At 64.7% G+C, this 115343-nt stretch carries 74 protein-coding genes and 2 tRNA genes (1 of these 76 running past the window's edge); 21 read left to right on the top strand and 55 right to left on the bottom strand.

Annotation, left to right across the window (positions count from 1 at the left end; translation table 11 throughout):
• Nucleotides 1–2670: the 3' portion of a PQQ-binding-like beta-propeller repeat protein gene (locus tag K1X74_07555; protein ID MBX7166189.1), read on the top strand. The gene continues 1032 nt to the left of window position 1, outside the view; only the last 2670 of its 3702 coding nucleotides appear in the window; the start codon falls outside the window, past its left edge; the stop codon is at nucleotides 2668–2670.
• 172 nt (nucleotides 2671–2842) lie between these two features.
• The gene (locus K1X74_07550) at nucleotides 2843–4390 is read left to right on the top strand and encodes an arylsulfatase (GenBank protein MBX7166188.1); all 1548 of its coding nucleotides are present in this window, start codon (nucleotides 2843–2845) and stop codon (nucleotides 4388–4390) included.
• Nucleotides 4391–4496: 106 nt separating this feature from the next.
• Here K1X74_07550 and K1X74_07545 read toward each other — a convergent pair whose 3' ends face one another.
• Together K1X74_07545 and K1X74_07540 are read right to left on the bottom strand one after the other, a co-directional pair.
• Complete coding sequence (locus K1X74_07545; protein MBX7166187.1) at nucleotides 4497–5708, bottom strand: carbohydrate porin; 1212 nt, start codon at nucleotides 5706–5708, stop codon at nucleotides 4497–4499.
• A 176-nt stretch (nucleotides 5709–5884) separates the two neighbouring features.
• Nucleotides 5885–7267 carry a carbohydrate porin gene (locus tag K1X74_07540; GenBank protein ID MBX7166186.1) on the bottom strand — a complete coding sequence of 461 codons (1383 nt, stop codon included), beginning with the start codon at nucleotides 7265–7267 and terminating at the stop codon, nucleotides 5885–5887.
• 343 nt (nucleotides 7268–7610) lie between these two features.
• Here K1X74_07540 and K1X74_07535 point away from each other — a divergent pair, with 343 nt between their 5' ends.
• Nucleotides 7611–9020: a hypothetical protein gene (locus K1X74_07535; GenBank protein ID MBX7166185.1), complete on the top strand. Its 1410-nt coding sequence runs from the start codon at nucleotides 7611–7613 to the stop codon at nucleotides 9018–9020.
• A 32-nt stretch (nucleotides 9021–9052) separates the two neighbouring features.
• Here K1X74_07535 and K1X74_07530 read toward each other — a convergent pair whose 3' ends face one another.
• Nucleotides 9053–9925, bottom strand: a complete 873-nt coding sequence (locus tag K1X74_07530) for a hypothetical protein (GenBank protein ID MBX7166184.1) — start codon at nucleotides 9923–9925, stop codon at nucleotides 9053–9055.
• 860 nt (nucleotides 9926–10785) lie between these two features.
• On the opposite strand from K1X74_07530, the gene K1X74_07525 reads away from it, so the two are divergent.
• Nucleotides 10786–12264, top strand: a complete 1479-nt coding sequence (locus K1X74_07525) for an efflux RND transporter periplasmic adaptor subunit (GenBank protein ID MBX7166183.1) — start codon at nucleotides 10786–10788, stop codon at nucleotides 12262–12264.
• A 44-nt stretch (nucleotides 12265–12308) separates the two neighbouring features.
• Entirely contained in the window at nucleotides 12309–15473 is a 3165-nt protein-coding gene (locus K1X74_07520; protein MBX7166182.1) for a CusA/CzcA family heavy metal efflux RND transporter, read from the top strand.
• A 45-nt stretch (nucleotides 15474–15518) separates the two neighbouring features.
• On the opposite strand, the gene K1X74_07515 is transcribed toward K1X74_07520, so the two are convergent.
• The 3 genes from K1X74_07515 to K1X74_07505 all read right to left on the bottom strand — a co-directional run bounded on the left by K1X74_07515 (nucleotide 15519) and on the right by K1X74_07505 (nucleotide 25818).
• Entirely contained in the window at nucleotides 15519–20093 is a 4575-nt protein-coding gene (locus tag K1X74_07515; protein MBX7166181.1) for an NF038122 family metalloprotease, read from the bottom strand.
• Nucleotides 20094–20241: 148 nt separating this feature from the next.
• A complete protein-coding gene (locus K1X74_07510) occupies nucleotides 20242–24084 on the bottom strand; it encodes a tandem-95 repeat protein (protein ID MBX7166180.1) in 3843 nt (1280 codons plus the stop codon).
• A 396-nt stretch (nucleotides 24085–24480) separates the two neighbouring features.
• The gene (locus K1X74_07505; protein MBX7166179.1) at nucleotides 24481–25818 is read right to left on the bottom strand and encodes a glycoside hydrolase; all 1338 of its coding nucleotides are present in this window, start codon (nucleotides 25816–25818) and stop codon (nucleotides 24481–24483) included.
• 81 nt (nucleotides 25819–25899) lie between these two features.
• Between K1X74_07505 and K1X74_07500 the strand changes: the two genes are divergently transcribed.
• Nucleotides 25900–26457 carry an HD domain-containing protein gene (locus tag K1X74_07500; protein MBX7166178.1) on the top strand — a complete coding sequence of 186 codons (558 nt, stop codon included), beginning with the start codon at nucleotides 25900–25902 and terminating at the stop codon, nucleotides 26455–26457.
• 73 nt (nucleotides 26458–26530) lie between these two features.
• Here K1X74_07500 and K1X74_07495 read toward each other — a convergent pair whose 3' ends face one another.
• The 4 genes from K1X74_07495 to K1X74_07480 all read right to left on the bottom strand — a co-directional run bounded on the left by K1X74_07495 (nucleotide 26531) and on the right by K1X74_07480 (nucleotide 34853).
• Nucleotides 26531–27808: a hypothetical protein gene (locus K1X74_07495; GenBank protein ID MBX7166177.1), complete on the bottom strand. Its 1278-nt coding sequence runs from the start codon at nucleotides 27806–27808 to the stop codon at nucleotides 26531–26533.
• Between the two features lie 282 nt (nucleotides 27809–28090).
• Nucleotides 28091–30808 (bottom strand): SUMF1/EgtB/PvdO family nonheme iron enzyme, encoded by a 2718-nt coding sequence (locus K1X74_07490; protein MBX7166176.1) that lies wholly within the window; start codon nucleotides 30806–30808, stop codon nucleotides 28091–28093.
• Nucleotides 30809–30818: 10 nt separating this feature from the next.
• The gene (locus K1X74_07485) at nucleotides 30819–32438 is read right to left on the bottom strand and encodes a hypothetical protein (GenBank protein ID MBX7166175.1); all 1620 of its coding nucleotides are present in this window, start codon (nucleotides 32436–32438) and stop codon (nucleotides 30819–30821) included.
• Nucleotides 32439–32612: 174 nt separating this feature from the next.
• Nucleotides 32613–34853 (bottom strand): serine/threonine protein kinase, encoded by a 2241-nt coding sequence (locus K1X74_07480; GenBank protein MBX7166174.1) that lies wholly within the window; start codon nucleotides 34851–34853, stop codon nucleotides 32613–32615.
• A gap of 297 nt (nucleotides 34854–35150) precedes the next feature.
• Here K1X74_07480 and K1X74_07475 point away from each other — a divergent pair.
• A tRNA-Gly gene (locus K1X74_07475) sits at nucleotides 35151–35223 on the top strand.
• Nucleotides 35224–35301: 78 nt separating this feature from the next.
• On the opposite strand, the gene K1X74_07470 is transcribed toward K1X74_07475, so the two are convergent.
• Nucleotides 35302–35736, bottom strand: a complete 435-nt coding sequence (locus K1X74_07470; protein ID MBX7166173.1) for a hypothetical protein — start codon at nucleotides 35734–35736, stop codon at nucleotides 35302–35304.
• 59 nt (nucleotides 35737–35795) lie between these two features.
• Nucleotides 35796–37367 carry a VWA domain-containing protein gene (locus tag K1X74_07465; GenBank protein ID MBX7166172.1) on the bottom strand — a complete coding sequence of 524 codons (1572 nt, stop codon included), beginning with the start codon at nucleotides 37365–37367 and terminating at the stop codon, nucleotides 35796–35798.
• A gap of 329 nt (nucleotides 37368–37696) precedes the next feature.
• On the opposite strand from K1X74_07465, the gene K1X74_07460 reads away from it, so the two are divergent.
• Nucleotides 37697–38512 (top strand): hypothetical protein, encoded by an 816-nt coding sequence (locus K1X74_07460; protein ID MBX7166171.1) that lies wholly within the window; start codon nucleotides 37697–37699, stop codon nucleotides 38510–38512.
• Between the two features lie 1025 nt (nucleotides 38513–39537).
• Here the strand turns inward: K1X74_07460 and K1X74_07455 are convergent.
• The 10 genes from K1X74_07455 to K1X74_07410 form a co-directional block, all read right to left on the bottom strand.
• Nucleotides 39538–40257: a hypothetical protein gene (locus K1X74_07455; GenBank protein MBX7166170.1), complete on the bottom strand. Its 720-nt coding sequence runs from the start codon at nucleotides 40255–40257 to the stop codon at nucleotides 39538–39540.
• 590 nt (nucleotides 40258–40847) lie between these two features.
• A complete protein-coding gene (locus K1X74_07450) occupies nucleotides 40848–41879 on the bottom strand; it encodes an SgcJ/EcaC family oxidoreductase (GenBank protein MBX7166169.1) in 1032 nt (343 codons plus the stop codon).
• A gap of 207 nt (nucleotides 41880–42086) precedes the next feature.
• Nucleotides 42087–43157, bottom strand: coding sequence for a putative zinc-binding peptidase (locus K1X74_07445; protein MBX7166168.1), 1071 nt, complete (start codon nucleotides 43155–43157; stop codon nucleotides 42087–42089).
• A gap of 123 nt (nucleotides 43158–43280) precedes the next feature.
• On the bottom strand, nucleotides 43281–44189 hold the full coding sequence (locus K1X74_07440; protein MBX7166167.1) for a transglutaminase family protein: 909 nt from the start codon (nucleotides 44187–44189) through the stop codon (nucleotides 43281–43283).
• Complete coding sequence (locus K1X74_07435) at nucleotides 44189–46765, bottom strand: circularly permuted type 2 ATP-grasp protein (GenBank protein MBX7166166.1); 2577 nt, start codon at nucleotides 46763–46765, stop codon at nucleotides 44189–44191. The genes K1X74_07440 and K1X74_07435 overlap by 1 nt, the downstream gene beginning before the upstream one ends.
• A gap of 127 nt (nucleotides 46766–46892) precedes the next feature.
• A complete protein-coding gene (locus tag K1X74_07430; protein MBX7166165.1) occupies nucleotides 46893–50243 on the bottom strand; it encodes a transglutaminase family protein in 3351 nt (1116 codons plus the stop codon).
• Between the two features lie 479 nt (nucleotides 50244–50722).
• Nucleotides 50723–52477, bottom strand: coding sequence for a PQQ-binding-like beta-propeller repeat protein (locus K1X74_07425; GenBank protein ID MBX7166164.1), 1755 nt, complete (start codon nucleotides 52475–52477; stop codon nucleotides 50723–50725).
• A gap of 60 nt (nucleotides 52478–52537) precedes the next feature.
• Complete coding sequence (locus K1X74_07420) at nucleotides 52538–53338, bottom strand: anti-sigma factor (protein ID MBX7166163.1); 801 nt, start codon at nucleotides 53336–53338, stop codon at nucleotides 52538–52540.
• Nucleotides 53338–53889: a sigma-70 family RNA polymerase sigma factor gene (locus tag K1X74_07415; protein MBX7166162.1), complete on the bottom strand. Its 552-nt coding sequence runs from the start codon at nucleotides 53887–53889 to the stop codon at nucleotides 53338–53340. The genes K1X74_07420 and K1X74_07415 overlap by 1 nt, the downstream gene beginning before the upstream one ends.
• A gap of 137 nt (nucleotides 53890–54026) precedes the next feature.
• Nucleotides 54027–54509, bottom strand: a complete 483-nt coding sequence (locus K1X74_07410; protein MBX7166161.1) for a fasciclin domain-containing protein — start codon at nucleotides 54507–54509, stop codon at nucleotides 54027–54029.
• Nucleotides 54510–54817: 308 nt separating this feature from the next.
• Here K1X74_07410 and K1X74_07405 point away from each other — a divergent pair, with 308 nt between their 5' ends.
• Genes K1X74_07405 through K1X74_07395 form a run of 3 tightly spaced genes read left to right on the top strand, consistent with a single transcriptional unit; the run spans nucleotide 54818 to nucleotide 57126 of the window.
• On the top strand, nucleotides 54818–56071 hold the full coding sequence (locus K1X74_07405) for a TPM domain-containing protein (protein MBX7166160.1): 1254 nt from the start codon (nucleotides 54818–54820) through the stop codon (nucleotides 56069–56071).
• A gap of 21 nt (nucleotides 56072–56092) precedes the next feature.
• Nucleotides 56093–56650: a LemA family protein gene (locus K1X74_07400; GenBank protein ID MBX7166159.1), complete on the top strand. Its 558-nt coding sequence runs from the start codon at nucleotides 56093–56095 to the stop codon at nucleotides 56648–56650.
• Entirely contained in the window at nucleotides 56647–57126 is a 480-nt protein-coding gene (locus K1X74_07395; GenBank protein MBX7166158.1) for a hypothetical protein, read from the top strand. Before K1X74_07400 ends, K1X74_07395 begins: the two co-directional genes overlap by 4 nt.
• Nucleotides 57127–57240: 114 nt before the next feature.
• Here K1X74_07395 and K1X74_07390 read toward each other — a convergent pair whose 3' ends face one another.
• The 8 genes from K1X74_07390 to K1X74_07355 form a co-directional block, all read right to left on the bottom strand.
• The gene (locus K1X74_07390; GenBank protein MBX7166157.1) at nucleotides 57241–58401 is read right to left on the bottom strand and encodes a hypothetical protein; all 1161 of its coding nucleotides are present in this window, start codon (nucleotides 58399–58401) and stop codon (nucleotides 57241–57243) included.
• Nucleotides 58402–58446: 45 nt separating this feature from the next.
• The gene (locus tag K1X74_07385) at nucleotides 58447–59040 is read right to left on the bottom strand and encodes a hypothetical protein (GenBank protein ID MBX7166156.1); all 594 of its coding nucleotides are present in this window, start codon (nucleotides 59038–59040) and stop codon (nucleotides 58447–58449) included.
• A 360-nt stretch (nucleotides 59041–59400) separates the two neighbouring features.
• The gene (locus tag K1X74_07380; protein MBX7166155.1) at nucleotides 59401–60453 is read right to left on the bottom strand and encodes a glycosyltransferase family 2 protein; all 1053 of its coding nucleotides are present in this window, start codon (nucleotides 60451–60453) and stop codon (nucleotides 59401–59403) included.
• 18 nt (nucleotides 60454–60471) lie between these two features.
• Entirely contained in the window at nucleotides 60472–61980 is a 1509-nt protein-coding gene (locus K1X74_07375; GenBank protein ID MBX7166154.1) for a B12-binding domain-containing radical SAM protein, read from the bottom strand.
• A 1-nt stretch (nucleotide 61981) separates the two neighbouring features.
• Complete coding sequence (locus K1X74_07370) at nucleotides 61982–63199, bottom strand: DegT/DnrJ/EryC1/StrS family aminotransferase (protein MBX7166153.1); 1218 nt, start codon at nucleotides 63197–63199, stop codon at nucleotides 61982–61984.
• Complete coding sequence (locus tag K1X74_07365; GenBank protein ID MBX7166152.1) at nucleotides 63199–64245, bottom strand: hypothetical protein; 1047 nt, start codon at nucleotides 64243–64245, stop codon at nucleotides 63199–63201. Before K1X74_07365 ends, K1X74_07370 begins: the two co-directional genes overlap by 1 nt.
• Nucleotides 64246–64300: 55 nt before the next feature.
• Nucleotides 64301–65239 (bottom strand): thiamine pyrophosphate-dependent dehydrogenase E1 component subunit alpha, encoded by a 939-nt coding sequence (locus K1X74_07360; GenBank protein MBX7166151.1) that lies wholly within the window; start codon nucleotides 65237–65239, stop codon nucleotides 64301–64303.
• A complete protein-coding gene (locus K1X74_07355; GenBank protein ID MBX7166150.1) occupies nucleotides 65229–66185 on the bottom strand; it encodes a GDP-L-fucose synthase in 957 nt (318 codons plus the stop codon). Before K1X74_07355 ends, K1X74_07360 begins: the two co-directional genes overlap by 11 nt.
• Before the next feature lie 262 nt (nucleotides 66186–66447).
• Between K1X74_07355 and K1X74_07350 the strand changes: the two genes are divergently transcribed.
• The 5 genes from K1X74_07350 to K1X74_07330 are packed head-to-tail and all read left to right on the top strand — an operon-like array spanning nucleotide 66448 to nucleotide 73139.
• Nucleotides 66448–68364: a hypothetical protein gene (locus K1X74_07350; protein ID MBX7166149.1), complete on the top strand. Its 1917-nt coding sequence runs from the start codon at nucleotides 66448–66450 to the stop codon at nucleotides 68362–68364.
• Nucleotides 68365–68395: 31 nt separating this feature from the next.
• On the top strand, nucleotides 68396–70300 hold the full coding sequence (locus K1X74_07345) for a hypothetical protein (protein ID MBX7166148.1): 1905 nt from the start codon (nucleotides 68396–68398) through the stop codon (nucleotides 70298–70300).
• A 42-nt stretch (nucleotides 70301–70342) separates the two neighbouring features.
• Nucleotides 70343–71275: an NAD(P)-dependent oxidoreductase gene (locus tag K1X74_07340; GenBank protein MBX7166147.1), complete on the top strand. Its 933-nt coding sequence runs from the start codon at nucleotides 70343–70345 to the stop codon at nucleotides 71273–71275.
• Nucleotides 71276–71285: 10 nt separating this feature from the next.
• Nucleotides 71286–72008, top strand: a complete 723-nt coding sequence (locus K1X74_07335; protein ID MBX7166146.1) for a nucleotidyltransferase family protein — start codon at nucleotides 71286–71288, stop codon at nucleotides 72006–72008.
• 54 nt (nucleotides 72009–72062) lie between these two features.
• The gene (locus K1X74_07330) at nucleotides 72063–73139 is read left to right on the top strand and encodes a GHMP kinase (GenBank protein ID MBX7166145.1); all 1077 of its coding nucleotides are present in this window, start codon (nucleotides 72063–72065) and stop codon (nucleotides 73137–73139) included.
• Between the two features lie 103 nt (nucleotides 73140–73242).
• On the opposite strand, the gene K1X74_07325 is transcribed toward K1X74_07330, so the two are convergent.
• From K1X74_07325 to K1X74_07305, 5 genes are all read right to left on the bottom strand, one after another.
• Nucleotides 73243–73316 (bottom strand) — tRNA-Arg (locus K1X74_07325).
• 111 nt (nucleotides 73317–73427) lie between these two features.
• The gene (locus K1X74_07320) at nucleotides 73428–74432 is read right to left on the bottom strand and encodes a dihydroorotate dehydrogenase-like protein (protein MBX7166144.1); all 1005 of its coding nucleotides are present in this window, start codon (nucleotides 74430–74432) and stop codon (nucleotides 73428–73430) included.
• Nucleotides 74429–78004, bottom strand: a complete 3576-nt coding sequence (gene nifJ / locus K1X74_07315) for a pyruvate:ferredoxin (flavodoxin) oxidoreductase (protein ID MBX7166143.1) — start codon at nucleotides 78002–78004, stop codon at nucleotides 74429–74431. The genes K1X74_07320 and nifJ overlap by 4 nt, the downstream gene beginning before the upstream one ends.
• A gap of 233 nt (nucleotides 78005–78237) precedes the next feature.
• Complete coding sequence (locus K1X74_07310; protein MBX7166142.1) at nucleotides 78238–80034, bottom strand: cytochrome b N-terminal domain-containing protein; 1797 nt, start codon at nucleotides 80032–80034, stop codon at nucleotides 78238–78240.
• Between the two features lie 43 nt (nucleotides 80035–80077).
• The gene (locus K1X74_07305; protein MBX7166141.1) at nucleotides 80078–80647 is read right to left on the bottom strand and encodes a Rieske 2Fe-2S domain-containing protein; all 570 of its coding nucleotides are present in this window, start codon (nucleotides 80645–80647) and stop codon (nucleotides 80078–80080) included.
• 657 nt (nucleotides 80648–81304) lie between these two features.
• Between K1X74_07305 and K1X74_07300 the strand changes: the two genes are divergently transcribed.
• Both K1X74_07300 and K1X74_07295 read left to right on the top strand, forming a co-directional pair.
• Nucleotides 81305–84505 (top strand): DUF1553 domain-containing protein, encoded by a 3201-nt coding sequence (locus K1X74_07300; GenBank protein ID MBX7166140.1) that lies wholly within the window; start codon nucleotides 81305–81307, stop codon nucleotides 84503–84505.
• Between the two features lie 5 nt (nucleotides 84506–84510).
• Nucleotides 84511–85956 (top strand): DUF1501 domain-containing protein, encoded by a 1446-nt coding sequence (locus K1X74_07295; protein ID MBX7166139.1) that lies wholly within the window; start codon nucleotides 84511–84513, stop codon nucleotides 85954–85956.
• A gap of 3 nt (nucleotides 85957–85959) precedes the next feature.
• On the opposite strand, the gene K1X74_07290 is transcribed toward K1X74_07295, so the two are convergent.
• From K1X74_07290 to dxr, 13 genes are all read right to left on the bottom strand, one after another.
• Nucleotides 85960–86763, bottom strand: coding sequence for a PEP-CTERM sorting domain-containing protein (locus K1X74_07290; protein ID MBX7166138.1), 804 nt, complete (start codon nucleotides 86761–86763; stop codon nucleotides 85960–85962).
• Nucleotides 86760–87599 (bottom strand): PEP-CTERM sorting domain-containing protein, encoded by an 840-nt coding sequence (locus K1X74_07285; GenBank protein ID MBX7166137.1) that lies wholly within the window; start codon nucleotides 87597–87599, stop codon nucleotides 86760–86762. The genes K1X74_07290 and K1X74_07285 overlap by 4 nt, the downstream gene beginning before the upstream one ends.
• Before the next feature lie 532 nt (nucleotides 87600–88131).
• Nucleotides 88132–88929, bottom strand: a complete 798-nt coding sequence (locus K1X74_07280; GenBank protein ID MBX7166136.1) for a PEP-CTERM sorting domain-containing protein — start codon at nucleotides 88927–88929, stop codon at nucleotides 88132–88134.
• 313 nt (nucleotides 88930–89242) lie between these two features.
• Complete coding sequence (locus K1X74_07275) at nucleotides 89243–89434, bottom strand: hypothetical protein (protein ID MBX7166135.1); 192 nt, start codon at nucleotides 89432–89434, stop codon at nucleotides 89243–89245.
• A 72-nt stretch (nucleotides 89435–89506) separates the two neighbouring features.
• Entirely contained in the window at nucleotides 89507–90091 is a 585-nt protein-coding gene (locus K1X74_07270) for a hypothetical protein (GenBank protein ID MBX7166134.1), read from the bottom strand.
• Between the two features lie 1098 nt (nucleotides 90092–91189).
• Nucleotides 91190–92251, bottom strand: coding sequence for a sigma-54 dependent transcriptional regulator (locus K1X74_07265; protein ID MBX7166133.1), 1062 nt, complete (start codon nucleotides 92249–92251; stop codon nucleotides 91190–91192).
• A 701-nt stretch (nucleotides 92252–92952) separates the two neighbouring features.
• Nucleotides 92953–93723, bottom strand: a complete 771-nt coding sequence (locus K1X74_07260; protein MBX7166132.1) for a methyltransferase domain-containing protein — start codon at nucleotides 93721–93723, stop codon at nucleotides 92953–92955.
• A gap of 26 nt (nucleotides 93724–93749) precedes the next feature.
• Entirely contained in the window at nucleotides 93750–93959 is a 210-nt protein-coding gene (locus K1X74_07255) for a hypothetical protein (GenBank protein MBX7166131.1), read from the bottom strand.
• A 105-nt stretch (nucleotides 93960–94064) separates the two neighbouring features.
• Nucleotides 94065–94970 carry a UDP-2,3-diacylglucosamine diphosphatase LpxI gene (gene lpxI / locus K1X74_07250; GenBank protein ID MBX7166130.1) on the bottom strand — a complete coding sequence of 302 codons (906 nt, stop codon included), beginning with the start codon at nucleotides 94968–94970 and terminating at the stop codon, nucleotides 94065–94067.
• A 70-nt stretch (nucleotides 94971–95040) separates the two neighbouring features.
• The gene (lpxD, locus tag K1X74_07245) at nucleotides 95041–96147 is read right to left on the bottom strand and encodes a UDP-3-O-(3-hydroxymyristoyl)glucosamine N-acyltransferase (GenBank protein MBX7166129.1); all 1107 of its coding nucleotides are present in this window, start codon (nucleotides 96145–96147) and stop codon (nucleotides 95041–95043) included.
• A gap of 138 nt (nucleotides 96148–96285) precedes the next feature.
• Entirely contained in the window at nucleotides 96286–97041 is a 756-nt protein-coding gene (locus tag K1X74_07240; GenBank protein MBX7166128.1) for an HAD family hydrolase, read from the bottom strand.
• Nucleotides 97041–99158, bottom strand: coding sequence for a site-2 protease family protein (locus K1X74_07235; GenBank protein MBX7166127.1), 2118 nt, complete (start codon nucleotides 99156–99158; stop codon nucleotides 97041–97043). The genes K1X74_07240 and K1X74_07235 overlap by 1 nt, the downstream gene beginning before the upstream one ends.
• Nucleotides 99143–100303, bottom strand: coding sequence for a 1-deoxy-D-xylulose-5-phosphate reductoisomerase (gene dxr, locus K1X74_07230; protein ID MBX7166126.1), 1161 nt, complete (start codon nucleotides 100301–100303; stop codon nucleotides 99143–99145). The genes K1X74_07235 and dxr overlap by 16 nt, the downstream gene beginning before the upstream one ends.
• A gap of 357 nt (nucleotides 100304–100660) precedes the next feature.
• Between dxr and ftsH the strand changes: the two genes are divergently transcribed.
• Complete coding sequence (ftsH, locus tag K1X74_07225) at nucleotides 100661–102781, top strand: ATP-dependent zinc metalloprotease FtsH (protein MBX7166125.1); 2121 nt, start codon at nucleotides 100661–100663, stop codon at nucleotides 102779–102781.
• A gap of 19 nt (nucleotides 102782–102800) precedes the next feature.
• Here the strand turns inward: ftsH and K1X74_07220 are convergent, their stop codons facing one another.
• From K1X74_07220 to K1X74_07205, 4 genes are all read right to left on the bottom strand, one after another.
• Complete coding sequence (locus tag K1X74_07220; protein MBX7166124.1) at nucleotides 102801–103235, bottom strand: response regulator; 435 nt, start codon at nucleotides 103233–103235, stop codon at nucleotides 102801–102803.
• A gap of 300 nt (nucleotides 103236–103535) precedes the next feature.
• On the bottom strand, nucleotides 103536–104204 hold the full coding sequence (locus tag K1X74_07215) for a PEP-CTERM sorting domain-containing protein (GenBank protein ID MBX7166123.1): 669 nt from the start codon (nucleotides 104202–104204) through the stop codon (nucleotides 103536–103538).
• 222 nt (nucleotides 104205–104426) lie between these two features.
• Complete coding sequence (locus K1X74_07210) at nucleotides 104427–105218, bottom strand: DUF1559 domain-containing protein (GenBank protein MBX7166122.1); 792 nt, start codon at nucleotides 105216–105218, stop codon at nucleotides 104427–104429.
• 138 nt (nucleotides 105219–105356) lie between these two features.
• A complete protein-coding gene (locus K1X74_07205) occupies nucleotides 105357–108848 on the bottom strand; it encodes a HEAT repeat domain-containing protein (protein MBX7166121.1) in 3492 nt (1163 codons plus the stop codon).
• Between the two features lie 210 nt (nucleotides 108849–109058).
• Between K1X74_07205 and K1X74_07200 the strand changes: the two genes are divergently transcribed.
• Complete coding sequence (locus tag K1X74_07200; protein MBX7166120.1) at nucleotides 109059–109424, top strand: hypothetical protein; 366 nt, start codon at nucleotides 109059–109061, stop codon at nucleotides 109422–109424.
• A 97-nt stretch (nucleotides 109425–109521) separates the two neighbouring features.
• Here the strand turns inward: K1X74_07200 and K1X74_07195 are convergent, their stop codons facing one another.
• A complete protein-coding gene (locus K1X74_07195; GenBank protein ID MBX7166119.1) occupies nucleotides 109522–110376 on the bottom strand; it encodes a class I SAM-dependent methyltransferase in 855 nt (284 codons plus the stop codon).
• Between the two features lie 346 nt (nucleotides 110377–110722).
• Here K1X74_07195 and K1X74_07190 point away from each other — a divergent pair, with 346 nt between their 5' ends.
• Entirely contained in the window at nucleotides 110723–111340 is a 618-nt protein-coding gene (locus tag K1X74_07190; GenBank protein ID MBX7166118.1) for a PDZ domain-containing protein, read from the top strand.
• 92 nt (nucleotides 111341–111432) lie between these two features.
• Here the strand turns inward: K1X74_07190 and K1X74_07185 are convergent, their stop codons facing one another.
• The gene (locus K1X74_07185; GenBank protein MBX7166117.1) at nucleotides 111433–112740 is read right to left on the bottom strand and encodes a DUF1559 domain-containing protein; all 1308 of its coding nucleotides are present in this window, start codon (nucleotides 112738–112740) and stop codon (nucleotides 111433–111435) included.
• Nucleotides 112741–112797: 57 nt separating this feature from the next.
• Nucleotides 112798–115343, bottom strand: a 2546-nt coding sequence (locus K1X74_07180; GenBank protein ID MBX7166116.1) for an alpha-2-macroglobulin, incomplete at its 5' end; no start/stop codon positions are given.

The raw sequence follows: 115343 nt of genomic DNA, 5'->3' as shown, positions 1-115343 counted from the left end.
ACGAAGATTCTCACCATCGAAGAACTCTGGCGAATGCCCTGTAGCGATTTGATCGAAGGCGTGCCGACCGAAAAGCTCGCGCGCCAGGATTTTGTCACGGCGCATCCGCTGGAGCTCGATCTCATCGCCGGCACGAAGCTTTACGGCCATCAGGCCGACAAAGTGTTCGCCGTCGAGCTGGGGAGCTCGCCGGAGGCGAAACCGGCGCGCGCGTGGCAGGCCGCCGTGCCGGGCACGCTGAGCCGCGTCATCGCGGCCGACGCGCGCCTGTTCGTGGTGACGCTCGAAGGGGCGATCCACTGCCTGGCCGCAGACGCCGCGGCCCCGGTCCAGTTGGGCGACAAGCCGCAGGAATATGCCGCCAACGACACCTGGACGCGGCCCGTGGCCGAGATGCTCGCCGCCGCCGGCACGCAGGACGGTTATTGCCTGGTGCTGGGCATCAAGGACGGACGATTGATCGACGAGCTGGTGCGCCAATCGAACCTGCAGATCATCGCGCTCGACGCTGACGCCGCGCGCGTGGGCCGCCTGCGCGAGACCTGGCAGGCGCGCGGCCTCTACGGCAACCGTGTCTGCGCCATCGCCGCCGATCCGCTCGCCTATGGCCTGCCGGCTTACCTTGCGTCGCTGGTCATCTCCGAAGACCCGGCGCGCGCCGGGATCGATCGCGGCAGCGAATTTGCGCAAGGCTTGTACGGGGTCTTGCGGCCCTACGGCGGGACGGCTTGGTTCCCGCTCACGGAACCCCAGCATGAGGCCTTCGCCAAGCTCGTCGCGGCCGAGCGGCTTTCCAAAGCCCAGGTCGAGCGGCGCGGCACCTGGACCACGATCACGCGGCCGGGGGCGCTGGTTGGTGCCGCCGATTGGACGCACGAGTACGGCGACCCGGGCAACACGCTGATGTCGCCCGACGAATTGGTCCGCGCGCCCTTGGGCGTGCTCTGGTTTGGCGGCCCGTCGTCGAATCCTGACATCTATTATGACCGCCACGACTGGGGCCCGAGCATGGCGGTGATCGACGGGCGGATCTTCATCAACGGGCCCGAGAAATTGACGGCCGTCGACGTCTACACCGGGCGATTGCTGTGGCAGGTTCCGCTCTCCTCGGGCCGTTCGCTGGGCCGGGCCGGCAACTTCACCGTCAGCGGCTTTCATTTCGTGGCGACGCACGACGCGCTCTACCTGGTGCAAGACAAGCACTGTCTCAAAATCGACCCGGCCAGCGGCGCGACGCAGGCCACGTTCACCTTGCCTGACAAGTCGGATCGCTGGGGGCGAATTCGCCTGGCTGACGATCGGCTGATCGTCGAGGTCTTTCGCGAGCTGGGCCCGCGCGAACCGGTTCCAGCGCGGGTCGTGGCGATCGATCGCCACACGGGTGCCGCCATCTGGTCGCGCGATGCCGAGTTCAGCTTTCCCGTGTTTGCCGTCGGCACCGGCAAGGTGTTCTGCTTCGATGGCCGTCTGGAAAAGTTCTATGCCGACATGCGCCGCAAAGGCCTGACTCCCAAGGCCGGTAAAGAACGGTTCTTGTTGGCGCTCGACGCGGCCTCGGGCGAGGTTCTGTGGCGCGTCCCGACCGAAGTCGTGGTCACCTGGATGGCTTATTCCCAGTCGCTGGGCACCCTCGTGGTTTCGAACAAAGATGGCCTGGCCGCCTATCAAGGAGAAGACGGGCGGATGCTCTGGCGCAAGGATGCCGTCGGCCAAGGCTTTGGCGGGCACCCTGAAAGCGTCTGGGACAAGGTCATCCTGTACAACGACCGGATCATCGACCAGCGCGGGCCGGGCTTGTCCTACTATCTCGAGACGGGCGAACCGATGACGATGCCGCACCCGATCTCGGGCGAGCCCGTGGCTTGGGAATTCACCAAGCAGGGGCATCACTGCAACTATGCCGTGGCCTGCCAGAACCTGCTGACGTTCCGCGCGGCCGATGCCGGCTTCTTCGATATGGTCACCGGAGGCACAGGCCGCCTGAAGGGCTTCCGTAGCGGCTGCCGCAACAGCCTGCTCCCGGCCGACGGCGTGCTCAACGCTCCAAACTTCGCCAGCGGTTGCGTCTGCAACTACTCGTTGTTCACGTCGCTCAGCTTCGTGAACGTGCCTGATGCCGAGATCTGGACCTATAGCGCCCTCAAGGCGCCGGCCGGTCCGATCGATCGCGTGGGCATCAACTTCGGCGCGCCCGGCGATCGCCGCGACCCACAAGGATCGCTGTGGCTCGATTTTCCGAGTGTCGGCGGGTCGTCGCCCGACGTGCCGGTGGAGATGACGCCGCCCGATGCCCGGGTGTTTCGCCATCATGCCAGCCAATTGTCCGGCGCAGGGCTGAAATGGGTAGCCGCCTCGGGCGTCGAGGGCGTGCGGTCGATCCGCATTCCGTTGGGTCGCGGCGGCGACAAGCGGCCCGAGTCGAGCTACACCGTACGGCTCTATTTCGCCGAGCCGGACGATCATCGACCCGGCGATCGGGTCTTCGACGTGTCGCTGCAAGGCGAAAAGGTGCTGGAAAGATTCGATCTCGTCGGCGAAAGCGGAGCGCCGCGACAGATGCTCATGCGCGAATTTGCCGACGTCGATGCCGGCAGCGACCTGCTGTTGGAATTTACGCCGCAACAGGGCCAGCCGCTGATTTGCGGGGTCGAGGTGGTCGCCGAAAAATAATCGCCCGCCCCCAGGCGGCTGCAAGGGCAGCGGCTCGGCCACTTCGATTTGCTAGCAACCGCAGCGTTCTGCTAATATTTCCGCCCTGTGCCGCTAACGAATTCGCACATAGGGGAGGATCTTACAAATGGCTAGCCAATCGCGCCGCAGGTCGATCGCCGTCGGGATTCTGATGCTGGTCTGCCTGACTCTGGGCGCGCGCGAGGCGTTCGCCCAGGCGTCGAAGCCGAACATCGTCGTCATCTGGGGCGATGACATCGGGGTGCACAATATCAGTGCCTACAACCACGGCATCATGGGCTACCGGACGCCCAACATCGACCGGTTGGCCAAGGAAGGGGCGCTGTTCACCGACTCCTACGCGCAGCAAAGCTGCACCGCCGGCCGCGCCTCGTTTATCCTCGGCCAGCACCCGTTTCGCACCGGCTTGTTGACGATCGGCATGCCAGGCAGCGAGCAGGGCATTCCGGAGTGGACGCCGACGATCGCCGACTTGCTCAAGGAGCAGGGTTATGCCACGGGTCAGTTCGGCAAGAACCACTTGGGCGACCGCGATCAGCATCTACCGACGCTGCACGGCTTCGATGAGTTCTTCGGCAATCTCTATCACCTGAACGCCGAAGAAGAACCGGAGACGTACTACTACCCGAAGGATCCCGAGTTCAAGAAAAAGTACGGCCCGCGCGGCGTGTTGCACTGCAAGTCGGACGGCCGCGGCGGACAAACGATCGAAGACACCGGGCCGCTGACCCGCAAGCGGATGGAGACGATCGATGAAGAAGTGCACACGCACGCGATGTCGTTCGTCGATCGCAGCGTGCAGGCCAAGAAGCCGTTCTTCCTTTGGTACAACTCGACGCGGATGCATGTCTGGACGCACCTGAAGAAAGAGTCTGAGGGCAAGACGGGCATCGGGCTCTATCCCGATGGCATGGTCGAGCACGACGGCTTCGTGGGCGGGGTGCTGAAGAAACTCGACGATCTAGGCATCGCCAACAACACGATCGTCATTTACAGCACCGACAACGGTGCCGAGACCGTGTCGTGGCCGGACGGTGGGACCACGCCGTTTCACGGCGAGAAAGGCACGACCTGGGAAGGCGGTTTCCGCATCCCCTTGATCGTCCGCTGGCCGGGCGTGATCGAAGCGGGCTCCGTCAACAACGGCATCATCTCGCACGAGGATTGGATGCCCACGCTGCTGGCCGCTGCCGGGGAGCCGGAGGTCGTCGAAAAACTGAAGCAGGGATACAAGGCCAACGGCCGTTCGTTCGAGGTCCACCCGGACGGCTACAACATGCTGCCGTACTTCAAGGGCGAGGCGAGCGAGAGTCCGCGGAAGGAGATTTACTACTTCGGCCAGGGCGGCGAGCTGAACGCGGTCCGCATTCAAAACTGGAAAGTTCATTTCGCGACCCTGCGGGGCAACATCGCCACCGGCGTTCGCGAAGTCTCGGGCTGGCCGCTGATCGTCAATCTGCGCGCCGACCCCTACGAAAAAGCGATCCACGAAGGCGACGTCGGCTACCTGCGGTGGATGGCCGACAATATGTGGATCTTCGTTCCGGTGCAGGCCTATGTCAGAAAGTTCCTGGGCACAATTCCGCAGTATCCCTTCCAGGAGGGCAGCAGCCTGAATGCGGCCGGGATCAACTACCAGACGTTGAAGGCCGCCGAAGTGCTCAAGCGCCTGGAGACCCTGTCGCCTCCGGGAAATTGATCGGCGCCGAGCGTTAGCGCGGTCCAGGGTGCCGAATCGCGGCGCGCTGGATCGCGCCACCGGCGGCACGCCTGCCGGGGCCCTTCTGCCGAGATGGGCGCCATCGTCAGAAGGCGACTTCGAAGCGCAAGCCGACGACGAGCGAGTTGCGCTCGATGCCGGACGGTGTGATGATGTACTGCAGATCAGGCTGCACGCGGCACCGTTGTGTGGCGTGCAACTTGTAGAACAGCTCCCAGGCCGTCTCTTCGCCGGTCCCTCCTCCATAGAGCTCGGTCCACGCGACGCCGAGGCCGATCACGTCCCGCTCGCGCGACGGAACCAGCCCGGTGTAGATCGCGCCAGCGACAAAGCTGTCGCCAGGCGCATGTTCGGTTTTGAACTGCCCCGGAAAGCGCGGGTAAAAGCCGGTGAACATCGCCAGCCCCTGCAACTCCTGATCGCTACAGCCCGCTTCTCTCGTCAGCCACTGTTCGGCCTGGATGTAATACTCCTGCACGGCGGAAATCGGCAGGCCGGCGATTTCGCCCGGGGATTCGTAGATGGCACCGCAGGCAATCGAACCAGGGAGCCTGGCGTCGAACGCCACATAGATGCGCTCCAACTCGCCGATCGCCAGGATCGAGCCCGTCTCCGAGAACCCCCAACCGCCGGGCGAGGCGAAGGCGCTCCAGACTCCCGTCTTCAACTGCCAACCGTCGGCGACTTGAATCAGGCACAAGGCTGCCATGGATTGATTCGGGTAGGTTGAGAACGCCGTGGACGGGCTGAGTCCAAACGTCGACTGAATGAAGTCTGCAGCCAGGTCGATGCAGAGTAACTCCGTATTCAGATCTTGTTTTCCCAGCCGTACGGTGACCGTGTCCCCGAATAAGCCGACATCCCACCAATACTCTCCGACCCGAGTGACGTTGTCGAAGGCATCGATGTTGCTAAGAACTTGTGCATCGCCCACAAAGTCTTGGGTGAGCCCACGGCCATGGGTATTCTGGCCCAACAGATAGAACCGTCCGGGCAGCCGCCATGGCAACGACTCCGCATCAAGCGTTACGGCCAGGTTCAAGAGCGCCTGATACTGGGTTGCGTCCCGGGTCGTGATTCCACCGCGGGTGTTTGAGAAAACCTCGCCGTAATAGACCGGCTCGAGGGTGAGGGCTGCTTGCGAGCGCCGAACATGCGCTTCCCAAGCGAGATCATTTTCACGAGCGTCCTGCGCGGGTGTTTCAAGCGCCGTGGATGAAGGGGCTGCTTCCGGTGAATGCGGTTCGGTAGCTCGCTGCGGAACGGCTGCGCCCTGTTCGCCGTGGGCGAAGGCCACGTCGCTGGCACACATGATCAAGGCGAAGAATAGGCCGCAGGCGTGCGGGAGCAGAGCGTCAAACAGTCTTGCGACGGGGACGTCGCCTGACCCGTGCAAGACCCGCGTGACCATGGCGACGGTCCGAATGCTCGTCGTAGCGCGATCCGATTTGTGAATAGTTTCGAGGCGCGCTGCTAAAGGGTCAGGTTGGCGCGCACGCCGTAGACGAACGCGTCGTCGGCAATCGCCCCGGCCTCGGGATGGATGTACTGCAAGTCGGGCGTCACGTTCAGCCAGGGGTTAACCTGGAAGTTGTAGAACAACTCGCATGCCGTGCCGTCGCGCGGTCCGAACAGCAGTTGGGGCAGCGGGCCAAACTCGTTGCTCGCGCCGACGTAGTACCAGCCGAGGCCCCAGCGATCACTCTTGCCACGACGTAGTGCACTGTCGCCCGCGATGCCCGCGCTGAGGAAATAGCGAACCGGAGTCGGGTTGCCGTCGCTGATCGACGCACGACCGAACAGGCCCCATCCCCGGTCACCTTGGCCGGGGAATTGCACCAGGTATTGGTCGAAGCCGTAGTAGACGGTCCAGGAATCGTTCAGCGTGGGAAAGCCGGGCACTACCGGCTCGGGATAAACGCCCGGCGGGGGTTCGGCAAAGCTCAAGTCGGTGAGCTCGACGTGCTTCCACATGCCGCCGAGGTGTTGCTCGCCGGGGCGGCCGAAGAATCTCGTGTTGACCTTCACTTCGCCGCCCAGAATTGCCCCCTGGGCGTATAGATCGTCGAGGTCGAAAAAGTCCTGAGTGCGGTCCTTGGGGTCGTAGCAGAACGTGCTGATCATGCCCCACTCTTGCGGCGAGGCGGCGCCGACGACGAATCCGGTGTAGGGCAATCCCAGCAGAAACGCGGGGTTGGCGACAAACGCCTGGTTGACGAACTGCTCGGTCCCGTCGCCGCCGGCAAACGTGTCTTGATCGGCCGCACCCAGGACGTCTTTCTTGCCCCCGAAGACAACGAAATGCTCGGAAAGCGGCTGTGTGAAGACAAAGTTCGTCAGGAACAGGTCGCCCGGATCGTCCGCCGCGGGCGGCAATGCAGCGGGAAACACCGCCGGCGGAAAGGCACCGGTCCGGAGCGACACGTTGCCGTATTCGCCGTACCAGTGCTCGGCCCGGATCAGCAGCTTGCCGTGGGGCAGCCCGCCGAACTTCTCGAGATCGAAGATCAGGTCGTATTCGCCGCGCCCGGTGTAGAGAAAGGTGTTTCCCGGACCGAGCGCGGGCGGAATGAACAGCGCGTTCGGGTCGACGCCGCCGTCGACGCCAAAGCCGAAGTGAGTCGATCGGCCCGCGAAGGTGACCCCGCTTTCCTGCAGTGCAGGACGAATCCCGGTCCAATCGCCGGTCAGGGTCGGCTGTGTCCAGAAGCTGCCGCAACAGCTTTCGCCAACAGCCTGCTGGCATGAACAGCCAGCGGCTTGCGAGCCGCACGTCGATTGTGCGACCGCGGCGCCGCAGCAAAGCGCCGCGTGCAGCACGAACCCGATCCAAGCGAACTTCGTCGTTTTGCGCATCTGCCCAATGCCCGTAACTTGCCGTGAACAGCGGGGCTTGCGAGCCCTACGTGCCCTTCCCGGTTTTGTGTATCGACCCACTTCGTTGGAGGTGTTCTAGAGATCGCGACATCAGATTCGGCAAAGTGGTGCTAGCATCGCGGTACATTCGAAACAACCGCTGCCTTCGCAGTATTGCCTGCATTTCGTTGCTGTGCCTGCAGGCTCCTGCGCAGCTTGGCCATTTCAACCGGACGGCCAATCTCGCCAGCATCGCCGGGCGGGCTCGCATTGACCGGCGGCGTGGGTTTGCGTATTCGTCATTTCGCGAAGTTGTCTCACCAGGCGCCGGCGTCCATGGGTCATGAATCGAGCCTTTCTGCTCACCCTGGTCGTCACCGCAGTCCAGCTGGCCGCCGCGAGGGCTCAAACCCCGTCGACGGCGGGGGCCGTTCCGCCGGGTACCGCCGCGCCGGGCTCCACGGCCACGCCCGTTGAGACCAATGCCCCTGCGGCGCTCGATGGGCTGAGCTTGACCGACGAGCCGGCGACGCGCGTCGACTTCGGCCCGAGCCTGGGCAACTCGTTTCGCCCCTTCGAGAAGCCGCTCGTTCTCCAGCCATCGATTCAGGTACGCGGACGGGTCGAGGCCGAGGCGGTGATGGCCGCGCAATCGGCCGAAAGCAAAGCGATTCTCGGCGATCTGCAAAACGGCTACGGCTTCCGTCGTGTCCGTCTGGGAGCGCAAGGCGAGATCACCGACTCGACGAGTTGGGTGTCGGAAGTCGAACTGGCCGGCGGCACGGTGCGTCTGCGCGACGTGTTCGTCGGGTTCGACGCGATCCCGGGCTTCAGCCAAATTCGCATCGGGCATTTCCGCGAGCCCTACAGCTTGGAGGGCATGACCAGCTCCAACTTCATGACCTTCTTGGAACGCTCGCCGATCAACGTGCTGAGCCCGGCTCGGAATTGGGGTGTTTGCGGCTATTGGTGGCCAGAGACCGAGCGGCTGCTCTTCTCTCTCGGCGCGTTCCGCGACGGCACGCCCAGCAACGGCCAGAGCACCGGCGACGACGATAGCTGGGCCTACACCACGCGGCTGACCGGACTGCCCTACTACGATCCCGACGAGGACAACTTCCGGCTGATTCATCTGGGCGGCGCCGTGTCGTACCGCATTCCGCCGGATGGCGTCATCAACTTCACGCCGCGACTCACATCGAACCTGCTCACCGTCGAGGACAATCCCGGGTCGCCGTTCCTGCCCGCGCTCGATGTCGCGGCCAACGACTACCAGCTCTACAACCTGCAGGCCGCCGGGGTGCTCGGCGCGTTCTCCGTGCAGGCAGAGTGGAGTTCAGCGGCCGTCCAGCAGCCCGACGGAAACTCCATCTTTGTCAACGGTGTCTACGTCTATTACAGCTACTTCCTCACGGGCGAACATCGCAGCTACAACACCACGCGCGGTTCGTTCGACAGGATCAACGTGCTGCGTCCGGTGATGCGCAAGCGCGGCGATCCGCGAGGCGGCTTCGGGGCGCTCGAGCAAGCTACGCGGTTTTCCTACCTGGATTTCTCGTCACCGAATTTGCCTCCCAATATGTCCGGGATACCCACCAGCACGAATCTCTACGAGCTGAGCGTCGCCTTGAACTGGTATCTCAATACGAACACCCGGTTCATGTTCGATTACACCGCCGGAATGCCCGATTGGCTGGCGTTCGGCTCGACCGTTGCGCACACCTTCGGTACCCGCGCGGCCCTCTATTGGTAAGGGCTCCAGCAGCTGCGCCCGCCGCGGCAGCGTCAATCGCGCGGCACATCGCGAAATTTGCGGTGACAATCGACGCAGACTCGCTGCGTTTGCTGGAAGGCCTCGTCGTAGACTGCCGGAGATTGACCTTCGCGCAGCGCCGTCTCCAGTTTGCCGGCGGCCGTTTCATTCGCGGCCACCCCGGCGCGGAACGCCTCGGACCGCGCCTGGCAGTCGGGCTGGCGGGCCAACTCGGTGAAGTGCTCGCGCAGCAGCAAGGCTTCGTGGGCCGGATCGAGATCAGGATGCGCGGCCGGTGGTTTCCAGCCTGCCGCGGCGATCTGCTTGAGCCGTTCGGTCGTCTGGTCGATGGCCACCATCGCGTCGGCCATGGGGGGCAGTTCGACGATCGAGTGGAACTCGACGAGCAGCGCGTCCAACTCGGCCGGATCGATCCGCTGCGCCGATTCCGCCGCGCGGTACAGCCCGCGATAGTTGGGGCTCGTTCCCGCCAGGCTGAGCACGCCGAGGGCGTTCTGCTGCGCGAGCAATCCGGTTTCGACGCAAGCCACGACCGCCGCCGCGGGGCTGCGATGCTTGCCGTGATGACAATGAATGTAAATCGGGCCAGGCAAGGTGGCGACCGCCTTGGCCAGCTCCCGGGCGCGCTGCTGCGAAATGCCGTCATAGCCGTGGGGCAAGTGCACGTAGCGCAGACCGTGACGTTCGGCCGCGGCGACGTCCGGTCGCGCGCCGTCGACGCTGACGATCGTCCGAACGCCCAACTCCGCGAGCTCGGCAAACGCCTCATCTCCTTCGGGCAGTCCTCCGGAGATCACCTGTGGACACAAGCGAATGGCATTGGGGAGATGCCTGGTATCGAGCCGCACCGGTGCGCCCGGCGAGGCTTGCGCAGTGGGCATCATTGGCGCGGTGGATACCGTCGGTGTGGCCGGGGCTGGCGTCTTGGGTGCTTGACCACAGCCCAGTGCAATGACCAGTCCGATTGGGATGATCGCGAGTCTCAATCTCATCAGATCGGTGCCCCTTGTGAGCCAGGTCGACAAACGCAACCTAACTCCGCCACGGGTGGGGAACAAGCTTCCCATCCCGCAGAGTTGACTGTTGCGACTGTCGCAGGCAGTCGATCGACATTGACCCGCGTGGCCCTGGCCGAGAAAATCAAGGGAGTTGGATAGGTGCTTCACGTGCAGGTTGGGAGCCGCCGACAGGTGCGCGCAATTGTCGCTTGGATTACCGCGGGCAGTCTGGCCTGGCACATGATGGTCGGGTGTTGTGCCCACCATGAGCATGCTGGTGGCGAAGCCGCGCATGCAGGGCTCGTCGGCTGCGCCTGTCAGCAAGCAAATACGCATGAACATTCGGACCGAGATTCGGCACCCCGCGACTCGCACCACCCGGCGCCGTCCTGCGACGGCGGACATTGCTCGTTTACCAAGGTCGAGGAGACCTTGCCCGTCGGAGCTTTGCCAGGGCTGATAGCGCCGCTGGCCGTCGACAGCTCGATGATGACGGGCGGAGTCGCCGATCAGACGCCCACCGTCAGGCGGCGATCCGAGGCGGCCCGTCCCCCGTGGCGCTTGGCACTGCACGTTTTGTATCTGCAGTTGCTGATCTGAAGCGACCGCCGGCCCTGCGCCGAGTGGACCGGAACCCCGCTTGCGGGCAAGCCGGACACTTGCCGGAACGCGGCGCGGGCCATGCCGGCCATTCTTGCTCCCGGCTGCTTCGCCTGATCGATTGAACTTGTTCCAGAGACGCCATCATGGCCGAAATACCTTTGTCGCACGAACCATCGACTGTCGATCCGATAGCGCCCGCGCCTCGCCGGCGTTGGCTGCGCTGGGTCGGACTCCTCTTGATCTGCGGACTGTCGGTTGCCGCGGGCATCGTGCTCGATCGACATCATCTGCACCCGGACCTCGTCACGAGCAGCCCACCACAGCCAGCAGACGAGCACGGTCATTCGCACGATGACGGCCACGATCATGCCGACCATGACCACGACCACAGCCATGCTGAAGATCACAGCCATTCGTCCGCGGAAGAAGCGTCGATGGTCGAAGTCTCGGCCCCCAGCCGAGGCAGCATCGGGCTGCAGGTGTCGGCCGTCGGATTGAGCGCCTTCACCAAGACGATCACCGTCCCGGCCATAGTCACCGAACGGCCGGGCCAGTCGCACGTGGCGATCACGGCGCCGCTGACGGGCGTGGTCACCGCGATCCATGCGATTCCTGGCGAAGCGGTCGAGCCCGGCCAGGTGCTGTTCGATCTGCGGTTGACGCACGAAGAACTCGTGCAATTGCAGGGCGAGTTTCTGCGGACGCTCGAGGAGCTCGATGTCGTCCAGCGCGAGATTCAGCGCGTCGAAGCGATCGCAGCCGAAGGTGCCATCGCCGGCAAGGCGGTGCTCGAACGCAAATACGAAGAACAAAAGCTCGCCGCGGCGATTCGTTCCCAAGAGCAAGCGCTGATGCTGCATGGGCTCAGCAGCGAACAGGTCGCGGGCATTCGACAGGATCGCAAATTGCTCGGCGCGATCACCCTGCGCGCGCCGGCGGCGCCGCAGCCCAGCAGCCCGCAGGAAAAGCCCGCCGACTTCTGGCAAGTCGAAGACCTGGCCGTCGAACCGGGGCAGCACGTCGATGCGGGTGCCGCGCTCTGCACATTGGCAGACCACTCGCTGCTGTATGTCGAGGGCAAGGCCTACGAGCAGGACGTCAACGCCTTGAACCATGCGGCGCAGCAGAAATGGGAGATTTGCGCCCTGGTCGATCAGGGGCAGCCGCAACCAGAAGAAGTCTGCAGTCTGAAGCTGCTCTACGTGGGCAATCGGGTCGATCCCGAGTCGCGGCTGGTCTCCTTCTTTGCCACGCTGCCCAACCAGTGTGTTCGCGATGCCCGCGTCGAGGCGGGCAAGCGCTTCGTCAGTTGGCAGTTCCGCCCCGGCCAGCGGTTACAGGTGCGCGTGCCCGTCGAGATCTGGCAGGAAAAGCTCGTCTTGCCTGCCGACGCCGTCGTACAAGAGGGGCCCGAGTCGTACGTCTTCCGCGAAGACGGTGATCATTTCCATCGCTGCGCCGTCGAGGTGCAATACCGCGACCAGTTCAACGTGGTGCTCGGCGAGAAGAATGAGATCGGCCCCGGAGATCGTGTAGCCATCCAGGGTGCTCAGCAATTGTATCTGGCGCACAAGAACCGCGCCGGGGGTGGCGCAGAAGCGCACCACCACCACGATCATTGAGCGCACGGCCGTCGCGGACTTCCTCCTCCTAAGAATCTTTCGCCATGCTCAACGCGATTATCCGCCTGGCCTTGACCTACCGTGCGATTACGATCGCTGCGGCGCTGGCGTTGCTGGTGTACGGCGGTTGGACGTTGGTCCATTTGCCGATCGACGTCTTTCCCGATTTGAATCGTCCCCGCGTGACGATCCTCACCGAGGCCCATGGCCTGGCACCCGAGGAAGTCGAGACGCTGGTGACGTTTCCGCTCGAATCGATGCTCAACGGGGCGACCGGCGTACAGGCCGTGCGCAGCTCGTCCGCAGCGGGATTGTCGGTGATCCACGTCGAATTCGCCTGGGGCACCGATATCTTCATCGATCGCCAGATCGTCACCGAGAAGATCGCGCAGGTCATGTCGCGCTTGCCCGAGGGCGCGCGGCCGCAACTGGCGCCGATCTCTTCGATCATGGGTCAGGTCCTGCATATCGGGATGACCAGCACGGGCCCCACCAACGCCATGGAGTTGCGGACCCTGGCCGATTGGGTCGTGCGGCAGCGCTTGCTGACCATTCCCGGCGTGGCGCAGGTGGTCACCATGGGCGGCGGTCGCAAACAGTACCAGGTGCTCGTCAATCCCGATTCGTTGATGAAATTCGACGTCACGCTGGCCGACGTCGAGCAGGCCGTGGCCGCGAGCAACGCGAACGCCACGGGCGGCTATCTCGACTCGGGCGGCAGCGAGCTTTTGGTCCGATCCTTGGGGCGCGTCCGTTCGCTCGCCGATCTGGGCCGGGTCGTCGTCAAGCCGCGGTCCGATCGGCCGGTGTTGCTCGAGCAAGTGGCCCGGGTCGTCGAAGCCCCGCAGGTCAAACGCGGCGATTCGGCCATCAATGGCGAACCGGGCGTGTTGCTGGTGATCTCCAAGCAACCGGGAGCCGACACGCGGCGGATGACCGATGCCGTGATGGCGGCGCTGGCCGAATTGCAGACGGCCCTACCCCCCGACGTCCGGCTGCACCCCACCATCTATCAGCAGAAGCAGTTCATCGAGCTGAGCATCACCAACGTGATCGAGGCACTGCGCGACGGCGGCATCCTCGTCGTGATTATCTTGCTGATCTTCTTGCTCAATTTCCGCACGACGTTCATTACCCTGACGGCGATCCCCTTGTCGATCGTCGTGACGGGCCTGGTGTTTTATGCCCTGGGCATGTCGATCAACACCATGACGCTCGGCGGGCTGGCGGTGGCGATCGGCGAGCTGGTCGACGACGCGATCGTCGACGTCGAGAACATCTTTCGCCGGCTGCGCGAAAACCGGCATTCCGCGAGCCCGCGGCCGGCGCTACGCGTCGTCTACGAGGCCAGCAGCGAGGTCCGCAGCTCGATCGTCTTCAGCACGCTCTTGGTCGTGCTGGTGTTCGTGCCGCTGTTCGCGATGGGTGGCATGGAAGGTCGGCTGTTCACACCTTTGGGGCTGGCCTATATCGTCTCGATTCTCGCTTCGCTGGCCGTTTCGCTGACGGTTACGCCGGTGCTGTCGTACTGGCTGCTGCCCAACATGCGCGCCGCCGGGCACGACCGCGACGGCTGGCTGCTGCGCGTGCTCAAGGCGCTGGTGCGTCGGACAATCCGCCTCAGCCTGCGTTGGCCGGCTTTCATCCTCGGCGCCGTCGCCGTGGCCGTCGCGGTGAGCGTGTTTACCGTGTCGCACCTGGGTCGCGATTTCTTGCCGCCGTTCAACGAGGGCAGCGTGCAGGTCAACGTCTTGCTGCCGCCCGGCACGTCGCTGGCCGCTTCGAATGCCATCGCCGCCGAGGTCGACCAGCAGGTCAAACAGATCGAAGGCGTCGTCGCGTTCGGCCGGCGCACCGGTCGAGCCGAGTTCGACGAACACGCCGAGGGAGTGAACGTCTCCGAGATCGTCATCAGCTTCGATCCGCACGTCGATCGTTCGCGCGAAGAAATCCTGGCCGAGCTGCGCGAGCGCCTCGGGCGCGTGCCCGGGGCGCTGATCGGCGTCGAACAGCCGATCGCTCACCTGATCTCGCACATGCTCTCGGGCGTCAAGGCGCAGATTGCCGTGAAGGTTTTCGGCGATGACCTGCCCACCCTGCGCCGCGAGGCCGAACGGATGAAGCAGGCGATGTCCGAGGTGGCGGGCGTGCGCGATTTGATGGTTGAGCCGCTGGTCGAGATCCCGCAATTGCAGATCCAGATCGACCGCGCGCGGCTGGCGCAATACGGACTGCATTCGGACCAGGTCAATCAGTTCGTCGAAACGGCGATGAACGGCCGCGTCGTCTCCGAGGTCGTCGAGGGCGAACGCAAATTCGACCTCGTCGTGCGGCTCGACGAGCCTTTCCGCCAGGACCTCGCGCGGTTCGGACGGTTGGCGCTGAACCTGCCCTCGGGCGGCGTGGTGCCGCTGCAGGCCGTGGCCGAGATTCGCCAGGCAAGTGGCCCGAATACGATCAATCGGGAAAACGTCCGCCGCCGCATCGTACTGCAATGCAACGCTGCAGGCCGCGACCTGGGGAGCATCGTCGACGAGATCCAGTCCCGACTCGCACCGATTCAGGCCGAGCTTCCCACGGGGTATTTCGTCGAATACGGTGGTCAGTTCGAAAGCCAGCGCTCCGCCACACGGGCCATCGGGATGCTGAGCCTGATCTCGCTGGCCGGCATGTTTCTGGCGTTGTACACGCTGTTCCGGTCAGTCAATCTCTCGCTCCAGGTGCTGGCCGCGCTGCCGATGGCGTCGATTGGCGCCGTGGGGGCGCTGGTGGTCACCGGGCAATCGTTGACCGTCGCCAGCCTCGTTGGATTCATTTCGCTGGCCGGCATCGCCTCGCGCAACGGCATCCTCCTGGTGGCCCATTACCTGCACCTGGTGCGCTACGAGGGCGAGGACTTTACCCCGGCGATGATCGAACGCGCCGGACAAGAGCGTCTGGCGCCGATGTTGATGACGGCCCTGACCGCCGGCATTGCGCTGGTGCCGCTCGTCGTGGCCGGTGGCGAACCGGGTAAAGAGATTCTCTACCCAGTGGCGACGGTGATTCTCGGCGGCTTGATCAGCTCGACGCTGCTGGACTTCTTCGTCCACCCCGCGCTGTTCTGGATCTTCGGCCGGCACCAGGCGGCACGCGTCTGCCGCGAGCACCTGGAACAACGAGATGCCGAGAGCGAACTTGAAGCCCCCGAGTTGGCACCCTCGATTTGACGAGCCGCAGCCCAGCGCCGGCGGCCCGGCCCTGTTGGCCCGGTGTTACAGCTCGTCGAGCCCGCTCATAAGCTTGTCGACCTCCCGGGCATAGTCGACCGGGCGGGCGGTGCGGGTTTCGGCCAGATCGAGCGCGTCGCTATCGGCCGGCGGATCGACAGCCGGCATTGGATCCGCAAGCGTGCTGGCAGGCATCTGCATCGAGCTGGAGGTGATCATCGCCAAAGGCAGCGCAGACGGCACGCTCGGCTGGCTCGCAGCGGAATTGAGCAGCGTCGTGGCGTTCAGGCCGCTACCGGCCGTGTACTTCCCGGCCAGCGGCAGGCCGTTGCCCGAGCCGACGACCAGCGGGGCGACATCGGCCACGCCGGTCGTGTTCGAATTGCGGAGGAACAACTGCCCGGTGACCGGGTTGTATACGCCGACCGAATCGCTCTCGTCGCTGTTCCAGTCGCCGCTGACGGGTAGCCAACTGGCCATCCCGTAGTTGAACGGTGTGACGTCGGCCACGCCGGTCGAGTTGGTATTGCGCAGGAAGAACGAGGCCGAAGAAGGTTGGTACAGGCCGATGGTGTCGATGCCGTCGCCGTTCCAGTCGCCGACCACGGGCCGCCAGTTCGGCAGGCCATAATTGAACGGCGCGATGTCGGCCGTGCCGGTCGTGTTCGCGTTGCGGAGGAAGAACTGCGCCGTGGCCGGATTGTAGAGGCCGACGGTGTCGATGCCGTCATTGTTCCAGTCGCCAGCCAGCGGGATCCAACCCGGCATGCCATAGGTGAACGGCGTCACGTCGGCAATCGAGTTGCCCAGCGCATTGGACAGGAAGAACTGCGCGGTGGCCGGGTTGTAGAGGCCGACGGTATCGATGCCGTCGCCGTTCCAGTCGCCGGAAATCGACAGCCAGCCCGGGATCCCCATCGTCCAGTTCATGTTGGGTGCGCCGGGGTTGCCGGGGAAGCCCACGGCAAACTGCGCACTGGCCGGTGCGAAGGCGCCCACCCACACGTTGGCGGCAACCTGCGCAATGGGCGGCCCATCAATCAGCAGCGTGTCGCTATCAAAGCCCACGCCCTGATTGCGGTTGTTCACCTCGTTGCTCTCGAGCACGGCGTCGGTGGCATCGATGAGCATGCAGATGTACGCCGGGACCGCGGAAAAATTGCCAGGCAGCGTGAGAGATTTCGTCAGAATGCCGGTCGAGCCGGAGATCGGCAAGCCATTGATCGCTTGCTCGCCGAGGAGCGTATCGGTGCCGCCGGCGCCGAGAATCGGATTGTTGCTCACGTAGAAGCGGACCACGAAGTTGCCCGCTCCGGCCACGGCCGAGGCATTGACGACGGTGTACTGGATATCGACCTTAGTGCCCGGCGCGGCCGTCGTCTGCACGACGTTGAAGCCGGCGCCTTTCAAGTCGCTGAGCAACACCGGCGGCGGAGGCGGTGTCACGACGACCAGGTTGTCGCTGTCGAGACCGGGGCCGCGATTGCGATTATCCTCCTCGTTCGATTCGCCGATCACTCCGGCCGGATCGATGATCATGCCGATAAACAGCGGTCCCAGCGGCGTCTGAGCCGGCAGGGTCAGTTGCTTGGCGAGGATCCCGGTATTGGCGAACGCGCCCAGACTGGCGAAGGCCTGCGTGCCCAGCAAGACGTCGGCCGTGCTGATGTCCTCGTCGCTGCTCGCGTAGAAGCGCACTTCGAAGGCCCCGGCCGCCGCGGCGCCTTGGTTCTCGACGCGGTACTGGATGTCGAAGCTGTTGCCGGCCGTCACCTCCGCGGGTACGACGTCGAAAGACGTGCCGCGGAGTTGAGGCAGGTTGACCGTGGCGGGGTCCGGCGGAACGATCTCGGTGACCTCGCGGTCGAGCAGCGATCCGCGGTTGGCGTTGTCGCCCTCGTTCGTTTCGGCGATTGCGCCGAGCGGATCGACAATCATGCCGATGTAGGCCGGCCCGGTTTGCGTGCCCAGCGGCAGGTCGAGCGTTTGCAGCAAGTTGCCCGTGTTCGCGCCGATCGCCAAGCCGGGAATGATCCGCGTGAACAGCAGGGTGTCGCCGGTCGTGATGGCCTCGTCGCGGCTGAGATAGAACCGCACCTCGAACGAAGGCGCCGCCGTGCTGCCGTTGTTCTCGACGGTGAATTCCGCGTTGAACGGCGTGCCGACCGACACTTGTGCGGGCAAGAGGTTGAAATGGGTACCCCGCAGGTTGGCAGGGGGCGCGTTGAGCGTGATGTTCAGCGTTTCGAGGTCGATGGTCTGGCCCAGGTTCGCGTTGTCCGTTTCGTTCACCTCGCTGACCTGGATATCGGCGTCGACGATCATGCCGATGGTGTAGGTGCCTGTGCCGTTCCAAAATGCCGAATCGACCTGCGGCAGCGTGACGATCTGCGTCAGCAGCGGCGAGAGCGTGGACTGGGTCAGGCCGGTGAACAGGTACTGGCCGATGAAATAATCGGTCGTCGTAATCTGGTTGTCGTGGCTCAGATAAAAATTCACCCGGAACGGACCAGCGTTGACGTTACCCGTGTTTTCGACCTTGAAATGGATGGGCACCGCGGTACCGGCTGAAACGTCGCTGGGTACCACGTCGAACATGCGGCCCTTGAGATCCGGGCCCGGCGGCAGGATGGTGATCTGGATCGTATCGTAGTCCGTACCCTGTCCGACGCTGAAGTTGTTGGTTTCGTTCGCCTCGGGAATATCGTCACCGAAATCGGTGAACATCGTGATGAAGTAGGTGCCGTTGCCCGCGCCGTAGATCGGGTTTTCAGCAGCCGGCAGGACGAAGTTCTTCGTCGCCGTCGGCGTGACCGTATTGCGCGTCAGACCGTCGAAATGCTGGGACCCGAGGAAATAGTCCGACGGATCGAGGCCGGTGTTGGTGCTGAGATAGAAGTGCACGTCGAATGGGGCATTCACATCGACGTTGCCGTTGTTGGCGATCTGGTAGTTGACTTGAATCGGGGTGCCGGGCGTACCCGCATCGGGCGTCGCGAGGAGGGACGCCCCGGTCAAGTCGATGCCCAGGCCGAGCGGATCGACGAATAGTGGGACCTTGTCGATGCCGATGCTCACTCCGAGGTTGTTGATCTCCGATTGTTCGTAGGCTTCATCGTACGCGTCGGTGATCATCAACAAGTACATCGTACGCGGCGTGATATTGCCGAAATATGCGATGTTCGTCGGCCCTGGCAGGACGACCGACGCCGTGCGCAACGACGACTGCGTGAGTCCGCCCAAACCGTCGACGGTGTACTCGCCGACAATGGCGTCGAAGAGCGGCTCGTAGGACTGATTGTTGCTCAGGACGAATTGCACGCGGAAATAGGGCGCCGCGATCTCACCGGCGTTGCGAACCCGGTATTGGATCGGCACGGTGTCGCCGCCGCTGGCGGTCGTCGTGCCGACGGCCGCGAACGACGCACCGAGCAAGTCGGAGAGTTCACCCGGCCAGAGCGTGTCGTAACCCATCAGATCGAAGATCCGCCGATCCGATCGCTCCACCAGAGTCTCGACGTTGAATTCCCCGGTCGGGTCCATGATGCCGACCTGCGTGCCGGTGAAGAACTCGTCCTTCCAGTGGCTCGCCTGGCCGCCGTCGCCGGTCTTCGAACCGGTCGACATCCGCCATTCGTCCTCAATCGTGTCGGTGACTGCTTCGCCTCCGGACGCCAGGAATCGCGGGAAATTGCGGAAGTCCGCCGCCGACGTCGGATCGTGTCCAGGGACGTCGTTTTCAAAACGGAACAAATCGAGCAACGTCGGCGCGACGGGGCTGGTGGTGAAGTTGAAGATCGCGTTATCGACGACGTCGACATCCGAAACAAACCCGAGCAAGTGGCCGATCTCGTGCAACATCACGGAGAGGACCGAGTAGCCATTGATGCCATTGGTGTCGTCGAAATCCCAAGCAATAGCGGCATCGGTGCTGAGCGTGATCTTCCCGTCGCTCGGTCCAAACGCCTCGTCGAGCCCGCGGAAGCCCAAGGCCTTTAAGTTCGCCTTGTTGCCGGCGACGGCGCCGGTGAGATTGAATCCGATCGGCACGATGGCCGACGCTTCATTGGAGAGCGGCAACGAGTTGACGATCGCATCGTCCGGCTCGGCGTCGTTGATCAACGCCTGGCGCATCGTCCCATAGTCGGACAAGAGGGGCACCGACGACGTGACGCCCAACACCCCGGGAGGAAGTCCCCCGATGTCGGCGTCGATGAAAATCGTCACCGGGTCGTCGAAGAACTGTTCCCAGACGTCGGCCGCCTTCTCATAGTTGACCCACCAGGCCCGGTTCTGTGGCTGTGTGAGCGCATCGCTGGGCAGGATCACGATCTCGAATGGCGAGTTACCGCCAGGATCGCCAGGTTCGGGAAGGGCAGCTTGCATTGCCGCGAGGCTCTGGGCCTCGGCCGAGCCCGGCACGATTTCGGTGAGCGACGTGCCATTCGCATACAAATAGGTGCGTTGTTCCTGGCCGGCGGTCAGCACGCCCGGATTGCCGTATGCCGGAAAAGGGACGACGTGCGTCGGCACCGGAGCGGCCGCAAGCAGTTCGCGCCGCTCCAGCATCTCGGCGTGGACCCGATGGGTTTTGGCACGCGACGAATTCCACCGCATCATACTGCTCCCTGATTACCTGGGCGGCCCGTACCGCCCGCCGGATCGCAAGTGGCGATCGGCGTCAAACTCGATTGCGAGACGCAGTCGTCTCGATCCCTGCTTGGCGCTTCGCGCTCCAATGAGAACCCCTCGATTGTTTGCCCACACATCAGCGCGGCAGCCTCCGTTCGCCTGCCGCTAGCGTCTCGCCCATGACCTCGGTCCAACCCTCGCCGGAATGGGCGTCGTCCACGTCGGGCAGTCCGAGCACGTGCCCCAGCTCGTGCGCGATGACGCTGAGCAGGTCGATGCGTCCGGCGGCGTCGCCACCGAGCGCCTGCCAGCCGTCGGCCAACAGGGCATATTCCTCGTCTTCGTTCGGCGTCTCGTCGACATACCACCCGCGTCCCGCGGCGTTAACGTCGATCTGCACGTGTGTACCGGCGGCCGTTCCGAGCAAGTCGCCCGGCAAATCGGCCACCGTCACCTTGGTCTGCTGCAACAGGCTGACCCACGCGCTGGGCAACCCGGTCGCCGCCCAGCGATCGATCGCCTCGGCCACCAGCGGCGACAAATCGGCGTCCGCGAGCGCCGGCACCAGGGCGTCGGTCGCCCTGCCGGCGACCTGCAACGGCGATTCCGGCGCCGTCCAATGTCCGATGATCGGGAACCACCCCGGCATGCCGTAGTTGAACGCCGGCAAGTCGGCGACGCCGGTCGTGTTCGAGTTGCGCAGGTAAAACGTCGCCGTGCTGCGGTCGTACACCCCGACCGTATCGACGCCGTCGCCGTTCCAGTCGCCCATCAGGGGCACCCAGCCCGGTATGCCGTAGTTGAAGCCTGGCACGTCGGAGACGCCCGTGGTGTTCGAGTTGCGCAGGAAGTATTGCGCGGTGGCACTATTGTGGACGGCGATCGTATCGATGCCGTCGCCGTCCCAGTCGCCGGCCAAGGGAATCCAACCCGGCACGCCGTAGTTGAAGGGCGCGATGTCGGCGGTGCCCGTCGAGTTGCTGTTGCGGAGGAAGAACTGGGCGGTCAGCGGGCTATAAGCACCGATCGTGTCGATGCCGTCGCCGTTCCAGTCGCCGACCACCGGCAGCCAGTTGGCCATGCCGAATTGCACGGTGATCTGTCCCGCGCCGGTGGTGTTCGAATTCCGCAGATAGAACGTCGCCGTCGCGCGGTTATATACGCCCGGCGTATCGATGCCGTCGCCGTCCCAGTCGCCCGACAGCGGAATGAGCGACGGCGAGGCATAGCCGTAGTTGAACGGCGCGATATCGGCCACGCCCGTGTTGTTCGTGGCCCGGAGGAAGAAGCCGGCCGTAGCCGGATCGACCACGCCGACCGTGTCCTCGGGAGAAAACGCCTGCAGCGCGAGCGGCGGATTCGCCAACACGGCCGACAGGTCGACGCTCGGGCTGGGTCCCTCGACGCGCAACACGCGCGCCACTCCAGGCGCGGCTGTGGCCGTGAGCGTCGTGCGCGTATTGTTGACGATCGTCCCCGTGACCGGATTCAGCAAGTTCGCGTCATACAAGATCAGCGACACGAACTCGGGAATCGGCGCATAGTCGGCCTGGAAGGTGGCCGAGCCGTCCCACCCGCCGTTGAACGCCAGGAAGATCGGGCCAGGTACCAGGTTGATGTCCTGCGTCGAGGCACCGAAGATCGTCAGCCCATTGGCGCCGATCGCCGCGTTGTAGAACCGGCCCGTGGCAATCAGTTCCGCGAACCCCGGCTTGGCGTTGCCTTCGCCGAACAGGAATCCGGTGGCCGCGGTGCCCGACGGGATCGAGATCGAATTGAAACGATCGTTCTGCACGGCGCCGGAGGGCGGCGGCAAGCCGGCGGTGTCTTTGCCGTCGAGATAGGCGACCGGTTGGATTTCGACGATGTCGTAGGTACCCGGCGGCAAGGTGCCAAACTGCGGCGAGGTCGCCAGGCTGTAATTGCCGCTGGCGTCGGTGAACACGGTCTGCGTGAACGTGAACGGCCCGTCGGTCTTCGAGATCCGGACCTCGATGCCCGGCAGCCCGATCTCGCCTGCGTCGCGGGCACCGCTGTTGTTTGCGTCGAGATAGACGGAGCCGGCAATCGACACTGGATTGCCGACGCGAATGATCACCGTGGCCAGGTTCGAAACGGCATTGTCGTCGTCGCGCACACGATAGGTGAACACGTCGAGTCCGCTGTAGCCGCTCGCCGGCACGTAGATCGCGTCGCCGGAGATCTGGTTGATGATCAGTTCGCCGTGTGCCGGTTCGAGCACCAGCGCGATCGTGGCCGGCACGATCGTACCGTCGACGTCGGTCCCCAGCGCCGTCAAGGGAATCACGCGATTGATGTTGACGGGCGTCGACACGTCCTGGTCGGGAATGATCGGACCGTCGTTCACTTCCTGCACCGAGACGGTGACCGTCGCCACATTCGACAACGCCCCGCCGTTGTCGCGCACCGTGTAGCGGAAGGTGTCGATGCCCGAAAAATTCGGCTTCGGCGTATACGTCGCCACGCCGAGGGCATTGACCGTCACGAATCCGTTCGTGGCCGCAGTCACGATCGTGACCGAAGCCGGATTGATGCCGTTGTCCTGGTCCGTGTCGTTGGCCACCAGATTGATCATGGTGGCCACTTCCTCGAGCGTCGAGCCGAAATCGTTCACGGCCACCGGCAGCGTGTTTACTTCGAGTACGGTAATCCGCAGCGTGGCGACGTTGGACAGCGTGCCTTGGTTGTCGCGCACACGGTATTGAATGAGGTCGGGGCCCGAGTAGTCCGTCGTGGGCGTGTAGAAGATCGCTCCGCTGGCCGGATCGACGACCGCGACGCCGTGATTGGGTCCCGATACGATCGTCACCGTGTTGGCGATGATCGTACCGTCGATGTCGGTGTCGTTGGCGGCGACGACGAACGTCGTCTGAGTGTTTTCGAAGACTTGTCCGGTGTCGTCGACGGCGACCGGGGCATCGTTCACCGGTGCGATAAAGATGGTGACCAAGGCCGGCAGCGATCGGGCGCCCGCCGTCGAGGCTACCGTGTAGGTAAAGCTGTCGTTGCCCGTCACATTGGGGAATGGCGTATAGAGCAACGCGCCGCCCGTCCCCACGAAAATGCCCTTGGTGGGCTGTTGCAGGATCACCACCGAATTCGTGTCGATCGCGGCTTCGCCCGGCAAGACCGTGTCGTTCCCGAGGATGCCGATCGGCGTGGGCGTGTCCTCAGGCACGACCGCCACGTCGTTATTCGCGATCGGCGGATCAGCGACCGGGAGAATCGTCACGCCTACGAGCGCCACGTTCGACGGGATGCCGGCCGTGTTGCGCACGCGATACGAGAACGTGTCCTGGCCTGCCGCCTGCGTGTTCGGGCTATAGGTGATGATCCCTGTGAACGGGTCGACATAGGCCGAACCGAGCGTCGGCGGAGAGGTGATTTCGATCGTCGTGCGGTCGAGCGGGGCCCCGATCGACACGTCGTTGGCCAGTACGTCGAACGTGATTGGCCGGTCTTCTTCCGTCCCGAACAGGTCGGGGATCGCGAGCGGAACAGTGGTGATGGGAAGCACGTTGATCCGCGCCGTCGCCACATTCGAAGTGACGCCCGCCAGGTTCCTTACCGTGTACAGGATCTGATCGCTGCCGGTGAACCCCGGAACAGGATCGTAGACCAGCGCCCCCGACGCGGGATTGAACACGGCCGTGCCGTGCTGCGGCGGCGCGACGATGACGCCCGAGCTGAGACTGATACCGCCGCCGATGTCCTGATCAAAATCGTTCGCCATGACGCTCATGACGACGGGCACGTCGTCGACCGTTACGGCCAGGTCGTCGATGGCCACCGGCGCGGCCAGCACGGTCCGCTGTTCCAGCGGTTCCAGCGCGGCATACCGCGCGAAGCTCGCGCGGCCACGGGTGCTCAGCCACATCTTGCGTTGGCTCGCCGACGCCCTGCGCGACCGTTTGCGGCTCGATGCGCATTCCGGCTCTTGTTGCCCAAACCGATTCATGGCGAACTTCCCCGATTGATGATCCGGCCCGCGGCGCCCCGCTCAGATGAAGACGAGACAATCGTCTCCTTTTCGAGTGCGCGATATCTTGCCCAACTTACCAGAATTGCCCTTGTTACATGGCAAAAGTATCGTCAGCCGAAAAACGGGTGTCAACGATTCGGTCAAGGTTCCCGCAGCTTGCCAGCCGGCCGCACGAGGTTTTTTTCGATGCGGGGAGAAGCCAAACAGATCGCCTGGACCTTGTCGGCGCGCAGCGCGACGCATGCTGTATTCGCACGCGGACGGGGAGACTTATTGCCACGGCTGCGGATCGATGATCGGATCCTTCACCGGAGCCAAACAAAGGACAGATGTCGTCCCGGGGGCTGCATTGCTGACGCCGCCGCCAAGACTTCAATAGACGAGCTGCCGAAAATCGCTAACTCGATGCAGGGTAATGAGATTGCCGTCGTGTGCGGTCTTGGCACGATGGTCGCCCGACCGGCTGAGGACGAGCAAATCGTCGCCGTCGACGACCAGGCTCGCATAGTGCCGAGCCTGGCGTGGGGAATCCCCCTTTGCCACCAGCCCCGCGAAGCACCAGTCGACCATGTTCCGCGAAAAGTGCAGCTGTAAACGGTGCCGTTCGTTATTCGCGAGGTTATAGCGGTCGGCCCCCAGCTGTTCGGGGTGGGTCATCGAATCGGTGGCCTGCGAGCTGAGCAGCCAAAACAGCCGGCTCGGCTCGTCGTAGAGCACATGGAACCGCATCTGCCCGCCGGGACATGGCACGTAGAGCATTTTGCGCCCCGAGGGGGCCTGTTCGAGCTGTGTCACCAGGCTGCCGTCGGCCTGTTCGGTCACCTTGGCGACCGCTGCAAAGCCCGTCCCGCCCGTGTGTGCCCGCATCCAGAGGTGAAACGTCTTACCCCGCGGATCGTGCCACAAATGGTTCGGGTCGACGAACTCGACGACGTTGGCCTCGAGCCAGCCGGGCGGCGCCATCTTGCGCCGCGGTGCCACCAGGCTGCCCTCCGGCCACGGCGCAGAAAAGAACGGGATGCCAACGAAGTCCACCGCGGGCCCCGCTGCGTCATGCGGTACGGCGTCGCGGAACGAGAGTTCGCTGGCCAGCGTCCAGTTCTCGCGCCGGGTCAGATCGTCGCTCAGACGGCCGCGCATCAACACCGGCGCCAGCTCGCCGACGTACCAGCCGGGCAGCTCGTTGCCGACACGGCGCTCCATCACGAGATAGACGCAATCGTTGGCGTAATGCACGTTGCACGCCGACTGGTGCCATCGCTGGCCCGACGTCAGCGCGACCGGCTCACTCCAGGTGTCGCCGTTGTCGTCCGAGCGCAGGATGAACAGGTCGGTCGTGTGACCGAGCACGTACAGCGCATTGCCGGCGGCGAAGGGCCGCGCGTGCATCCCGGGAAACAAGGCCTGCTCGGTCCACGATCGGCCGCCGTCGTCCGAAGTGAGGATGTGTCCCTGCCAGGCGCCACGCTCGGTGCAGGCAGCCGATTTTGGTCCGGACAGCTTGGGCACACCCGGCCCGCCCAAATCGAAGGTCGCCACGAGCCGACCGTTGCCGAGCCGGCAGAGTCCCGGCGTATAGCAGAACACGCCCTGCGGGTCGGGCGACTCATAAACGGTGACATAGTCGTTTGCCAACGCGCGGACCGGCCCACCCTGCGGCTCGGCCGCGCACGTCGCACACAACACACACCAGGCGAATGCTGAGTTCATGGAAACACGGTTCCGGATGTCCGAAGTTCATCTGCGCCATGCGGCTATGATAATAGCCCCTCGATTTGGAAGGTGAACGCGATGCCGAATTCCCCTCGAGCCATTGTGGATCGGGTGTTTACTGCCTTTCGTGAGCGGGGGTATCGGCATTATGGCGAGAGCGTGACCGAGCTCGAGCATGCCTTGCAGGCGGCGACGTTTGCCCGGCGGTTCGGCGAAAGCGAGGCCGTCGTCGCGGCCTGTCTCTTGCACGACTACGGACACTTGCTGCACGACCTCGGCGAGGACATCGCCGAGCGCGGCGTCGACGCGACGCACGAGGAACTCGGCGCACGGGTGCTCGCGGAATGGTTCGTGCCCGAGGTCGTCGAGCCGACACGGCTGCACGTCGCCGCGAAACGTTACCTGTGCTGGAAGGATCCGCGCTACCGCGACGGGCTGTCGGAAGCATCGCTGCGGAGCCTGGCCCTGCAAGGCGGGCCGATGAGCGAGGACGAGGCCCGGCGGTTCGAGCGCCATGCGCATTTCGAAGCCGCAGTGCGCGTGCGGCGCTACGACGACATGGGCAAGGTCGCCGGCATGCAGACGCCCGACCTCGAGGCCTTCCGGGCCACGGTCGAGGAGTTCGTGCGTGCGTGAGAATGACGCGCCTGGTGCCTTCGGCGCACGGCAGCCGGTCTCGATGGGGCCGCCGCGGAACCCGGCACGCGAGCTAACGAGCAACGGCAGCCGTCTTCACTTCGCGCCAATAGTCCGGCAGGTCCGGCTTGGTGGCCAGCAGAATCTCGCGAATCGCGCGGCGATCGTCAGGCGAGAGGTGTGCAAATTCGGGCGTCTGATCGGTACCGCTGAGTACCTCGTGCATTCGCCGATACACGTAGTCCTTCACCTCGGGGGCGATCGCATTGAACGCCTTGGAATAGACCAGGTAGCTGCACGGGTAACGGAACATCCGCGCTCGCAGGTCGAATTGCCGCAGCGACCGGCCCTGGGGGTCGCTCGGTCCACGGGCCGCGAAATCGGCGGCGAACGTGCTCGTGCCGGCAACCGTGTCGGTGAGTGGGGCTTCGCCCGAGAACAGCAAGTAGCGCACCAGCGGTTCACCGACGGCCTGGATGCGCCGCCGCGTGCTTTCCCACATGCCCTGGTCGGGCTCCTTCAATTCGCGTTTCAATTCGGCGTCTTGATAGACGGCAATCCGGGTATAGATGTTGGCCCGCGCAATCAGGTTGTGCGCCGTGGTTTGATGTTCGAGCACCATCAGGGCGACGATGTCGCTATACGGGCTCAAGTAGGGTTTCGTGTCGAACCGCCCGACCAGGTCGGTGACGTTCGCGCCCGGTTCGCGGTCGACCTCCTCGGGCTCGCGCTTGTCGCGAACGATCAGGTTGCCCAGGTGTCGCTGCGCGCCGTGTGTACCGGTGACATACCAGCCGCCCCAACGCTTGTCGAAGCTGCTGGTGTGATCGATCAAATGCGTGCCCGAGGCGAGGATCGGCAGGCCTGCCGCGTCGGGATAGACGCTGCGCACGAGGTGCCCGGGCACGCCGCGCGTCTGGGTCGAGGCATGACACAGCAGGCAATCGTTGTCGCGCCGTTCGATCGTGACCGGCGCGTCCGGGTCTTGCGAGAGCGTATAGAACACCGAGCCCAGCTTCGCGTCGACCGCCGAGATCTCGAGGACTTCGCCATTCTGACAAAAGCCGATATAGACTTCGTCATTGAAATACAGGGCCCGCGGCGAGCGCGGCGAGATGCGCGGGCGCTGGAAGCTCGTTTTGGAAAAGACGAGCGACTGCGACGAGACGGGCACATCGAGCGCCTCGAGGAGCGCCTTGAGCCGGCCGGTGTGCTCGTCGCAGCTCAAGGTGGCGCTACCCGTTGCGAGCTGCTTGGCCAGGACGTCGATGCAATTGTCCGGTGGGGCGGTCGTGTAGTTGATCGGTTCGGCCTCGAAATCGTCACCTGCCCACGCTGTTCCGCTCGCCATCCCGACCACGAACGCAACTGCGGTCAGGCGTGCCAAAGAGGCGGTTTTTGTACCCATTGCCAATCAACTCCCTCGTAACCCCAGACGATTCGTGCAAAGGCCCGCACAGCAGCGCGCCGGGCGGGCGCACTTGCGCGCCTGATCGCACCAGATCAAACGGCCATCTCTCCACTCTCCACACTCGAAGACGAGGAAGTGCAGCTCGTGTGCCGGTTGGGGGGGCCGCGACATATTTGCCGCAGCCGGGGGCGATTCGGATCGCGGAGATCGGCCGCTCGTGATTCAATCGACCCGCACCAGCACGACCCGAAAACCAATGTGATCGTAGCGCCGTGCCGGCTCAAACCGCTGGCGAAAGGCCGAGCGGCTGGGCCAACCTGGATCGGCCCAACAACTGCCGCGGCGCGAACGCGAGTAATCTCCGGCCTCGTTCTTGCTGGCGGTGGCCAGGGCGTCGTGTAGGTCGGGGTCGGCGCCCCCGGGATAGCGATTGTGAAACCAGTCGCGGCACCACTCGCAGGTGTTGCCGTGCATGTCGTGAATGCCCCAGGGGTTGGGCGGATAGCTGCCGACCTTGGCCGCGCGGCCGAGCGTTGGGCCGGGCTCGGCACCGTTGTACGGCTTTTCACCGCGGAAGTTGGCCTGGCGGCTGTCGATCGACGGTCCAAACGAAGTGGCGGTCGTCGTGCCGGCTCGACACGCATACTCCCACTGGGCCTCGGTCGGCAAACGAAACTCCCAGCCAGCCGGCAACTCGCCCGCGGCTTGTGCCTGCTCGGTGAGCTGCGCGCAGAAGGCCTCGGCTTCGGCGAAGTTCACATTGCCCACCGGCAAGTCATCCCCTGCGGGAAGCTCTTCCGTAAACTCGCCGGGCAGCTTGCCGGCGACGCGTTTCCAGTCGCCCTGGGTCACTTCATACTTGCCGATCCAGAAGCCCCGGCTCAGGGTCACGGTCACCTGCTGCTCGAAGGGCCTGCGCTCGGGTTCGCTGCGCGGACTGCCCATTTCGAATCGCCCCGCCGGGCACCAACACAGCGCGATCGCAGCGACGGTGCGCTGGTCGCCGGCGTTGGCGCCGGCCAGCGCAGCGGCCGCGACGTCGCCGTTCGAATCTTGGTGCTGGCGCCAGGCGACCTGCCGGAGGGCGCCATGATCGCGGCGCGCCTGCTTCGCGACGTGCGCCAACGGCACCGCGCTACCAGGCCGCATTGGTCCAGATAAAGGTGTTCCTTCCGGATCTTGATCATTCGCAGGTGCAGGTTCTGCCGGAGCGTTGTCTTCGGCCGGCGCATCTTCGGCCGGTGCCGCGCCGCGCAGCCGTCGGCGGAGACCCTCGAAACGTCGCCCGCGCCGTGGTTGTGGTTTTTCCTCGCCGGGGGTCTCGGTCGCGCTCCCCGCATCGTCCGCCGGCGCACCGTCGGCAACCGGCGGAGGCAACGTTTCGACACCCGGTTCGAGCGGTCCATCGGCCGAAGCACCGGGCAGGGCGCCCGCCGCGGGCCGCGGCCTGCGCAGCCGGCGGAAGAGTCCGCCGCTGGGTGCTGTGTCGCCGCTCTCCGACGGAGGCTCTTCGGCTTGTTGTTCGGCACGGCGCTGGCGCCACCAGTCCAACAGTTCTCCGGCGCCGGTCATGCCGGCTTCGATCAAGCTATTCAAGCTCTCGGGATCGAGCTGACCTTGCTCGTCGATCAAGGCATTCTCGCCCAGCAGGGCGCCGTCGCCGACGAGCCCCGAATCGCGCAGCTCTTCTTCGAGCTGCTCGTCGTCGCGCGATTTGTCCTGCACGGCTGCATCCAGCGCCGAGAGCACGGCCTGCAGGCTCGAGCCGCCGAACCGCTTGGCGTCGATCTGCGGTTTCTGCAGCGTGCCCTTGATCGGCAGGACGAGCGTCTGTTCGCTGAGCGCCTTGAGAAACGGCCGCCGCGCGAGGACCCCGTCGGGTAGATGAATCCGGGCTTCGATATCGAGCGTCTGGTCGAGGCCGACGGAACCGCGCTCTTCGATTTGAAAACTACCCAGGCCGAAGCGCAGGTCGCGGTGATAGACGCGACCGTCGCGCATTTCGAACACGACGGTCGACTCGCTGGCCAATTCGAGCCACAACCCCTGATCGTCGGGCAACTCGTTGGCGGCTTCCGTGGTGGTGAAGCGGATCATCGAGCCGATCATCTGCACGAGTGGCCCCGGCGACGCGGCCACGCGATGAATCGTCCACCGGCCGCCCAAGGTGCCCTGCTGCGGCAGATCGAGCGGAATTTGCCAGCGATCCAGTTCAAGCGAAAAGGCTCCTTGCGCCGCCGTCACCCCGGCCAAGGCCGGCGCGAGATATTGAAACAGGTCGCGGCACATCGCCGGCGTGAGCGTCACATGGTCGAACACCTTACCCGGCTGCACGACAAGCTCGGGCGCGGTTTGTTCGTCGCCGCCTTGTAGACCGGCCTCGAGATTGAATGGGCCCACGTCCCAGGGTTGCTCGGCCCCCTTGCCTTGCCACGCCAGGTGCCCGTTGACTAATCGCAAATCGAGCGAGACGCGCGACTTGGCCAACTGCTCTCGGCGCCGCTGTTCGAGTTCTTCGTCGCGCTCGCGCGGCGGAAACAAATGCTGAAAGTTCATGCCGCCCGACTGCACGACGAGATTCACGCGCGGGTCGCGAATCTCAACCACGCCGATCGCCTCGCGGTCGTAGAACAACCGCCACAGCGCGCGGCTCCCTTCGATCACGGGGATCTCGACGAGCGGTGGCCCGCTCTGCGGTTGGATCTTGACGTCGTACAGCCGCAACGGCGAGCCCCATCCCAAGGGCGCGCTGCCGACTTCGACCGTGCCGTTCAAATCGGCGAATGCCAGGCCGAGAATCGCTTGTCGCACCGGACCGATGCGGAACAAGTAGGGTGCTGCGGCGACGAGCAGCACCAGGACGAGCAAAACCCGTCCCAACCAGCGCCACAGGCGCCGCGGTCGCCGGGTCGGTTGCGCGGAGGTTTCGGCCGTGGTCATCCGATTCTCATCACTTCGCCTCGACGGCCGCGGCCGGCCGGACCTCCAAGTCGAAGGCCCCCAAGGCATAGGCCTTGCGTCCGGCGACGAACGCTCGCACGTGGCACGGCCCGGTGATCTCGGCAGGCAGCTTCAGCTCGGCCTGAAAGCGGCCGTCCTTGCCAATCGTCACCTTCGCCGTGCTCAGCGTATGGTCGTTGGCCTGTTCGTAGGTTGGTTGATACGCGGCCAGCACCTCGGGCGAGGCCTGGTATTCCTTCCGCACGGGCGGCTTGAACGTCAACAGGTCGCGCCGCAGCACGCAGTCGATCACGGCGGTCCCTTCGACCTTGCTGTGGCCGCTGACGGTGATCGTCGTGCCTGCCTCGGCTTGCGAGGGGGCTTCGATCTCAACCGCCTCGGGTTGTGGCAGCCGCAACAGCGGATCGCCGATCAAGTTGAACAGCGCAAGGTGCTCGCGCCGCTCGGCGGCCAGGTCTTTCGACTTGGGGTTCAAGGCCGGCGCCACCGAGTCGAGCAGCTTGCTGCTCTCGTCGGTTCGCGGTCGCTCGAGCATGCCGCGCTTGGCTTGTTGCAACATCTCGCCGAGCGTTTCGCGGCGATCGACGAAATACTGCCGCATCAACTCGTTGCCCATCACCGTCATTCCATAGGGCATCGACACGCGGCTGCTCGACAGCACGGCGACCGGTGCGCCGGGAGCGCGCAACAGGTCTTCGGCCAGGCAGTCGCGCTCGTCGTCGAACGCGCCGGTGTAGCAGGCGAGGAAGATCGCCACGGCCGGACCGGTCTTGGCTTTCAGCTCACGAATGTCGGGCGAAGCGAAGATGGGAAACTTGTCCCCAGGCACGTTCACCTCGTCCAACTCGCGCCGCGAGCCGTGGCCGATATAGACCCAAAACAAATTTCCCGCATTCAGCCGCTCCACGGCCATGGCGTGGAACGCCCGGGGATCGGGGCAATAGGGGCTGCGCCACGAGCCATACGTCACATGCACGTCGTAGGCCGGCGGCAGGCCTTGGGTGATGAACCGTTTCGCGCCCATCTCCAGCGCCGCGTCGGCCATCTGGCCAAAGCCACCCATGCCAGCCACGAAATCGACGCTGCGCCGCCAGGTGCCGTAATCGGCCTGCTTTTCGTAGCTCAGAATCTTCTCGACGATCTTCTGGAGTTCTTGCGACGTGTCGGCGGTGATCCGGCCGATCGCCAGGTCGGGCAGATCGTCGTCATCCGTATCGGCGTACCAGTTGTCGGTCGCGATGTCGCGCTCGCGCCCCCAATGGATGTTCACTTTTGCTTCGATCTTGTGCACCGGGATCGACACGCGCTGGAGGTCGGCGTCGCGCGCAGCGCGCGGATCGGCGTCACCCACCAGCACCACGCAATCGAGCTTGCCGCCGCGGGCCAGTTCGCGGATTTTTGCCCGCAGGTCGGCCGGCGATCCGGGATTGGCAATCAGCTTGATCCGGTGCCCTTGTTTGCGTCGCCACGCCAGCCAGGGATTGAGCGCTTCGCGGAACTCGTCGGGGCAAACCACCAGGCAATTGCTCGCCGCCCACGTTCGATGTGGCGCCAGCGCCAGGCAAGCCGCAAGCAGCATCAACGGGACCGCCAGGTGAAACAAGCGCATGTGTGCCTCGCGAACACAAGGGAAACCCCCGCCTCGACGGCGGGAACACCGTCAGCTTAGTGCGGGTTCGTGAAGCCTGACAAGCAACAGCCCCTGCCCCGGGCCGGATTCGCACCGGACGCTGTCACCCCTGGCTCGCAGCCAGGGGCCCCCCGTCCCCGCTGGCCAGCGCGGTCAGCCCGGATCGTGCAACATCGTCTGGTCGAGCAGATTGGTGCTCGTCTGCGGCGCGGCAGCGGGCTTGGTGCTGACCGGAGGCGCCACCAGCGTCTCGTTGTTGCGATGGCGTCGCCACCAATCTTCCGACGCCTGACGCGTCCATTGCCCGCCATCGAGCGCCTCGAGCAGCATCGCCAGGTCGCGCGCCGTTTGGGGCCGCTTGCTACGGCTCTTTTCCAGGCACAGCATCAAGGCGTGCTCCAGGCCCGGGTCGATCGGCTTGCCCAGCCGCTGCGAAGGCGGCATCGGCATCGCCGTGACATGTTGTTGGCAAAGATCGACCAGCGACGGGGCGTCGAACACCGGATGACCCGTCAACAAGAAATAACCCACGGCACCCACCGCATACAGATCGCTGCGCCCGTCGACCAAATCGGGCGTCTGGATCGACTCGGGCGACATATAGAGAGGTGTGCCGACGATGCCCCCCGAGGTTTGGCTGGCCTGCTTGGCCGAGTCGAGGGCCCGCACGAGTCCGAAATCGAGCAGCTTCACCACGTCGGGCTCACCGCCGCGCTCGTTCAGCATCACGTTGGCCGGCTTGATGTCGCGGTGGACCAGGCCCAGCGAATGCGCCTCGTTGAGCGACGCGCACATCTGCTTGATGATCTCGACCACCCGGCCTTCCGGCTGTGGGCCATAGACGTCGACCAGCTTTTGCAGATCGATGCCGTCGAGATACTCCATGGCATAGTAAAAGACGCCCTCGGGCGTGCGGCCAAAATCGTAGATGGCCACGGTGTGCGGGTTGTTGAGCTGGCAGGTGAGTTGTACTTCGCGCTCGAAGCGGCTGACCGATTGTTCGGTAACGCGGTCGACCTGCAGCAGCTTGATCGCCGTCGGCCGGCGGAGCATGGCGTGATGGCCCTTGTAGACCACGCCCATCGCGCCCTTTCCCAATTGCTGTTCCAGCCGGTACTGGCCCAACTGCTTCGCTTCGATCGCCGCCTTCTGGGCATTGCGCCGCAGCCGAGCCACGACCAGCGTGAAGACGAAGATCGCGATCGCTCCGGCGATCAACAACGCATGCAGGCCATAGAAGACGCGCTGCAGGATGACCAGCGGGCCAAACGCCTCGTCGTAGTCGATTTCGGTAATGAGCCCGAGCTCGTAATCGGGTAACCAGGTCCAGGCAGCAACCGAGCGCACGCCGCGATAGTCGCGATGGCCTTGGATTTCGACCCCCGTCGTACCGCTCACCACGGCCGCCACGGGCCGTGTCATCGGCATGTCGCGACGCCGCACGCGGGGCCGATATCCACCCGGAATGTTGCCGCCCGGATCGCGCACCAGCAGCCGGACGATCGACGCGGAATCTTCCTCGTCGGGGATCAATCCGGCCAAGATCAATTGATCGTCGAAACGGCTGTTCGAGACCATCAGTCCGTCCTTGTCGACGGCATAGGTTTCGCCGCTGGCGCCGATCCGGCCCAATTGCAGAATGCGAGTAAACTCTGCTTCTGGCCGGATGCGCAGGCCCAGCACGCCCACGATCTGGAAGTTGTCGTCGCGCACCGGCGCACAGACGAACATGGTAGGCACGCCCGTGCGTTTGCGGCCGTTGACGTCCTCGAGCGCGACGACGCTCGCGAACGGTGTGCTGACGGTCGTGTGTCCTGCCAGAGCCCGCAAGAGAAACGGCTCGTATTCAGGCACGACGCGGCCGATCAATTCCACTTTGTTCGCGGCCACGATCTGCTGACGCTTGTCGGCCACCGCCACAGCCGCAAAATCGTGCGCCGACATCCCCGGCTCGAGTTCCTTGAGCAACAGGGCCCGCAATTCGGCCACCTTGCGTTGCGCTTCGGCCCCGTTGGAATCGGCGTCGGCCGCGCGGTCATGCGCGTCGAGCAGTTCGACAACGGCGTGCCGCACTTGGGGGTCCTGCGCCAGCATGAGCGCGAACAGCTCTTGGTCGTGCAGCCAGCGTTCGAGCATCGATCGCTCGACCGAGAGCAAGGTCTGCAACTGCCCGCTGAGGTTGTACTCCATCGTTCGTCGAATCGAGCGATTGACGAAGTATCCCACGAGCGACAGCCCGATGACCGCCAGGATCGGCCAGGCCCAAAGCTGGCGGCGCAGAAACCAGACCGTACGGCTGATCGAAGCGCGGCTGCGGCTCGCGCTGAAGGTCATGTGCGCGGCGTGCTCCGACGCGCGCGAGCGCTGAAACCAGGACTTGACGCGCTGCCACATCAGCTTGCCGCCGGACAACCGGACAATTTGAGCCCCTCATTCGGAGCCGCATCGCCGCCGAGGGGCCCAAAGTTTCCAGGCTAATTGGGCCCCGGAAGCGAGGCAAGCTGCGCGTGTTTTCTCGATAATTCCGCGAAATCGCGAGCACCGAGAACCCGATCGGCCTGCCCGGCACACCCCCATCTGTCGCGTGCCGGCCATCGAAACTCACGGTCTCGGCCCAGGCGTCACGCGGCAATTGCGGCGTTACGGTGCACCACTATATTGGGACAGTGTGCAGGCACCACTCCTGCGACCGCGGGCGTAGCTCAGTTGGTAGAGCGCTAGCTTCCCAAGCTGGATGTCGCGAGTTCGAGTCTCGTCGCCCGCTTTTGACTTGCGTCGATCGTGGCACCGAACCCCGGCACGGCCCACGACGTGATGGATAAGATGCCCCCCTTGCCGGCTATTAGCCGGCGCCGGAGGTGTTCAGCAGACCTTTCGATCCGCTGCTTCGCGGCAGTGTTGACCCCCTCGTGTTCTGGATCGAAGAGTCTGTTTCCCCTGCAAACCCTGGTATCGCAAAGGCCGTAGCTGGTTCGTCCAGATCGACGGACAGCAGGTCCCCCTCGTCTTGGGCAAGAAGAACGCCGAGATCAAAGCGCTCGTCGAGCAGAAGTTCCACGAGCTGATGTCCAGCCGGCCGGTCCAGCGCCCCGGCCATCTTGGCGACAGCCACACTGTCGCTGAAGTCGCCGCCTATGTCAGCCAGGTCCGCGGATGGATCGCGGGTAGCACGCTCTACGAGACGAAGTTCTACCTGGACCAGTTCATCGATCGCCACGGCGCAATGAAAGTCCAGGATTTCACGCCCGAACCGTTGCGCGGTTGGGTAACCGTGCACCGCACCTCGCAGAGCGATTGGATCAGGTCACCGGGGGGACCGTCAGGCGAACCAAACACTCAATTCTCGACGACGGTCACTTGCCCGCCACGGACCTGCAACGACTCTTCGAGCAGCATCGGCTTTTGGTCCGGTTCGACTACCCAAAGTTTATAGGTTCCGACGGGGACGACTAAGTCTTTGTTGTAACCCGTGATTTCCTGAACATCGTAGGCGTACAAGGTGCCGGGACTTGCATCGTCGGTGGTCACAACGATGCGAGTGTTCAGCGGTCGATTCTCAGTGGTCACACGAATCAAGCCGAGGTAATCTTCGGGTTGAAGCTGCTTAACCTCCCGTTCGGCGTTTTCAAGCTCGGCGACCATCTTGACGGGCATTCCCTCTGTGGGAACCCACCACACGTCCACCTTGTCTGCCGAGGGTTGTCGCAGTTCCTCGCCATATTGGGTGACTTTGTTGATGTCGTACGCATAAAGCGTTCCATCGCTCGCGCCTAGCTCACACAAGACGATCTCTTTCATCGACGGCATGGCGATCGCCGGCTTGAGCACTACGATGGCGCGCCGTCCCTTCGGTGCCTCGGGGTTGAACGGTGCGGGCTCAATTCCCTTGCCGATCCGCGTAGTCACCTCGCTGATCGCCGTACTCAATTCTTCGCTGTTCTTGGCGTCGTAGTAGCGTCCCTTGCCGGCGGCGGCAATCTCGGCGGTGGCTGCGCTCTCTTGAGGCTTCAATCCGAAGCCAACCACGTTGATTCCAAAACGAAACATCGGGTTCTCGGCCAGTCGGCTCGCCTCGGCCGAAGGGTCACCATTGCAGCTTTCCAATCCATCAGTAATCAACACGACTCCGCAATAGGTCTTGCGATTGGCAAACTGCTGCCCAACCTGCTTCAAAGCCAACGCAATGGGTGTGTTGCCGACAGCCGGAAGGCCTTGGATCGCCGCAATCAAATCGGTCTTTTCTGCGTCCTTTAACTCTTTGAGGTTCCGCAGCACTTTGACAGCCGAGCAGCCTGGGGCATGGCCATAGACGACGACTGCGGTATTCAGTCCTTCGGGCAATTGCCGAATAAGTCCACTGACGACCTCCTTGGCTACTTCGACCTTGGGCCGTCCGTCCGGGGTGGGCTCCTGCATGCTAGCCGAGACATCAAGGACGATCGCCAGATCACTGATGGGCTCTGCCGTATCAGCGTCCTTGTCACGCGACTTCATCGCGGTAAGAAGTGCATCGGTTGCACCCGCAGCGAGCAATTGCTTCTCTTGCTCACTGCTGAGCACAAATGTCGCGCCCGATTTGCGCAGTCGCACAACAATCAAATCTGAGTCAACGCCATTCTCAAGCAGCGATAGAACGCTTTCAAAGGTGACCAGTTGTTTGCCCGGAATCGCAGGCTGATTGGCGGCCGTCTTTAAGGCCTCAATCACGGCATCGGTGATGCCTGCGGACTTCAGCCGCTCAATCGCGGCGTCATCGACCGCGAAGTCGATGCCATCTTTTTCAATCTTGGCGATGATGTCGCCATCCTCGAATCCCGCGTCAACCATCCCTGTGACGCCCTTCTCCTTCAGCGGCCCCGCTGCACTGGCGAAATCTCCAGCCAAAACCAGCGATGTCAGGACAATCACGACACCTACGCATCGACGACACATGACACGACTCCTCCCTAGAGCTTTGGTTTCGTCTAGCCGCTTGCCAGAATTCGCGTCGGCAGACCGTCCTTGATCGCAAATGAGTCTACCGCGCTCCGCAAGACATAACGACAACTGCGGCCAGTAGCCAAGCGCAGGTGGGCATGGAGTGTTACTGGGAGGGACGACCAGCCGCAAGAATCAGCCGTAACGGGCTGCGTAACAATTCGTTCGAGACGCCGCTCTGCGGTGGTAAGTGCTTGAAGTCGTCGCCAAGAGTCCCAGGGCCGGGGCGATCTCCGGCTCGCTAACCGTTGAGGTGCCGGATGTCGCGCTTACCAAAGAAGATTCGTCGCCTGGGCATCGAACGCTGCGAAGATCGCCGGCTGATGGCGGTCATCGGACTCGACAATGGAGTCCTGTCGGTCATTGGAGATTCCACACCCGACCGCATCTACATGACATCGCCAGACGGCATTACGGCAACCGTCAGCGTGCTCGATGCCGTCACGCTGGCGACCAAAGCAACTGGAACATTCGATCTGGACGAGATCGTGTCTCTCGAGGTGCAATGCTTCGGAGGCAACGACAATGTCGAATGTAACCTGGACAAGCCAGCTACGATTGATGGGGGCTACGGCAACGACACCTTGTACGGTGGATTCGCCTCGGATGTGCTGGTTGGTGGCGTTGGAAACGATGTGCTCCACGGTGGCTTGGGGCATGACACGCTGATCGGAAGTGAGGGAAGCGATCAGCTTCATGGCGACGTTGGCATGGATTCCCTTGATGGCGGCGCAGGTCAAGACAGTCTGTTCGGCGGCACAGGCAATGACACGCTCTTCGGAGGTAGCGAGAATGACTCGCTCGATGGCGAAGGTGATAATGACCTCATCTATGGCGATGCAGGCAATGACGCGCTCAACGGCGGCGCGGGGTACGACACGCTTGCTGGAGGGACAGGGTACGACACGACCCACGGAGGCACCGGGAACGACCAAATCTACACCGATGCGCTAGACCAGGTTTACGGGGACGAAGGCACGGACTGGTTTGACGGTCTTAGTGAACGACTAAGCGGTGGCATCGTCAAATCTCGGAATCCGAATCCCACGGTCTACCGCGACTGGGGACGCTTATAGTGCGTTGCGACTTGAGCGACTGAACAATTCGCACCCCCTTGCCTGCCGCTGGCCTTGCTGCACGCTGCGATAGGTCACTCCGTGGCATGCGCGACGCGCAAACCACCGCCCGCCGAAGTGCAGCTGGCCAACACAGCCGCCGCAACAAGGGCACACGATTCACCAGCGCCGCCCGCCGAGGTGTGGTTCGGTTGTCGTCAGGCTCAACCACATCTCGATCGGCCCACCGTCGAACGCACTGGTGAGAGCGCCAGGCACCGGCGGCCAGTCGTTTGCTCAAAAAAGCACCGCAGCCGGACCGAGGTCTTTCGGACCGTGCCTTCCGGTCGTGAAAACGTTGTCGTGGCCACGCTCCGCACACCGGGCCGCAGGCACTCCTCCCGGGCAAGCTGCTCGACCTTGAGCGTAAAGCATTGCTCGACCGTCCGCTTGGCATCCCATCACCCCCGTCGTCCGCTGCCGAATCCACCCATCGTTGCCCCTCGGCTATTGCCAAAAGCAATTGGCTCCGTCGCACGACTTCATGGATTTACGCTTGGATTTTTCGGCGTCAGCGATTGATCGCATTCGCCAGCGCCGCCCGTTCCTCAGGCGTCAGTCGAGCCACCAGCGCGGCCGGCGCCTCGACCAGTCCCGCGCCCGCCATCGAGGCATCTCTCGAAGCACTGCCGACGGCCGAATCCGCGTCGCCGGTACAAGCGTTGGTACAAGCGCCGTTCGGTGTCGGCGTAAGTGCTTTGCGGTTAGCACTTAGAATTCGGGGCCCGTTGCTTCCCAAGCTGGATGTCGCGAGTTCGAGTCTCGTCGCCCGCTTTCGACTTACGACGACACCCTCTTAGCCTTGCAGAGATTTTCGCAGAGACGAGGATCGCGGCCAGGCGGTCGTCCGACTGGAAGTCGTATCACGGCGCGCGAAGCTGTCCGAAGTTACATTGCCCGGTGAGCTCTGTGGCCGAATCGGGTTGCGGTTCTCACGCTGCAGGACCGCACTTGAGTGGAAAGCTGCCACGAACCTTGGATCGTTGTCACTGCGTGGGCGGCGTGCTTCCTGCGGCGGAGTCGCCTGCCGGCTGCTGCAGTCGAATCAGCGTGAGTTGGTTCGATGTTCCGTCGGCGAGATGGACGAGCAGCGACGCGGTGTCTTTGGTGAGGTTGGCGATGCCGGTTTCGTAGACGGGGGCCTGATCCCCGCCGATCGTCCAGGCTGCGCGTTGGCTCTTTTGATCCACCGAGCCGCTGATCGGCACGCATTCGTCGGTCTTGAGATTGTGATAATTGCCGCGAATGATTCCCTGCGGGTTGATGGCTAATTGAAAGACGTCGTCGGAACTCGTGGCATCGCCCTCGGCGACGGCGAACACACCCAAAGGCAGCCACTTGGAATCCGCGGGAGGCTCGGCCGCTTGTCCAGCGCCGGCGATCTGTGTGGCCTGTGAGGCATATTCCTCGGGCGTGCCCGCCGCGTCGCCGTTGACATACACCGCGTCGTTCTGAATCACGACGTTGCCGCCGTAGTCGTAGGGCACCGGCTGTGCGGCCAGACGGCAGCCGCGCGCCAGCGCGCCGTAACCGGGGTGCGTGTAGAGCGACGCCGACGTGAGATTCACAGGCAGCCAGGCATTGGGGTACGCCCCGAACGTGGCCGGCGAGTAGACGACGTAGCGGTCGGCGTCGGCGTGAAACGCGTTGGCCTGCGCAGCGTAATCGTCGGCATGTCGATATTGTGTGCCTGGCGTGCCGGCCATTCCTGCGCCGGCACCTGGTCGGACACCGATGCCACTGTCCGGTCCGCCAATGCCACCGGCGCCGGCCCCTGCACGTCCAGCTCCCGCGCCTGGTCGAACGCCGATGCCGCTGTCTGGACCGCCGGCGCCGCCGGCGGTTGTACCAGGGCGGCTAGCGTTGCTATGGGGTGTGCCCGGTCTCCCTGCACCGGCGCCGGGACGCACGCCAACTCCGCTATGAGATCCACCGGCGCCGGCCCCCCCTACGCCGGGGCGCGCGCCAGCGCCGCCAAAGCCCGCACCTGGTTGACCACCTGCCGCTCGCTTGGCTCCGCCACCTGGCGCGCCGCGGCTGGCACCAACGGTTGATAGCCCGCCCCCGAAGCCTGCTCCGTGTGTTGGACCAGCTCCTGCGCCCCGAAAAGCGCTCCCGCCCCCGCGCTGCGCGGCCCCACCGCCATGCCCGCGCGCGCCGCCACGTTGAGCGAACGTCGGATGCTCAGGAACAACAATCGCCGCTACGAGCAGCGAGCCAGCAAGAATTCCAATCCGCATGGGACACTTTCTATGCATCGTGTGGTTTGTGCGAAGATTCAACGGTTACGACCGCGTCATTTGTTGGGTTTGACGCGCGTGACCTTGACCGGGGGAAGGTCGGGGAAGTCCTTGTCGTCGAGCAAGCGATTCACCGACTGCCAGGTGAGCACGTCCGCACTCACAAGTCGCAAGATGTTGGTCTCCGTCAGCGAGCGGCCATCGGCGAGCGTGCCCGTGACATCGAGCACCCAGTTGTCGCCGTCGCGAAACCAGTCGGCCTCGCCGATTCCGCCGTCTGCTTCAAACGTCCAGGAATGAAGCTGGCCGGTCGCGGGATCGACGCCGATGACCTGATGGCCGGTGAAGGCGATATTCTGTTCTTTGAGCGTGAACCGAGCGTGAATGAACTTCTTGTTGGGCGCCCATTCGTAAGTGGCACGAAGCTCGGCATTTTCGCCTGCGGCCGAAACCCAATCGCCGATCAGCCAGGATAGATCTGCGATCAGGGGTTCTGTGCCAGGAGATTCGCTGAGCATCGCCAGACGCCACTGACCCTCTTCGCGCACCAAGAGAGCGCTGTAGTGCGCGTCGGTTGCGCTCTCCGTTGGTCCGCGCCGGATGATCACGTGTCCTTCTTCCCAAGCGGAATCGCGCGATAAGAACCGCGATTCGCTGGGCTCGACCTGGGCGGTCACTTCGGGCGTGGTCGCGAAGAACTCTGCGAACGATTGCTCGAGTTTGTCCCGTCCGCGCAGGTTGACGCCTTGCGAGTTTCGATACTCGCCCGTGGAGGTCCAATGTGCGACGAGCGCCTTGGCGTCGCGGGCCTCGAAGGCCTTGGCGAAGGAAGCCATGAAGGCGCGAATGGCTGCCGCATCCTCGGGACGAGCATTTGGCGTCGCGTTTGCGGCCTCACGCTTGCCGGCGGTTGGCTCTTCTGCCGATGCTGGCTGGGTCGCGAGGGTGCATGCGATCAGCACGCCGAAGAACGAAGTCCCCATCGGCCGAAGGGCAGTGCCTGCACGAAAAGTCATGGATGCATGCTTTCTGAGAATTGTGGAGCAGGCGCGTCTGCCCTCCTCGACGCCTGCAGCGCTGGGCTTCACCGCTCACCGGCCCACGATGGCTCCGCCCTGGGCCGGCGTCTGCACCCCGATCATTTTCGCAGCGGGCACCATTGTAGCTCTGGGCGCTGCTCGCTTCTATCGTGCCGGGGGTGGCGCTGTCTCCGTCGCGCCGGCAACAAAGGTCTGCGCCAGGGGCGCGATTTCTCGAAGCGCGAGCGCCCTGGCCCGCCCGCCAGGGAACGCGGTTTAGCTGGCGGTGGGGGCTGCCGTGCGGCGGCCCGACTCGATCAGCAAGCGGATCAAATCGAGCTTCTTGACCACGCCCGGCGAGATGATCTCCGGGGCCGCGTCGAGCAATCCGGCGCTGCGGTTTACTTCATTGATCGCCAGGCCGAGTTGCTGATAGCGGCGCACCAGGGTCTTCGTGCGCGTGCGCAGCGGATTGAACTTGCCGCACAGCCGCAGGTGCGCGGCCGTATCGAGCGCACTGATCATCGACAGGTAGCCGGTCCAGGTTTCCGCGAAGTCTTCCCAAGGATGCATCGTGGCATAGGCGCTGATATGGCGATCCTGCCAGTCGGCAGGCGGTCCGTTCTGATAGTAGGCATCCATGGCCGTGGCGTAGTCGGGGCTCGTGTGATCGCCGAACACCGCGCGGGATTCCGTTTCGCGGTGGTCTTTGACGAGCAGGTCCCAGTAGTAGTGCCCGATCTCGTGCCGGAAATGACCGATCAGCGTGCGCTTCTTTTCGCCGAGATTGACGCGGGCCTTTTCACGTTCGACGTCGTCGGCCTCGCGGATATTGATCGTGATCCGGCCGCCTTCATGGCCGGTGAAGACCTGGGTGTCGGCCGTCAGCGTTTGCCAATGCTGGTTCGGCAGCAAGTCGGCCATGAAGGCGAACGACAGCGCCGGCGTGAACCCATCGGCTTCCGTACCGTATGGCAACTGGAGCTGGTCGAGTTCGTAGAACAGCCGCCGCTTGGCTGCTTCGAGACGGTACCACTTCTGCAAGTTGCCGGGCACCTGCAGGTCGGGAATCGTGTGATTGAAGCGGCAGCAATCGCAGAGCGTCGTCGCGCCGGGTGCATCGGCGCGGCAGCAGCGATTGCAGACGCTGTATTCGACGTAGTTTGCACACTTGACCAGCCGCGCCCCGCACGCCGGATTGCCGCAGAGGTAGTGGCCGTCATGCTCGGGCACCAATGCCGCGATGCGGCTGCACACCGGACAGAACCCGACTTCGCGTTGGCAATTCAGGCACAAGCTGTTCTCGAAGAACAGCGGGCGACCACATTGGCAGACGAACGTTCGCATCGGAGCACCCGGGGCCGCGGATGACGCAGGAACCAGTGGTCAGTGCACGTTGCGTACCACAACCGGTCCACGGCAATTGAGCCGCCAGACGGAATCGTCGGGATCGGGTCGCCGGGACGAGCTTTATTGTTGCTGCTGTTGCTGCTGCTGATGGCCGTTTGCCAAGGGAAGCACGCTGACGGCGACCTGCAACGTCGAGGCACCGCCCCCGAGAACGATGCCTTTGACGGGACTGAGGTCGTGAAAATCGCGGCCCCAGCCCAGCGTGATATAGCGATCGTCGGCCAGGCAGCCGTTGGTCGGATCGAAATCGATCCAGCCCAGATTGGGACAATAAGCGCTAATCCAGGCGTGCGAGGCGTCGGCTCCCTCGAGCCGTCGCGCGTCGGGCCGGGGGTTGGTGCACAAATAGCCGCTGACATAGCGGCAGGCCAGGCCCAGCGAGCGGAGACAACCGATGGCCAGGTGAGCAAAGTCCTGGCAGACGCCACGCCGTCGATCGAGCACCTCGACGACCGATGTGCCGATGGTCGTGGCCTTGGGATCGTAGGTGAATTCCCGATGGATCCGCGTGTTGAGTTCCTCGACGGCCACCATCACCGGGCGCTCGGCCGTGAACGACGATTGCGCGTAGCTGCGCAGCTCGGGCAGGCCACGGACAAAGACCGAGTCGAAGACGTATTGCAGCGCGTCGATCGTTTCCGGTTCGCGGCAAACGCGCAGTCGCCGGCTCACCTCGCGCCAAGGCAATGATGCTTGTCGATTGACGTGTTCACGCGAAGCGACCCGGACCAGGCTGGTGGCCGAGATGGCCAGCCGTTCGTGCGGCTCGTAAATGGCAAAGCTGTGGACGCGATTGCCGAAGAAATCGTCGTACGCGTGCTGAGCCATCGGCACGGGATCGACCTGCAGCTGCCAACGCAGCGGCTGCTGATGTGGCAATTTGCGAGGCGTCAGCCGCGCCAGATTATGGCAGGCCTCGGCCACACCGGTGTATTCATACGTCGTGTCGTGAACGAGCTGGTACAGCACTAGCCGCTTCCCTTCAGCGGTCGCGCGTTGTAGGCATGGGTCAGGTAGCGGCGCGTCAGCAATTGCGACAGCTCTTCCATTGTGCTGGTGACGGCCGCCAGCCGTTCGGCCAGAGCCTCGCGTTTGCCGCTGTCGACAACGCGGACCAGCGCGTCGACGTCGGCCAGCCGCACGCTGGAAAAGACGTTGCGCACCAGTCGGACTTGTTCCGACGTGTCGGCCTGGTCGGACGAGCGCAGGGCCTGGACGTGCTGCAGCAGCGCCGCCAACTGAAAGGCGACCGAGCGCGGGTTGGCCTCGTCGGCCAGGAGCAGGTCGAGCACCGGCGCGGCATCGGGGCCGAACACATAGCGCGACCGGTAGGTCATCAGGCTGTTGGAGGTCTCGAGAATGGCCCATAGGCGCGGTGCCTCGAGCCCCGAGGTGTCGACCATGCCCAACCGCAACAGGTCGGCCAGGTCGGCCGCGCGTTCCAGCCTCCGGCCCGTGTCGAGGAACCGCCAGCCCTGGTCGCGCGTCATATCGTCCATGGCCTGGCCGTTGAAGGCCGAGATCCGTTCGATGCAGGTGTCCATGCGCGCGAGCTGCTCGTCGACGAGCAGCGACGCACGGGGTGTCTCGAACTGATCGGTCAGGCTGTTCAAGATCCGCCAGGCGTCGTTCGAAAGCCGGTCGCGCACCGCCAGCGCGATCGCTTGCAGTCGCGTGACGTCGGCTGCCAGGCTGCGCGGGTTGGCCGTGTCGAAGACCGCCGCCTCGAGCCAGCGTTGGAGATGTTGTGGCTTGGTGTTGCCCGCCTCGAGTGCCGCGTCCAACGGGCGCCGTCCGTGCGCGATGTACACCTTCAAGAAACAGATGAATTCGTCGAGTTGGCTGATCTCCAATTGGTCCGACAGCCGATGCAGCAGTGTCCGGGTCAGCCGACAGCCAAACTCCAGCCGCTCGACGTACCGGCCCAGCCAGAACAAGTCGTCGGCCAGCCGCGACGGCAAGACAAAGCCCGCACGGCTGAGGGCCGCGGCACGGGTTCCTTGCGGAATCAGCGTCAGTCCGTCGTCGGCCTGATGGGCCAGCACCCAGGTGTCTTTGCTGCTGCCGCCGGAGGTCTGCGTGCTGGCCAGCACCGACTCGGCGTGGCTCGATGCCCGCGTCAGCGCGCCGGGCATCACCTGGTATTCGCCGTCGCCCACCGCCACGGCGTAGACGCGCATCGTGACGTGCCGCGGGACCAGCGCGCCGCCCTGCCAGGTGGGGGAGGACGACAGGGCGACGAACTCTTGGGCCACGTACCGGTAGGGCGCCTCGAGCACGCGGTTCAACAGTTCGGTCTGTGCCCGTTCGTCGAGCTGCGACACGATCACCGGTGGATGTTCGCGCTCGCTGAACGCATGCTTGATCACCAACCGCTCGAAATTCGAGCGCACCATTTGCAGTGCTTGCTCTTCTCCACACCACCAGGTGGCCACCGGCGGCAGGAGCAGTTCCTCGCCCAGCAACGTCCGGCAGAGCCCCGGCAGGAAGGGTAACAGCGCCGGCACCTGCACCACGCCCGAGCCAATCGCGTTGACGATCGTGACCTTGCCGGCGCGAGCCGCTTGGAGCAAACCGGGAACACCCAGCAGCGAATCTTCGCGCAGCTCCAGCGGATCGCAGTAGTCGCTGTCGACATTGCGGAGAATGACGTGCACGGGCAGGAGGCCCGAGAGGGTCTTGAGAAACACGCCCTGGTCGCGGACGGTCAGATCGGCACCCTCGACCAGATTGAAGCCCAAGTACCGGGCGAGGTAGGCCTGCTCGAAGTAGGTGGCGTGGTACGAGCCGGGCGTATAGATCACCACTCGCGGCTCGTCGACCGCGGCCCCGGCGTATTCGAGCAGGCTGTCGCGCCAGCGGGAGAAATGCCGCGCCAGGCGTTGCACCAGGCAGTCGCGAATCAACGCGGCGTGCACGCGGCTGAGCACGATGCGGTTTTCGAGCGCATAGCCGACGCCCGTCGGCGTGTCGGTGCGATCGCCGACCACCCACCACCGACCGTCGGGCGACCGCGCCAGATCGACGGCATAGTTGGCCAGGAAGGCCCCGCCCGGGGGCTGGATATCGTGGGCGGCCCGCAGGAAGGCCGGGTTGGCGAACACGACCTCCGGCGGCAGGCTGCCGCCCAACAGTAGCCGGTGGGGTCCATAGACGTCGGCCAGTACGGCATTCAGCAGCCGCGCGCGCTGGGCGACGCCGGCGCTGATCAGCCGCCATTCTTCGGCCGACATGACCATCGGCCACGAATCGAGCTGCCACGGCCGGCGCCATTCGGCGGCCTGTCCCGGCGGGTTGTACGTAACGCCATATTCGCGCAACACGCGCCGGCAGAGATCGTCCTGGCGCTGCAGTTCCTTGTCGCCCAACGTGCGCAAGGCATCGACCAGCGGTCGCCAACTGGGCCGCAGTGCGCCATCGGCGGCGAGCATCTCGTCCCAATGGCCTGGCACCCCGCGATACTTGGCCAGCCAATGAACCGCGCCGAGGTCGGGCGACGGTTCCGCCGCCGAACTGGCGATCGTCATTTCAGATTGACCCGACATCCCTGAGCGTCACCGCCTGATCACGAAACCGCAATTCGAAGCTGAGCAGCCGCGCATCATGCTCCGGCGTGCGCGGACATGATACGGTACGAGGCCCGCGGCGCCAGCTACCTGGCCTGCATCGCCCTCACCGCCCTCGACGCAGGTCTAGAGTACAAGGAAACTCCGCGTTGTGCTCGGCCAGGGGTGCCGCGAACCAGCCGGGCGTATGCCCCTCGGCGAAGAACCGCGCGTTGCGCCGGGACTCGGCTTCCATGGCGTTCACCGGGAAGGTGTCGTAGTTGCGGCCGTTGGGACTGGCCACGTGATAGGTGCAACCGCCCAGCGAACGCTCGTTGCCATGGTCGTACAGATCGAACACCAGCGGAGTGTCGATACCCAGTGTGGGGTGTAAGCAATTAGGCGGCTGCCAGGCGCGGTAGCGCACGCCGGCCACGCTTTCGCCCGGTGTCGGCGTCGGCACCAGCGGCAGCTTGCGCCCGTTGCAGAGCACCGCATAGCGTTCCAAAGGCCCGCCGGCGACGCGCACTTGCAGCCGCTCGACCGACGAGTCGACAAACCGGACCGTGCCGCCCGCGCCGGGTTGTTCGCCCAGCACGTGCCAAGGCTCGATCGCCTGGCGCAGCTCGATTTCGATGCCGTCGCACTGCACCCGACCCAGCACCGGAAAGCGGAATTCGAAATGCGGCAAGAACCAGCCGGCCTCGATGTCGAACCCGGCGTCGCCCAGATCGCGCATCACTTCGCCGAAATCTTGCCAGACGAAATGCGGCAACAAGAACCGGTCGTGTAGTTGAGTGCCCCAACGGATCGGCCGCGCGCGGTATGGCGTGCGCCAAAACCACGCCACGAGCGTTCGCAACAACAGTTGCTGCGTGAGGCTCATCTGCGCGTGCGGCGGCATCTCAAACGCGCGAAATTCGACCAGGCCCAGCCGGCCCGTCGCCGTATCGGGCGAGTATAGCTTGTCGATGCAGAATTCGGACCGATGCGTGTTGCCCGTCAAGTCGGTGAGCAGGTGCCGGAAGATGCGATCGACCAGCCAGGCCGGCACATGCTGACCGCTGCGCAACAGCCGGTCGAGCTCTTCGCAGGCAATCTCCAGTTCGTAGACCGTCTCGTGCCGTGCTTCGTCGACGCGCGGGGCCTGGCTGGTCGGCCCCACGAACAGCCCGCTGAACAGGTAGCTCAGCGACGGATGATTCAGCCAGTAGACGACAAGCGAGCGCAGCAGGTCGGGCCGCCGCAAGAACGGGCTGTCTGCCGGAGACGGCCCGCCGAGCACGACGTGGTTGCCGCCGCCGGTCCCGCTGTGGCGCCCGTCGAGCATGAATTTCTCGGTGCCGAGCCGGCTCAGCCGGGCCTCTTCGTAGAGCCCCGTCGTCAGGGCTTTCAGATCGTCCCAGCTATGGCCCGGTGGGACGTTGACCTCGATGACGCCGGGGTCGGGCGTGACTTTGAACACGCCCAGCCGCGGATCGAAGGGCGGCAGCTCCCCTTCGACGATCACCGGCATTTGCAAGGCGGCGGCCGTATCTTCGATGGCCGCCACGAGCGACAGATACTCTTCGGTGGTTCCTACCGGCGGCAGAAACACGTGCAAGCGCCCCTCGCGCGGCTCGACGCACAGCGCCGTGCGCACGACCCAGTGGGCCGATTCACGCGGCTTGGGCATCCGGTCGCGCAGCGAGACGCGCTCGTTGGGGTCTTCGGCCAGCGCCGTTTGACCGCGCTCGCGCTCCCGCCGCTGCAAGTTCAAAGCGGGCCACTGCATTTGCTGTGGCGGCGGCAGATTCTGCCACGCGTGCAGCGGGTCGGGCGAGTAGAGATAGGGATATTCGCTCCGCGAGACCCACGGCAGGCTGCCCACCGGCAGCCGCAAGCCGATCGGCGAATCCCCGGGAATCAACAGCAGGTGCTTGCTGCGCAGCATCCACAGACCGCTTTCCCAGGCGACGTCGTTGCCGTAGCCGGCACGCGTCAGCGGCAGCACAAAGCCGACCGGCTCGTTCAGCCCGCGCTCGAACACCCGCCGCAGCCGCCGTCGCTCCTCTGGGTCTTCCAACTTGTTTTCGGCCGGATCGACATTGACCGGCAGTTGCCCTTCGCGGTGGAGAAAATGCACCGGGTCTTCGAACGCCGGCACTGCATAACCGGGATCGACTGCCAGGCGTTGCGCCAGCACTTCGACAAATCGTTCGGCGTCCTCGATACCGAAGCCATATTGCACGTCGGCCGCGGCAATCAGTCCGGGATCATTCCAGATCGGGTGTCCGTCCTTGCGCCAATAGCAAGCCAGGGCCCAACGCGGCAGTTGCTCGCCGGGGTACCACTTGCCCTGCCCAAAGTGCAGCAGGCCGCCGGGCGCAAACCGCTGACTCAGCCGGCGAATGAGCACTTCGGACAACTGCCGTTTGTGTGGACCCGCGGCGGCGGTGTTCCACTCGGGCCCGTCCATGTCGTCGATCGAGATGAACGTCGGCTCGCCGCCCATCGTCAACCGCACGTCCTGCTCGACCAGGTAGCGGTCGACCCGGTGCCCCAGCGCGTCGATGTCGCGCCACTGCTGTTCGGTGTACGGCTTCGTGACGCGCGGATCCTCGTGGACCCGCGTGATGCGCATCACGTGCTCGAAATCGGCTTCGCAGGCCTCGAGCGAACCGGAGATGGGGGCCGCCGATAGCGGTTCGGGTGTGGCGGCCAGGGGAATATGGCCCTCGCCGGTCAGCAGGCCGCTCGTCGGATCGAGCCCTACCCAGCCGGCGCCGGGCAAATACGCCTCGCACCAGGCATGCAGGTCAGTGAAGTCGTGCTCGGTACCGCTGGGACCGTCGAGCGATTTCACGTCGGGTTTGAGCTGAATCAGGTAGCCCGACACGAACCGCGCGGCGATCCCCAGCCGCCGTAGCACCTGCACCAGCAGCCAGGCCGAATCGCGGCACGAGCCGCTGCCCAGCTCGAGCGTCCGCTCGGGCTCTTGGACCCCAGGCTCGAGCCGCACGAGATAGTCGACTTCGCCATGCAATCGCTGGTTGAGCTCGACGAGGAAGTCGACCGTCTTGCGGGGCTTGCGGTCGATCGACGCAATCCAGGCATCGAGGCGCGGCCCCCCCGGTCCCACGACCAGAAACGGCGCCAGCTCGGGTGCCTGCCAGGGGTTATAGGTGAACGGGAACTCTTCGGCGTCGGGCTCGAGGAAGAAATCGAAAGGATTGATCGTCGACATCTCGGCGACAAGATCGACGACCACGCGCAGCTCCGGAACCCGGTCGGGAAAGACCACCCGCGCCACGAAATTCGACTGCGGATCTTGCTGCCAGTTGAGAAAGTGCTCCCGCGGCTCGACTTTCAACGAATAGCTGATGACCGGCGTTCGCGTATGGGGCGCAGGCTTCAGCCGGACCAGATGAGGGCCCAGCAGAATCGGCCGGTCATAGCGGTAGCTCGTTTCATGAAATAACGCCACGCGAATCGGCATGCACGACTACTCCCGGCGCGCGGGAACGCCACGCCTCGACTTCGCATGCGGGTGGAGGGTGATCCGCCGTCACGCCGGCGCGCACCATCCCACCGGGCGGCCGCGCCTTGACATCAATCCATTGGCCGTCGTTCGAGCGCCGTTTGAATGACCCGGAGGCGGACCGCGGCCGGAAGTCGAAAAGCAGGTTCCTGGCTTTTCTCTTGCTTAACCGAGAGGCCAGGCAGCACTTCCCGTGCCAGCCGAGGGATGGCAACTCGATCTGCGCGTTGTTCGCCGCTTAAGGTCTACCGTCGCTGATAGTTCCGGCAATCAGCAAGAGTCGATCGCCACGCCGCAATGCGGTCCCGCCGAACGCCGCCGCGCGCTTGTGCGGCGTTCGCCTGCCCAAGAGCGCGGCGCTCGGGGGGGCGTGGGCCGCGACCACGCGTCTGGTCCTCGGGTGAGCGGCCGCTCCGTGACCGTGGGACATCCGCGGCTCACCGCAGGGCGAAGCACGCCGCCATTTCACCGTTACGCACGTACAGTCGATCCCCAACCACGATCGGGTGGTTCCAGGTCTTGCCGGCGATCGCCGCAAACCGGCCCCGTTCTTCATGGCGATCGGGCGTCGCCGTCAGCAGTACCGCCGCGCCGTCCTCGCCGAGCACGATCAATTGGCCGACCGGGCGCAGCAGCAGTACCTGGCCGAAGCCGTAGCGACCTTGTTTCCAGCGCCGCTTGCCTGTCGCGGCATCGATGCAGGTGAAGATGTTCTGATCGAAGCCGTATAGAAACCCTTCGTAAGACACAAAGTCGTTATACGAAGGTCGCAGTTGCTTGCTCGTCCATTGCGTTTCGACTTGCCAGGTGTCCGACGCGCGCGAGATTTTCAGCCGCGCCAAACCGATGCCGTCGCCCAGCGGCACGACCACGCTCTCGGCGTCGATCTGCTGGGGCTGGCAGATCGGTGGGCCGGCCCAGTCGCGCGGCTTGTGCGACCAAATCACCTGGCCCGATTCCGGGTCCAGCGCATGCACCCCGGCCGTGTTGGTGAACAAGACCAGCGTCTGGCCCGCCAGCTGCACCGGCTGCGCCGAGCTGAAATTCATCCCGCGCGAAGCGAAACGCCACCGCGGTTCGCCGGTGTCCCGATCAAAAGCCAGCAGCCCGTTGTCTCCTTCGCCGCCGGCATAGACGATCACCACCTGGCCAACGACGACCGGCGAGTTGGAGAATCCCCACACGGGTAGCTCGGCTTTGACTTCTTGCGTCAGGTCATGGTGCCAGACCAGCTTGCCGGTGGACGCGTCGAGGCAGCGCAGCTCGGCCTTCGCGCCGTAGGTGAACAACTTGCCGTCGTGATAGGTCGGCGTGGCTCGTGGTCCCGCGCCGGAAACAACGTCCCAAAAACGCGTCGCACAGGCGTTCTGCCAAATCAACGCGCCCGAGTCGGCGGCATAACAGCACACCAACTCCTGTGTGCCGCGCTGCTCCTGGGTAAATAGCCGTCCTGAGACGCAGGCAAACGACGACCACCCTGCACCGATCGGGATCTGCCACACGTTTGTCGGCGCGGTGGTCGACCAGTCACACGGAACGGTCACGTCGTCAGTGGCGCTGGTTCCCAGGGGGCCGCGGAACGCAGGCCATTCGACCGTGGTCGGTTGCCAGCCGGAGTAGCGCGGGTCGATGGCGGATTCCATATCCCCCCGACCGGACGCGGTCAGATGCGCCTCCTTCGATTCTCGCCAGCGGCCGGCGAACTGCGGCAGATAGTTGCCGGTGAAGCCCTCGAGCCGCAGTGCCGGAAACATCGCCCACACCACGGCCAGCGCCAGCCCAAACCACCGCAGTCGCCACGGCGAGCTCTGGCGCGCCGCCATGGTCGTGACCAGCGCGACGACGAACATCATCAACGGCACACCGTAGATCCAGATCGGCACGAGCATGCTTTCGTGCGATACCAGTGTCGCGCCGATGCCCAACACGAGCGCCATCGCCAGCACGGTCAGGCGCTCGCGCCACGGCAAGCGGCTGAAGAACAGCCCCCAGAGCACGAACAGCGTCAAGCACACCAAGGGGCCCAGCATCATGCTGGCGAACCGCGAAAAATTGTTGATGCTCGGGGTAACCGACACCGCGGTGCTTGCGACCTGCAACAGCACGATCAACCAGGCTGGCCACGTGCGCGGTACCGGCGAGCCGGAGGCCTGGGTCTCAATGGCCGGGGCGACCGCGTCGGCTGTGCTCATGCTGAAACTCCGTGCGTCAAAAGCCTGCAAGCGCCGCGCGCTGGCTCGACGAAAGACGGCTCAACCGGCGGGCACCGCGGCCAGCAACGGCAAGCGGTCTTGCGTCGAAACCACTACGCCGCCGGGCTGCTCGACGGTGATGGCAAACGCCTTCGGATCGACGACTCGCAGTTTGGCATGGATCGGTACCACGATTTCACCACCGGCGTTGGCGTCGAACACCCCCCCGTCGATCGGCTCGGCGTCGCGCTTCGGATCGATGATCCACAGTTGATACTGTTCGCGCAGCGGATCGTTGACCGGCAACCCCCGGAAGCGCATGTACCCGCGCTGCTGCGAGGTACTCCAGACGACGTCGCCTTCGACGGCCTGGCCAAACGGATGCTTGCCAGGGCCCCAGGCGACTTGAATCACGTCGCCCGCCTCGCTCAGCAGCCGCCGCCGCCCGGCCACCGGATCGTCGGCTGGCGATCGAGCTGGTTTCGACAACCACGCCAGTGCCGCGATGCTCGCCGCCGCCACGAGCCAGCCCGAGCCGGAGATCAGCCAGTTGCGCCGATTCAGGCCAGCGGAAGCCGCCGGTTGCGGCCGATCGCCGGGCCCTCGGCGCACTGCCGTGAGTTCCCGGGCAGCCGCCTCGAGCAACCGCTCGCGGAGCGCCGCGGGCAAAGCGTCCAGGCGGCTTCCAGCCATCGCGGCATGCGCCGCGGCGGCCGTACGCTGGAGCGCGCGGTCTTCGGGTTGGGCGTGCTGGGCCAGCAAGGCGTCGAGTTCGGATCGTTCTTCAGGCGCAAGGTCGCCCAGCGCCGCGGCGGCCTGCAACTCGTCGAAACGATCCAGCGGCGAGAAGGCGTCGCTCATCACGAGACCTCCTCAGGGCGCAGCCGCGCCTGCATCAATTGCCGCAAACGCAGCAAGCCGCGTCGGGCATGCGACTTGACGGTGCCCAGCGCCAGCCCGGTTCGTTCGGCGATCTGGCCGTGCGAGAGCCCGCGATCGATGTTCAGCTCGAGCACCTGGCGCTGTTCGACCGGCAGTTGGGCGAGGCATTCGCGTGCGACCGCCACCTCGTCGCCCAGATCGACGGGGCTGGCCTGCGTCGCGGTCGACAGAGCGCTCTCGTCGAGCCCCGTGACCACTGGTGACCGCTCGCGTCGGCGGGCCCGATCGATCAGCCGCCGCCGGGCGACGAGCATGATGAAGGTCACCTCGGACGATTGTGCCGGATCGAACCGCGCCGCGTTGCGCCACAGATCGATGAAGATGTCTTGCACGATGTCTTCCGCGTCGGACGAATCGCTCGACCAGCGGCGCGCAGCCGTCCACACGAGTCCTCCGTAGCGGTCAAGACATTCCGCTACCGCGCCGCTTTCGCCGCGGGCGATGCGTGGGAGTACACTGTCGGACGACAATCGCGCCTTCCTTGCCAGGCGTAAACCGAAAGGAACAGCCCGTGCGGCCGGACGGGGGTCGATCAATGCCACGACAGGCGCGAGCCCCGAAGGCGCGCGCCTGACGTGAGCGCTGCTGACCCGAGATGCGGCGCACCCTACTGCGGCATGATGACCGTGTCAATCACGTGGATCACGCCGTTCGCGCAGGTCAAGTCGGTCTTCACGACCTTTGCGCCGTCGACCAGCACCTCGCCGTCCTTGACTACGATCTTCACCTCGCTGCCTTCGACTGTCTTGGCCTGCGACAGCTTCACGACGTCCTTCGCCATCACGGCGCCCGGCACCACGTGATAGGTCAGGATCTTCACGAGCTGATCCTTGTTTTCGGGCTTCAGCAGCTTGTCCACGGTGCCCTCGGGCAACTTGGCAAATGCCGCGTTGGTCGGCGCGAACACGGTGAAGGGGCCCTTCCCCTTGAGCGTCTCGACCAGCCCGGCGGCCTTGATCGCGGCGACCAGCGTCGAGAAGTCTTCGGCGCCCGCGGCCGTGTCGACAATGTCTTTGTGCGCATTGGTCCCGACGACCTTGGCACGACATTTCTCACCTGCGCCGGCCACGGCGGCCATGCCCGCCAACATCAACCCGGTAGCAATGAACGACTTCCACATTTTTCCGGCTCCTTCGAGGGGGTTCGATTCCGACAACCGCACCGGGAACTGTCTCCCGGGGTGTTCAAGATTGGGTTTCGCCATGACCGGGCGATTGGATGCGGCGGCGAACGCGGAAAAATCGTTCAAAATCTCTGCCGTCACGGGGTGAATTCCCAGGGATCGCCGGCGCCCCGCGCCGCCGGAGCGCTCCCGATAGACGGGGTGCCAGCGGCGCGTTAGCCTCCTGACGGTTTCCGGCCCCGGCGCCCCGCAACCCGATCCCCCCCGAGCGTGTCATGTCCCCTGCCCTGGTGATCAGCCTGCTGCTGACCGGCGTGGTTCAGCCGCTGGACACGACGCGCCGGGTTCACGATTTCGCCGGCGTAATTCCCGCCGACGAGGGCCGGCAGCTCGAGGCGTTGTGCCAGGAAGTCGAACAACAGACGACCGCCCAGGTGGCCATCGTGACGGTGCCTTCGCTCGACGGGGTGACCGTCGAGGAGTACGCCACCGAGCTGTTTAAGGAATGGGGAATCGGCAAGCGCGACGTGAACAACGGCATCCTGCTGCTGGTCGCGCCGAACGAACGCCGCATACGGATCGAAGTCGGATACGGCCTCGAGCCGCTGCTGACCGACGGGCTCTGCGGCGAGATTCGCGATCAGGCCATCTTGCCTGCCTTTCGACAGCTCGACTATGCCGGCGGAATTCGCGCGGGCGCCGACCGGATTGTCGATGTGCTGCGCGCGAACCCGCAAGCCGCCAAAGGGTATCCCGGCTCGGGCCCGTACTTACTGAGCACGGTGCGCCAGGAAGCCTTGGTGGCGATCGGAGTGGCGATCGCCGCGGCGATCCTGTTGATCGTGGTGAGCTTGTTTGCCGCGGCACGACGCAAATTCTCCACCTGGTATTTCGTCGCGGCCGCGTTCGCCGTTGTGGTGATCTGGGGCATTGCGGTCAGCCTGACCCTGCGCTTGCAGCCGGCGCGCCGACCGTGGGTCTGGCTGGGCTCGGCGGGAGCCTTGGTGGCGGGCTCGATGTGGCAGCACTGGCGCAAGTATCGCCGCTACGGACCGCGGGGCTGCTCGAAATGCGGCACGCCGTTCGAGCTGTTGGGCGAGCAGGCCGACGACGAGCACCTCAACGAGGTGCAGCGCCTCGAGGAAAAGATCGGTTCGGTCGATTACGACGTCTGGTATTGCCCGGCCTGCCTGCATGCCGACACCGAGGCCTACATCAACTACTTCTCGAATTTTTCGCGTTGCCCGAAGTGTCAATACCGAACGTTCAAGGAAGGTCCCCAGCAAACGATCCGTGCCGCCACGACGCTCACCAGCGGCCTGGCGCGCGTCGAAGGCCGTTGCGTCCACTGCAACCACAAGACGCTACGAGAAATCGTGCTGCCCCGGTTGGCCGTGGTTTCGTCGGGGGGCTCGAGCGGTAGCTCGTTCGGGAGCAGCAGCTTCGGCGGCGGTTCTTCGAGCAGTGGTGGTGGCAGCAGTTTTGGCGGCGGCTCCAGCGGCGGCGGTGGCGCCTCGGGAAGCTGGTAATCGCGCGGCAAGGACGAGCGGATGTATGCAACCTATGCAGCGTTGATCTTCTGCGGCGCAGTCGTGCTGTGGTACTGGCTGGCGTTCAATCGCCTGACCCAGGCGCACAACGCCGTCGATCATGCCTGGTCCAACATCGAGGTCGAGCTCAATCGCCGCTTCGACCTGATCCAGAACCTCGTCGAAACGGCCAAGGGTTACGCCCGCCACGAAAGCGAGGTGTTTCGCGAAGTGGCCGAGCTGCGTTCCCAGCCCCGGCCTTTTGGCGACGCGGCCGCGGCCAACGCGGCGCAGCCGAATCTCAGCCGCGTGATCGCCCAGGTGATGGTCCTGGCCGAGAACTATCCCGAGCTGCGGGCCCAGCAGAGCTTTCTCAAGTTGCAGCAGGAATTGACCGAAACGGAGAACCGCATCGCCGCGCGGCGCCATGCGTACAACCAGACGGTCAACCTCTATCAGAATCTGTGCGAAGTGATTCCCACGAATATCATCGCCGGGGCGCACAACTTTGCTCCCCGCGCCTTCTTCGACGCGCCCGACGAGCTCGCCGACCACGCCCCGGAGGTGCGCCTGTCGTGAGCCGGTTAATCGTGCTGGCGGGCATCGTGGGTATGATCGCGCTCGTCGCGGCGGCGTTCTGCTGGGACTGCGTGCGCCTCGAAAGCGGCTACCGCCGGTTTGCCGCCCGGGCCGACGAGCAAGTCGCAAAGCACGAGCAACGGCTAATCGCGGCCGTCGAAGGCTGGCCGAACTTGCCGGCCGATGTCGTCGCTGCCTTGGCCGCCTATCGTGCCGCTGCCGACAGCGCCGAACGGCGCGAAGCTTTTGCCGCGCTGGCGATCGCCACCGACAAATCGTTGCTGGCCACGCTCGATGCCACGAATCCCGCGGCGCGGCGGGTGATCGACGAGGTGCACGGGGCCATCAACCGCCGCAACGTCGTGCTTAAAGAGATCGGCGGATCGTTGGAAGAGCACGCCCGTTGGTCCGAATCTTTCCGGAGCTCCGTGGCCCGAATGTTCTTGGGCCCGGCCGTGGTCCTGCCGAGCGCGTAAGCGGCTGCGCTCGAAGCAGCACCGCCCAGACGACGGGCGCAACGCGACGCTCCAACGCACGAGGCCCGGTGGTGCGACCCACCGGGCCTCGGGGACTGCGCTCCTCCGCTGACGTCATTGGCCCTTGACGAGTCGGGCCGGCGAGTAGATGTAGTAGCTCGTCGTGCCGCTGCCTTGGTGGGCGATGGTGCCGCGGGACACCACGGGCGCCGGCTGGATGATCACCTTCTTGCCGCTCATCGAGCCGGTCAGCTTCACTTCCATGATCCGGATGCCGGCGAATTGCACGATGGTGTACTGGGCGTTGTTGCCCGGCCCGGCGACCGATTTGAAGATCGGAATCATCCTCGGCTGGCCCTTGATCGCGGCCAGCTCGTCTTTGACGCCGGCGCTGATGCCGGTGTCGCCGTTGAGGCCCAGTTCACCGTTGTCGTCGAATCGCAGTTCGCCGTCGAAGTGCTCCAGGTCTTCGGCGCTGACCCCGTGCAGGATTTGCCGGGCAATGTCGTTGGTGCTGTTGTTGCTGGGCCCGATGTCGACGGTACCGCGGTTGCCGGGCGAGCCGGTGCCTTGCGGATAGAGATTCACCTCGCGAATGCCATCGGCCCCCGCCTTGATGCTCTTGTTCTCGAAGTCCCAGGTCCAGTTGTCCGTACCGCCTCCGGCGAGCATGCCGTTCCAGGTCTGGATATCGAGGGCAAAGGGCAGCAGGTCCAACGTTTCGGCGGCGTCGCCGGGAGTCTGGAAGCCGTCGATCTGCGTGATCAACGCGGCCGTCGCCGTGGCTTCGAGGTCTTGACCTTGCTTGCCGAAGATCCTGGCAAAGAACAGCGGCACGCGCCCGTTGCGCGCCGCGGTGCGCAGCAGCCACACTTTCACGGCGTTGTAGCTGTTCGGTTCGAGGAACGACATGGTGCCGCCGGCAAGATCGACGAGTTCGCCGATCACCAGTTCGCCCGTGGCGGCATTGGCTTCGTTGCGGTCCATGGACAGCGGATCGCGGCACACATGATTGAGCGAGGCATACATCAGTGCCTCGTCGCGAACTGCGTGGAAGTCAGACACCGGCACCGTGCTGAAGGACTCGTCCGTCGGAATCAATTCCCAGGCCCCGGCCAGCGCGGCCGAATCGGCGGCGCGCTGCAATTCGCTGCGGGCATTGAACAGATAGCCCAGGTCGATGCTCAGTGCGACGACCGAGAGCAACAGCACCATCATGAAACACATCAAGACCGAAATTGCCCCGCGCCGTGATTGTCGATGTTTGGTTCGCATATCGATCACCTTCAAGATGACTCGCTGGGAAAAGAGCACGGAACATCACTGCTTGGGAAAGATGAGCTGGTCATGCTCATCGGTCGTCGATTCGCCGTTGGCGCGGTAGTAGCGCACGCGTTTGAGCTTGAGCGATTGCACGCGATTGGCCGCATAGCCCACACCTGAGTGTGCCACCGAGGCGGAAGCCTGATAGGCGTTGAGGTTGTTCAATCCGCCGTCGAGTTGCGAGCGCAGCGTCGGTCCGCCGAAGGTTCCCCAACTGGTCGAATTGCCATCGACGACTTCGAAGGTCAACACCCCGCCCTCGACCGTCACGCGCTGGGTCCACGTGACCGTTTCGCCGGGGTAGGCGAGCAATGCGCCTTGTTTGTCGCCGTGTTCGGTGTACCAGTCGTCGCCGCGATAGACCTGCAAATGCAGGCCGCCGGGCTCATAACCGGGGAGCGACCGGTGGTTCAATTCCAAGGCGACGTACCAGTTGCTGAGCGTACCGGCCGCGGCCGTCACGCAGGTGACCTGCGGGGCGACGGTTTCGCCATCTGGCTCGCGAACGATCAGTTCCCAGTCTTCGTCGACACGGACGATGTCCGAAGGTTGCACGGCCCAGGCCACCCCGGGCCCACAGACCAACATCATGCAGAGACCTACGCGCGCAGCATCAGCGCAGACTCGAAGCCAGAACATTGCTCACCCCCGTGTGAAAAGAAACGCGAGACGAGGTTTGCAGAAGAAGGCGGCTCAGTATCGTCCGCGGCCCAAGCTTACCTGTGCTGCCCGTGAATTCTTCGGCCGCATCTGAACCCTAGTTCGCTATCGGGGGGCGGTCAAATCCACCGTGGAAAATCCCCATGTCTACGACGACTGGTGCAGAGCCTTGCCTCCACACGTGGGGAGCAACGCGCGAGCCTTGCACGATTTGACGGCGCGGGATAGCCGTTCAGCGCTACAATCCCCGGCCCGGCTCGATCCAAACATCCGCTGATCGACGACGATCCGTCAAGGCGCTTGCGCATCGACGTGCGCTGGAACCGTTGGCGGACGCGCGCCGTTGAATCCGAACGTGTCGCGGACGATGTAATTGGGGCGACGCTTGGTCTCGAGAAAAATCGACCCCAGATAATTGCCGAGGATGCCGATCGACAGCAGTTGCACGCCGCCGATGAAGAAGATCGCCGTGAGGATCGCCGCCTGGCCGGAAATCGAGTGGCCCAGCAACCAGGCGACCGCGATCCAAATCAGGCTGGCGAGCGACAACAGCGAACACCCCAATCCCATCGCAGTCGAGAACTTCAGCGGCACGTCGGAAAAGGCCACGACCGCCGAATCGATGAAATTGCGGATGACCTTGACGCCCAGCACGGGAAATTTCGTCGCGCCGGCCGCACGCGCCTCGCGGTGATAGTGGACTTTGGCCTGTTTGAACCCGATCCAGCAAACCAGACCGCGCAGAAACGGCCGCTTTTCCTCGAACTGCAGGACTTGATCGACGGCCCTGCGAGTCAGCAGCTTGAAATCGCCCGCCTCGAGCGGCAGATCGATCGAGGACACGGATTTCAGCAGGCGGTAGCCAATCGCCGTAATCGCAAGCTTGAGCCGGGTTTCGCCCGCGCGGGACTGGCGAACCGTGTGCACGACCTCGACGTGAGGATCTTCGCGCCAGGCCCGCAACAGCTCGGGAATCACCTCGGGCGGGTCTTGCAGGTCGGCGTCCATGTAGACCACGACGTCGCCCGTGGCATGAGCCATGCCGGCCAGCACGCAGGGCGAAACGCCAAAATTGCGGCTCATGTTCACGACGCGCAGGTCGTCGTGCCCCTCGGCCAGCCGATAGAGCAGCGCCTCCGATTGATCGGTCGAGGCATCGTTGACGAACACCAGTTCGTGGCCGGCGATTTGATTCGCGTCTCGCAATGCCGCAAACACGGCGCGCAAGCGGCGCACCAGCTCGGGCAGCACGTCCTCTTCGTTCCAGAACGACAACACGACCGAGACGACCGGGCGCAGGGCGTCCCGGCCGGGCGCGGGGGGCGAGGGGTTGCTGTGCGTCATGGTGGTTCGGGGGACGGACTAGTAGTGTTGCCGGGCCAGGCGGTGTCCGGTCATTTCCACGATGTGATCGCGCGTGGCTCGGCCGAACTCCCGTTGGATCAGGTCGAGGTAGCGCGGATCGGTGAAGTAGGTCTGGAAGGCCTCATCACGGAATCGCAAGACCTCGCCCGCCGACACATGACGCGTCGGCAGCGGCAGCGTATCGACGGCATGCTGCGAATAGCCGCTCCAGGTTGCTGGCAGCCTCCAGCCGGCCGCGAGCGCTTCGTCGTACAGTCGCGAACCGGGATAGGCCATCGCGCAGTAGAAGTTGGCGAACTCGCAATTCAAGTCCAGGGCCAGGTCGAGCGTTTCCTGCATCGTCGCCCGATCGTCGTCGGGCAGACCGAAGATGTAGTTGCCGATGACGCGGATGCCGTGCGCGCGTACCTGGTTGATCGTCCGCGCAATGTCCGCCTGACTGAACCCCTTGTCGACGCCGTCGCGCACCCGGGCATTGGCCGCCTCGATGCCGAAGGCCAGCCAATTGAAGCCTGCGCGCTTGAGCTTCTCGAGCAGCCCTTCCTGCACGGTGTCAACGCGCGCATAGGCCCAAATGTTGAGACCGAGCTCGCGTTCGATCAGCAAATCGCAGATCGCCTCGACGTGTTTGCGGCTCAGTACGAACATCTCGTCGGCGAATTTGACGTTGCGCACGCCGTAGCGCTCGACCAGCATCGTCAGCTCGTCGGCAATCCGGCCCGGGCTCCAATAGCGATAGCTGTTCGCCGAGGCCCGAAGCCCCGCGGCCGCCTCACCGCTTTTAAACGGGGCCTGAATGCAGCAGAACGTGCACTTATAAGGGCAGCCGAGCGTCGTGTAGATCGCCGCATACGGCTGGCGCTGCAAACCGTCGAGGCAGTGCCAGTTGTGAGCTCGATACAGCTCCATCGGCAGCAGGTCCCAGGCGATGCCCGGCATCGTGTCGTCGAGGTCCTTGACGAGCGACGCCCGCCGCGGGCTGGCATGAATCTCGCCCGCGCGGCGGTACCATAGATCGCTGACCTGGTCGAAATCGTCTCCGCCTCCGCGCAGGATCTGAACCAACTCGACCAGGGCATGCAGCCCCTCGCCGGCGGCGACAAAATCGGCCGCCTCTTCTTCCATGGTGCGCCGGGGCAGCGCGGCCACGTGTCCGCCGACCAGGGCCACGAGCTGCTGAGGCTCGGCCAGCTTCACGGCGCGGCAGACCTCGCCCGCGGCCGGCATCACCTGCGTCGAGGCAGACGGCTGATGACCGTACACCACCACGGCCGCGAGCCGCGGGCGCGCGTCGGCCACCTGGGCCGCGGTCTCGTCGGCCGACAGGCCCAGCGCCTCGGCGTCGAGGATGTCGACGCTGAGACCGTGCCTGCGCGCGAAGCTGGCCATCAGCCCGGCCCAGACCGGGGGTTCGATCGCCGCCAATTCATTGGCCAGCGATTGATAGACGCGTTTGCGGCTGGACGGATTGATCAGCAGCAAGTCGAGCCGTGCTTGGTCGGGCATGTTACGGACTCCAACGGCGATCGGCCGGCATCCCGTTCAACAGTGCGCACAGCGCCTCGATGCGCGCAGGCTCGAGATCGGGAAAATTGCCGATGTAAAAGCCGAAAAAGTGGACGTGCTCGACCTGCGGGAACTGGCTCAGGTCGACCGGCGCGATGCGACCTTGCAGATAAGGCTGCCGCAACTGGTTCCCTCCACCCGAGAGGCCGCGGCGGAACTCGACCCGCGCGGCCCGCATGGCCGCTACGCAGTTGTCGCGCAAGACTTCGTTCGGCTCGTTCAGGACGAGCGTGAACGCGTAATTGCACGAGCCTTCGACCGCGAAATCGGTTCGATACCTCGACGGATCGAGGCGTGCGAGAAACAGCTGCAGGTGTTCGCGGCGACGTTCGTTCTGGCGATCGAGTCGGCGCAACTGCGACCGCCCGATGACCGCGTTGATCTCCGTGCTGCGCACGTTGAACGCCGGATACGCAAAGATGAAATCAGGGTTCAAGTCGGGAAACTCGCGCTGGTAAGCAGCGCGCGTGTCGGCCTGGCTGGCTTCGCGCACCATCCCATGTGAACGCAGCATACGGAGCCGCTCGTAGCACGCCGGATCGTCGGTCGAAACCATGCCGCCTTCGATCGTGCTCATGTGATGGGCGTAATAGAAGGAGAAATTCGACATCAGGCTCTGGGTGCCGAGCTTGTTACCGCGAAACGTGGCGCCATGCGCCTCGCACACGTCTTCGATCAAAGGCACGCCGCGGCGGCGGAGCTCGTCGAGCAATTCATCGGTGAGCGCGTTGTAGCCCAATACGTGCGTCGGAAAGACGGCCTTCGTCCGCGGCGATAGTCGCTCGATCACGGCGCGCGTGTCGAGCCCCAGGGTCCGGCGGTCGATATCGACGAACACGGGCTCGAAACCGGCCAGCAGGACGGCGACGATATCGCTGACCCAGGTCAGCGGCGGTACGATCACCTCGCCCGGCCCGACCAACCAGCGCAGCGCCGCGAGCGTGATCAGGTTGGCCGACGAGCCGGAATTGACGAACACGCTGTAGCGGACCCCCAGCCAGTCCGACCATTCGCGCTCGAATTGCGCGACCTGTTGCGACTGGGTGAGAATCGGCGGCGGCTCGGCCGCCAGAAACTGGCGCACCTCGGCCAGGTCTTCGGCCGTGATGTTGTTCCGCATCAGGGGCAGATCGAGATTGGGCACGCCCGCGGGGCACATCAGAAAGGTCCCCGGAATTCGAGAATCTCGGGCGCTTCGATCCGCGCGGGGCGCCAGTCGCTCGCCGCGCCGCGCAGCAGCCGGCAGGCCTGTTCGGCAATGTCGGCGGCGTCCGGATAGAACAGCCGCTCAAGCGGCTTGGTCGTCGGGCAGACCGTCGGCGCGAAGCCCATCCGCACGAAGCGGAACCCGTTCGTCGTGCCCAATCGCTCGGCAATGCCGGCGACGATTTCGGCGCTCGCGCCGCAGAACGCCCACGAAGAATCGACGACCACCAGGTGACCTGTGCGCCGCACGCTGGCGGCAAGGGTGTCGAAGTCCATCGGGCTCAGGCTGACCGGGTCGATCACTTCGGCCTCGATGCCGACCTCGACGAGCGAGGCCCGGGCACGCATGCATTCGACGACCGCGTGCGAGACGCCGACCAGCGTCACGTCTCGACCGGGGGCCAGCACGCGGGCCTGGCCAAAGGGAACCGTGTAGTCGCCCTCCGGCACGTGGCCGCGCTGGAAATGCACCATGCGATGCTCGATGAAAATCACCGGGTCGTCGCTGCGGATGCTCTGCAGCAGCAGGCCTTTGCCGTCGTAGGGCGTCGTCGGGGCGACGACGCGCAGGCCAGGCACGTGCATGAAGAAGGCGTGCAGGCCTTGTGAATGTTGGGCGCCTTGCCCCCAACTCCGCCCGATCACCCCGCGTACGACAAGCGGTACCGAGACCTGGCCGCCGTACATGTAGCGGGCCTTGGCCGCGATATTCACGATTTGATTCATCGCCAGGAGCATGAAGTCCATCCGGATGTGAGTCTGGATGGGTCGCATGCCGGCCATGGCCGCGCCGATCGCCACGCCGGTCATGCCGTCTTCCGCCAGCGGCGTGTCGAGGATGCGGTCGCGGCCGAATTCTTCGACGAGTCCTTTGGTTGTGCCGTAGAACCCTTTGAAATCGTCGATTCCCTGCCCCAGGACAAAGACGCGCGGATCGCGGCGCATTTCTTGCGCCGTCGCTTCGTGCAGCGCCTCGGAAAAAGTCAGAGTGCGTTCCATGGTGTGATCTTGGACGTGGCCACCAACATGCCGCGCGGCGGCAACATGCACGACATCAGGCGAACAGGTCGGTATAGAGTTCCTCGGCCCCCGGCCAAGGACTGTCCTGGGCGTAGCGGAAAGCATCGGCAATTTGCCGTTCGACCTGTTGCTCGATCGCGTCGCGCTGGGTCGGGTCGAGCTTGCGCGCCAGGCACGCCAGGCTGTCGCCGGCCAGCCACGGCTCGGCCTCGCTGCGGGGACGGTAGCCGATCGCAAAATCCTCGGCCGGTCCGACGTGTTCCCGCCAGCGGTAGCAATGGCACTCGAACAGCACGGGTCCCCGCGCGCCAGAACGCAGCTCGGCCACGACCTCGCTCGTGCGATGGTAGAGGCGCTCGGCATCCAGCTCGGCAAAGCATTCGGCCGCTACGCCCAGCGATTCGGCCTTGGCGCAAACGTCGGGCAGCGCCTGCCGCGCCTGCTGCGGCGTGTGAATCGCGTAACCGTTGTTCTCGCACACAAACAGCACGGGTAGACGCTTGAGCGCCGCATAGTTCAAGCTCTCGGCGAAGACCCCTTCTTCGACGGCGCCTTCGCCGAAGAAGCTCACCACCACGCGAGGTTCGCCGCGCATGGCCAGCGCCAGCGCATAGCCCACGGCGTGCGGAATGGTCGTCCCCACCACGGCCGACGAGCCCATCATGTGGACCGAGGTATCGAGCAGGTGCATCGAGCCCGCCTTGCCCTTGGCCACGCCCGTGGCCTTGCCGTACAGCTCGGCCAGCATCCCGCGCAGATCTCCGCCCTTGGCCAGGTACAGCGCATGACTGCGATAGGAGCCGAACACGACGTCGTCCGCCGCCAGCGCCTGGCACACGGCCACCGAGATCGCTTCCTGGCCAATCGAGAGATGAATCGGGCTGAGAATCACATCGCTCGAATAGACGCGGGCAACTTCTTCTTCCACGCGACGAATCAGATAGAGCGATCGATAGAGCCGTTCAAGCAACATGCGACGTCTCCACCGCCTCGAGTTGGCTGCGATACCAGCGGTACGTGGCCCGCAGGCCTGCGCTCAGATCGGTCGCAGGGCGAAAGCCCAACGCCAGCAGTGGACCACAATCGAGCGCTTTGCGCGGCATGCCGTCGGGCTTCGAGGCGTCGAATTCGAGCCGCCCGTGATACCCGACCGTTTCGGCGAGCAGCCTGGCCAGCTCGCCGATCGAGACGTCGCCGCCGCCGCCGAGATTGATCACCTCGGGGCAGTCGAGGTGCTCGAGCACAAACAGGCATGCGTCGGCCAGGTCGTCGGCAAACACGAACTCGCGCCGCGGCTGGCCGGTGCCCCAGACTGTGACCGCCGGGTCGGAGTTTTGCCGGGCCGTCTCGAGCCGAGCCATCAGCGACGGAATCACGTGCGCTTCGGCGGGGTCAAAATCGTCGCCCGGGCCAAACGCATTGGCCGGAATGCCGACGCGAAAATCGACGCCATACTGTCGGCGATACGCCTGGGCCAGCGCCAGGCCCGCGAGCTTGGCCGCCGCGTATGGCTCGTTGGTCGGTTCGAGCGGCCCGCTCCAGAGATCCTCGACGCGCATCGGTTGGTGGCACTCGCGCGGATAACAGCAAGAACTGGCCAGGTACAGCAGTCGCTCGACCCCATGGCGCCGCGCCGCGTCGAACAGATGCGCCGTGATCAGCAGGTTGTCGTGCGCCAGCTCGGCGCCCCGCCGCACGTTGGCGGCGATTCCGCCCGAGGGCCCCGCCGCATGGACCACGTATTCCGGGCGTGCCTGGGCGAAGAATGCGTCGAGGGCCGCGGGGTCGAACAACGACGGCTCCGCCGCGCCAGGCTCGGGCACGAGCGTGTAATCATCGCGGTCCTGCAAACGCCGGACGAGGGCAGCGCCGATCAGCGTGCTGCTGCCGGCAACGAAGATCCGGGTAGCGTGACTCATGAGCCCTGGTCTGCCGCCGAGGATGCGACGAAGAGAAGCCGGGAGCCGTGGCCAGAGCCGTCGAACTCCCGTGGGTTTCCATCGTAACTGTCGGCGCAGCCGACGGAAGCCCTGCCCCAGAGATGGGGGAAGAGCTGGCAGGGTTTTTCCGATTTTACGCCCGGTCGACGAAGATTGGCGAGCGTACCGCCGCCGTGCTAATATTCGCCCGCTCACTCCTCTTTGGCCGTCGTTTCGACGGACGCCAATTCGTGATTCGCCGATGTCTTTGGCTCACTCGGAAGACGTGCTGCCCCTGAGCGCTGCGGCAGCTCGCCCTGCGCGCGTCGCCCTGCAAGCGCCCGGCGACACCCTGTGGGTCGCGGCGCTGGCGGCGTTCCTCGGCGCAGTCGCGGCGATTCGCCAAGGCACCTGGCAAGTGGCCGTCGAATCGGGGCAGGTGCTCGCCAGCTTCGTTTCCTATCCGCATGACAACTCGTTCTATATCTATCACGTCAAGGCGTGGTCGCTGATCAACCAGGTCGCCGCACTGCTGCTGAAGGCCGGCGCCTCGCCAGAATCGGCAAGCCTGCTGCTCGTCGCTCTGGGCGGGGCGATCGCCTTTGCGGGCCTGGCCTTGATCACCTTGTCGTTGGGTGGCCCACCGTGGCTGGCGGTGATCGCTCCGCTGGTCTGCAGCAGTTTTACCGAGGCTGCGAAAGTCCTGGGCGCGACGTATCCATTGCCGCTGATCGGCGGTCCGCATACCTATGGAACCTTTTCGCTCAGTTGCGTTCTGCTGGCGCTGGGTCTGCTCGGCTGCGGCCGGCGAAAGACCGGATGGTTCCTGCTCGCGCTGGCGCCGGCGATCCACCTTACGGTCGGTCTATGGGCCGTGTTGGTCGCGCTGCTGGGAACCTGCTGCAACTGGTCCAGCGCCCGAAAGACCGTCGGCGAGGTCTGGGTCGCAGCCATGCTGGGCTTGCTGATCGCGACGATCAGCTACAAGTGGCAGGCCACCTTCTGGAGCGACCTGCCCAGGGTGTCCGACCAGATCAAAAGCGAGCTGCTTGCGCTCAGCGCCGAGTATCTGGACGCGCATCGTGGCATCGTTGCTTGGGGCCATCCTGCCGTATTGCTGAATCTGATCGTGGCGTTCTTCGGACTGCTGTGGCTGGCGATCCCGGCGCTCAGGCTACCCGCACCGGCCCGCCCGCTGATCGCTGCCTTGGTTTGCTCAGGGCTGTTGGCGGCGGTCGCCGCCGGGCTTACGGCACACCAAGGCGAATTGCCGTCGCTGTTTCGCCGCGCGATGCCGGGGCGATACGTGAATCTCGTGACGCTCGCCTTTCCCGCGGTTGCGATCGGCTGCGCCGGTGCAAACTGGCAGCGCCTTTCGGTTCGCGCGCTCTTCGTGGGCATCGTGTATCTGACGTTTCTGCCCTTGATTGCGATCGGCATGCCGGGCACGACCAAGTTGTTGTTGGCGCTGATCGGATACGCGCTGGCAGCAAGTCTCTTGCCTGAAACACTGGTCGGCGCGCTGCTCACGGCTGCAGCGCTCGTTCTGGCGTTGATTCTCGGTGCGCGCGAATCGGTGGGCTTCGTGGCCGCGGCGGTCGTTCCACTTGCCGCGCTGCCCCGGCTGGCCGCACGGTCCTCGGCCTCACCGCGAGGACCAGGCCTGCTGCGTTTCGCCTCGATCGTGCTGGTGCTGGTGGCGGGCCTGGTTTCCTTGATGACCCATTGGTCGGCCACGCGTGGGGCGATGGCGATTGACTCGGCCTTGGCTGCCGCACGACAAGGTTCGGGCCTGTTGCTGACGGGCTCGGACCTGTTCCTCGTGCAACTGAAGACGGGCCGCCCCGTGTTGCTGAGCGGCGGTTCGATCGATGCGATTTGGTATGTCCCGGAAGCGGGCGCGGACATGTACCGCGTGCTGCACGAGGTCTACGGCATCGATCTCGCACGGCCCCTGGAAAGTCGCGAATCGATGTCGATCGGTTCGCTCTATCGCGACGCGGGCCGGGAGTTGTGGCAGCGGCGCACAGCGCCGGAATGGCAGCAGCTTGCCCGCAAGTACGGTTTTCAAGACATCGTGGTCTACAAAGATTGGAAGCTCGACTTGCCGCTGATCGCGGACGGCGATTCATATCGCCTCTATCGCGTGCCAGCGTTGGCCTCAGGGGACAATCCATAATCGCATAGCTGTCTTGTCGGAGTGGCTCGGTATGCGACACAAATCTGCTTCGTCTCTTGCAAACGTCGAACTCGGCGATGAGCCGGCCAACACCAGCGCGCCCAACGCGCCCTGGCTGGAGACCGTATGGGTGGCCTGTTGGAGCGGGTTTCTCGGCATTGTCGCTGGGCTGGCCGCGTCCGACTGGCAAGTCGCCGTCGAAACGGCGCAAGTACTCGCCGACCAGGTCATCTACCCGACGGAAACCTCGTTTGAGATCTATCACTACAGCGGCTGGTCGCTGCTCAATCAGTTGAGCGCCCTCTTGCTGCAAGCGGGCCTGTCGGCCAAGTCGGCGAGCCTGGTGCTGTCGGCGCTGGGTGGCATGCTGGCCTTTCAGTCGCTGTCGCTCGTCAGCCTGGCGCTGGGCGGCGATCGCCGGTTTGCGCTGCTGACGCCCGTGCTGTACCAGGCCTTTTCCAGCAGTTGGAGCATGGCCGCGCCGGCCTATCCGCTGCAGTTTCTGGCAACGCCCAACACCTACGGACACATGGGCCGGAGCTTCGTACTGCTCGCGTTCGGGTTGCTCGGCCGCGGCCATCTTCGGTTGGCGTGGTTCTTGCTGGCCGTGGCGCCCGCGGTCCACCCAACGCTGGGAACTTGGGGCGTGGTCGTGGCATTGGCGAGCACATTGCTCCAGCGCCGTGTTGGAACGGTGTTGCGCCTGGTGTGGCCCGCGCTCGTCGCCGGCGCACTGGTGCTGGGGTTGAGCCTGGCCGTGCAGTTCCAGGCCTGGCAACACTTGCCCGCCGTCGCGACGGCGGAAAAACACCAATTCGTCGAGGTTGTTTCCGCCTTGGGCGACTACCACCGTCCGATGATCGCGCCTTGGCATCCGGGCGTTGTTCTCAACGTGCTGGTGGCGGCGCTCGCGATTCTCTGGACGAAGAAGTTGCGCGACGACTTACCCGACCAGGCTCTCGAGCTGCTCTGGTGCCTGGCCATTTCGGGCGTGCTGGCCGCGGTGGCCGCGATGTTGACCCCGTTCCAGGACCAATTGCCCTGGCTGTTTCGCCGCGCGATGCCGGGGCGGTTTGTCAATCTGGTCATCATTTCCTTTCCCGCCTTGGCCATCGGTCTGGTCGCGGCCTACCAGCGTCAACTGGCGGTCATGACCAACTGGATCGTGATGCCGGTCGCGTTGGCTGCGGTGACCTTTGAGCCGCAGTTTGGTCTGATCGCGGCGCTCTTTTTCGGCATGGTGTTGCTGATCGCAGGGCTGCAAACACTGCCCGGGCGCGGAGTGATGCTGACCTTGCAGGCCGCGACAATGCTGGCGGCAGCCGTGGTGAGCACGGTTCGCGTCACGGGAATCGAAGCCGTCCTGGCGGTCGTCTTGGCTGAAATCGGTGTCTGGTCGTTCACCGGGGGCGCCCGCTTCCAGCCGCGCCTGGTTCTCGGCGGCTTGTTGATCGTCGCCGCGCTGCTGCCAGGCTGGTTGGCACTCGAGGCCAAATGGAAATCGGGGAACAAGGCCCTGGCGCTCGAAGGCTCGCTGGTTCGGGCTGCCCGCGGCCAGGGAATGCTGCTGACCGGTTCGGACTTGTTTCTCGTGCAGGTGAAGACCGGGCGTCCGGTCATCTTCTGCGGCGGGGGAGTCGACATGCTGCCGTATGTGCCGGAGGCGGGCCCTGCGGCCCAACGCGAGCTGAGCGAGCTGTACGGAATCTCCTTGCTGGATCCGTTGCGGGCCTCGGTCTCGATGACGGGCAATCGACTGCTGCCCCAGGCGGCCAAAGAGCTTTGGCAGCGGCGCAGCTCCAGTGAATGGCGGCAGCTCGCCGACGAGTTCAAGTTCACCGACGTTCTGGTATACAAAGATTGGCAGCTCGACCTGCCGCTGGAAACCGAGAGCGATACCTTGCGACTGTACCGCGTCGCCGGCCCTGATCGCTGAGCGACTCGAACCGCAACGCGTCCCTTTGAATACGAATACCCCATGCATGTTCTCGTTACCGGCGGTGCCGGGTACCTCGGCTCGATCCTCGTCGAACACCTCCTCGATGCAGGGCATCGCGTCACGGTGTTCGATCGACTGCTCTATGGCCAGGCGAGCCTGTTGCACCTCTGCGCCCGTTCGGGCTTCGACTTTGCACGGGGCGACGTCCGCGACGAGACGGTCTTGGCGCCGCTGGTGCGCAAGGCCGACGCGTTGATTCCGCTGGCCGCCGTTGTGGGGGCCGGCGCCTGCGATGCCGATCCACAACTGGCGACGAGCGTGAACCTCGACGCCATTCGCTTGTTGCTGCGTTTGCGGTCGCCCAGTCAGCTCGTCGTTTTTCCCAACACGAACAGCGGCTACGGCACCCGTTCAGGGGCCACCTTTTGCACGGAAGAAACCCCGCTCGAGCCGATTTCGCTGTATGGCCGCACGAAGGTCGACGCCGAACAGGCCGTGCTCGATGCGCCGTTGTCGGTGTCGCTTCGCCTGGCCACGGTCTTCGGCATGTCGCCACGTATGCGGCTCGACCTGCTGGTCAACCACTTCGTCTATGCCGCGGTCACCGATGGCTACCTGGTGATCTTCGAACAACACTTCAAGCGGAACTTCATTCACGTCCGCGATGTGGCCGACTGTTTTGTCCACGCCGTGGCCCAGGGCAAAGCCATGGCCGGCAGGGCGTACAACGCGGGGCTGGATGAAGCCAACCTTTCGAAGGGCGAACTCGCCGAGCTGATCCAACGCTTCGTTCCCGGCTTCTACCTGCACTTTGCCGAGGTCGGTGTCGACCCGGACAAGCGCAACTACATTGTCTCGAACGCTCGCCTGCGCGAAGCCGGCTTCGCGGCGCGGCGCAGCTTGGAAGCGGGCGTTGCCGAACTGGTGCTCGGCTACCGAATGATGGGTCGTCACCCGTGGAAGAACGTGTGAGCGTGCTGCGGTGAGCGCGTTAGCGGACATCTCGGCCGCCGTTCTGGTCGGCGGATTGGGCACCCGTCTGCGCGGCGTCGTCGACGATCTTCCCAAGCCGCTCGCGCCGGTGAATGGCCGGCCGTTTCTCGCCTATCTGCTCGACCAATTGGTCGCCGCAGGGGTGCCGGCCGCGACGCTCTGCACCGGCTACCTGGGCGAGCGCGTCGCGCAAACCTTTGGCGATGCCTATGGCCCCATGCGACTCACGTACAGCCAGGAATCGCAGCCGCTGGGTACGGCCGGTGCGCTGCGGTTGGCCAGCGACCGGCTGACCTCGGACCCGGTCCTAGTGCTCAATGGCGATTCGTACTGCGCAGTCGATCTCGCGGAATTCGTCGCGTGCTACCGTCGCAGCGGTGCGAGCGTCGCTATCGCGCTCGCCGAAGTGGCCGATACGGCGGCCTACGGCCTGGTCGAGCTGGATGCCGCCGGCCACGTCCGGCAATTTCGCGAGAAACAGGCCACCGGTGGCCCCGGGCTCATCAATGCCGGCATATACCTCATTTCCCGCACGCGGCTGGGCGAGATTCCACCGGGAAAACCCGTCTCGCTCGAACGCGATTGCTTTCCTGCCTGGACTGGGTCGGCGATGATGGGCTGGAGGGGTGGGCGGCACTTCATCGACATTGGCACGCCCGAGTCGTACCGCCGCGCAAGCGAATTCCTCGCCGGTCGCGTCGACCCGGCTTAGAATTGTTGGTGGCCCGTTCGGGCCCCGTTGATCGACACTCGAGCGTCTCGCGTCATGATCATTTCCCGCACACCTTACCGCGTCTCGTTCTTTGGCGGAGGCTCGGACTATCCGTCCTGGTACCGCGCGCACGGCGGGAAGGTGCTGGCGACGACGATCGACAAGTATTGCTACCTGACCTGCCGCTACCTGCCGCCGTTTTTTGAACATCGTTTTCGCGTCGTCTACTCGAAGTGCGACACCTGCCGGTCGATCGACGAGATCTCGCACCCGGCCGTGCGCGAAGGGTTGCGCTACCTGCAGATCGATCGCGGCGTGGAGATTCATCACGACGGCGACCTGCCGGCACGCAGCGGCGCCGGCACGAGCTCGGCGTTTGCCGTGGGCTTGCTGCATGCCTTGCATGCCCTCGAGGGACGCATGGTTCACAAGCTGCAACTCGCACAAGAGGCGATTCATCTCGAACAAGATATCCTGTGCGAAACCGTCGGATCGCAGGATCAAGTGCTGTCGGCCTACGGCGGCCTGAACCAGGTGACGTTTCATCCCACGGGCGAGTTCACCGTGCGGCCCGTGGTCTTGCCCCCGGCGCGCAGGCAGGCGTTGTCCGACAGCCTGATGCTGTTCTACACGGGCATTCGAAGGACCGCGTCCGACGTGGCCGACACCTACGCGCACACGCTGGCGACACGACAGCGCCAGGTGCAATCGATGGTGGCCCTCGTCGATGAGGCCCTGGAGGTGCTGTGCGGGCCCGGCAGCCTCGACGATTTCGGCAGGTTGCTCCACGAGGCCTGGGCACTGAAGAGCTCGTTGAGCGCGCGGGTCACCAACGGCGAGCTGGAAAGCATCTACGAGCGGGCCCGCTCCGCCGGGGCGCTGGGTGGCAAGCTGCTCGGCGCAGGGGGCGGGGGCTTCTTCTTGCTGTACGTGCCCACGGACCAGCAAGCCGCCGTGCGGCAAGAGCTCTCTGAACTGGTCCATGTGCCGTTCGATTTCGAGCCAAATGGCAGCCAGATCATCTTCTTCGATCGCGAGCGCGAATACCCGGCCGACGACGCCGACGCAACGACGCGGCGCTCGTTCCGCGAGTTGAAGGCCCAGGACGACACGGCCGAGACGCGGCAATAGAGCCGCCGCCGTCTCTTGATCACGGACGAGCCGCTGCGCCCTTGCTGCAATTGCCCCGTGCAGCATCTGCCGTGTATGGCCGCAAACCTGGGGAACGAATAATTACACCCGGCAGGATTCGAACCTGCAACCCTCGGTTCCGAAGACCGATGCGCTATCCAGTTGCGCCACGGGTGCATGCGTGCAGACACGCTAATCCATAACCTACCACGGCGCGGGGCATCTGGGCAGCCGGGCACTGGGCCGCGGCCGCGCGTCGCCGGGGTGCAGCGGTAAGACCGTCGCCCCCTACAGCGGGCCGGTGTACGACACCAGGGCCCGCATGTAGTTCACCCGTTCCAAGGCCGACGGATCGGGACAATGGCTGCGGCTCATGCTGCCGCGCAATTGCCCGACGGAGTGATAGCCGCCGGCGGCGATCCACTCTTCGAGGCCCTTGAGGATCGTGGCCACATGGCCGGCGCCATGCTTCAACAGGGCCGATGCGAGCAACACGACGTCTGCGCCGACGAGCAGCGATTTGATCGCTTCGACGGCCGTGTGGACGCCGCCGGTGGCCGCCAGCGAAGTGCTCAATTGATCGCGCAGAATGGCGATCCACCGCAGCGCCACGCCCAGTTCGTGCGGCGTACTCAACACCAGATTGGGGCGCAGTTCCAACGTGTCGATGTCGATGTCGGGCTCCAGATAGCGGTTGAACAGCACCAGGCCATCGGCGCCCGCGTCGACCAACCGCCGGCAGAAATTGGGCAAGGCCGTGAATTGCGGCCCGATCTTGACGGCCAAGGGCAGCCGCACGGTCGAGCGGATTTGCGACACCAGGTCGAGGTAGCGACGCTCGACGTCGCCGGCCGTTTCGCTGCCGTCGGTCGGCACGTAATAGACGTTCAACTCGAGCGCGTCGACGCCGCACTCTTCGATGCGGCGGGCATAGTGCACCCAGCCGCCTGGCGACGAGGCATTCAAGCTGGCGATCAGCGGAATCCGCACGGCCCGCCGCGCCTGGGCCAGCTTTTCCAAGTAGTGCTCAGGGGCCGAATGCGGCTGATCGAGTTCGGGAAAATAGCTCAGCGACTCGCCGAACGACTCGGCGCCATATTCGTACACCCGCTGCACTTCCAGGGCATCGTGCTCGATCTGTTCTTCGAACAACGACGGCAACACCGCCGCGGCCGCGCCGGCGTCTTCGAGTTTGCGGAGCGAATCGATGTGGCCCGTCAACGGCGAGGCCGACGCGACGACCGGGTTCGGCAGCGACAGTCCGAGATAACGTGTGGAGAGATCAATCATCACGGTGCGGCTCCCGCGGCAGCTTGGGCCAAATCGCGCTCGATGCCGGCCATCTGCTCATAGTAGTGCCATCGATCGGTGATTTCCTGCTGGGCCGCGGCGGCCAACTCGCGTGCGCGCTCGGGCGCGGCGCCGGCCAGCATCGCGAACCGCGCCTCGCGCTCGGTGAACTTCGATAACGGCAACGACGGCGCATGGCTGTCGAGCTGGAACGGGTGCTGGCCCGTCCGGGCAAAGCGCGGATCGTAGCGGTAGAGCGGCCAGTAACCGCTTTTCACCGCGTCTTTCTGGTGCGACATGCCCGTGGCCATGTCGATGCCGTGCGCGATGCAGTGGCTGTAGGCCAGGATCAACGAGGGGCCAGGATACGACTCGGCCTCGTGGAAGGCCCGAATCGCCTGGGCCGGGTTTGCTCCCAGCGCGATGCGCGCCACGTAGACATGGCCATAGGCCACGGCGAGCATGCCCAAATCCTTCTTGCCGATGGCCTTGCCGGCCGAGGCGAACTTGGCCACGGCGCCTCGCGGGGTGGCCTTCGACGCCTGCCCGCCGGTGTTCGAATAGACCTCGGTGTCGAGCACGAGGATGTTGACGTCGCGGTCTGTGGCCAGCACGTGATCGAGCCCGCCGAAGCCGATGTCGTAGGCCCAACCGTCGCCCCCGACGATCCACAGGCTGCGGCGCACGAACGCGTCGGCCATCGCCGCCAGCCGGCTGGCCTGGGGATCGGCGCTCCCGGCCAGCGCCTCGCGCAGCCGCGCGACGCGTTGCCGCTGCGCTTCGATGTCGGACCGGGTGCGCTGCGGTGCGGCGACGAGCGCCTCGACCAGCGCCGGGTCGGCCGGCCGGCGCAGGCTGTGCAAGAGTGTTTCGGCCGTGGCGCGCTTGTGATCGAGGGCCAGGCAAAGTCCCAGGCCGAATTCAGCGTTGTCCTCAAACAGCGAGTTGGCCCACGCCGGCCCGCGGCCGTGGCGATCGACCGTCCAGGGGGTCGTCGGCAGGTTGCCGCCGTAGATCGACGAGCAGCCCGTCGCGTTGGCGATCACCGCGCGGTCGCCGAACAACTGCGACATCAGTTTCAAGTACGGGGTTTCGCCGCACCCGGCACAGGCTCCCGAGTATTCCATCAAGGGCAGCAGCAATTGCGAGCCCTTGATGGCCTCGGAGTTCACGTGTCTGGGATCGACGTCGGGCAGCTCGAGGAACCAGTCGTATGCTTGCCGTCGCTGCTCGAGTTTCTCGCCGCGCGGCTGCATATCGAGCGCCTTGTGCCGGGCAACGGTCTTGCTGCGCGCCGGACAGATCTCGACGCACATGCTGCAGCCGGTGCAATCGTCCGGTGCGACCTGAATCGCCAGCACTCCACCGGGCAATTCCTCGCCGGGCCAGGGACGACTGGCAAAGCCGTCGGGCCGCCCGGCGGCCTGGGCCGGATCGAACAGCTTCATGCGGATCGCCGCGTGCGGGCAAACCAGCGCACAGAGTCCGCAAGCGGTACAGATGTCGGCATCCCAGGTCGGGATTTCGGCGGCGATGCCGCGCTTCTCGTAGCGTGAGGTGCCCGTCGGAAACGTGCCGTCGACCGGCAAGGCGCTGACGGGCAGCAGGTCGCCGTGGCCCGCAGCGATCGTTTGCGTGACCCGTGTGACAAAGTCCGGCGCGGGGCCCACGAGCGCGGGCAACCGCCGCAGGAGGCCGTCGGCCGCGCGGTCAGTGTCGACTTCGGCCATCGCGGCCAGCGAGGCGTCGACGGCGGCAAAATTCCTTTCGAGTACCGCCTCTCCACGGCGGGCATACGTCGCGCGGATGCTGTACTTGATCGACTCGATCGCCTGTTCGCGCGGCATCAGGCCAGCCAATGCGAAGAAGCAGGTCTGCATCACGGTGTTGATCCGGCCACCCAGCCCGGCTTCGCGCGCGACCCGGGCCGCGTCGACCGTGAAGACCCGCAACTGGCGATCGAGAATCCGTTCTTGGACCTCGCAGGGCAGGTGGTCCCAAACCTCGGCGGCCGTGTACGGGGCGTTCAGGAGCAAGGTCGCACCCGGCGCGGCCGATTCGACGACGTCCATCCGTTCGAGCAGGGAGAACTGATGACAGGCCACGAAATTCGCCTGCCGGATCAGATACGTCGAGCGGATGGGCCGCTTGCTGAAGCGCAAGTGCGAAACCGTCACCGAGCCCGACTTCTTCGAGTCGTAGACAAAATAGCCCTGCGCGAACAGCGGTGTCTGCTCGCCGATGATCTTGACCGAGTTCTTGTTCGCGCCGACCGTACCGTCGCTGCCGAGGCCGAAGAACACGGCGCAGAACACGTCGTTGTCTTCGGGGCAGTCGTCCGCGTTCCACGGCAGGCTCAGATGCGTCACATCGTCGAAGATGCCCACGGTGAAATGCCGCCGAGGCTGCGGGCGGTGCAATTCGGCGACCACGCCCGCCACCATGGCCGGAGTGAACTCTTTGCTCGAGAGCCCGAAGCGGCCGCCGTAGACTTGCGGCAAAGCGCGGCCGGGGTGCACCGCATGCCAGGCCTCGGCCAGCGCCGTGACCACGTCTTGATACAGCGGCTCGCCCACGGCGCCGGGTTCCTTGGCCCGATCCAGCACGGCGATCCGCTCGACGCCCTCGGGCAGTGACTCGACAAACCGGTACGCATCGAATGGCCGGAACAGCCGCACCTTGACCAGGCCTACGCGGCGCTTGTTGCCGGCACGCTCGAGATAGTCCTCGACGGCGCCGGTGCCCGAACCCATCATCACGATCACGTCGCTGGCGTCGGCCGGGCCGCAATAGTCGAACAAGTGATAGGTTCGCCCGCAGCGCACGGCGAACTGTTCCATGGCCGCGGCCAGCCGGTCGGGCAGCGCGTCGTAATAGCGGTTGGCACCTTCGCGCGTCTGGAAAAACACGTCGGGGTTTTGTGCCGTACCGCGGAGCGTCGGCCGATCGGGATCGAGCGCCCGGCGGCGATGCGTTTCGACGTCGGCCAGGTCGATCATGGCCTTCACGTCGTCGGCGTCCAAGAGCTCGATCTTGTTGACTTCATGCGAAGTGCGAAACCCGTCGAAGAAATGCACGAACGGCACCTGCGTGGCCAGCGTAGTGGCGTGTGCCAAGAGGGCCATGTCTTGCGCTTCTTGCACGCTGTTCGAGGCCAACATCGCCCAGCCGGTTTGCCGTACGGCGTAGACGTCGCTGTGATCGCCGAAAATCGACAGCGCGTGCGTCGCCACGGTCCGGGCCGCGACGTGAAACACGGCCGGCAACAACTCGCCGGCGATCTTGTACATGTTCGGAATCATCAGCAGCAGGCCTTGCGACGCGGTGAACGTCGTGGCCAGCGTGCCGCCGAGCAAGGCCCCGTGCACCGATCCCGCGGCGCCCGCTTCGCTCTGCATCTCGATCACCGTGGGAACGGTGTCGAACATGTTCCGGCGGCCCGCCGCCGACCAGGTATCGGCCAACTCACCCATCGGCGAGGCGGGAGTGATCGGGTAGATCGCGATCACTTCACTCGCCAGGTGTGCGATACGAGCCGCCGCTTCGTTTCCATCCAAGGTCTTCAAGGTGCCCACGCTTCAGCACTCCGAAGGAAATCGACCAATCCTCAAGCGAACTTGCCCACCCCAGCCACGTAGCAAACACAGTGCCGCTAGAAAAAGGCGACAAGACGAACCACAAGGTCATGCGAAGAACGCCGTAACCGGGCGGCGTAAGTCAACATTGCTGTGTCGAATCGGCGCGCTTTTGGCAGCAACATCGTAGCGGCGCGTGTCGATGCGGCACACCAGGGGCGGCGCGTCGTGCGCTACTTCGCCGCCTTCGTTGGCCGGTACCAGTCGCGACGCAGCCAATCGACGATCAATCCGATCGATTCGCGCGAGAGGGTATTAGCGGGCGAATCGCCCTCGACCGCGGCAAAAGCGGGCATATTGTGATCGAGATCGCCGTAGAACCGCGACTTGCCCGGGTCGCAGACCAGGTCCAGCATCCACTGCCGCGAGGCGTAGCCGGTCAGGTCCGGTGCCGAGCCCAGCGAACCCGCTTCGTAAAACTTGTGGCATTGTGCGCAGCGGCCATCGTCGGCCAGGATTTTCCGGCCAGCCTCGATCTGGTCCTGGGTACCTTCGACCGGGCGGCTCTCCGGCAGTTGCGCTTCGGCCTCCAGGGCCAGCGCCACGGATTCGATCTCCTGCTGGCTCCAGGTCGCCATGTCGCCCTCGACATAAGTGGCCATATCGCCCGAGGCGTGCGGAGTGCCGCCAAAGTACTTGGGGGTGTTGATTTGCGCAGGATCGAACAGGCCGCGAAGCCACGAGGTCGTGCCGAAACCGTAGAGGTTGGCCCCCTGCGGTTTGTCGAGAGCCAGCCCGGCTCCGGCTGCATCGGTGTGCGCGTGGCAACTGCCGCAATGCGTCTTGAACAGCACCGGACCTTGCGTGAGGGCATCGCGCCGCAACAGCGCGATGGCCCCCTCGGGAGGAATCAGGCCCGCGTCGGCTAACAAGCGGGCGCGTGCCGCAAGCGTCTGGGCCTGCGCCTGCTCCTCTTGCAAATGCTTGTCGCCGGCATCGCGCGCGAGCGATAGCCCGGTGAGCACGGCCAGTGATCCCAGGCCAACGACCAGCAACAGCGCGCGGAACACAAAGCTCACGCTCCGGGGCAGCCGCGCGTCGATCCACGGCAAGACCAGCAGCAGGCCCAGCGACAACGCGGGAAAGACCTGCGTCGGCAGCAGTTCCCAGGTCCCCGAGAAGTAACGCCGCGCCTCGAACAGAAACAGCACGTACCATTCGGGCCGCGGAGTATGTGCGATTTCCGGATCGGCCGGCATCGTCAACGGTGCGCCTGCGTAGTAGGCCCAGGCCACGAGCCCGCCCAATACCACCAGCAGCACCAGCAGGTTGCGCACCGATTGGTAGGGCCAATAGGGCAAGGGCGTCGGGTCGGCCAGCTTCGGTACGTTGGCCCGCACCAGATGGCGATAGATCTGGCCGAAATGGACCACGCACAGCAGCAGCACGATCGTTGGCAGCAACACGCTATGCAGCGTGTACAAATGCGTCAGCGTCAGGTGGCCGACGGCGTCGCCGCCCAGCAGCAGCCGGCGGATCAGCGGGCCGGCACCGGGCGTGGCGGCGGCGATATTGCTTTCGACTTCGATTTGGGCGACGCCGCTTTGCGTGGCAACCAGCGGGTTGCCCGTGATGGCGAACGCCAAGGTGAGCGGCAACAGCAAGACGCCGGTAATCCAGATCAATTCGCGCGGCGCGCGAAATGCCGCCACCAGCAGGCACCGCGCCAGATGGACGATCAAGGCCACGAACAGGGCTTGCGTCCCCCAGTGATGCACGCCGCGGATGATGCGGCCGCCGAGCGACGATTCGATGTAGTGCACGCTGGCCCAGGCGTTGGTGAACGAAGGGCTATACGTGGCCATCAACAGCACGCCCGTCACCGCCTCGACAACCAGCAGCCACAACACCAGGCTGCCAGTCGCTGCCCACCAACTGGGCCCGTCGGGCAGCAGTCGCGCGCGGCACGCGGCGATCGCCGGGCGATAGCCCACTCGTTCGTTCAACCAGTCGCCCATGCTGCCGATCACGCGTGGCTCGCTGTTGTAGCCCGTGGGGTGGTTCGCTGTTCGCCTACGAGGCCGCGATGCGTTCCGGAATGCCAGCGACGAACTTTTCGTACGCCACTTCGACCCACCATTCCTTGGTGGCCGGGTCCTCGACCAGCCGGCAATCGAGGGCATCGAGCCCGCGCGGAGCCGGGTTCGGTTGCTGCAGCTCGGCTGCAGGCACGAGCTCACCATTCTCGCGGAACCGGGCATGGTGGCAGGGGCAGACGAATTGCTTGTTCGGCGTGTCGTGATGCACGCGGCAGCCCAAGTGCGGGCAGATCTCCGTAAAGGCGTCGACCTGTGCCTGGGCCGCGGGGACATCCTCGCCGCTGCGCCGTACGAGCCACACGCCGCCGATGGCCTCGCGAGGGAAGCGCGTCCAGGCGTCGCGGCGATCGGCGATGACCGGTACACGCAGCGGGCGATCGGGCAGCAGGTCGCGCAGCCGCGCCACGCGTTGCGTGGTCTTGCCGGCGCCCCGATTGTTGGCCGCGGTCGCGAACAGGTAACCCACGCCCGGCACCGCCACGAGCGCCCCTGTGGCCGTGGCCATCATCGCGCTGAGTGCCGCTAATACGCTGCGACGATTCATGCAACGAGATCCATGCGATCACGAAGAAAACTGCACCAGCCTAGGCGGGGAGCCGAGCAAACCCCGAAGCTCGACCCGGTAACCGGATCACTCGAACCGGTGGAAGGCGAGGTGGATTATATAAATCGATCGTGCCGCTCACCAATCCCAAACCTCGCACCGCGCGGGCCCATCTTGCGCGCCATAGCGCGCGGCCGCGACAAGACGGCGCGAAATCGCCCACTTGCCGGTCCGCGACAATTTGCAGCGCCCTCCAGACGGCAACAACACGAACGAACCGCCGGTTGGGTGCGTAATAAAGGTGGGCGGAAAGGAAGTGAGACGAGTAATGCCAAGCTTCGACAGAAGGAGCCTCGCGGGAGCCTGAGAGGTTCGGCCCAAGTCCGTGGCGAAGCCTGCGCCGGTCGGTCTAGGGACGCGGCCCATCGCTTCGCATCCCGCCAGAGGGGAATTCTCGACTCGCCACTTCCGCGAGGCTGGGGCCAGGGTTGAAGGAGTCAAGGCCGGGTAATGCCCGGCCTTTGGCGTTTCTCGAGGGTGCGGCTGAGCCCCGCCGCGTTGGATCGTCGCCAAACGCGGGGTTAAGATAGTGTGCCGGGTACCACCGCGCATCCCTCCTCGACGCCTTCGAGGCTTGCCTCGAGGTCCCGCCGCTTCATGAAAACCGTCTCGCGTTTGTACCGGGTTTCGCTTGTCCTTCGGCCGGCGCTCTGCGCGGCAGCGATCGTGCTTGGCAGTCTGACGGGGCTTCGCGCGGCAGAGCCTGCCGCGACGGATGCTCAAACCCCGGCCACAGAGCGGATCGACTACGCCGCGCAGATTCAACCCCTGCTGGCGGCACACTGCTACAAGTGTCACGGCCCGCAAAAGCAGGAGTCGGGCCTGCGGCTCGATCAAAAGGCTGCCGCGCTCAATCACCCGGAGGCTGTTTATGGGCCTGCGATCGTGCCCGGCAAGAGTGCCGAGAGCGTCTTGATTCAAGCCGTCAGCGGCACGCACGCCGATCTGGAACGCATGCCGCCCGGCTCCGAACCGTTGAGCGAGGCGCAGATTGCCCTGCTCAAAGGTTGGATCGATCAGGGTGCCACCTGGCCCGACGATCCACAGGCCGCACTCATCGATCGCGCGAAGCACCATTGGGCCTTTCAAGCGCCGGTGCGTCCTGAGCCGCCTGCCGTGCAACGAGGCGACTGGGCCCGTGGCGAACTCGATCAGTTCGTGCTGGCGCGGTTGGAAAGCGAGGGGCTCGCGCCCTCGCCCGAGGCCGATCGCACGACGCTGTTGCGACGGTTGAGCCTCGATCTGATCGGGCTGCCGCCGACGATCGCCGAAGTCGATGCCTTCGTCGCCGATTCGCGGCCCGACGCCTATGAAATGCAGGTCGAGCGGCTACTCGCCTCGCCGCATTACGGCGAGCGCTGGGGGCGCCATTGGCTCGATGCGGCCCGGTATGCCGATTCCGACGGCTATGAAAAGGACAAATCGCGCAACGTCTGGTTCTTCCGCGATTGGGTCGTGGGCGCGTTCAATCGCGATTTGCCCTACGACCAGTTCATCATCGAACAACTTGCCGGCGACCAATTGCCCGACGCGACGCAGGATCAGATCGTGGCCACGGGTTTCCTGCGCAACTCGATGCTCAACGAGGAAGGCGGCGTCGATCCCGAACAGTTCCGCATGGACGCGATGTTCGATCGGATGGATTGCATCGGCAAGAGCATTCTGGGCCTGACGATCCAATGCGGGCAGTGCCATTCGCACAAGTACGATCCATTTTCCCAAGAAGAGTATTACCGGCTGTTCGCCTTCCTGAACAACGATCACGAACCGACGCAGGTGGTGTACACTGCCGACGAATTGCAGCAGATCGCCGGCCTGACGAGCGACATGCGGAGTATCGAGAATTCGCTGCGCGAGCGCGTCGGCGATTGGGAAACTCAGCTTGACGCCTGGGCTGCCGAGACCGCGGCGGCCGACGTGGACTGGACGGTGCTTGCGCCCCAGGACTACTCCGAATTGGGAGGCGGGGCCAAGCTCAGCCTGCTGGCCGATCAATCGATGCTCTGCGCCGGTTACGCCCCGACGCATTGCACCTTCCAGGTGACGGGCGACGTCCCGCTGCTGCGCGTGACGGGCGTGCGGCTCGAGACGCTCCGCAATCCGAATCTGCCTTGCGGCGGGCCGGGACGCAGCTTCAAAGGCACGTTCGGCCTGACGGAGATCAAGGTTGAGGTCATCGATGCCGCGGCCCCGGACCAGCGCCGCGAAGTGAAGCTCGCCGCGGCAGTCGCCGATTACAACCAGCCGGAAAGCCCGTTGGAACCGAACTTCGACGATCGCTCGGGCAAGTCGCGTGTCGTCGGTCCGGTCGGCATGGCGATCGACGGCAACAACGAAACCGCCTGGGGCATCGACGCGGGGCCGGGGCGACGCAACCAGGATCGCGTGGCCGTATTCCAATTCGCCGAACCCGTCGATTTGCCTGCCGGTGGGCAGATCGTCGTCAAGCTCGTGCAGAACCACGGCGGCTGGAACAGCGACGATCATCAGAACAACCTGCTGGGCTGCTTTCGCGTGTCGATCACTTCGGCAGCCGATCCGGCGTCGCGGGTCCTGCCCCTGGCCGTGAGCGAGGCGCTGCACACACCGCAGGCGCGGCGCTCGCCGACGCAGGCCGCCGCGCTGTTCTCGTACTGGCGCACGCAGACGCCCCAGTTCGAGGACGCCAACCACCAGATCGAGTCGCTGTGGCAGCAATGGCCGGCCGGCGCGACGTCGCTGGTGCTCCAGACTCGCCCCGAGGCGCGGATGACGCGGATGCTCACCCGCGGCGATTTTCTCCGCCCCGGTAAACCCGTGGACGCCGGCGTGCCGGCGTTCTTGCATGCGCTGCCCGATGACGCGCCGCCGACGCGCTTGACGCTCGCGCGTTGGTTGGTCGATCGCCGCAGCCCGACCACGGCCCGGGTATTCGTCAATCGCGTCTGGCAGGCCTACTTCGGGACGGGCCTGGTGTCGACGCCGGAGGATTTCGGCGTGCAGGGCGAGCGGCCCTCGCATCCCGAACTGCTCGATTGGCTCGCCTGCGAATTCATGGATCGCGGTTGGAGCATCAAGCAACTGCATCGCACGATCGTATCGTCGGCGACCTATCGCCAGGCTTCGCGCGTTACGCCCGAGCTGCGAGAAAAGGATCCCTTCAATCGACTCCTGGCCCGCGCGTCGCGCGTGCGCGCCGAGGGCGAGATCGTGCACGACATCGCGTTGGCGGCCAGCGGTCTGCTCAATCCAGCGCAGGGTGGCCCGAGCGTCTATCCCCCGCTGCCCACCAGCGTCTTGGCGCTGAGCTACGGGCCCATGACCTGGAACTCCGAGACGGGTGCGAACCGTTATCGCCGGGCGTTGTACACGTTCCGGCGGCGCTCGATTCCCTTCCCTGCATTGCAGAACTTCGACACGCCCAACGGCGATTTCTCCTGCGTGCGGCGCACGCGCTCGAACACGCCGCTGCAGGCCCTGACGACGCTGAACGAGACGATTTTTATCGAGGCTGCCCAGGCGCTGGCCCGGCAGACCCTGGTCGCGGGCGGCAGCGACGATGCGCAGCGGATCACCTATGCGTTCCGGCGTTGCGTGAGCCGGGCGCCCGAGTCCGGCGAGTTGAACATGTTGCTGACATTGCTCGAGCGGCAAGAACGGCGAATCGCCGACGGCTGGGCCAATCCCTGGCTGATCGCCACCGGCAGCGACCACCGGCCCGACGATCTGCCACCGGGCGCGACGCCGACCCGGCTGGGCGCGTACACGGTCGTGGCCAGGGTACTGTTGAATCTCGACGAAACGATTACCCGGGAGTAAGGGTGATGCACGCGCGCCACCAGCAGCTTTCCGCCGCCACACAGGCCATGACCCGGCGCTGGTTCTTCGAACGCTGCGCCCTGGGCCTGGGCACGATGGCGTTGTCGTCGCTGTTGAACGAAGGCGCTGCCGGACCTGCGCAGGCCGCGCCCGTGACGGGCGCCGATCCTCTGCTCCCGCGCCCGCCGCATTTCGCCCCCAAGGCCAAGCGCGTCATCTATCTCTTCATGGCCGGGGCACCGAGCCATCTGGAGCTGTTCGACTACAAGCCCGCGCTCGAGAAGTACAACGGCCAATTGCCTCCGCCCGAGTTGCTCAAGGGTTATCGAGCCGCGTTTATCAATCCGCAGTCGGCGTTGCTGGCCCCCAAGTTCAAGTTTGCCCGGCATGGCCAATGCGGTGCCGAGGTTTCGGAGCTGTTGCCGCATCTGGCCGAAGTGGTCGACGAGCTGGCCATCGTGCGCTCGATGGCCACGGATGCGTTCAACCACGCGCCGGGCCAGATCTTCATGAACACCGGTTCGCAGCAGTTTGGCCGACCCAGCATGGGCGCCTGGGTCACCTATGGCCTAGGCAGCGAATCGCGCGAGCTGCCGGGCTTCGTCGTGCTCAACTCGGCCAAAAAAGGCACCAGCGGCGGCGCGTCGAACTGGGGTTGCGGCTTCTTGCCGACCGTCTTTCAGGGCGTCCCGTTTCGCAATCAGGGCGACCCGATCTTGTTCCTCTCGAACCCGCCGGGCTTCGATGCCGAGATGCAGCGCGAGTCGCTCGACGCGTTGCGCGCGCTCAACGAGCGGCGACTCGACGTCGTCGGCGATCCGGAAATCGCGACGCGGATCAACGCCTTCGAACTGGCCTACAAGATGCAATCGAGCGCGCCGGAGCTGATGGACATCTCGCAAGAGACGCAGGCCACGCTCGACTTGTACGGCGCGACGCCCGGCGAGCCGTCGTTCGCCAACAATTGCCTGCTCGCCCGGCGGTTGATCGAGCGCGGCGTGCGATTTGTCCAGTTGTTCCACGAGGCCTGGGACCATCACGGCGGCCTCACCGCCGGTCTCAAGGAGCAATGCGGCCTGACCGATCGCCCCGCTGCGGCCCTAATCAAGGATCTGCGGCAGCGCGGGCTGTTGGACGAGACGCTGGTGATCTGGGGCGGCGAGTTCGGCCGCACACCGATGGTCCAAGGCGGCAACGATGGCCGCGACCATCATCCCAACGCTTTCTCCATGTGGCTGGCCGGCGGCGGCGTGAAGCCGGGCTTGACGCTCGGCGCCAGCGACGACTTCGGCTTCAATGCCGTGACCGACCGCGTGCACGTGCACGATCTGCACGCCACGCTGCTGCATCTGCTCGGTCTGGAACACACCCAGTTGACCTATCGCTTCCAGGGCCGCGACTTCCGCCTGACCGACGTCCACGGCGAGCTGGTCACGAAGCTCTTGGCGTAGCCGTTATCGACGCGGCCGGCCGCTACGTGGCCTGGGTCGTCGCACGAACGGAATTAGCGCGAGCAAGCCCAGGCCCACCAGGCAGATTGTCGAGGGCTCCGGCACGGCGACCACGTAGGTGCCCGTCGCGAAGAGCATGCCTTGCAGTTGGATGAAGATGCCATCCGGAGCGGGATCATCGAGTTGGATGCGCTCCGTCGAGATGGGCGCGGCGAGTGCCAGCCCATAGGTCGTCATCCCGCCGCTCGTCCCGACCACCGAGCGGGTCAGCGTGCCCAAAGGGCCGATCGAATACAGGAGAAACCGGGCCCCATAACTTGAAAAATCGATCGTGCCGTCGCCGAGCAGCGAGCCGAACGGTCCTGTTCCCTGATAGGTCAACAGTCCCACGTCCAGAATCGTTTCGGTCGGATCGGTGTCGTCGCCTGGGTCGAAGGCAAAGCTGTCGACACCCGTGAACTGCAGCGGCAGTTGCCCGTCGGAGCGGAACCCCGAGATCACCGCGCCGACGAGCCCTGCACCGATCGAGCCGAGGGCACCGAGGTCGAGCGTCAGCGAATTATCGGCAATCGCGAGGCTGCCGCCGCCCAGCGTCAATTTCGTCGCCACGGGAAAATCGTCGTTCAGCTCGATCCCTTGCGTGCCGGTCAGGCTGAGGTTCGCCGTCGCCGTGATCGCACCCAAGGCGTCGACCGAAAGCAACAGCGTCGAATTCGGCACGGTCAAACTGGCCGCCAGCGGGGCCGCCTGGGCGGGTGCCGCAAAGGCGATGCACAAGCAACAGCCGATCCAATGCCAGCGTTTCATGGCCGTTCACCTGGTTCGGCGCGCGGGCCGTCGATGTCGGTGGATCGTTTCACAACGACGCGCCGGGCCAGCGGCAGGAAACCCGCCAGAGCCGCGGCCAAGAGCACGACGGTCGAAGGTTCCGGCACGCAGACGTACGACCCCGTCGCGCCGATCGTGCCGGAGAAGTACGCATCGACGCCCAGCCCCGGGACGACGATCTGAGCATTGACCGATAGCGGCAGCGTGAGCGTCAAACCGTAAGTCGACGCGCCACCCGAGGTGCCGAGCAAGGTCTGGTTGAGCGTCGCCAATTCTCCGCCCTGCGGCAGCTCGAAGTACAGCGGATCGGAGGAGAAATCGAGCGTGCCTGAACCGAGCAACAGCGCGATGGGTCCCGACCCTTGATAGGTCAACAATCCGCCATTGACGCCACTATAGGTATTGGAATTCGTCGAATCAGCCGGATCGAACTGGTAGTTCCAGGTACCACCGGAGTAACTGAGCGGGATCTGGCCCGGGGTGTTGAGGGCAGCCAAGGTGACGTCGATCAGCGATGCGCTGGCCGAACCCAGTGCTCCCAGGTCGAAAGTGAACGAATTGTCGTCGGCGAACAGTTGCCCGCCGTCGAACGAGAGCGTCGTCGCTAGCGGATCGCAACTGTCGAGCGTCAGGTTCTGCGTGCCAGAAGCCGGCACATTGACACTCGTCGAGATCGATCCGAGCAAACGCACCGTCAGGGTCAAATTGCTGCCGGGCACGAGGGTCAACGTGGTGGAAACCGGCGCGGCGATGCAGCAAGACGCAGAGCACAATACGAGCAGTAGCGGCAATGACGAGCGCAAGATGCAAAACATGGCCTGCTCCCTCCTTTGTGTTTGCCTTGCCTGGAGGACAAGCCCACGCTGCCCTCCCCAGGCGCATGCAAGAAAACTCAGCTGGAGGTCGGACCCAGGTCCGACCTCCAGCTGCAGTCTTGTTCGAGAAACGCCGGTTTCATCGGGCTTCGGGGCCGATGAATCGGGCGAGACTAGCAATAGAACCGCTTGTTACGGCGGCGGTGCATGCCGGCAACGTTGCTCACGCTCGGACGCCGCGCTTTGGTGAAGCGAGGGCTGACGCGCCGCTGCGGTGCGACACGGTTCAATCCAAACCGCGAGAGGGCGTCCTGCTCTTGCCCATCTCCGTCGTGTTCCGGAAGCTCTGGACCCTGCGATTTCATGTTCGAATGCTCCTGTCGAAGTCGTCGCCGTTCCCTGCAGGGTGGTGGCGACCGTGGTGGCACGCCGGTTCGGGGTGGCACCCGAGAGCGTGTGGAATAAGGCCGGCTCCCACTTGCGTGGGAGCCGGCCGCTAACTGGCTATCGCGATGGGCGCGAGCCGGGGCCCTTAGGCTTTCCGGTTGCGCTTGGCACGCCGCACGAGCGGCAGCACGCCGGCCGCGGCGACACCGAGCAGCACCAACGTCGAGGGTTCCGGCACGCAGACGTAGCTACCGGTCGCCTGGATCACGCCTTGCAGCGTGGCGTTGATGCCGAGGTCCGAGTCAATCGAGGTGAAGATCGACAGCGGAGCCGAGAGCAAGACGCCGTAGGTGGTCGAACCACCGCCGCTGCCCAGCAACGTCTGGGTGAGCGTGCCAATCTGGCCCAGCGACGGGATCTCGGCATTGACCGGGTCGGTGGAGAAATCCAACGTGCCCGAGCCGAGCAGCAGCGCGATGGCGCCCGAGCCGGCGTAGGTCAGCAGACCCTGATTGATCGAGCTGCTGACAACGTTCCCGGCCGTGGTGTCACCCGGGTCGAACGAGTAGTTCCACACACCGCCCGTATAGGTCAGCGGCACGCTGAGGGTGCTGTTCAGGGCGTTCATGCTGGTATTGAAAAACCCGGCGCGAATCACACCGAGCGCGCCGAGGTTCAGATTGAGCGTTTGATCGGCCAGGTTGATTTGGCCGCCGGTGAACTGCATCGACGTGGCGAGTGGATCGCAGTCATCGAGGACGATGTTCTGCGTGCCGGTCGGGTTGAAGCCGATCGACGCGGTGATCGCGCTCAGGGCGTCAACCGTCAGCAGCAGGGTCGAATTGGTGAGAGTCAGCGAGACCGCAGTGGGGCTAGCGAGCGACTTGCCAGTCGTCAAGCCCAACACCACTACAGCCATCGCAAGCATCGAAAACTTCTTCATCACGTAAAAACTCCACTAAGGCTTGGTTGTTGTGACGGGTCCCGCGATCGCAATCGCTAGGCACCGCCTTGCATAGTTCGCCCCACAGTCCGGTGCCGCGCGTATCGCCGTCTGGCCGCTGCGGACGGCCGTACCGCGATTCGTTCGGCGGGGTTGCCTCTCCCCGGACCTACACCGACTCGCCCCGCTCGGTTGCTGCCGAGAGCGGGGGCATTCCTTGGGCGAAGCCGCGACCCGGAGGCAGGGCTTCGCATCGCGTTCTGACCGCGGTGGCTCGCAGCGAGCCGCGCGTGTCTGATCGCGACGTGTGTGCTTACCAGGTCCACCGCTTGTTGCGGCGGCGATGAATCCCGCTGTGGACCGACGGGCGGCCTCCCGAGCGGGAATAGCTGATCCGGCGCGAGCGGCGCGGTACGGCCTCACCCTTGCGCGCACGGTCATAGATACCGGTCTCAGCCGAGGTCGAATCGGCTTCGTACGTGTCGTACAGGCTGTTGGCTTGCATGACTTCCTCCCTTTTGTGTCGAGTCAAACGGATTCTGTTGCAGTCAAGCGGAACACTTACCGATCAGGGAACTCAGCCGAGGTCCTGGCCCGACCAGCGTCTGCGGCGCGGGTGGGACGAGGACGCCTGACCGAATCCTTCGACCGCGGCGGCTCCATCAGAAGCCGCGGTCTGCTGCCGACTGGCCAACGAGGCCGCCGGAGCTAGTCGTTGGGCAATCTCGCGTGCCTCGCCCAACAACTGAGCGAGCTCCGCGGGTTCGCCGACACCCGGCAGATACATCCACACACCGATCTGCCGGGCCCAGATTTCTTCCTGCAGGTTGCCTTCGTTTCCGCAGACAACCAGCAACGTGGTTCCTGAGCGGCCGAGCCGCTCGATCAGCGCGATCAAGTCGAGCTGCGCGGCGTGCGCCGGATGCTCGAGATCGATCACCGCGAGTTGTACGAACGTCCGCCGCGACCAACTCTCCGCCACCTCCGCGTCGAGGCAGGGAATGGCCCGCCACCCGCTCTGGCCGGCCGACCAGGCGAGCTGCTCGCGGCGCTGGGCGTCGATCGCCACCACCAGGCACTGCAACAGGGTTGTCGTGCCTGGTGCTTCCGCAGGTGCAGCGCGGTGCGGCACCTCGGCAAGTTGGGGCTGGAATGGACTCATTGCGAAGCTTTCCCGGCTATTCACGGTCTGGTACTGGCTTGCGGAGTAAACGCCTTGCGCATGGCAAAACTCCAACTCGAGTCCCCTTCGCCGATTCGCGCCGCAGATCTACTGCCGCGCGATTGCATGGGCCCGGTTGGAGTCGAAGCTGTCGGCGGTTCGACGGAACCGAAACCCTCGCGAGCGCAGCGCTCGTCGTCGTTTCGGCGGGTCGAAAACTGTTGCCGCATTTGCGCCTCGCCAAACGCCTGACCGGCCACCGGGCGCCACAACGGCGCCGACAACGCAGTCAAGAACGGAGTCCCCCCTCGAACGCCCGACTTGCCCACGATCAGGGCAAGCGACGGTCGGCCTTCACGCCCGCGACGCCTTCACGGAGCCAGCCGGTACCCCGCGACGCTGCAGGAACCGCAGAGTTCCCTCAAGCCGCGACTGGTCATCCGGCGCCATCAACCGGGCGGTTAGGCGGGTTGGAGAAAAGCAAGGCACATGCCAAGATAAAAATAAAACTTTTTGATGTTCTTAAGTCATTTAAAAATAATGACTTAAAATTGAGTGCGCCATTTTGCCGCGACTCGGCGACAATACGGGCTATTTCACAGGTTCAAGGAGTGTTTTTTTGGTAGATCGCAGTAACTTGTTGTTTTTAAGAGTGTTACGACAATTTTCACTGGATGGGTGAATGGGCACTGTCTTGGTGAGACGACAGGCAGAGGTGAGTTAAGTAAAGAAAAAAATAAAATTGATGTAAGACTTGATTTTAAAACAGGTTCCGTTGATCCATTTCCTCTGGGCCCGCGAGCCATGAGGTTCCAAGGCTTGGCGGTTCACCAATTTGAGATGGCCGCTCACCGACGGTGAGACTGCCCTGCCCTTATCATGGAGGCCCCAATAGACGCCCCCGCGGCGCGTTGCTAAACGGCTCGCAGATCAGGACTTAGCCTGCGGGAGGGTGAAGAAGACGGCTCGGCGCTAGCTGTGCTGCCACGCACCGGGCGCGGAGCGGCTTTCACCGCCATGAGGAAGCGCCAAGCGGAGATTGGGGAAAGAGTCCCAGGCCCGTGCGGCAGTGGATTTCAGAACCCGAGTGCCGAGGTGCTAGTTGCGAGTCGCCGGCTTATCGGCTGCATGGCCATCGCCAGTTTCAGCGTCTTCGGGCAACTGACCCAAGAGCCGGGTCATCGTGTTGGCGTGCACGCCTAGAAGCTTGGCGGCGCGGCCCTTGTGCCCGCGCGTCGCCGCCAGTGCCTGACGCACCGCTTCATTGCGCAAGCGTTGCAGGTTGAGATAGGGCAGCGCGAATCGTCGTGCCGGCTTGATGGCCTGGCGGTTCGGCAGTTGCGGCGCACAGTCGAGCACGTATGACTGTTCGATGATGTGCGCCAACTGCCGGATGTTGCCGGGCCAATGGTATTCGCAGAATTGCTCGAGCTGCTCGGGCAGCGGGATCCACTCTTCGCGACCATACCGGGCCGCGAACATCCGCGAGAAGAATTGGCAGAATTCGCCGATGTCCTCGCGCCGGTCGCGCAGCGGCGGCACGTGGAACTCGACCACGGACAAGCGGTAGTAAAGGTCTTCGCGGAATCGACCTGCCGCGACTTCGGCCTCGAGATCGCGGTTCGTGGCCGCGACGACCTGCACGTCGATTTTCACCGGGTGCGCCGCACCTACCGGTGTGACTTCGCATTCCTGCAAGACGCGCAGCAGCTTGGGCTGCAAGTCGAGCGGCATCTCGCCGACTTCGTCGAGGAACACGACGCCGCCGTTGGCAGCACGGAACACACCGAACGAACTGCCCGCGGCGCCGGTAAACGCCCCTTTTTCATGGCCGAATAGTTGGCTTTCCGCCAAAGTCGGCGTCAGCGCTGCGCAGTTGACCGGGATAAACGGTCGCGCGGCGCGCGGGCCACAGTTATGAATCAGCTTTGCCCAGAGCTCTTTGCCCGTTCCGGTTTCTCCGGAAATCAAGGCTGTGCAGGGAAACTCGGCAACACGGCGAACTTGTTCCGCGATCTTGCGGATCTGCGTGTTGCGTCCCAGCACCATGCTGCCTAGCAGATCGGTCGCACCAGAGGCGACCCCGGCAATACGGTTGGGCACGGCGCCAGGCGTGGCGCTGCGCGAACCGTCAGCATGACGTTCATGCGAAATCGACATCGGCGTTCCTCGGAACGATGCTGCCCATGCGTACGCATCGTTCGCTGCTTCTCTGTTCGTGTCGCCGCAGCGGTCAGGCCCGAGTCTGCGAGCGACGGGTGCAAATCACTAGCGTGCCAGTTCCAAAACGTCCAGGATGCGTACGATTCGTCCCTGAGGTCCGAACTTCTTCCTCCTGCCCACTTGCGCGAGCTTTGGCATCCGTGTCGGACCGGCAACGACTTTTCAGTCGCAACCGGCAAAGTACGGCGTCAACAAAGTCTGCGACAGTCGCCACACTCGACGTGAGCGCCTTCGAGACCCTTTGACACAACGAGGGAAACGGAGGAAGACGCGTGGCCTCTCGTGCACGCGCACAAACCATCCACTTTCCCTACCCTGTCTCTTCCGATTAACGCTTATGCTAATCAGAGATTCCGGCGTCGGCAACAGAGAAGTGCCCGGCGTCGGTAGAAAAAAGTTGACAGGTGATGTGACCATAAGTCATTAAGCGATATTAACTTATGGTCGATATTGTGAGCCTGCTAACAACCCCGATTCGGGCCTCTGTTTGAGGGCCTAAGGGCGGTCCCCGATGCGGGTTGGGCAAAATATGCACCCGTCACATGGCCGCCCGATCGTCACGCACATGGGATCTATGTGTTTCCCCCCGATCGGTGCATGTAGATCCCCCTGACGATAAGCAAGGATGATCGCCGTCGTCAGGGCTGCTTCGCTTCTGCGGGCGCGAAGAACATCAGATGCTGCCAGGGCAGTTTGTCGTATTGGCCAACCAGCCGTAAACCGTTGGCCCCATACTCTTTGAGAATCTGCTCTTTGCTCATCTTATGCAGCGGCTTGATCGGCACCGAAGGATCCTCGGCCCGAAACTCGGCCAAAGCGATCCGGCCGCTCGGAGAGAGGCTCTTGCGCAGCGCCTGAAGCATTGGTTCCGGGTGCGAGAACTCGTGGTAGACGTCCACCAAAAGGATCAGGTCGACGGTGCCCGCGGGCAGCTTCGGATCGGCCACGGTTCCCAGGATGGGCTCGACCCAATTGGTACCCGAGGCCTCGAGCTCCTTATCGAGCAGCGACAACATCTCGGGCTGGATGTCGACGGCGTAGACTTTGCCTTTTGCGCCGACGAGGGTAGCCATTTTGAGCGTGTAATAGCCGTTGCCGCAGCCCAGGTCGCAGACGGTCTGGCCCGGCTTGATTCCCAAGGCCGCGAGCAGCTCGGCGCAGCTTTCTTCCTGCTCGCGCGAAGCTCGAACCAGCCAGTCGGCGCCGTGGTACGACATGAACGGCGCGATCTCGCGGCCGAGATAGTGCGTCAGCGGCGGGGGCAATTCGGCAGTCGCCGCGGCGTCGGCCGTGGGTTCCGCCGCGATGTTCGGCGCGGGCCAGACTCCTGCGCCAGCCAGGGCCACGACCGTCCAGCAAAACAACCGACGGCGGCAACTCAGCAGCGGCGATTCGATTCTTGCGTGCATGGCCGTGGTTCCTGTACAGGCGGCCGCTATTTCATGCTGATCGCCGCACGGACCCGCGCGGCAAGCTGATTGACATTGCGCACCAGCGCATCGCTCGCCTCGCTGGCTTCGTCGCGAAAAGCGAACTTATGGCAGTTGCCTAGCACGCGCAGGGCATCGAGCAGCAGGGCCGCATCTTCGCGCGTGAGTTCGAGTTGAGCGGCGACAGCCGAGGCGGTGGTGGAGGTGGTCGACATGCGAGTGAAATCCGGCGAAAGGGCGTGCGCGGTCAACGCTGCGAACATCTTAACGTGATTTTAATGCTCGGCCAGCGAGTTCGCCGCCCGAGTCCCGGTGATGAATCAAGCGCAAGCCGCATGCGAATCGTACGCGTCGAACTGGCCGTCGGCCGCCAGGGCGACCACGGCAATGCGCTGCGCGTCAGCGAATTGCAAGACTTCGGCCTCATCGAGCAGGATCGTGCGGCCGGCTTCGATCGCCAGCACGCTGCCGCCGGCCGCGGCCATGGTCTGCAGGGTGCCGAGGCCGATCGTCGGGACGTCGAAGCGCATGTCCTGGCGCGGCTTGGCGACCTTGACCACGGTGAAGCCGCCGGCCGGACACAGCGAACCGGCCCGCTGGATGCACAGGTCCGTGCCTTCGATTGCCTCGACCGCCAGGGTCGCACGGCCTTTCACGGCGACGCTCTGGCCGATGTCGAGACCACCGACGGCCTTGGCCACGCGCCACCCGAACTCGATATCGGCGCGTTGGGCCTTCGTCGGACCAAGTCGTGTCAGTTGACCCAGTTTCACGAGTAACTCCGGTGCGAAATCGGTGGCCGGACAAAACGTAATGCCGCCCGTGGCAAACTCGTCGACCACGGCCTGCAGCAAGGTGTCGTCCTTGCGATCGCGCTTGAGGGAAAGAAAATGCGGGTAGAACCGCCGCACGGTGCGCAGGTCGGGCAGGTGTTTGATCAGGGCCCAAGGCTGGTACAGCCGGACCTTGTGAATCTTGCCGGCCATCGTGGCGCGGGTAACGCCGTGGCGACGAAAGAAGCGAATCGCCGCGCCCAATCGCCCGAGCCCAACCCAGCCGAACTCGGTGCAGTGCGCGGCCAGCGCCGGATCGCAGTGATCTTTGACGCCCAGGGTGATGACTTCATAGCCGCGGTCGCGCAGGGCGTCGGCCATGACGAGCGGATAGCGCCCCCAGCCGGCTACCAGGCCGATCCGCTCTTTGCTTCGCACGGGCCCAGGTTGCATGGAACCGGTGGCTATCCCGCGTGCAGCGTTCGGACGATCGCGATTAGCCATGGCGCAAGGTCGAGTGGCCTCAGGCGGCGTGATTGCGGGCCGAGCGATCCGGCTCGGTGGTGGCCGATTCGTCGAGCCATTCGGGCGGCATCGCGGTGCTCGCCTGGCCCACGAGTTGTTCCACTCGGCGTGACAGGGCCTTCAAGTCTTTGCGCATCTCGGGCAATTTCGAAAGCGTGGCTTGCAGCACCTTTTGATCGCGAATCGGCGTGGCCGGGATGCCCATCATGATAGCGCCCGCGGGCACATGATTGGTGATGCCGGCCATGGCGCTGATGATCGCTCGATCGCCGATGTGCACGTGATCGCGGACGCCAACCTGCCCGGCAATCACAACATAATCGCCCGTGCTCGTGCTGCCTGCGATGCCGACCTGCGCGCAGATCAGGTTGTGGCGGCCGATGCGGCAGTTGTGGGCGATCTGCACCTGGTTGTCGATCTTCGTACCTTCGCCGATCACCGTGGCGCCGTAAGTACCCCGATCGACGGTCGAATTCGGACCGATCTCGACGTCGGACTCGATACGCACATGGCCCAATTGTGCGGCCGGCTCGTGGCGCCCGGCGACCTGGGCATAGCCAAAGCCATGTCCGCCGACGATCACGCCCGCGTGCAAGACGACCCGTGGGCCGACGATCGTTTCGGGATAGAGCACGGCGTTCGGAAAGACGATGACGTCGGCCGCGATGCGGCAACCGTCCATCACGCACGCGCCACTATGAATGATTGTTCTGGGACCGATTTCGACGTCGGCCCCGATCGACGCGCCAGGGTGAATCTCGGCCGTGGCGTCGATGTGCGCCGACGAATCGATGTTGGCCTGGCGCGAGATGCCCACGCGGCGGCTGCTGCGCGCCGGCCGGAAAAGCTGTAGTAACGTGATAAACGCCTGGTGCGGGTCGTCGACTTCGATGGTCGGTTTGCCGGCGGCGCTCACGCCGCGCGGAACAATGGCCGCCGCGGCTGCCGTGTCGGCCAGACGACGGGCCTTGTCGGCATGATCGACCAGCGTGATCTGGCCCGCGACGGCCTCATCGAGTGTGGCTGCCCCGGTGATCGACAATTGCGCATCGCCCGTCAGCTTGCCACCGACGCGCAGCGCCAGTTCGCCAAGTTGCTCCGCCATGAGCCGGGCTTCCTTTCCGCCAACCGGGAGCGAAGGGCAGACGCATCTTGCGTCCGTCGTGCGGCGAACTGTAGCGGCGGGCCAAGCGGACACACAAGAGCACTGGTCGGCAGACGGCAGCCTGCGGACCCAGGGGCGCTACGTGCAGGCGAGCAGATCGGCCAAGGCGGCCAGGCTCGTGACGCACCTCTCCGTCGTCTGGCTGGGCTGGTAAACCGCGGCGGCACCGCGATCGGGCCGTCGCAAATACACGGCCCGCCAGCCCGCCGCTTGGGCCCCTTGCACGTCGTTTTCCCAGTCGTCGCCCACCATCAACAGCCGTTGCGCCGGCAGTGCTAGCTGTTGGGCGATCGATGCATAGAAGCCCCGATGCGGCTTGCGTTTGCCGAGCTGCGACGACACGAACACGGGCACCTCGGCCGTGGCCGGCCAGGCTCGAACGAGCGCCAGGAGCCGTTCGTCGAAGTTCGACGCCACGCCGACGATCAACCCCGCCGCACGTAAACGCGCGAACAGCGGCGCCACGTCAGGATCGAGCACCCAATGTTCGGGTCGGGCAAAGTGATCCCAAAGTTGGGCGAACAGCGCCGTCGGATCGGCAGCGTCGGGAAACACGGCCGCGACGATCGACTGCCAGCGGCGGCGTTCGCGCAATTCGCTCGTGGCGCCGTCGCCCGCCAGGCGGTCGATGTCCTCTTCGGCGTCGAAGGCCCGGCGAAACCGCGCCAGGACGGTGGCCGGATCGACCTGCAGGTCCCAGCGCTGCGCGGCGGCGGCGTAGGCCTCGGCCACCGAAGGCCGGGGGCGAATCAACGTGCCGACGGCATCGAACAGCACGGCCGCGACGCGCAGCACATCGCCGGCCCGCGCGTCGCCCGGCTCAACAGGCGCCATTACAGCCCCCGGCTGAACAGACCCAGATCGAGCCCGAAGACGAACAGCATCAGGCTGACGATGAACAAGAATCCGGCGTAGTGAAAGGCGAGCACGATGTTCTCGCCCACCGGCTTGCCGCGGATCCATTCCAGTGCCAGAAACACCATGTGCCCGCCGTCGAGGATCGGGATCGGCAGGAAATTGATCACCGCCAGGTTCGCGCTGAGCATCGTCAAGAACAGCAGGAAGTCGGTCAGGCCCTTGTCGGCCGATTGCTTGGCCACCTTGACGATCGTGATGGGCCCGCCGAGCATGCGAATGTCGATCTGCGTGCCCAGCTTGCCGAGGAAGCGGTAGACCTGCAGCAAGGCATACTTGGTTTCGGTCGCCGCCAGGCTGAACGCTTCGCCGACGCTGCGAGCGACGACGGTGACCATGATCGGCCGCGTAAACAAATCGCGGTCCGGGTTGTGCCAGCCGGGCACCTCGACGGGCGCCAGCTCGTACTTCTGGTTGTCGGCCGTGTAGAGGACCAGGCTGCTGTCCTTGGGCAGATCTTGCAGCATCTGAAAGACGCCCGGATACACGAGCCTTTTGTCGCCCAGCTCGAGCGGCTCGCGCGAACTTTCCGACGTGGCTTTCGGCAGCTTGAACTCGACTTTGGCGATGACTGCGCCGGCCGGCACGCCGGCCTTGGCGGCGGGGCTGTCGGGCACCACGTCGACCACGCGATTGTGGACTTCGTAGGCCAATCCCAGCGCGGAAATGGCCACCGGCTGGCGCATCGGAAACGTCATATGATTCTGAAACAGCTCGGTCACCGGCCGCAGCTCGACGTCGGTAAAAACGAGCGGCTCTGCTTCGCCGGCACGCTGAATCGTGAGCTTGACCTTTTCGCCGGCGCGGCGGCGCAGCCGATCGCCCAAGGTCAGCGGGTCGCCCGGCGACTCATCGTTGATCGCCGTCAACAGATCGCCTGGCCGCAGCCCGATCTTCGCGGCCGGCGAATCGGCTTGAATCTCGACGATCGGCCCCAGCTCCATGATCAGGCCGACGTTGCGTATCGGCCGCGGCGCGAGCGCCACTTCGAGTGTTTCGGGCGCGGCTTGCGGCTGTGGTTTGCGGAACCAGTGGGAAACGATCTCGCCCAGGGTCAACCGGCCGTGGTTGTCTTGTACGCCGGGAGTCCGCGCGATAGTCAGACGCAACGAATCATCCGGCCGCGCCGCAAAGATCCGGCTCACGTCGGCCAGAGACTTGACCGGCTGCCCCTCGACGGCCGTGATCTCATCGCCGCTGACCAAGGGCGGCTCCGTCTGTGCGCCGATCGGCTCGGCATCGGCCGCTTCCTGTTCGGGCACGATCACCTTGAGCGTGTTTTGCGAGAGCATGCCGATCATCGGCACCGGCCCCTGCAACGGTACGACCTTGAGCGTATCGACCTGTCCTGTGCCGTAACGCTTGACAACCATCTGAATGCCGTCGGAGACGTCGCCCAGCGCGACACCGCTTTGGATGTCGCGGTAGAAGGGGCGCTCGATGTTGCCCAGCTTGAGAATCTCGTCTCCCGATTGCAGGTTCTGGGCCCAGGCCGGGCCCCCGGGAACCGTACCGCCGATCAGGCAGGGCTCGAGGTTCACGCCCCAAGCGTAGGCACACATGGCCAGGCCGAAGGCGAAGATCACGTTCATGATCACGCCCGCCGAGATGATCGCCATGCGTTGCGGGACGCTCTTGGCCAGGTAGCTGCGCGGGTCGTAGATCGGCGTGCCGTCGGCTTGGATGCCGACCAGCGACGTCGTGTCGGAGTCCTGTTGCATGACGCCGGTCGACTTGGCGCGCTCGATCTCTTCGGCCACGCGGGCCGGGTTGTCTTCCTGCCCGAGCATCTTCACATAGCCGCCCAGGGGCAGGATGCCGATGCCGTATTCGGTTTCGCCCCAGCGAAACCGCGCCAGCCGCAGACCCCAGATGTCGAAGCCCAAGTAGAATTTCTCGCACTTCACGCCGCACCATTTCGCGACGGCGAAATGGCCCAACTCGTGCACGAAAATCACCAAACCCAGACCGACGGCGATTTGCAGCGCGGCCAGCACAAACGCGGCGTCAACCGTCGCAATCAGGCACAAACCCACTTGGCAACCTCCTGACGAGCCCAGCGATCGAGCTTCAACAACTCGTCAAGCGTAGGCTGCGGATCGAACGTATGTTGGTCCAACACGCTGCGGCAAGCCGGCACGATTTCATCGAAGGCCAGCTCGCCGTTCAAGAACCCCTCGACCGCCGCTTCGTTCGCGGCATTCAGCACGCAGCCAGTCGTGCCGCCGGCCCGGGCCGCTTCGAGCCCCAGCGCCAAAGCTGGAAACCGCTCGAAATCGGGCGGCAGGAATTCGAGCCGCTGCGGCTGCGTCCAATCGACCCGCTCGGCCACGCCTTCGCGCCGCTCGGGATAGTACAGCGCATACTGAATCGGCAGCTTCATGTCGGGCGGACTGAGCTGCGCCACGACCGAGCCGTCGATGTACTCGACCATCGAGTGGACGAACGATTGCGGGTGAATCACCACGCCGATCTGCTCGGGCGCCAGGTCGAACAACCACCGGGCCTCGATGATCTCCAAGGCCTTGTTCATCATCGTGGCCGAATCGATGGTGATCTTGCGGCCCATGTCCCAGGTCGGGTGCTGTAAGGCGTCGGCCACCGTGGCCGCGGCCATCTGCTCGCGCGTCCAGTCGCGAAACGGCCCGCCGCTGGCCGTCAGCACGACGCGTCGCACTTCGTCGCGCCGGCCGGCTTGCAAGGCCTGGAACACGGCGCTGTGTTCGCTGTCGACGGGAATAATTTCCGCGCCTCGCCGCCGGGCCAGGTCCATGACCAGCGGGCCGGCCATGACCAGCGTCTCTTTGTTGGCCAGGGCAATGCGCTTACCGGCTTCGAGCGCGGCCCAGGTGCCGTACAGGCCCGCGGCCCCTACGATGGCCGCCACGACCACATCGACCGTCGGCCGCCGCACGGCTTCGGCCAGGGCGTCCGGGCCGATGAGCAGCTCGGTGCCGGCCGGCAGTTGCCGCGTCAGTTCGGCCGTGCCCGCGCCGGGCTCGGTTGCGACCACCCACTCGGGTCGCACGCGCTGTGCCTGTTGAGCGAGCTCCTCCTGGCGACGATGGGCCGAGAGTCCCACGGCGGTCAGCCGTCCGACCGAGGCCTCGATGACCGCCAGCGTGTTGCGCCCGATCGATCCCGTCGAACCCAACACGGCCACTCGCGTCGCGCTATTCATAATGGAGAGATTCGCTGACGAGCCGTGATGAGCGGGCACCGTATCCCTGGCCTGCGGAGATCCGCAATTCACACGTCATTACGGACTTGCGGGGGGACCAGGTTCAATCGGGGGCCCGCTGCCCGACGCCTTGGATGGCCCCGGGACGGTGCCAGCGGCATTCTAGGCGTCTGCGCTTCAACCACACAACCCAAGCGGACTTAAGCCCAGGACACACCCCCGTTGCGGCGTTGTTCGCGGAGGTCAAGGCCCCTACGATGAGTTAGGCTTGCGTTGCCGCCGGGCCAGGGTTTCCGGCCCAAGTCGCCGCGATCGGCTGTGGCCCGAGCCCCTTTCAGGATCATCTGATAGCGTCTTATGAGCAAAAAAATCGACAAGGATGCCCTCCGCAAGCCTGGCGACAACAAGAAGTCGCCTCAGCTTGGCAACAACGTCGTCTGGTATCTGGTCGGCGTCGGGCTGTTGACCGTCGTGCTGGTCAGCCTGTTGACGAAAAAGCCCCAGGTCGAGCTCAGCTACGGCGACTTGATTGCCCTGATCGAGCAGGGCGCGCCCCAGGAACCCGAGCCGCCCGGGGCCGGTTCGGACGGAGCGCGGCGCAAGATCGACGTCACCGAGGGGACCGAAAAATCCCCCCGCGTCGTCGAATACTCGAACCTCAGCGACGCCGACTTGCTGATCGACAAGTACGAGATCACCGGCAAGGTCGATCGTCGGGTGCTGCGCGAAGGTTCCCGCACCTTCAGCGATCAGGAACAAAAGAAAGACGCGGGCGTACGCTTCGTCACCTATCGCAAGGGTTTCGAGGACGACGGCGGCTATCTGCTCCGCGCGCTCAAGGAACATCAATTCAAGAAGTTCAGCGCCGAGCAGGCCGAGGGCCCTTGGAGCTATTACGTTTTCACGCTGGGGCTGACGCTGCTGCTGTTTCTCGGGGTGTTCCTCATGTTGCGGCGGATGGGCGGGGCCGGATCGCCGATGGCCTTTGCCCGCAGCCGGGGCAAGATGTACGCGCAAGAGGACATCGGCGTGACGTTCGACGACGTGGCCGGCATCGACGAGGCCGTCGAGGAGCTGCGCGAAGTCGTCGAATTCCTGCGCAACCCCGAAAAATACCAGGTCCTGGGCGGGCGCATTCCCAAGGGCGTGCTCTTGGTGGGACCGCCCGGAACGGGCAAGACGCTCTTGGCCAAGGCCATCGCCGGCGAGGCCGGCGTGCCGTTCTTCAGCCTCTCGGGCTCCGATTTTGTCGAGATGTTCGTCGGCGTCGGCGCGGCCCGCGTGCGCGATACGTTTCAGCAAGCCGAGGCGAAGGCGCCCTGCATCATCTTCATCGACGAGCTCGACGCACTGGGCAAGACGCGCGGTTCGAGTATTGTCGGCGGTCACGACGAGCGCGAGCAGACGCTCAATGCGATGCTCGTCGAGATGGACGGTTTCGACTCGAACAGCGGCGTGATCGTGCTGGCCGCGACCAACCGGCCCGAGACGCTCGATCCGGCGTTGCTGCGACCGGGCCGGTTCGACCGCCACGTGCTGGTCGATCGCCCCGACGTCCGCGGCCGCGAGCGGATCCTCGACGTGCACGTGCAAAACGTCAAGCTCGGCGAGGACGTCGATCTGAAGGACGTGGCCCGCATCACCTCGGGTTTCGTCGGCGCCGACCTGGCCAACCTGGTCAACGAGGCCGCGCTGCTGGCGGCCCGTAAGGGCAAGACGGCCGTCGGTATGGACGAGTTCAACGAAGGCGTCGAACGCGTCACGGCCGGTCTCGAAAAGAAGCAGCGCGTGATGCATCTCGAGGAAAAGCAGCGCGTCGCCTATCACGAAAGCGGCCATGCCCTGGTCGCGTATTCGCTGCCCAACACCGATCCAGTGCACAAGGTCTCGATCATCCCGCGCGGCCTGGGGGCCCTGGGCTACGTCATGCAGCGGCCCGAGGAAGACCGCTATCTGCTGACGCAGGCCGAATTGGAAAGCCGCATCCTGGTACTACTGGCCGGGACGATGTCGGAAGAGTTGATCTTCAACGACGTCTCGACCGGAGCACAAAACGACCTGGAGCGCGCCAGCGAGCTGGCCCGTAGCATGGTGATGGACTACGGCATGAGCCGGTTGGGCCGAGTGAGTTTCCGCGAAAGCGGCCGGTCGCCTTTCCTGGCCGGCGGCGGCGAGCTGCCGCGCGAGCGCAGCCACAGCGAGGAGACGGCCCGCGAGATCGACCAGGAGATCAAGCGGATCATCAACGAGGCACTCGACAAGGTGCGGCACATTCTCGATGCTCGGCAACAATCGCTGCACGCCATGGCGGCGCGGCTGATCGAAAAGGAAGTGATCGACGCCGTGGAGCTCAAGGCGATCATCGAGGCCACGAGCGCGAGCCCCTTGGTCGTGCCCGGCACGCTTAGCGAGCGCAAGCGACCGGGCGGAATCGTCGAGGCGAAGCCCGACGCGGGTGCGGCCGGCGCCGAAGCGTGAACCGGCGCCGCGCCAAGTGTCAGGAAGTGCGGGGCAACAGCCCGGCCAGTGGCGGCCCGGAATTGGCGTCGGGCCAGTTGTACACCTGGCGAAACGCCAGGCGCACGGTCGAGGTGACGGTTTGCTGATTGAGCGGCTTGCGCAGCACAAACAGCGTCTGCAGTTGGATCGCCTCGCGCACGACCTGCTCGTCGGCCTCGGCCGACATCAGGATGCAAGGCAACAGCGCCTTGAATTGGCGTACGCGGCGAATCGTCTCCAGCCCCGACAGCCGCGGCATGTGCATGTCCAACAGCAGCAGGTGCACGTCGCGCTGCTTGACGATCTCGAGCGCTTCTTGGCCGTCGGCCGCCGCCAACGTGCGGAAGCCGCGCTGCTCGAGCAGGCCGCGCAGCGTCTCGCGCAAGCCCGCGTCGTCGTCGGTGATCAGGATGTTGGGTGTTTCGGCAATCATGAGTCGGGTCTCATGAAGAAACCGCAGGTGCAAGACAGCGCTTTTCCAGCGCGGAGCAACTTGAGTACCAATCAGCTTCCCATCGGACGCCGCAAACGCTGCGCAGCGCCTAACTGCTCGTACCCTATCTACTTATAGCTTGCCGACCGGATCTCAGAAAAGTCAGACTGGGTATTTTGGGGTGAATCTCGTGCGGCGATTTCCTGCAAGGTACTGCCATTTCGGCAGGCATAGGTGGCCAACGAAAAACCCCGGGGTGGAGCCCTCCCCCGGGGTGGTCGAACGACGCGGGAAACACTTTTAGCGGCGCAGTTTGCGACGTACGGCGAAGGCCAGGCCCAGCGCCCCGGTCGCCAGCAGCACGACGCTCGACGGCTCCGGCACGGGGTTCAGGATCCGCTCAAAGGCCTCGATCCCCTCGTGCGCGGCGCTGTGCGACAGGCCATAGTTGAAGGCGATCAAGATCGGGTCCGAAGGCGTGTAGCCGTCGGCCTCGATGCAGAACACCAGGCCGTACAGGCCCGCTGGCGACGGCACCGGCGACAGCAGATAGTCGCTGTGCTGGTGCCAGCCTGCGGCGCCGCTGTAATGGCCCCAGAACAACGGCGCCGACACGCCCGTCGCGTTGGTCACGTCCAACGTGTCGCCGTCGACGTTTTCGACTTCGAGCGTCGAACTGCTCGATACGACGTCGGTGCCATTGAAGTACAGCAGCTTATGTTTCGCGACGATGTTGAGATCGGTGCCTGCCGGAAAGCCGGATCCCGGCGTGGGAATCTCGATGCCCGGCAAGGTCGCCAGAATCAACGTACCGCCCACCAGGTTGAAGTCGCTCTCGTAAACTGACGCGTCGGTCAGGATGTTCTTGTTGGCATCGGCGGTGACCATGATGGGCACGCCATGTGCCGCAGCGCGGCTCACCATCGCGCACGACGCGGCGACCATCAACACGGTAATCAAATAACGCATAGGAGTCTGTTCTCACCAAGGGTGTCAAAAGCAAAGGGGTTTAGTCCCGCGCCGAACCCAGACATGCGGGGCAGCGCAAGGCGCTGCACCAACCGGGCAGGCTGAAGAGACGCGGAGGTCGCGATCGCTTCCAGGACGACGATCAGGCCCGTGATCAACGGAGACCACGGCGGCGGCGCGGAGGACGGTCCGTCGGTGAAGACGACCGTCAAGCGGCCCGCCCTAATGCGTCACTGGCAGCCCTCCCGTCAGGCGGACCTTGCGCGGCGGCAGGGCAAAATTCACCCCGTCGTCTGCCAGGCCCTTGAGCACGTTCGCCTGGCGCGCTTCGACGTGCGCATCGGCGAACAGCAGATGTGAAGTGCCGTCACTCCGGTCCGGCTTGCCGGCCGACCAGTGGCGATCGGGCGCCACCTCGGCGATCAACTTGATCCACACGCGGTGCTTGTCGATGTTTTTCTGCAAGAACCAGTCGTGCGGGTGGACGTGATCGAACGTGACGCTCGTCGGATCGCGTTGCTCGCTGCCTTCCATCGCGACCAGCGTCTCCGAGAGTGGCCGCATGTGGTTGACGTTGTGGATGGCCCCCTCGATGTCCATGCAGATGTAGCTCGACATCGGGTAGCTGGTGCCTTTGTGCTCCAACCGCGTGGGACCAGTCGGATCGTTCGGGCAAATTCGCACCTGGTCGACGTTTTCCAGGAACGGGGCCAGCGTGTAGACCCAGGAGTTCTCTGTACCGGCGTGTACGCTCTTGGGGAATTCGCCGTTGTGCTTGTCGGTGAATTGCTGCAGGGCGAGGCCCAATTGCCGCATGTTGTTCACGCACTCGGTGGCCGACGCCTGGGCGCGAACCATTTGTACCGCAGGGAACAGCATGGCCAGGACCACGCCGATGATCGCCACGACGATCAGCAGCTCGATGAGCGTCAGCCCGTGGCGGCGCAACAGTAAATACGTGCGGCGAGATCCACCGCGCGCTTGAAAATTGTAGGGCTGACCCGCAGCAGTCATAACGGCCGTCAATCCATAGCTATGACGGCTCGTTCCTCGTCTGGCGACTAATTTACTAGCGCCGCGTGCCGGGTCAATTCCACGTGGCGCAAGTCGCGGCAAAATGCCGCAGTGCAACCCGGGTGCCCTGTTGCGACGTCAATCGGCCCGGACCTGCACCAGCCCCGGGCTTTCGATCGCCGCCGTGGCGCCGCAGGGGCCATCGACATTAACCACCTTAATCAACAGCAAGTTGCGACCCGACTGCAGGCGGACCGCGACCCGGTCCTGGCCATAAACCACCGCGCGGTGGGCCGCAACGCGATGAATCTCCCGGCCGTTGAGCCATGCCTTGCAGCCGTCGTCGGTGCCCAGCAGCAGGGTCGCATCCTGATCGCTGGCGCTGTCCAGGTAGACGGCCAGGTAATGCACCGTACCGGCCTGGCGTTGACCGCGGTCCTTCATCCGCGCTGCCAGGTCGACGACGGGAAAAGTCGCCTGGCCGGTCGTCACCAATCCGGCGGCGATCGTTTCCCAGCGGACCGGCGTTTTTTTCAATCCGGCAAAGGTTGCGGCGCTGTCGAGCGTCTCGGGGTGCTCCTCGGGAGCTTGCGGCCGATCCAGGGCGTCTGCCTCGCGCCCCTCGAAGGGGCCGGCATAGCGGAACCGCGCTACCTGCGCGAGACCGTTGCGCAGCGACACGAGATACGCCAAGAGATCGGCCGCGTCTTGCGCCGTAATATCGCGCAGCACCAGCTCGGGCATCAAGGATTTCGGCTGCGGCTCGATGGCCGTCACCTCGGCCGTGGGCAGGTGCAGCAGCTTGCCCTCGGCATCTTTCAGTACCAATCGCTCGTCGGTCCGCTCGACGACGAACCCGACGTAGACTTGTCCCGAGTCGGTCTCGACCAAATAGGGCACGTATTCCGGCGCGATGGCCTTCGACGGATCGAGAATCGTTTCCAGCAGTGCTGCCCGTTCGTACTTGCGGCCGATCTGGCTGAGGTCCGGCCCGAGATCGCCGCCGAGACCGCCCACCACGTGACATCTCCGGCATTGTGCGGTCTCGCTGGCAAAGATCTGCTGTCCGCGCGCCGCATCGCCGTCCAGGTCGAGGATCTCCGCCGGGCGGATCGCGCTGCCCAAGCGTTGCGGACGTTCGCCCGGTGGCAAGAACCGTTCGAATAACACGCGCACGTTGGTATCGGCGTGCTGCCGCGCCGCCGACACGGCCAGATCGCGTAACGGATCGGCCAGCTTCTGCTCGTCGATCAGTCGCAGGAGCACCAGCGCCCCGGGCGAATTCTGCATGGCCATGGTCACGGCCTGCCGCGCCAACTCACCGGTTTCCGGAGCCGTGAGCACCTGGCGAATCGTGGCCCACGACTGCAGTTGGACGAGCGCCGCCAGCGCCGCCTGTTGCACGTCGGGCACGCTGTCGTTCAACAGCGGGGCGAGCACTTTCTCGGCCTCCGGCGAGCGCAGCGCCGCCAGCGCCGCGATTGCCGCCACGCGCGTCCCCGGCGGTAGTGTCGCGTCGGTAGCCAGGGCCACGACGGGATCGCTCAGGCCCTGGATGCCGTATTGCGCGATGAGTTGCAGCGCCGCCAGCCGCGTTTCGGGATGCTGGATCGCCACCGCCAGGCTCTGGGCGAGCGAATCATCGGCGGTCAACTCTCTCCAAGAGGCCTGCAGGTTCGCGGTCAGTCGTTCGAGGGCCTCGTTGCGCAGCGTGGCGTCGGCGGCCTTGTTCGCCACGAAGCTCAGCAGCGTCTTGCCGGCCTCGAGGCTCGAGCAAAGACACAGCGCGTGCACCATCTCGCGACGCGATTCGAGCGAAGTCGATTCGTCGGCCAGGCCGGCGGCCAGCAACGAGGCTGCTTGCTGGGGATCGAGCACCTGGAGCAACTGGATCGTGCCGGCGGTGCGCGGCGCATGACGGGCCAACACGTTGAACAAGTCGGTCTTCCGCTCACCGGCGGCAATGTTCAGCGTTTCGAGTTCGTAACGGTCGTTGCCCGAGTAGGCCTGCGCGCGGCGGACGAGTACCTCGAAGGCGCGCGGCTCGGGGATTCCCGGCAAGGCCAGCAGCACCTCGCGGCGCACGGCCGGGTCGGGATCGTCGGCCAAGGCCAGTATTTCCGCGGCCGCTGCGGAGCCGTGCCGGCGCAAGATACGCACCGCCAATGCGCGGTATCGGGCATCGTCGTGATGCAGCTCCGCGGTGACGGCGGAACGGGCCTCGCCCCCGATGCGGTCGAGCACCCACAGGGCGCGCGCCGCGACGTCCGGGCGCGATTCGCGCTGGTTGGCGATCAACTCGAGCAGCGCCGGGACGCTCGTTTGTGGTTCGGCCAAGAGCCGTTCCCGCGCCAAGAACTGGGTCGCCAGGTTGGGGCTCGCCAGGGCCACAACGGCATCGGCCACGGACGCATAGGGCCCCGGCTGTTCGCGGCGGGCCAGCGACTTGCCGCGCGGCCGCACGACAAAGATCCGGCCTTGATCCGGATTGTTGTAGGCATGACCGCCGACGCCGCCGTCGTACCAGTCGGAAACGTAGACTGAGCCGTCGGGCGCGGTACAGACGTCGTCGGGGCGGAAGTAGTCGTCGCCTTCGCTGGTCAGAAACGTGCGGCTCGCGGCCCGCTGACCAAAACCGGCCGGCGTGTGGCGATAGACGCGCACCTCGCGCGGCCCGGCATCGGCGTGCAGTGGCGCGTCGCGATAGTCGGGGCCCAGGGCATCGCCCTCGTAGTAGCAGATGCCGCACGGCGAACCGAAGCCAGTCACGAGGGTCGCGGGCACATAGCCCGGCATGTGGGCCCGAAAGTGCCAGCCTTCGGCAAACGGGATGCTGGGATCGACCTTGGCGGGCGGCGCACCGAACCAGCCGTAGTCGCCTCGATCGAGGATCCAGCAGATCCGCGTGCTGAAATTGCCGTCGTTGTCGTTGTCGCTGAGATAGGCCTCGCCGAACGAGCTGACGCAAACCTCGTACGGATTGCGGAAGTTGACAGCCACGAGCTCGAGCTGGCGGCCGTCCAACTCGCCGCGCAAGACGGCGCCCCAGCGATATCGGACCCGCGTGCCGTCGGTCCCCTGGACATTGAAGCCGCCGTCGCCGTGCGACATCCACCATTTATGGTCGGGGCCCAGCACCAGGCTGTGCGCGCCATGATCGTGGTTGTAGCCGCCGAAGCCGGTGAGCAGTTTTTGCGGTGGACCGTCGGCCTTGAGGTCGTTGTTGCGGTCTTCATACACCCACAGATCGGGGCTCGTAGCCACATAGACCTTGGGCCAGGCGACGCAGATGCTCATCGGGCAGTACACGCCCTCGGCAAACACGGTGCTGCGATCGGCGCGGCCGTCGCCGTCGGTGTCTTCGAGCACCTTGATCGTGTCGGCCGGCGGCCGATCGGCAAAGCGGCGGTAGTACTTGATCTCGGCGACCCAGACGCGGCCTTGCGTGTCGACGTCGATGGCCGCGGGATTCACGACCAGCGGTTCGGCGGCGAACAAATCGACGTCGAGCGCCGGATCGATCTTGAGCGATTGAAGCTCCGCTTCGGCCGCTTGCTGCGCGCGTGCGCCGGCGACCGCGTGCACCAGAACCAGCAGGACGATGGCAAGACGCAGGGCGAGGCGGGTCATAGGAAGCGGGGGCTCGTGCGGAAGCGGGGGCTCGGTAGGCGCGGCCGCCATGATACTCCCGCGGCCGCAACGGCGGAAATTCCGCTACATTCCCACCCTCCGACCACCCCGCGGCGATTCGCGGCGCATAGGCGCGCGGGCCGGCTCTAACCAGCATGGAAAGGAGCGGACGTGCTCGTCGAGCGTCTCACCTCTTGAGGCATCACTTCCATGCGTGGCTTCTGCAACAATCGCGTCTTACTCTTGGCCCTGGTCGCGGGACTGTTCTACGTGGGCCATGCCCTGCACCAGGGTTCGATTCGGCCTTTGCCCTCGATGGCCGGCAAGGCCGTAGCCGAAGAACGTTTGCGGGGCGATCACTACAGCATTCAGGCACCGGCGCCGGCCTTTCCCGTGTGCAAGGGCTTCGACTGGGAGGCTTTGCCCAGCTCAGGCGACGAGCCGCGGGCCTTTCGCGCGAAGGTGCCCGGCGGCTGGCTGATCGCCACCACGCTCGAGTCGCACGGCGGCGCCGGCGGCGTCAGCGTGCACACGCAGTTCGTGCCCGACGTGTATTACTGGTGGGAGCTGCGCTGAAGACCCGCGCGGCTCGCAGCCAAGCGCTCGAGGCCGCCTTCCAGAGATCGCGCATCTGCGCGCGGGCTGGCGGCCCGTTGAGTTCGTCAGCGGAGGGCTACCGCTTCTGCAGACTGAACTGGCAGACGTCGATGTGGCCGGTGCGGAAGTAATGGGCCGATTGCGTCAGGTAGCGCATGTAGCGGTCGAACACCTCGCGCGAGGTGAGCGCCACGGCCTGCGACTCGTTTGCCGCAAGGTTTTGCGCCCAGCAGGTCAGCGTCCGGGCATAGTGCAATTGCAGCGATTGCAACCGGGTCAGCTCGAAGCCCTGCCCCCGGGCAGAATTGATGATCGCTTCGCGCGCGGGGACCTGGCCGCCGGGAAAGATGTGATACTTGATGAATCGCATGTAGTCGATCAGCTCGGCCGACCATTCCGGCTCGTCGGGCAAACGGGTTTCGTCCGTCCCATGCACGATCGAGTGAATCATCATGCAACCGTCGGCCGGCAGCAACCGGCGGCAACGGGCAAAGAATTCCTCGTAACGCTCCACGCGGAAATGCTCGAAGGCGCCGATGCTGACGACCCGGTCGACGGGTTCGTCGAATTCCTCCCAGCCTTGCAACCGATATTCGGCCAACGGCTGGTCGGCGGCCAGTTGCTTGGCATGGGCGTGCTGATTCACGCTCAAGGTCAAGCCGATCGCGTGCACGCCATATTTCTCGGCCGCGCGCCGGACGGTAGCTCCCCAGCCGCAGCCCACGTCTAACAGCCGTAGCCCTGGCCGGAGATTGCATTTCGAAAGCGAGAGGTCGACTTTCGCGCGCTGCGCCTCGGCCAAGGTCATGTCGTCGCGCTCGAAGTAAGCGCAACTGTAGGTCATCGAGGGATCAAGAAAGAGGCGGTAAAAGTCGTCGGACAGGTCGTAATGGGCCTGAACGTCTTCGTAAAACGGACGCAGCTTGGGCATCGCGAAGCGCTCCTCGAGGCGGGTCGATCCATCTCCTCAAAAGCGTACGGATTCGGTCTTTGTTTCTCATCACCCTCAGTTGGCGGAGGTGACGTCAGATTGACGAATTGATGAGCTTAATTGACTTCAATTGACCCTGGTAGATGCATCAATTATGCACTTGTCATGCTTGAAGAATTCTCGTAAGCCCTTTTGAATGAATGAATTGCGAAATCTGTCCTGGTTGGGTGTAACAAGCCGGCACGACGGACGCATTGAAGGGTGTCAGAATCGCAGACAACTCGCCGGGCCCAAACGAATCTGGCTGGCGGCTGTCGATTCACCAATCCTGCCCAGGAGTGCACCCATGTTCGCCGGAATCGCAAATCGTTGGTCCAATCGTGCGTTGCGTTGCGTGTTTGTCGCTGGCCTGTTGAGCCCCGCCGCTCAGTCCCTGGCGGGCGACGGCTTTGCGCCGAAGGGTTTTGCGCCTTCGCTGCAGCGGTTGAGCGCGCAGGTCGAAAGCGCCCAGGCAGCCCGATATCGTTCGCGCCGCGGCCAGAAAAAGAATGAGTCGTACAGCTACCATTACGGCACGCCGACCTCGCCGAGCGTGACGCGCTACGTCGTTCCGCAGCAACCGCATTACGTGGTCACGCAACCGACGCCCTACCTGGTTCCGCAGCCGCACTATGTGCCGACCCCGGTCGTGCCGGCGACGTTCTACGAGCCGATCTTGGGCCTGCGTGGCGTCCGGCTCTCGGGCTACGGTATCCAGGTCATCGACGTGCAGCCTTGGGGCGCTGCCTATCGCGCCGGCGTCGAACCGGGCGACATCATCGTCCGCATCAACGGCGACCAGGTTTACGGTCCGTCGTGCGTGCAGCGCGTGCTGGCCGGTCAAGACTCCGACTTCGAACTGCTCGTGCTCGACGTGCGTACCGGCCGCATGGCTGTCCGCTGGGCAGCGCGGCAGCCTTACTAAAGACGCGCAACAACCAAAGCACCACCAGCACGGGCCAGCGGCCCGTGCTGGTTTTTTTTTTTTGCGCCGAGCGCTGCACCCCGGGGTGGCGATCAAGGGGCAGTCGTCAACGGTAATTCGTTACCCTGAATGGTCGATAACGCCCGGTAGGTGTCGAGGTCGATGTTGTCCTGCACGAAGCGGACCGTGCCATCGGCAAACAGGAAGTGTCCGCCTCCGGCGTGATCGCTGCGGAAACCACTCGTGCGGTGTGCGCCGCCGCCCAGCGCCGGCCCGGACCCGTCCCAGTCTTCACTGGCGCGGCAATTCACTAGCGCCGTCAGATTGGTGTTGATCACCGTGTGAGTCACCGGATTGGTGTTCAACTTGTCGAGCGTGCAGCCAAAAATGCTCGCCAGGTACAGCCCGCGCGTTTGCGCGTCGCTCAAATTGGGGCTCATCATCCAGAATTGCCACGCGGGCAGCGACTGGCTGTTGGCCGTGGTGCACGTGCCTGGCAGGCCGGTGCCTTTCCAGCACAACGGCTGGCACGGCGTCTTCAGCACGCCGACGCCTCGCGTGCAGATTTGCCAGCGGGGCCCTTGCGCACCTTCGCCCATGGCAAAGGTGTAGCTCAGCCCGTCGTGAATCATGTTGGTCCGGCAGGCAAAGCTCGCCCCGTGGTTGGCCGACTCGACCGGGAAGGAAATGTCGAACATTCCGCGTTCGGTCACGGCGTATCCGGCCAGCCCGCTGGTGGCGCTCAGCGAGTCCCAATCGGCGATGGCCCCCGCCGCGGGGCACCAGGCGTCGTTGATACCCTTGGAGAGCAGGTAGTCGGTCGTCGCAAAAGCATCGCCGATCGACAGCGGCTCGGGCAGCGCCGAGTTCAGCTTGGCCAGAAAGGTATTCAAATAACGCGTCGTCACCGGGTTCGATTTGCCCCCATTGCTGGGGCATTCGAGCACCGGTACGACGTGCGAGGCATAGGCCGACGACTGCCGGAACCAGGGCTGGTTGGCCTGATAGGTCCCGCCCGACCGCAAGTTTTGCTCCACGTAGGGCAGCAGCGCCGAGAAGCCCGTTTGATAGGGCGCCAGCCGGCCCAGCTTGCCGTGGGCAAAGTCGGGAGGGTTGTCGTAGGCACCGTAGGTGACGCCGCTGGGAAACGAGCCGGTCGCGGTGTTGTAGTTGTGCAGCGCCAAGCCCAACTGCTTGAGGTGGTTGGCGCATTGCATCCGCTGTGCCGCGCCCCGGGCTGCACCCACGGCGGGCAGCAGCAGGGCCAGCAGGATCGCCACGATGGCGATGACCACCAACAGCTCGATTAACGTGAAAGCGCCACGCGGCGAATCTGCGCCGGTTGTCCGGCGCGGGCTCACGTTCGGGCGACGGGGGGGTGTTTGCGCATGCGACGGCATTCGATCTCTATTCCAATCCGCTTCCAACGGACTGGCAAGCGAATGTCCGACCTGGTCTTAGGGTTCTTCACGATCGGCGATCGACAGCTTCGCCTCGTCTGAATTTCCCTTCAGTTCCGGGGCATACATCGCCCAGGCACGGGCCGGTAGCGCGCTAAACTGCCCCGGTACCTCGGCTCGCAACCGGTAGGTCAGGCTGTGGGTTCCGCGCGGCAGGAAGCGGACGAAGAAACTGGCTCGATCGTCGCGCAGTTCCTGGTAGGCGCCCAAACCGTGGCCGACGTAGCCGCTGAGCAGCTCGACCGGCTCGCAGCCCGCCGCCTTGAGGTCTTCGAAGATCACATACTCGTAGTCGTTCTTGCTGTCGATCACCAGCTCGACCTCGACGAGGTCGCCGCTGGTCAACTGGCCGGGACTCGTAAGCTCTTCGCGGCGATATTTTTCGACGCGCTGCGCCACCACCTGCCCGCGGCTGCCCGCGACGGTGGCCGTCGCTTCCTCGGGCACCAGGCGGTACAGCTTGCGCTGGACTTTGACTTCCAGTCCGGCCGCCGTGATGAACTCCTCGAGCGTGAAGTTGGTCGTGTAGGCGTTGTAGTACAACGGTCCGCGCCCGCGCTTGCGAATCTCGATCGTGTGCTGGCCGGTCGTCAGGGCGTCGCCCTCGAGAACCAGCACGTTGTCGAACTGGAACAGGTTGGCCGGCGTGATTTCGACGGCCCGTTGCTGGCGGCCGTCGACCCAGAGTTCGACGGTCATCTCGGGCCGGCCCTCGCCGCTGGCCTGGATGAATTCGGCCAGCGCCTCGATGCACAGGGCCGTATCGCGGGTCGAGTTCCACCACGTGCCGTGGCGGCGATTGTTGATCAGGTATTTGGCCACGCGCGACGCGCGCCGGCCTTGCGGATCGACCTTGGCCAAGAGCTTCAGGTAATAGGCCTGCGATTCGTATTCGCTGCCGTACCAGTTCCACCAGGCGTTGCCCTCCGGCAGGCGCAGCCAGGCAGTCTGGTTTTCATCGTCCTCGACCACGAATTGCTCGATGTTGCGCACCAGCATCTCGAGCTGCTCGCGCTGTTGCTGCTTGTGCAGGGCCAGCGCGAACATCGCCTTGCTATAGACGGACAGGTGCTGGCGATCGCGGTAGATAAACTCGCGCATCGCGGCGTCGGCCACGTCGGCATCAGCCAGCACCATGTAGACCAAGGCGTCGATCTCGTCGGCCAACGTCTTGTAGGGTTCGGTCTTCGTGGCCGCGTTCGTGAGCATCTGCACTTGTTCGGCCTGATAGCGCTTGAGCCACTCGACGCCGTTTTCCAGCACGCCCGGCACGAGCGCCAGGCCATTGCCCTGGGCCACTTGCAAGCCATGCACGACCGTCGCCGTGGTGTGGGGTCCGGACGATTCGCCCCACCCGGAGAACCAGCCCCAGCCGCCGTCGGACAACTGCATCTCGGTGAGCCGCTTGACTCCCTCGGCGACCATGTCGTTCAAGGTCGCCTCTTCGAACACCGGATTGCGCTCCCAGTGCTTCCAGCGCCGGGCGCGCTCGGCCGGATCGCCGATTTCCTGCGCGTTGAGATTGACGCGTTTGTTCTCGATCGCGGCCAGATCGAGCCCCAGCTTTCGCAGGACGTTGGCCGTGATCACGGCCGGCACGAACCGGTTGAGCGTCTGCTCGGTGCAGCCGTAGGGATACTCGGCCAGGTACGGCAGCGCGTCGACCATCGCATAGGCCAGGCTCGGCGAATAGCGCAGTTCGAGCCGCGACAGCTCCGGCCGGCGCTCGGCCGGGATGTTGATCGTCAGCCGGGCCTGCTCGTCGTCGGGACGCAGGGCGCCGGCGACCGACTCGGTCTTGAGCATGCCATGCACCTTGACGGGGAACCGCTGCTCGACGGCGTCCGACTCCTCATCGCTGAGTGCTTTCATGCGCACGACGGCCTCGCCTTCGGCCACGGCCTTTACGCGCCAATCGACGCGCGCTTCGCCACCGGCTGGAATCGTGACCGTCCGGGTCGACTCGTCGAGCGCCGCCAGCGCCGGCCCGTCGAGTTCGAGCGCCACTTGCACCGACTTTTCGCCGGCCAGGTAGTTGTGCACGTTGGCCGAGAGGACGACTTCGTCGCGCTCGACAAAGAACCGCGGGGCCTGCAGCCGGACGATCAGGTTCTTGCGCGTCCGGACCTCGGACGACGCCTCGCCCACCTGCGTGCCGGGGCCCATCGTCCAGGCGCGAATCCGCCAGGTCGTCAGGTTCTCGGGCATCTTCAGCGAAACGTTGACGATTCCCTGGGCGTCGGGCTTCAGATCCGCGGCCCAGTAGGCCGTGTCGGCAAACTCCTTGCGCACGGTCGGTTGCACCAACTCGACCGCGCGATCGGCCGCCGCGCTCTTCTGTAGCGCCATGGCGCCGGCCGGCGCGCCTTCGAGAGCCGCGGCCTCGGGCGCTGGCGCCGCCATCGGCACGGCGGCGGCCATCGCCCCGGCACCGCGGCCCACGCGCCGCACCATGAGCTCATCGACGACCGTTTCGCCGAACATGCCCAGGTTTTGCATCGGCACCGCGTCCTTGGGCACCAGGTTGCCGTACATCATGCCCA

This window comes from Pirellulales bacterium, assembly GCA_019694435.1.
GTDB lineage: Bacteria > Planctomycetota > Planctomycetia > Pirellulales > JAEUIK01 > JAIBBZ01.
Note: the sequence above shows the minus strand (reverse complement) of the source record. Positions and strands in the feature narration are given on the sequence as shown.

Bases quoted from the DNA above. Each gene is read 5' to 3' on its own strand.
- K1X74_07550 (MBX7166188.1), top strand. From the start codon at position 2,843: ATGCTGGTCTGCCTGACTCTGGGCGCGCGCGAGGCGTTCGCCCAGGCG.
- K1X74_07540 (MBX7166186.1), bottom strand. From the start codon at position 7,267: ATGCGCAAAACGACGAAGTTCGCTTGGATCGGGTTCGTGCTGCACGCG.
- K1X74_07535 (MBX7166185.1), top strand. From the start codon at position 7,611: ATGAATCGAGCCTTTCTGCTCACCCTGGTCGTCACCGCAGTCCAGCTG.
- K1X74_07530 (MBX7166184.1), bottom strand. From the start codon at position 9,925: ATGATGCCCACTGCGCAAGCCTCGCCGGGCGCACCGGTGCGGCTCGAT.
- K1X74_07525 (MBX7166183.1), top strand. From the start codon at position 10,786: ATGGCCGAAATACCTTTGTCGCACGAACCATCGACTGTCGATCCGATA.
- K1X74_07520 (MBX7166182.1), top strand. From the start codon at position 12,309: ATGCTCAACGCGATTATCCGCCTGGCCTTGACCTACCGTGCGATTACG.
- K1X74_07515 (MBX7166181.1), bottom strand. From the start codon at position 20,093: ATGATGCGGTGGAATTCGTCGCGTGCCAAAACCCATCGGGTCCACGCC.
- K1X74_07510 (MBX7166180.1), bottom strand. From the start codon at position 24,084: ATGAATCGGTTTGGGCAACAAGAGCCGGAATGCGCATCGAGCCGCAAA.
- K1X74_07505 (MBX7166179.1), bottom strand. From the start codon at position 25,818: ATGAACTCAGCATTCGCCTGGTGTGTGTTGTGTGCGACGTGCGCGGCC.
- K1X74_07500 (MBX7166178.1), top strand. From the start codon at position 25,900: ATGCCGAATTCCCCTCGAGCCATTGTGGATCGGGTGTTTACTGCCTTT.
- K1X74_07495 (MBX7166177.1), bottom strand. From the start codon at position 27,808: ATGGCGAGCGGAACAGCGTGGGCAGGTGACGATTTCGAGGCCGAACCG.
- K1X74_07490 (MBX7166176.1), bottom strand. From the start codon at position 30,808: ATGACCACGGCCGAAACCTCCGCGCAACCGACCCGGCGACCGCGGCGC.
- K1X74_07485 (MBX7166175.1), bottom strand. From the start codon at position 32,438: ATGCGCTTGTTTCACCTGGCGGTCCCGTTGATGCTGCTTGCGGCTTGC.
- K1X74_07480 (MBX7166174.1), bottom strand. From the start codon at position 34,853: ATGTGGCAGCGCGTCAAGTCCTGGTTTCAGCGCTCGCGCGCGTCGGAG.
- K1X74_07460 (MBX7166171.1), top strand. From the start codon at position 37,697: ATGTCGCGCTTACCAAAGAAGATTCGTCGCCTGGGCATCGAACGCTGC.
- K1X74_07455 (MBX7166170.1), bottom strand. From the start codon at position 40,257: ATGGCCGGCACGCCAGGCACACAATATCGACATGCCGACGATTACGCT.
- K1X74_07445 (MBX7166168.1), bottom strand. From the start codon at position 43,157: ATGCGAACGTTCGTCTGCCAATGTGGTCGCCCGCTGTTCTTCGAGAAC.
- K1X74_07435 (MBX7166166.1), bottom strand. From the start codon at position 46,765: ATGTCGGGTCAATCTGAAATGACGATCGCCAGTTCGGCGGCGGAACCG.
- K1X74_07430 (MBX7166165.1), bottom strand. From the start codon at position 50,243: ATGCCGATTCGCGTGGCGTTATTTCATGAAACGAGCTACCGCTATGAC.
- K1X74_07425 (MBX7166164.1), bottom strand. From the start codon at position 52,477: ATGAGCACAGCCGACGCGGTCGCCCCGGCCATTGAGACCCAGGCCTCC.
- K1X74_07420 (MBX7166163.1), bottom strand. From the start codon at position 53,338: ATGAGCGACGCCTTCTCGCCGCTGGATCGTTTCGACGAGTTGCAGGCC.
- K1X74_07410 (MBX7166161.1), bottom strand. From the start codon at position 54,509: ATGTTGGCGGGCATGGCCGCCGTGGCCGGCGCAGGTGAGAAATGTCGT.
- K1X74_07405 (MBX7166160.1), top strand. From the start codon at position 54,818: ATGTCCCCTGCCCTGGTGATCAGCCTGCTGCTGACCGGCGTGGTTCAG.
- K1X74_07400 (MBX7166159.1), top strand. From the start codon at position 56,093: ATGTATGCAACCTATGCAGCGTTGATCTTCTGCGGCGCAGTCGTGCTG.
- K1X74_07390 (MBX7166157.1), bottom strand. From the start codon at position 58,401: ATGCGAACCAAACATCGACAATCACGGCGCGGGGCAATTTCGGTCTTG.
- K1X74_07385 (MBX7166156.1), bottom strand. From the start codon at position 59,040: ATGATGTTGGTCTGTGGGCCCGGGGTGGCCTGGGCCGTGCAACCTTCG.
- K1X74_07380 (MBX7166155.1), bottom strand. From the start codon at position 60,453: ATGACGCACAGCAACCCCTCGCCCCCCGCGCCCGGCCGGGACGCCCTG.
- K1X74_07375 (MBX7166154.1), bottom strand. From the start codon at position 61,980: ATGCCCGACCAAGCACGGCTCGACTTGCTGCTGATCAATCCGTCCAGC.
- K1X74_07370 (MBX7166153.1), bottom strand. From the start codon at position 63,199: ATGTGCCCCGCGGGCGTGCCCAATCTCGATCTGCCCCTGATGCGGAAC.
- K1X74_07365 (MBX7166152.1), bottom strand. From the start codon at position 64,245: ATGGAACGCACTCTGACTTTTTCCGAGGCGCTGCACGAAGCGACGGCG.
- K1X74_07360 (MBX7166151.1), bottom strand. From the start codon at position 65,239: ATGTTGCTTGAACGGCTCTATCGATCGCTCTATCTGATTCGTCGCGTG.
- K1X74_07355 (MBX7166150.1), bottom strand. From the start codon at position 66,185: ATGAGTCACGCTACCCGGATCTTCGTTGCCGGCAGCAGCACGCTGATC.
- K1X74_07350 (MBX7166149.1), top strand. From the start codon at position 66,448: ATGTCTTTGGCTCACTCGGAAGACGTGCTGCCCCTGAGCGCTGCGGCA.
- K1X74_07345 (MBX7166148.1), top strand. From the start codon at position 68,396: ATGCGACACAAATCTGCTTCGTCTCTTGCAAACGTCGAACTCGGCGAT.
- K1X74_07340 (MBX7166147.1), top strand. From the start codon at position 70,343: ATGCATGTTCTCGTTACCGGCGGTGCCGGGTACCTCGGCTCGATCCTC.
- K1X74_07330 (MBX7166145.1), top strand. From the start codon at position 72,063: ATGATCATTTCCCGCACACCTTACCGCGTCTCGTTCTTTGGCGGAGGC.
- K1X74_07305 (MBX7166141.1), bottom strand. From the start codon at position 80,647: ATGAATCGTCGCAGCGTATTAGCGGCACTCAGCGCGATGATGGCCACG.
- K1X74_07300 (MBX7166140.1), top strand. From the start codon at position 81,305: ATGAAAACCGTCTCGCGTTTGTACCGGGTTTCGCTTGTCCTTCGGCCG.
- K1X74_07295 (MBX7166139.1), top strand. From the start codon at position 84,511: ATGCACGCGCGCCACCAGCAGCTTTCCGCCGCCACACAGGCCATGACC.
- K1X74_07290 (MBX7166138.1), bottom strand. From the start codon at position 86,763: ATGAAACGCTGGCATTGGATCGGCTGTTGCTTGTGCATCGCCTTTGCG.
- K1X74_07285 (MBX7166137.1), bottom strand. From the start codon at position 87,599: ATGTTTTGCATCTTGCGCTCGTCATTGCCGCTACTGCTCGTATTGTGC.
- K1X74_07280 (MBX7166136.1), bottom strand. From the start codon at position 88,929: ATGAAGAAGTTTTCGATGCTTGCGATGGCTGTAGTGGTGTTGGGCTTG.
- K1X74_07275 (MBX7166135.1), bottom strand. From the start codon at position 89,434: ATGCAAGCCAACAGCCTGTACGACACGTACGAAGCCGATTCGACCTCG.
- K1X74_07270 (MBX7166134.1), bottom strand. From the start codon at position 90,091: ATGAGTCCATTCCAGCCCCAACTTGCCGAGGTGCCGCACCGCGCTGCA.
- K1X74_07265 (MBX7166133.1), bottom strand. From the start codon at position 92,251: ATGTCGATTTCGCATGAACGTCATGCTGACGGTTCGCGCAGCGCCACG.
- K1X74_07260 (MBX7166132.1), bottom strand. From the start codon at position 93,723: ATGCACGCAAGAATCGAATCGCCGCTGCTGAGTTGCCGCCGTCGGTTG.
- K1X74_07255 (MBX7166131.1), bottom strand. From the start codon at position 93,959: ATGTCGACCACCTCCACCACCGCCTCGGCTGTCGCCGCTCAACTCGAA.
- lpxI (MBX7166130.1), bottom strand. From the start codon at position 94,970: ATGCAACCTGGGCCCGTGCGAAGCAAAGAGCGGATCGGCCTGGTAGCC.
- lpxD (MBX7166129.1), bottom strand. From the start codon at position 96,147: ATGGCGGAGCAACTTGGCGAACTGGCGCTGCGCGTCGGTGGCAAGCTG.
- K1X74_07240 (MBX7166128.1), bottom strand. From the start codon at position 97,041: ATGGCGCCTGTTGAGCCGGGCGACGCGCGGGCCGGCGATGTGCTGCGC.
- dxr (MBX7166126.1), bottom strand. From the start codon at position 100,303: ATGAATAGCGCGACGCGAGTGGCCGTGTTGGGTTCGACGGGATCGATC.
- ftsH (MBX7166125.1), top strand. From the start codon at position 100,661: ATGAGCAAAAAAATCGACAAGGATGCCCTCCGCAAGCCTGGCGACAAC.
- K1X74_07220 (MBX7166124.1), bottom strand. From the start codon at position 103,235: ATGATTGCCGAAACACCCAACATCCTGATCACCGACGACGACGCGGGC.
- K1X74_07215 (MBX7166123.1), bottom strand. From the start codon at position 104,204: ATGCGTTATTTGATTACCGTGTTGATGGTCGCCGCGTCGTGCGCGATG.
- K1X74_07210 (MBX7166122.1), bottom strand. From the start codon at position 105,218: ATGACTGCTGCGGGTCAGCCCTACAATTTTCAAGCGCGCGGTGGATCT.
- K1X74_07205 (MBX7166121.1), bottom strand. From the start codon at position 108,848: ATGACCCGCCTCGCCCTGCGTCTTGCCATCGTCCTGCTGGTTCTGGTG.
- K1X74_07200 (MBX7166120.1), top strand. From the start codon at position 109,059: ATGCGTGGCTTCTGCAACAATCGCGTCTTACTCTTGGCCCTGGTCGCG.
- K1X74_07195 (MBX7166119.1), bottom strand. From the start codon at position 110,376: ATGCCCAAGCTGCGTCCGTTTTACGAAGACGTTCAGGCCCATTACGAC.
- K1X74_07190 (MBX7166118.1), top strand. From the start codon at position 110,723: ATGTTCGCCGGAATCGCAAATCGTTGGTCCAATCGTGCGTTGCGTTGC.
- K1X74_07185 (MBX7166117.1), bottom strand. From the start codon at position 112,740: ATGCCGTCGCATGCGCAAACACCCCCCCGTCGCCCGAACGTGAGCCCG.